This is a genomic window from Rhodococcus sp. NPDC003322 (assembly GCF_053589555.1).
Genome location: NZ_JBSFSC010000001.1, coordinates 1,073,957 through 1,185,330, shown reverse-complemented (window position 1 = coordinate 1,185,330; position 111,374 = coordinate 1,073,957). Strand labels below are relative to the sequence as shown.

General features: G+C 68.6%; 110 protein-coding genes (1 of these 110 cut by a window edge). 59 read left to right on the top strand and 51 right to left on the bottom strand.

What is annotated here, in order from left to right:
• Window positions 1-665: the 5' portion of a cupin domain-containing protein gene (locus tag ACWDUM_RS05595; RefSeq protein ID WP_450133181.1), read on the bottom strand. Its footprint begins 472 nt before the window's first position; 665 of the gene's 1,137 nt are visible here — the first part of the coding sequence; its start codon is at window positions 663-665; its stop codon lies off the left edge, out of view.
• A 59-nt stretch (window positions 666-724) separates the two neighbouring features.
• Between ACWDUM_RS05595 and ACWDUM_RS05590 the strand changes: the two genes are divergently transcribed.
• The 6 genes from ACWDUM_RS05590 (at window position 725) to ACWDUM_RS05565 (ending at window position 7,004) form a co-directional block, all read left to right on the top strand.
• Entirely contained in the window at window positions 725-1,492 is a 768-nt protein-coding gene (locus ACWDUM_RS05590) for an IclR family transcriptional regulator (protein WP_450133180.1), read from the top strand.
• A gap of 88 nt (window positions 1,493-1,580) precedes the next feature.
• Complete coding sequence (locus tag ACWDUM_RS05585) at window positions 1,581-2,759, top strand: cytochrome P450 (RefSeq protein ID WP_450133179.1); 1,179 nt, start codon at window positions 1,581-1,583, stop codon at window positions 2,757-2,759.
• A complete protein-coding gene (locus ACWDUM_RS05580; RefSeq protein WP_450133178.1) occupies window positions 2,756-2,965 on the top strand; it encodes a ferredoxin in 210 nt (69 codons plus the stop codon). The genes ACWDUM_RS05585 and ACWDUM_RS05580 overlap by 4 nt, the downstream gene beginning before the upstream one ends.
• Window positions 2,962-4,098: an NAD(P)/FAD-dependent oxidoreductase gene (locus ACWDUM_RS05575; RefSeq protein ID WP_450133177.1), complete on the top strand. Its 1,137-nt coding sequence runs from the start codon at window positions 2,962-2,964 to the stop codon at window positions 4,096-4,098. Before ACWDUM_RS05580 ends, ACWDUM_RS05575 begins: the two co-directional genes overlap by 4 nt.
• Before the next feature lie 41 nt (window positions 4,099-4,139).
• Entirely contained in the window at window positions 4,140-5,063 is a 924-nt protein-coding gene (locus tag ACWDUM_RS05570; protein WP_450112291.1) for a LysR family transcriptional regulator, read from the top strand.
• A 231-nt stretch (window positions 5,064-5,294) separates the two neighbouring features.
• A complete protein-coding gene (locus ACWDUM_RS05565; RefSeq protein WP_450133176.1) occupies window positions 5,295-7,004 on the top strand; it encodes an MFS transporter in 1,710 nt (569 codons plus the stop codon).
• Here ACWDUM_RS05565 and ACWDUM_RS05560 read toward each other — a convergent pair.
• Window positions 6,964-7,551 (bottom strand): TetR/AcrR family transcriptional regulator, encoded by a 588-nt coding sequence (locus tag ACWDUM_RS05560; protein ID WP_450133175.1) that lies wholly within the window; start codon window positions 7,549-7,551, stop codon window positions 6,964-6,966. The two genes, ACWDUM_RS05565 and ACWDUM_RS05560, sit on opposite strands and share 41 nt — an antisense overlap.
• A 147-nt stretch (window positions 7,552-7,698) precedes the next feature.
• Between ACWDUM_RS05560 and ACWDUM_RS05555 the strand changes: the two genes are divergently transcribed.
• Genes ACWDUM_RS05555 through ACWDUM_RS05530 form a run of 6 tightly spaced genes read left to right on the top strand, consistent with a single transcriptional unit; the run spans window position 7,699 to window position 14,514 of the window.
• Window positions 7,699-8,715, top strand: a complete 1,017-nt coding sequence (locus ACWDUM_RS05555; protein WP_450133174.1) for a phosphotriesterase family protein — start codon at window positions 7,699-7,701, stop codon at window positions 8,713-8,715.
• Between the two features lie 46 nt (window positions 8,716-8,761).
• Window positions 8,762-9,715: a phosphotriesterase family protein gene (locus tag ACWDUM_RS05550; RefSeq protein WP_450112287.1), complete on the top strand. Its 954-nt coding sequence runs from the start codon at window positions 8,762-8,764 to the stop codon at window positions 9,713-9,715.
• 54 nt (window positions 9,716-9,769) lie between these two features.
• The gene (locus tag ACWDUM_RS05545) at window positions 9,770-10,897 is read left to right on the top strand and encodes an FAD-dependent oxidoreductase (RefSeq protein WP_450133173.1); all 1,128 of its coding nucleotides are present in this window, start codon (window positions 9,770-9,772) and stop codon (window positions 10,895-10,897) included.
• A 12-nt stretch (window positions 10,898-10,909) separates the two neighbouring features.
• Window positions 10,910-11,827: an alpha/beta hydrolase gene (locus tag ACWDUM_RS05540; protein WP_450133172.1), complete on the top strand. Its 918-nt coding sequence runs from the start codon at window positions 10,910-10,912 to the stop codon at window positions 11,825-11,827.
• A 1-nt stretch (window position 11,828) separates the two neighbouring features.
• Window positions 11,829-12,794 carry an MBL fold metallo-hydrolase gene (locus ACWDUM_RS05535; protein ID WP_450133171.1) on the top strand — a complete coding sequence of 322 codons (966 nt, stop codon included), beginning with the start codon at window positions 11,829-11,831 and terminating at the stop codon, window positions 12,792-12,794.
• Window positions 12,787-14,514: a CocE/NonD family hydrolase gene (locus ACWDUM_RS05530; protein ID WP_450133170.1), complete on the top strand. Its 1,728-nt coding sequence runs from the start codon at window positions 12,787-12,789 to the stop codon at window positions 14,512-14,514. Before ACWDUM_RS05535 ends, ACWDUM_RS05530 begins: the two co-directional genes overlap by 8 nt.
• 80 nt (window positions 14,515-14,594) lie before the next feature.
• Here the strand turns inward: ACWDUM_RS05530 and ACWDUM_RS05525 are convergent, their stop codons facing one another.
• The 5 genes from ACWDUM_RS05525 to ACWDUM_RS05505 form a co-directional block, all read right to left on the bottom strand.
• Window positions 14,595-14,948 (bottom strand): VOC family protein, encoded by a 354-nt coding sequence (locus ACWDUM_RS05525; RefSeq protein ID WP_450112282.1) that lies wholly within the window; start codon window positions 14,946-14,948, stop codon window positions 14,595-14,597.
• Window positions 14,949-15,081: 133 nt separating this feature from the next.
• Window positions 15,082-15,894, bottom strand: a complete 813-nt coding sequence (locus ACWDUM_RS05520) for an ABC transporter permease (RefSeq protein WP_450133169.1) — start codon at window positions 15,892-15,894, stop codon at window positions 15,082-15,084.
• Window positions 15,884-16,819, bottom strand: a complete 936-nt coding sequence (locus ACWDUM_RS05515; RefSeq protein WP_450133168.1) for an ABC transporter ATP-binding protein — start codon at window positions 16,817-16,819, stop codon at window positions 15,884-15,886. Before ACWDUM_RS05515 ends, ACWDUM_RS05520 begins: the two co-directional genes overlap by 11 nt.
• 92 nt (window positions 16,820-16,911) lie before the next feature.
• Window positions 16,912-19,260 (bottom strand): arylsulfatase, encoded by a 2,349-nt coding sequence (locus ACWDUM_RS05510; RefSeq protein WP_450133167.1) that lies wholly within the window; start codon window positions 19,258-19,260, stop codon window positions 16,912-16,914.
• A 39-nt stretch (window positions 19,261-19,299) separates the two neighbouring features.
• Window positions 19,300-20,796, bottom strand: a complete 1,497-nt coding sequence (locus ACWDUM_RS05505) for an MFS transporter (RefSeq protein ID WP_450133166.1) — start codon at window positions 20,794-20,796, stop codon at window positions 19,300-19,302.
• Between the two features lie 294 nt (window positions 20,797-21,090).
• Between ACWDUM_RS05505 and ACWDUM_RS05500 the strand changes: the two genes are divergently transcribed.
• The 4 genes from ACWDUM_RS05500 to ACWDUM_RS05485 are packed head-to-tail and all read left to right on the top strand — an operon-like array spanning window position 21,091 to window position 23,427.
• Complete coding sequence (locus ACWDUM_RS05500) at window positions 21,091-21,750, top strand: TetR/AcrR family transcriptional regulator (protein ID WP_450133165.1); 660 nt, start codon at window positions 21,091-21,093, stop codon at window positions 21,748-21,750.
• Window positions 21,751-21,771: 21 nt separating this feature from the next.
• On the top strand, window positions 21,772-22,689 hold the full coding sequence (locus tag ACWDUM_RS05495; protein ID WP_450133164.1) for a TauD/TfdA dioxygenase family protein: 918 nt from the start codon (window positions 21,772-21,774) through the stop codon (window positions 22,687-22,689).
• Window positions 22,676-23,095 (top strand): YidH family protein, encoded by a 420-nt coding sequence (locus ACWDUM_RS05490; protein WP_450133163.1) that lies wholly within the window; start codon window positions 22,676-22,678, stop codon window positions 23,093-23,095. The genes ACWDUM_RS05495 and ACWDUM_RS05490 overlap by 14 nt, the downstream gene beginning before the upstream one ends.
• Window positions 23,092-23,427 carry a DUF202 domain-containing protein gene (locus ACWDUM_RS05485; protein ID WP_450112274.1) on the top strand — a complete coding sequence of 112 codons (336 nt, stop codon included), beginning with the start codon at window positions 23,092-23,094 and terminating at the stop codon, window positions 23,425-23,427. Before ACWDUM_RS05490 ends, ACWDUM_RS05485 begins: the two co-directional genes overlap by 4 nt.
• A gap of 33 nt (window positions 23,428-23,460) precedes the next feature.
• Here the strand turns inward: ACWDUM_RS05485 and ACWDUM_RS05480 are convergent, their stop codons facing one another.
• Entirely contained in the window at window positions 23,461-24,114 is a 654-nt protein-coding gene (locus ACWDUM_RS05480; RefSeq protein ID WP_450133162.1) for a TetR/AcrR family transcriptional regulator, read from the bottom strand.
• Between the two features lie 68 nt (window positions 24,115-24,182).
• On the opposite strand from ACWDUM_RS05480, the gene zapE reads away from it, so the two are divergent.
• Complete coding sequence (gene zapE, locus ACWDUM_RS05475) at window positions 24,183-25,247, top strand: cell division protein ZapE (protein WP_450133161.1); 1,065 nt, start codon at window positions 24,183-24,185, stop codon at window positions 25,245-25,247.
• On the opposite strand, the gene ACWDUM_RS05470 is transcribed toward zapE, so the two are convergent.
• Window positions 25,130-26,038: a bile acid:sodium symporter family protein gene (locus ACWDUM_RS05470; protein ID WP_450133160.1), complete on the bottom strand. Its 909-nt coding sequence runs from the start codon at window positions 26,036-26,038 to the stop codon at window positions 25,130-25,132. The genes zapE and ACWDUM_RS05470 overlap by 118 nt on opposite strands.
• A gap of 185 nt (window positions 26,039-26,223) precedes the next feature.
• Between ACWDUM_RS05470 and ACWDUM_RS05465 the strand changes: the two genes are divergently transcribed.
• Window positions 26,224-27,060, top strand: a complete 837-nt coding sequence (locus ACWDUM_RS05465) for a mycofactocin-coupled SDR family oxidoreductase (protein ID WP_450112270.1) — start codon at window positions 26,224-26,226, stop codon at window positions 27,058-27,060.
• Entirely contained in the window at window positions 27,057-28,499 is a 1,443-nt protein-coding gene (locus ACWDUM_RS05460) for an MFS transporter (protein WP_450133159.1), read from the top strand. The genes ACWDUM_RS05465 and ACWDUM_RS05460 overlap by 4 nt, the downstream gene beginning before the upstream one ends.
• Window positions 28,500-28,592: 93 nt before the next feature.
• Here the strand turns inward: ACWDUM_RS05460 and ACWDUM_RS05455 are convergent, their stop codons facing one another.
• From ACWDUM_RS05455 to kstD, 3 genes are all read right to left on the bottom strand, one after another.
• Window positions 28,593-30,425 (bottom strand): cholesterol oxidase substrate-binding domain-containing protein, encoded by a 1,833-nt coding sequence (locus ACWDUM_RS05455; RefSeq protein ID WP_450133158.1) that lies wholly within the window; start codon window positions 30,423-30,425, stop codon window positions 28,593-28,595.
• 77 nt (window positions 30,426-30,502) lie between these two features.
• Entirely contained in the window at window positions 30,503-31,363 is an 861-nt protein-coding gene (locus tag ACWDUM_RS05450; RefSeq protein WP_450112267.1) for a MaoC/PaaZ C-terminal domain-containing protein, read from the bottom strand.
• Window positions 31,364-31,375: 12 nt separating this feature from the next.
• Complete coding sequence (kstD, locus tag ACWDUM_RS05445; RefSeq protein WP_450112266.1) at window positions 31,376-33,085, bottom strand: 3-oxosteroid 1-dehydrogenase; 1,710 nt, start codon at window positions 33,083-33,085, stop codon at window positions 31,376-31,378.
• A gap of 125 nt (window positions 33,086-33,210) precedes the next feature.
• On the opposite strand from kstD, the gene ACWDUM_RS05440 reads away from it, so the two are divergent.
• From ACWDUM_RS05440 to dmpG, 3 genes are all read left to right on the top strand, one after another.
• Entirely contained in the window at window positions 33,211-34,833 is a 1,623-nt protein-coding gene (locus tag ACWDUM_RS05440) for an FAD-binding protein (protein WP_450133157.1), read from the top strand.
• A 205-nt stretch (window positions 34,834-35,038) separates the two neighbouring features.
• Window positions 35,039-35,962, top strand: coding sequence for an acetaldehyde dehydrogenase (acetylating) (locus ACWDUM_RS05435; RefSeq protein ID WP_450133156.1), 924 nt, complete (start codon window positions 35,039-35,041; stop codon window positions 35,960-35,962).
• Window positions 35,963-35,967: 5 nt separating this feature from the next.
• Window positions 35,968-37,020 (top strand): 4-hydroxy-2-oxovalerate aldolase, encoded by a 1,053-nt coding sequence (gene dmpG / locus ACWDUM_RS05430; protein ID WP_450133335.1) that lies wholly within the window; start codon window positions 35,968-35,970, stop codon window positions 37,018-37,020.
• A gap of 13 nt (window positions 37,021-37,033) precedes the next feature.
• On the opposite strand, the gene ACWDUM_RS05425 is transcribed toward dmpG, so the two are convergent.
• The 3 genes from ACWDUM_RS05425 to ACWDUM_RS05415 are packed head-to-tail and all read right to left on the bottom strand — an operon-like array spanning window position 37,034 to window position 38,798.
• Window positions 37,034-37,249 carry a hypothetical protein gene (locus ACWDUM_RS05425; protein ID WP_450133155.1) on the bottom strand — a complete coding sequence of 72 codons (216 nt, stop codon included), beginning with the start codon at window positions 37,247-37,249 and terminating at the stop codon, window positions 37,034-37,036.
• Window positions 37,250-37,278: 29 nt separating this feature from the next.
• The gene (locus ACWDUM_RS05420; RefSeq protein ID WP_450133334.1) at window positions 37,279-37,620 is read right to left on the bottom strand and encodes a hypothetical protein; all 342 of its coding nucleotides are present in this window, start codon (window positions 37,618-37,620) and stop codon (window positions 37,279-37,281) included.
• Window positions 37,617-38,798, bottom strand: a complete 1,182-nt coding sequence (locus ACWDUM_RS05415; RefSeq protein WP_450133154.1) for a Rieske 2Fe-2S domain-containing protein — start codon at window positions 38,796-38,798, stop codon at window positions 37,617-37,619. Before ACWDUM_RS05415 ends, ACWDUM_RS05420 begins: the two co-directional genes overlap by 4 nt.
• A 237-nt stretch (window positions 38,799-39,035) precedes the next feature.
• On the opposite strand from ACWDUM_RS05415, the gene hsaA reads away from it, so the two are divergent.
• Genes hsaA through hsaB form a run of 4 tightly spaced genes read left to right on the top strand, consistent with a single transcriptional unit; the run spans window position 39,036 to window position 42,579 of the window.
• Window positions 39,036-40,211, top strand: a complete 1,176-nt coding sequence (hsaA, locus tag ACWDUM_RS05410) for a 3-hydroxy-9,10-secoandrosta-1,3,5(10)-triene-9,17-dione monooxygenase oxygenase subunit (protein ID WP_450112262.1) — start codon at window positions 39,036-39,038, stop codon at window positions 40,209-40,211.
• Between the two features lie 12 nt (window positions 40,212-40,223).
• Window positions 40,224-41,099, top strand: coding sequence for a 4,5:9,10-diseco-3-hydroxy-5,9,17-trioxoandrosta-1(10),2-diene-4-oate hydrolase (gene hsaD, locus ACWDUM_RS05405; protein ID WP_450112261.1), 876 nt, complete (start codon window positions 40,224-40,226; stop codon window positions 41,097-41,099).
• A complete protein-coding gene (hsaC, locus tag ACWDUM_RS05400; protein WP_450112260.1) occupies window positions 41,099-41,998 on the top strand; it encodes an iron-dependent extradiol dioxygenase HsaC in 900 nt (299 codons plus the stop codon). Before hsaD ends, hsaC begins: the two co-directional genes overlap by 1 nt.
• Window positions 41,998-42,579 (top strand): 3-hydroxy-9,10-secoandrosta-1,3,5(10)-triene-9,17-dione monooxygenase reductase subunit, encoded by a 582-nt coding sequence (hsaB, locus tag ACWDUM_RS05395; protein ID WP_450133153.1) that lies wholly within the window; start codon window positions 41,998-42,000, stop codon window positions 42,577-42,579. The genes hsaC and hsaB overlap by 1 nt, the downstream gene beginning before the upstream one ends.
• Window positions 42,580-42,659: 80 nt before the next feature.
• Here hsaB and ACWDUM_RS05390 read toward each other — a convergent pair whose 3' ends face one another.
• Window positions 42,660-43,694, bottom strand: a complete 1,035-nt coding sequence (locus ACWDUM_RS05390; protein ID WP_450133152.1) for a 2Fe-2S iron-sulfur cluster-binding protein — start codon at window positions 43,692-43,694, stop codon at window positions 42,660-42,662.
• A 164-nt stretch (window positions 43,695-43,858) separates the two neighbouring features.
• On the opposite strand from ACWDUM_RS05390, the gene ACWDUM_RS05385 reads away from it, so the two are divergent.
• Entirely contained in the window at window positions 43,859-44,734 is an 876-nt protein-coding gene (locus ACWDUM_RS05385) for an SDR family NAD(P)-dependent oxidoreductase (protein WP_450133151.1), read from the top strand.
• 70 nt (window positions 44,735-44,804) lie between these two features.
• On the opposite strand, the gene ACWDUM_RS05380 is transcribed toward ACWDUM_RS05385, so the two are convergent.
• Window positions 44,805-46,841: a neutral/alkaline ceramidase gene (locus ACWDUM_RS05380; protein ID WP_450133150.1), complete on the bottom strand. Its 2,037-nt coding sequence runs from the start codon at window positions 46,839-46,841 to the stop codon at window positions 44,805-44,807.
• A gap of 315 nt (window positions 46,842-47,156) precedes the next feature.
• Here ACWDUM_RS05380 and ACWDUM_RS05375 point away from each other — a divergent pair, with 315 nt between their 5' ends.
• Complete coding sequence (locus ACWDUM_RS05375; protein ID WP_450133149.1) at window positions 47,157-47,600, top strand: SRPBCC family protein; 444 nt, start codon at window positions 47,157-47,159, stop codon at window positions 47,598-47,600.
• On the opposite strand, the gene ACWDUM_RS05370 is transcribed toward ACWDUM_RS05375, so the two are convergent.
• Window positions 47,601-48,332, bottom strand: coding sequence for an acetoacetate decarboxylase family protein (locus ACWDUM_RS05370; protein ID WP_450133148.1), 732 nt, complete (start codon window positions 48,330-48,332; stop codon window positions 47,601-47,603).
• Window positions 48,329-49,174, bottom strand: coding sequence for an SDR family oxidoreductase (locus ACWDUM_RS05365; protein WP_450133147.1), 846 nt, complete (start codon window positions 49,172-49,174; stop codon window positions 48,329-48,331). The genes ACWDUM_RS05370 and ACWDUM_RS05365 overlap by 4 nt, the downstream gene beginning before the upstream one ends.
• Before the next feature lie 127 nt (window positions 49,175-49,301).
• Between ACWDUM_RS05365 and ACWDUM_RS05360 the strand changes: the two genes are divergently transcribed.
• Window positions 49,302-50,498 (top strand): cytochrome P450, encoded by a 1,197-nt coding sequence (locus ACWDUM_RS05360; RefSeq protein ID WP_450133146.1) that lies wholly within the window; start codon window positions 49,302-49,304, stop codon window positions 50,496-50,498.
• Between the two features lie 11 nt (window positions 50,499-50,509).
• Here the strand turns inward: ACWDUM_RS05360 and ACWDUM_RS05355 are convergent, their stop codons facing one another.
• Window positions 50,510-51,385: an aldo/keto reductase gene (locus tag ACWDUM_RS05355; RefSeq protein ID WP_450116862.1), complete on the bottom strand. Its 876-nt coding sequence runs from the start codon at window positions 51,383-51,385 to the stop codon at window positions 50,510-50,512.
• An 83-nt stretch (window positions 51,386-51,468) separates the two neighbouring features.
• Between ACWDUM_RS05355 and ACWDUM_RS05350 the strand changes: the two genes are divergently transcribed.
• On the top strand, window positions 51,469-52,290 hold the full coding sequence (locus ACWDUM_RS05350; RefSeq protein ID WP_450133145.1) for an HAD family hydrolase: 822 nt from the start codon (window positions 51,469-51,471) through the stop codon (window positions 52,288-52,290).
• Window positions 52,291-52,293: 3 nt separating this feature from the next.
• On the opposite strand, the gene ACWDUM_RS05345 is transcribed toward ACWDUM_RS05350, so the two are convergent.
• Complete coding sequence (locus ACWDUM_RS05345; RefSeq protein WP_450133144.1) at window positions 52,294-52,641, bottom strand: DoxX family protein; 348 nt, start codon at window positions 52,639-52,641, stop codon at window positions 52,294-52,296.
• Between the two features lie 130 nt (window positions 52,642-52,771).
• Here ACWDUM_RS05345 and ACWDUM_RS05340 point away from each other — a divergent pair, with 130 nt between their 5' ends.
• On the top strand, window positions 52,772-53,110 hold the full coding sequence (locus ACWDUM_RS05340; protein ID WP_450116865.1) for a winged helix-turn-helix transcriptional regulator: 339 nt from the start codon (window positions 52,772-52,774) through the stop codon (window positions 53,108-53,110).
• Between the two features lie 4 nt (window positions 53,111-53,114).
• Here ACWDUM_RS05340 and ACWDUM_RS05335 read toward each other — a convergent pair whose 3' ends face one another.
• The 6 genes from ACWDUM_RS05335 to ACWDUM_RS05310 form a co-directional block, all read right to left on the bottom strand.
• Window positions 53,115-53,600 (bottom strand): nuclear transport factor 2 family protein, encoded by a 486-nt coding sequence (locus ACWDUM_RS05335; RefSeq protein ID WP_450133143.1) that lies wholly within the window; start codon window positions 53,598-53,600, stop codon window positions 53,115-53,117.
• 169 nt (window positions 53,601-53,769) lie between these two features.
• Window positions 53,770-54,897: an acyl-CoA dehydrogenase family protein gene (locus tag ACWDUM_RS05330; protein WP_450116867.1), complete on the bottom strand. Its 1,128-nt coding sequence runs from the start codon at window positions 54,895-54,897 to the stop codon at window positions 53,770-53,772.
• Entirely contained in the window at window positions 54,894-55,883 is a 990-nt protein-coding gene (locus tag ACWDUM_RS05325) for an acyl-CoA dehydrogenase family protein (RefSeq protein ID WP_450133142.1), read from the bottom strand. The genes ACWDUM_RS05330 and ACWDUM_RS05325 overlap by 4 nt, the downstream gene beginning before the upstream one ends.
• On the bottom strand, window positions 55,880-57,019 hold the full coding sequence (locus tag ACWDUM_RS05320) for an acyl-CoA dehydrogenase family protein (protein ID WP_450116869.1): 1,140 nt from the start codon (window positions 57,017-57,019) through the stop codon (window positions 55,880-55,882). The genes ACWDUM_RS05325 and ACWDUM_RS05320 overlap by 4 nt, the downstream gene beginning before the upstream one ends.
• Complete coding sequence (locus ACWDUM_RS05315) at window positions 57,019-57,894, bottom strand: enoyl-CoA hydratase (protein WP_450116886.1); 876 nt, start codon at window positions 57,892-57,894, stop codon at window positions 57,019-57,021. The genes ACWDUM_RS05320 and ACWDUM_RS05315 overlap by 1 nt, the downstream gene beginning before the upstream one ends.
• A 2-nt stretch (window positions 57,895-57,896) precedes the next feature.
• Complete coding sequence (locus ACWDUM_RS05310) at window positions 57,897-59,474, bottom strand: FadD3 family acyl-CoA ligase (RefSeq protein WP_450133333.1); 1,578 nt, start codon at window positions 59,472-59,474, stop codon at window positions 57,897-57,899.
• A 76-nt stretch (window positions 59,475-59,550) separates the two neighbouring features.
• On the opposite strand from ACWDUM_RS05310, the gene ACWDUM_RS05305 reads away from it, so the two are divergent.
• A complete protein-coding gene (locus ACWDUM_RS05305) occupies window positions 59,551-60,750 on the top strand; it encodes an acyl-CoA dehydrogenase family protein (protein ID WP_450116870.1) in 1,200 nt (399 codons plus the stop codon).
• The gene (locus ACWDUM_RS05300; RefSeq protein ID WP_450133141.1) at window positions 60,747-61,556 is read left to right on the top strand and encodes an SDR family oxidoreductase; all 810 of its coding nucleotides are present in this window, start codon (window positions 60,747-60,749) and stop codon (window positions 61,554-61,556) included. Before ACWDUM_RS05305 ends, ACWDUM_RS05300 begins: the two co-directional genes overlap by 4 nt.
• A 136-nt stretch (window positions 61,557-61,692) precedes the next feature.
• Here the strand turns inward: ACWDUM_RS05300 and ACWDUM_RS05295 are convergent, their stop codons facing one another.
• Window positions 61,693-62,454 (bottom strand): SDR family NAD(P)-dependent oxidoreductase, encoded by a 762-nt coding sequence (locus ACWDUM_RS05295; protein ID WP_450133140.1) that lies wholly within the window; start codon window positions 62,452-62,454, stop codon window positions 61,693-61,695.
• A gap of 40 nt (window positions 62,455-62,494) precedes the next feature.
• Between ACWDUM_RS05295 and ACWDUM_RS05290 the strand changes: the two genes are divergently transcribed.
• Window positions 62,495-63,118 (top strand): TetR/AcrR family transcriptional regulator, encoded by a 624-nt coding sequence (locus tag ACWDUM_RS05290; RefSeq protein WP_450133139.1) that lies wholly within the window; start codon window positions 62,495-62,497, stop codon window positions 63,116-63,118.
• A 15-nt stretch (window positions 63,119-63,133) separates the two neighbouring features.
• On the top strand, window positions 63,134-64,288 hold the full coding sequence (locus ACWDUM_RS05285) for an acetyl-CoA C-acetyltransferase (RefSeq protein ID WP_450116874.1): 1,155 nt from the start codon (window positions 63,134-63,136) through the stop codon (window positions 64,286-64,288).
• Window positions 64,289-64,400: 112 nt separating this feature from the next.
• On the opposite strand, the gene ACWDUM_RS05280 is transcribed toward ACWDUM_RS05285, so the two are convergent.
• Window positions 64,401-65,027, bottom strand: coding sequence for a TetR/AcrR family transcriptional regulator (locus tag ACWDUM_RS05280; RefSeq protein WP_450133138.1), 627 nt, complete (start codon window positions 65,025-65,027; stop codon window positions 64,401-64,403).
• 136 nt (window positions 65,028-65,163) lie between these two features.
• Here ACWDUM_RS05280 and ACWDUM_RS05275 point away from each other — a divergent pair, with 136 nt between their 5' ends.
• On the top strand, window positions 65,164-65,442 hold the full coding sequence (locus ACWDUM_RS05275; RefSeq protein ID WP_450116876.1) for a DUF2277 domain-containing protein: 279 nt from the start codon (window positions 65,164-65,166) through the stop codon (window positions 65,440-65,442).
• 102 nt (window positions 65,443-65,544) lie between these two features.
• On the opposite strand, the gene ACWDUM_RS05270 is transcribed toward ACWDUM_RS05275, so the two are convergent.
• The 4 genes from ACWDUM_RS05270 to echA20 are packed head-to-tail and all read right to left on the bottom strand — an operon-like array spanning window position 65,545 to window position 69,030.
• Entirely contained in the window at window positions 65,545-66,612 is a 1,068-nt protein-coding gene (locus tag ACWDUM_RS05270; RefSeq protein WP_450116877.1) for an NAD(P)H-dependent flavin oxidoreductase, read from the bottom strand.
• Complete coding sequence (locus ACWDUM_RS05265) at window positions 66,609-67,358, bottom strand: CoA-transferase subunit beta (protein ID WP_450133137.1); 750 nt, start codon at window positions 67,356-67,358, stop codon at window positions 66,609-66,611. Before ACWDUM_RS05265 ends, ACWDUM_RS05270 begins: the two co-directional genes overlap by 4 nt.
• A complete protein-coding gene (locus tag ACWDUM_RS05260; protein WP_450133136.1) occupies window positions 67,355-68,245 on the bottom strand; it encodes a CoA transferase subunit A in 891 nt (296 codons plus the stop codon). Before ACWDUM_RS05260 ends, ACWDUM_RS05265 begins: the two co-directional genes overlap by 4 nt.
• Window positions 68,245-69,030 carry a (7aS)-7a-methyl-1,5-dioxo-2,3,5,6,7,7a-hexahydro-1H-indene-carboxyl-CoA hydrolase gene (echA20, locus tag ACWDUM_RS05255; protein ID WP_450133135.1) on the bottom strand — a complete coding sequence of 262 codons (786 nt, stop codon included), beginning with the start codon at window positions 69,028-69,030 and terminating at the stop codon, window positions 68,245-68,247. Before echA20 ends, ACWDUM_RS05260 begins: the two co-directional genes overlap by 1 nt.
• Before the next feature lie 161 nt (window positions 69,031-69,191).
• Between echA20 and ACWDUM_RS05250 the strand changes: the two genes are divergently transcribed.
• Window positions 69,192-69,968, top strand: a complete 777-nt coding sequence (locus tag ACWDUM_RS05250) for an SDR family oxidoreductase (RefSeq protein ID WP_450133134.1) — start codon at window positions 69,192-69,194, stop codon at window positions 69,966-69,968.
• Entirely contained in the window at window positions 69,965-70,879 is a 915-nt protein-coding gene (locus ACWDUM_RS05245; RefSeq protein ID WP_450116881.1) for an SDR family oxidoreductase, read from the top strand. The genes ACWDUM_RS05250 and ACWDUM_RS05245 overlap by 4 nt, the downstream gene beginning before the upstream one ends.
• Before the next feature lie 67 nt (window positions 70,880-70,946).
• Here ACWDUM_RS05245 and ACWDUM_RS05240 read toward each other — a convergent pair whose 3' ends face one another.
• The 3 genes from ACWDUM_RS05240 to ACWDUM_RS05230 all read right to left on the bottom strand — a co-directional run bounded on the left by ACWDUM_RS05240 (window position 70,947) and on the right by ACWDUM_RS05230 (window position 73,336).
• The gene (locus ACWDUM_RS05240) at window positions 70,947-71,621 is read right to left on the bottom strand and encodes a GNAT family N-acetyltransferase (protein WP_450133133.1); all 675 of its coding nucleotides are present in this window, start codon (window positions 71,619-71,621) and stop codon (window positions 70,947-70,949) included.
• A 76-nt stretch (window positions 71,622-71,697) separates the two neighbouring features.
• Window positions 71,698-72,162, bottom strand: coding sequence for a nitroreductase family deazaflavin-dependent oxidoreductase (locus ACWDUM_RS05235; protein ID WP_450116883.1), 465 nt, complete (start codon window positions 72,160-72,162; stop codon window positions 71,698-71,700).
• Between the two features lie 7 nt (window positions 72,163-72,169).
• The gene (locus ACWDUM_RS05230; RefSeq protein ID WP_450116884.1) at window positions 72,170-73,336 is read right to left on the bottom strand and encodes a steroid 3-ketoacyl-CoA thiolase; all 1,167 of its coding nucleotides are present in this window, start codon (window positions 73,334-73,336) and stop codon (window positions 72,170-72,172) included.
• 163 nt (window positions 73,337-73,499) lie between these two features.
• Here ACWDUM_RS05230 and ACWDUM_RS05225 point away from each other — a divergent pair, with 163 nt between their 5' ends.
• A complete protein-coding gene (locus ACWDUM_RS05225) occupies window positions 73,500-74,762 on the top strand; it encodes a cytochrome P450 (protein WP_450133132.1) in 1,263 nt (420 codons plus the stop codon).
• A gap of 183 nt (window positions 74,763-74,945) precedes the next feature.
• On the opposite strand, the gene ACWDUM_RS05220 is transcribed toward ACWDUM_RS05225, so the two are convergent.
• From ACWDUM_RS05220 to ACWDUM_RS05200, 5 genes are read right to left on the bottom strand one after another with little or no spacing between them, the layout of a single operon-like run.
• Entirely contained in the window at window positions 74,946-75,389 is a 444-nt protein-coding gene (locus ACWDUM_RS05220) for a nuclear transport factor 2 family protein (protein ID WP_450133131.1), read from the bottom strand.
• A 7-nt stretch (window positions 75,390-75,396) separates the two neighbouring features.
• Window positions 75,397-76,260 carry a TIGR03619 family F420-dependent LLM class oxidoreductase gene (locus tag ACWDUM_RS05215; RefSeq protein ID WP_450117229.1) on the bottom strand — a complete coding sequence of 288 codons (864 nt, stop codon included), beginning with the start codon at window positions 76,258-76,260 and terminating at the stop codon, window positions 75,397-75,399.
• A 15-nt stretch (window positions 76,261-76,275) separates the two neighbouring features.
• A complete protein-coding gene (locus ACWDUM_RS05210) occupies window positions 76,276-77,451 on the bottom strand; it encodes a thiolase domain-containing protein (protein ID WP_450133130.1) in 1,176 nt (391 codons plus the stop codon).
• Window positions 77,451-78,515, bottom strand: a complete 1,065-nt coding sequence (locus tag ACWDUM_RS05205) for a thiolase domain-containing protein (RefSeq protein ID WP_450117231.1) — start codon at window positions 78,513-78,515, stop codon at window positions 77,451-77,453. Before ACWDUM_RS05205 ends, ACWDUM_RS05210 begins: the two co-directional genes overlap by 1 nt.
• Window positions 78,516-78,529: 14 nt before the next feature.
• Window positions 78,530-79,501, bottom strand: coding sequence for a Zn-ribbon domain-containing OB-fold protein (locus ACWDUM_RS05200; RefSeq protein ID WP_450133129.1), 972 nt, complete (start codon window positions 79,499-79,501; stop codon window positions 78,530-78,532).
• 85 nt (window positions 79,502-79,586) lie between these two features.
• Here ACWDUM_RS05200 and ACWDUM_RS05195 point away from each other — a divergent pair, with 85 nt between their 5' ends.
• Both ACWDUM_RS05195 and ACWDUM_RS05190 read left to right on the top strand, forming a co-directional pair.
• Window positions 79,587-80,627, top strand: a complete 1,041-nt coding sequence (locus tag ACWDUM_RS05195) for an LLM class F420-dependent oxidoreductase (RefSeq protein ID WP_450117233.1) — start codon at window positions 79,587-79,589, stop codon at window positions 80,625-80,627.
• 112 nt (window positions 80,628-80,739) lie between these two features.
• A complete protein-coding gene (locus ACWDUM_RS05190) occupies window positions 80,740-81,390 on the top strand; it encodes a superoxide dismutase family protein (RefSeq protein ID WP_450133128.1) in 651 nt (216 codons plus the stop codon).
• Window positions 81,391-81,407: 17 nt separating this feature from the next.
• Here the strand turns inward: ACWDUM_RS05190 and ACWDUM_RS05185 are convergent, their stop codons facing one another.
• Complete coding sequence (locus ACWDUM_RS05185; protein WP_450133127.1) at window positions 81,408-81,860, bottom strand: PPOX class F420-dependent oxidoreductase; 453 nt, start codon at window positions 81,858-81,860, stop codon at window positions 81,408-81,410.
• Window positions 81,861-81,974: 114 nt separating this feature from the next.
• The gene (locus tag ACWDUM_RS05180) at window positions 81,975-82,799 is read right to left on the bottom strand and encodes a crotonase/enoyl-CoA hydratase family protein (RefSeq protein ID WP_450133126.1); all 825 of its coding nucleotides are present in this window, start codon (window positions 82,797-82,799) and stop codon (window positions 81,975-81,977) included.
• 79 nt (window positions 82,800-82,878) lie between these two features.
• Here ACWDUM_RS05180 and ACWDUM_RS05175 point away from each other — a divergent pair, with 79 nt between their 5' ends.
• The 3 genes from ACWDUM_RS05175 to ACWDUM_RS05165 all read left to right on the top strand — a co-directional run bounded on the left by ACWDUM_RS05175 (window position 82,879) and on the right by ACWDUM_RS05165 (window position 87,202).
• Window positions 82,879-84,531 (top strand): acyl-CoA synthetase, encoded by a 1,653-nt coding sequence (locus tag ACWDUM_RS05175; RefSeq protein ID WP_450133125.1) that lies wholly within the window; start codon window positions 82,879-82,881, stop codon window positions 84,529-84,531.
• Entirely contained in the window at window positions 84,531-85,646 is a 1,116-nt protein-coding gene (locus ACWDUM_RS05170) for an NAD(P)H-dependent flavin oxidoreductase (protein ID WP_450133124.1), read from the top strand. Before ACWDUM_RS05175 ends, ACWDUM_RS05170 begins: the two co-directional genes overlap by 1 nt.
• Window positions 85,647-85,771: 125 nt before the next feature.
• Entirely contained in the window at window positions 85,772-87,202 is a 1,431-nt protein-coding gene (locus tag ACWDUM_RS05165; protein ID WP_450133123.1) for an NAD(P)-binding protein, read from the top strand.
• 122 nt (window positions 87,203-87,324) lie between these two features.
• On the opposite strand, the gene ACWDUM_RS05160 is transcribed toward ACWDUM_RS05165, so the two are convergent.
• The 5 genes from ACWDUM_RS05160 to ACWDUM_RS05140 form a co-directional block, all read right to left on the bottom strand.
• The gene (locus ACWDUM_RS05160; protein ID WP_450133122.1) at window positions 87,325-88,947 is read right to left on the bottom strand and encodes a long-chain-fatty-acid--CoA ligase; all 1,623 of its coding nucleotides are present in this window, start codon (window positions 88,945-88,947) and stop codon (window positions 87,325-87,327) included.
• Between the two features lie 65 nt (window positions 88,948-89,012).
• Window positions 89,013-90,302, bottom strand: coding sequence for a lipase family protein (locus ACWDUM_RS05155; protein ID WP_450133121.1), 1,290 nt, complete (start codon window positions 90,300-90,302; stop codon window positions 89,013-89,015).
• Between the two features lie 16 nt (window positions 90,303-90,318).
• On the bottom strand, window positions 90,319-91,050 hold the full coding sequence (locus ACWDUM_RS05150) for an esterase/lipase family protein (RefSeq protein WP_450133120.1): 732 nt from the start codon (window positions 91,048-91,050) through the stop codon (window positions 90,319-90,321).
• A 143-nt stretch (window positions 91,051-91,193) separates the two neighbouring features.
• On the bottom strand, window positions 91,194-92,306 hold the full coding sequence (locus ACWDUM_RS05145) for an acyl-CoA dehydrogenase family protein (protein WP_450133119.1): 1,113 nt from the start codon (window positions 92,304-92,306) through the stop codon (window positions 91,194-91,196).
• Between the two features lie 39 nt (window positions 92,307-92,345).
• Entirely contained in the window at window positions 92,346-93,521 is a 1,176-nt protein-coding gene (locus ACWDUM_RS05140; RefSeq protein WP_450116567.1) for an acyl-CoA dehydrogenase family protein, read from the bottom strand.
• Window positions 93,522-93,746: 225 nt separating this feature from the next.
• Here ACWDUM_RS05140 and ACWDUM_RS05135 point away from each other — a divergent pair, with 225 nt between their 5' ends.
• From ACWDUM_RS05135 to ACWDUM_RS05080, 12 genes are all read left to right on the top strand, one after another.
• Window positions 93,747-93,941, top strand: a complete 195-nt coding sequence (locus tag ACWDUM_RS05135; protein ID WP_450116568.1) for a ferredoxin — start codon at window positions 93,747-93,749, stop codon at window positions 93,939-93,941.
• A 120-nt stretch (window positions 93,942-94,061) separates the two neighbouring features.
• Window positions 94,062-94,967, top strand: coding sequence for a 3-oxoacyl-ACP reductase (locus ACWDUM_RS05130; RefSeq protein ID WP_450116600.1), 906 nt, complete (start codon window positions 94,062-94,064; stop codon window positions 94,965-94,967).
• Window positions 94,968-95,582: 615 nt separating this feature from the next.
• Window positions 95,583-96,347, top strand: coding sequence for an MlaE family ABC transporter permease (locus ACWDUM_RS05125; RefSeq protein ID WP_450116569.1), 765 nt, complete (start codon window positions 95,583-95,585; stop codon window positions 96,345-96,347).
• A 4-nt stretch (window positions 96,348-96,351) separates the two neighbouring features.
• Window positions 96,352-97,203 (top strand): MlaE family ABC transporter permease, encoded by an 852-nt coding sequence (locus ACWDUM_RS05120; protein WP_450116570.1) that lies wholly within the window; start codon window positions 96,352-96,354, stop codon window positions 97,201-97,203.
• A 5-nt stretch (window positions 97,204-97,208) separates the two neighbouring features.
• Window positions 97,209-98,390, top strand: coding sequence for an MCE family protein (locus tag ACWDUM_RS05115; RefSeq protein WP_450133118.1), 1,182 nt, complete (start codon window positions 97,209-97,211; stop codon window positions 98,388-98,390).
• A complete protein-coding gene (locus ACWDUM_RS05110; protein WP_450116572.1) occupies window positions 98,390-99,415 on the top strand; it encodes an MCE family protein in 1,026 nt (341 codons plus the stop codon). Before ACWDUM_RS05115 ends, ACWDUM_RS05110 begins: the two co-directional genes overlap by 1 nt.
• Window positions 99,412-100,464 carry an MCE family protein gene (locus ACWDUM_RS05105; protein WP_450133117.1) on the top strand — a complete coding sequence of 351 codons (1,053 nt, stop codon included), beginning with the start codon at window positions 99,412-99,414 and terminating at the stop codon, window positions 100,462-100,464. The genes ACWDUM_RS05110 and ACWDUM_RS05105 overlap by 4 nt, the downstream gene beginning before the upstream one ends.
• A complete protein-coding gene (locus ACWDUM_RS05100) occupies window positions 100,461-101,744 on the top strand; it encodes an MCE family protein (protein WP_450133116.1) in 1,284 nt (427 codons plus the stop codon). Before ACWDUM_RS05105 ends, ACWDUM_RS05100 begins: the two co-directional genes overlap by 4 nt.
• Entirely contained in the window at window positions 101,741-102,973 is a 1,233-nt protein-coding gene (locus tag ACWDUM_RS05095) for an MCE family protein (RefSeq protein ID WP_450133115.1), read from the top strand. Before ACWDUM_RS05100 ends, ACWDUM_RS05095 begins: the two co-directional genes overlap by 4 nt.
• Window positions 102,970-104,382, top strand: coding sequence for an MCE family protein (locus ACWDUM_RS05090; RefSeq protein WP_450116576.1), 1,413 nt, complete (start codon window positions 102,970-102,972; stop codon window positions 104,380-104,382). Before ACWDUM_RS05095 ends, ACWDUM_RS05090 begins: the two co-directional genes overlap by 4 nt.
• Window positions 104,349-105,155, top strand: a complete 807-nt coding sequence (locus ACWDUM_RS05085; protein WP_450133114.1) for a hypothetical protein — start codon at window positions 104,349-104,351, stop codon at window positions 105,153-105,155. The genes ACWDUM_RS05090 and ACWDUM_RS05085 overlap by 34 nt, the downstream gene beginning before the upstream one ends.
• Window positions 105,152-105,766, top strand: coding sequence for a h domain protein (locus tag ACWDUM_RS05080; RefSeq protein WP_450133113.1), 615 nt, complete (start codon window positions 105,152-105,154; stop codon window positions 105,764-105,766). The genes ACWDUM_RS05085 and ACWDUM_RS05080 overlap by 4 nt, the downstream gene beginning before the upstream one ends.
• A 67-nt stretch (window positions 105,767-105,833) precedes the next feature.
• On the opposite strand, the gene ACWDUM_RS05075 is transcribed toward ACWDUM_RS05080, so the two are convergent.
• The 3 genes from ACWDUM_RS05075 to ACWDUM_RS05065 all read right to left on the bottom strand — a co-directional run bounded on the left by ACWDUM_RS05075 (window position 105,834) and on the right by ACWDUM_RS05065 (window position 108,611).
• Window positions 105,834-107,417, bottom strand: coding sequence for an alpha,alpha-trehalose-phosphate synthase (UDP-forming) (locus ACWDUM_RS05075; protein ID WP_450116579.1), 1,584 nt, complete (start codon window positions 107,415-107,417; stop codon window positions 105,834-105,836).
• A complete protein-coding gene (locus tag ACWDUM_RS05070; protein ID WP_450116580.1) occupies window positions 107,344-107,517 on the bottom strand; it encodes a hypothetical protein in 174 nt (57 codons plus the stop codon). The genes ACWDUM_RS05075 and ACWDUM_RS05070 overlap by 74 nt, the downstream gene beginning before the upstream one ends.
• Before the next feature lie 158 nt (window positions 107,518-107,675).
• Window positions 107,676-108,611, bottom strand: coding sequence for a tyrosine-protein phosphatase (locus ACWDUM_RS05065; RefSeq protein WP_450133112.1), 936 nt, complete (start codon window positions 108,609-108,611; stop codon window positions 107,676-107,678).
• 174 nt (window positions 108,612-108,785) lie between these two features.
• Here ACWDUM_RS05065 and ACWDUM_RS05060 point away from each other — a divergent pair, with 174 nt between their 5' ends.
• From ACWDUM_RS05060 to ACWDUM_RS05050, 3 genes are all read left to right on the top strand, one after another.
• Window positions 108,786-109,586: an alpha/beta fold hydrolase gene (locus ACWDUM_RS05060; RefSeq protein ID WP_450133111.1), complete on the top strand. Its 801-nt coding sequence runs from the start codon at window positions 108,786-108,788 to the stop codon at window positions 109,584-109,586.
• Window positions 109,587-109,765: 179 nt separating this feature from the next.
• On the top strand, window positions 109,766-111,133 hold the full coding sequence (locus ACWDUM_RS05055) for a lysine N(6)-hydroxylase/L-ornithine N(5)-oxygenase family protein (RefSeq protein ID WP_450133110.1): 1,368 nt from the start codon (window positions 109,766-109,768) through the stop codon (window positions 111,131-111,133).
• On the top strand, window positions 111,130-111,363 hold the full coding sequence (locus ACWDUM_RS05050) for an MbtH family protein (RefSeq protein WP_450116584.1): 234 nt from the start codon (window positions 111,130-111,132) through the stop codon (window positions 111,361-111,363). The genes ACWDUM_RS05055 and ACWDUM_RS05050 overlap by 4 nt, the downstream gene beginning before the upstream one ends.
• Window positions 111,364-111,374 lie beyond the last annotated feature (11 nt).

Here is a 111,374-nt window from a genome sequence, read left to right as displayed (position 1 = left end):
GGGCGCAGCCCGGGGTGACCCCACAGCCGTTCGGAGCGGGACCGCTCGGGGGTGATCCGCTCCGCGTCGGTGATCTCGTCGCGGCCGAACTCGAAGAACTGTCCCTCCGTCAGGTACTGGAACGGGATGTCGAGTCCGTCGATCCAGGCCATCGGCCTGTCGGTGGCGTTGTGGTGCGCGTGCCAGTTCCAGCCCGCCTGCGGCAGGAAGTCGCCGCGGTTCATCGGGACGGCGTCCCCGCCGACGACCGTCCACACCCCGGAGCCCTCGACGACGAAGCGGAACGCGTGCTGGGTGTGCCGGTGCTCGGGGGCGTCCTCGCCCGGCATGAGGTACTGGATGGCCGCCCACAGGGTGGGGGTGGCGAAGGGGCGTCCGCCGAGGGACGGATTGGCCAGCGCGATCGCGCGTCGCTCGCCGCCCCGACCGACCGGGACGATCTCGCCTGCCCGCTCGGCGAGCCGGACCAGGTTCTCCCACTTCCACAGGTGCGGCACGGCACGCGAGCGTGGGTGGGCGGGCATCAGGTCGCCGATCTCGGTCCACAGCGGCACCAGCAGTTCGGACTCGAAGCCGCGGTAGAGCTCCTCGAGCGCCGGGGTCACCTCCGGCTGGCCCGGGGCCTCGACGGCCCGGAGCCGGACGGGGTTGTCGGTCGAAGTCATGCCTCCAGGGTGAGGCTGTTTCTCATCACAGAATAATTGATTCTGCTATACAGAATTCTATGCAGAACCCGCAGAAGACCCCGCCCGCCTACGCGATCGCGAGCGTGGACCACGCCCTGCGGTTGGCGACGATCCTGCAGTTGGAGGGGGACCTGACCGTCGCGGAGGCGGCCGAGCGGCTCGGGGTCGCCCGGTCCACCGCGCACCGGCTGCTGCAGATGCTCGTCTTCCGGGACTTCGCGGTGCAACGGCCCGGACGGCAGTACGGCGCCGGGCCGGTCCTGGAGTTGGCCGAGCACTCCCGTTCGGCCACCTCCCTCCTGCGATCGGCGGCCCTGCCGCACATGGAACGCCTGGTGCAGGCGTTGGGGGAGTCGGCCAACCTGACCATCCGCACCGGTGCGGAGGTCCGGTTCATCGCCTCGGTGGAGTCCGCGCAGGCGTTGCGGGTGGGTTCGCGAGAGGGCATGGTCTTTCCCGCGCACCGCACCTCGGGTGGACTGCTGCTGCTGGCCGACCTCGATCCAGGGGAACTGGGCGAGGTGGGTGTCGCACGGTACGACGAGGGCGAGGGGGACTCGCCGGACCTGGCCCGGCTGAGGGCCGAACTGACCCGAATCCGCAGGCAGGGCTTCGCGGTCAACCAGGGGCGCTCCGAACGCGGAGTGGTCGCGGTCGGCGTGCCGGTGCGCGATGCCTCCGGGAAAGTCGTTGCCGGACTGTCGGTCTCGATGCCCTCGGTCCGCTACGACCGTCAGCGGCTGCCGGCGCTCGTGGCCACCCTGCGCATGGCCGCGGACGGCATCGAGGCCGACCTGGCCCGCTGAGTCACGCCCGGAACCATGAACGAGGTGAATGCCGGTCCATGCAAACTATGAGTTGGATTAATGTGACTGCAGTCACTTCACTGGAGGCATGACCAGCAGCCCCCCGCCCACCTCCGACGTGGACCTCTTCGCCGACGACGTCCTCACCGATCCGTACCCGACGTTCGCGCAGCTCCGCGAGCTCGGCCCGGTCGTCCACCTGCCCGCCAACAACGTCCATGCCCTGACCCGCTACGACACGATCCGAGCCGCGCTCGGCGATCCCGCGACGTTCTCGTCCCGCACGATCGGCTTCAATCCGGCGGTGAACGAGGCGCTACAAGGCACTTCGCTCGCCTCGGATCCGCCGATCCACACCGAGTTGCGGGCGACCCTCACCGAGAACCTCTCCCCGCGGGCCCTGCGCGGACTCAAGGGGCAGATCGAGTCCAAGGCCGACGCTCTGGTCGCGAATCTGGTCGCGCAGGGTTCCTTCGAGGCGATCGACGCCCTCGCCCGCGCGTTTCCGCTGGAAGTGGTCGCCGACCTGATCGGCTTCACCGGCGAGGTCCGGGAGAACATGCTGCGCTGGGGACAGGCCGCGATGGAGGTCATCGGCCCGATGAACCAGCGCACCGCCGAGAACTTCCCGATCGCAGGGGAGCTCTACGCCTGGTGTGCCGGTGTCCGGGCCGAGGACCTGGCCCCGGGATCGGTGGGACGCGGCATCTTCGACGCCGAGGCCCGCGGCGCGATCCCGCCGAACACCGCCGGTCACATCATCCATCAGTACCTGGGCGCCGGTGTGGACACCACGATCTCCGCGATCGGCAACGTCGTCGCGCTGTTTGCCAAGCATCCCGATCAGTTCGAGCTCGTCCGCCGGGACCCCTCCCTGGTCTCGGCGGCCTTCAACGAGGTCCTTCGCTTCTGGGCGCCCGTCCACGCCTGGGGCAGGGAAGTCACCCGTGACGTCGAGATCGACGGCATCGAGGTGCCCGCCGGAACCCAGGTCGCGGTCCTGTTCGGCGCAGGCAACCGAGACCCGCGGCACTACGCGAACCCCGACGAGTTCCTCGTCGAACGCAACCCGGCCGACCACCTGTCCTTCGGGTACGGCCCGCACGGCTGCGCGGGACAGGGCCTGGCCCGGCTCGAAGCGCACGCGGTCATCGCGGCGCTCGCCGTCCACGCCAGGCGTCTCGTCTGCGCGGACCCGATCCGCTTGCCCAGCAACATCACCCGTTCCATCGACGAACTCGAGATCCTGGAGGTTGTTCCCGCATGAGAATCGTCCTCGACCGGCCCCGCTGTGAGGGCCACGGACTGTGTGAAGAAGCCGCTCCCGCCCTGATGCACCTCGACGACGACGGCGAACTGGTCATCGATGCCGGTGAGCTCACCGACGGCAGCCCCGAAGCCGCCGCCGCCGGCGCCGCCGTCCGGGTCTGCCCCGTCGCCGCACTCGAACTCGCCCTGACGGGACGGCAATGACCACCACCACCGGCACACCACGCCGCGTCCTGGTCGTCGGCAACGGCATCGCCGGCCAGACCGCGTGCGACAGCCTCCGCGCCAACGGATTCGACGGCGATCTGACCGTCGTCGGCGACGAACCGCGCGCGGCGTACTCGCGACCGGCACTGTCGAAGGCACTGCTCGTCGACGGCGGCTCTCACGAACTGGCGCCGCCCACCCACGGGGCCACCGAGATTCTCGGGGTCGCCGTGGTCGGGCTCGACCCCGACATCCGTCGCGTGAGGTTCGACGACGGCACCGAACTCGGCTACGACGGGCTCGTCATCGCGTCCGGTTCTCGCGCGCGGCGGCTCGACGGAGCCGACAGCCCCGAGCTGACGCTGCGCACTCTCGACGACGCGCTCGTGCTGCGCGAACGGCTCGCGCAGCAGCCGTCCGTCGTGGTCGTCGGCGCCGGTCCGCTCGGCATGGAGATCGCATCGGCGGCACTGTCGGCGGGCAGCCGGGTCACGCTCGTCGCGGACGGACCACCGATGCTGACCCATCTGGGCCGGTACCTGTCGGACACCTTGACCGCCGCGGCCCTCGACCGTGGTCTCACCGTCGTCACCGGTGTGGCCACTGGGATCGACGGGGGCTCCGTGCTTCTCGGTGACGGATCCCGGATCGGTGCGGACCTGATCGTGAGCGCCGTCGGCGACATCCCCAACACCGAGTGGCTGGGCGCGCTGTGTCCGGACGGTCGCCTCGTCACCGACACCCGCTGCCGTCTGCGCGCCGACATCGTCGCTGCCGGTGACGTCGCTGCCGTCCCGACGCGGTGGGGTGTGCGCCGGATCCCGTTGTGGAGCAGCGCGATCGACCAGGCGAAGGTCGCTGCGGCGGCACTGCTCACGGGCGACGACGCGCCCGAACTCGACCTGAACCCCTACTTCTGGACCGAACAGTTCGGGGTGAACCTCAAGGCGGTCGGACACCTGCCCGTGACCGGTGGTCCCGGTCTTCTCGTCGGCGAGAGCCCGTGCGGACCTTCGGTGATGCACTGGACGCACGACGACGGCGCGGGGGTCGCGGTGGCGGTCAACCACCGCATCCCGATTCCGAAGCTGCGCCGCTTGGCTCACAGCGGCGCAGCTGCCCTCGTGTGACCGATGGGGCATCGGCGAACGGGCGCGTACAGTCCGGGTTGATGAACGAATCCCGGGACCGCCCGAGTGATCTCGCTCTGGAGCGACTCGCGTCGGTCAACCTGAACCTGCTGGTGCCGATGCTCGCGCTGTTCGAGGAGGTGTCGGTCACCCGCGCCGCCGAGCGGGTCGGCATGTCGCAGCCGGCGATGAGTCACGCGCTGGGCCGGATGCGCCGGCTGATCGGTGACGACCTGGTCGTGCGGCAGGGGACCGGTCTGGTCCTGACTCCCCGCGCCCACGAGCTGGTCGCGCCGCTGCGCGAGGTGCTGCGGCAGGCCGCGCGCGTGGTGAACTTCGCCGGTTTCGACCCCGCGCGTGACCGTCGCACGATCACGGTGTCGACAACCAGCAGTATCGCGTTCGTGATCGGTCCGGCGCTGGCGCGCTTGATCGCCGAGCGGGCGCCGAACTCGACCCTGCGGCTGCGCACTTTCGTCGATCCGCAGCCGAGCGACTTCACCGACGACGGGGTCGACGTCGTCCTGCTGCCGACGGCGTTCGCCGCGCCCTATCCGCGTGAGCGGCTCTACGAGAATCGCTGGGTCGTGATCGCGCATCCCGACACCGATCCCGCCGCGACGGCGCTCGACCTGCTCACCACGCTGCCCCACGCGACCTACGACGCCCGGCATCGGGTGATGCCCTACGCCGCCCTGGACGCGCACGGTGTGCAGTACCGGATCGGGCAGCTGATCTCCGACTTCATGACGATCCCGCACCTGGTGGCGCAGGCCGGCGGCGTTGCGATCCACACCTACCGGGTGGCGGTGGCGACCCGGGAGGACCTGCGCATCGAAGAGTTCCCGCTGCCGATTCCGTCGCTGGACATCGACATGGTGTGGAACCCGCGCCTCGCCGACGACGAATTCGTCGGATGGTTGCGTCGAATCCTGGTCGAGGTCGCAGCCTTCGACGAGGTCTGACCGGACCTCGGGCCCCTGCTCGTACCGCGACGCGGAGGGTGCCCCGGTCCGCCCTCCCGTGTGTGAGGCCCGCCTCCCGCTTCGGCCACCCGCATTGGGTTGATGCTCTGTTCAAATACTTGACGCTCTGTTGTGCGATATGACAGATTGCTCACTCAGTTCGTGATGGGGGTCACAGAACGCTTCCGGCTGTCGGGTCGACGGCCAGGACATTCGACCAAGGAGCAATCGATGAGTGAGACGTCCGTGCGGCCGTCCGGATACCGGGCGACCCTCGTCGCCGCATGCCTCGCCGTCATGGTGGCGCAGGTGGCGTACTCGCTGCCCGGAGCGCTGAACGGCACGTTCCAGCAGCATTTCAACATCTCCGGCGCGGAACTGACCTGGATCAGCGCCGCCTTCGCGACGACGATGGTTGTCTTCGAGCTGACCTTCGGAGTCCTCGGCGACATGTTCGGGCGCAAGCGCCTGCTCCTCGGAGGGGCGCTGCTGATCGTCGCCGGCGCGGCGCTGTGCGTGCTCGCCGACATGGTGCAGGTGATGTGGGTGGGTCAGGCCGTGGCAGGCATCGGCGCCGGTGCCCTGTATCCGATTTCGCTGACGATGATCGCCGCCGTTGCACCCGACGCCCAGGCTCGCGCCCGGGCGATCGCGCTGTGGGCGGGCTTCTTGTCGCTCGGTGCGGCAGTCTCGCCGATGATGGCCGCGCTGATTGCCGAATATGCCAACTGGCGCTGGGCATTCGGTGTCGTGATCGCTGCGGCACTGCTCTCGTTCGTCGTCTCGACGGGTGCTCAGGACTCGTCCGCGCCGGAGGGGCGCCGGCTCGACGTGCCCGGGCAGCTCACCTTGGCCGTCGGTCTCGTCGCGGTGCTCTGGGCGCTGACCCAGGGGTCGGAGGTCGGATGGGGGGAGACCGCGATCGTGGCGGGCTTCCTCCTCGGCGTCGCCTGCCTGATCGCGTTCGTTGTCATCGAACTGCGGACCGAGGTTCCGCTGCTGCACCTGAACCTGTTCGCCAACAGGGCCTTTGCGATCTCGGGCATCACTGCCGTCGTCGGCATGTTCGCATTCCTCGGCACCTGCTTCTCGATGAGCATCTGGCTCGGAGCGGTCCAGCACGTGTCGCCGCTGAAGATCGGCGTCCTGTTCCTGGTCATCCAGGGTCCGGCGTTCCTGCTGGTGCCGGTCGTGTCCCGGCTGATCCACCGGGTCTCACCCCGGTGGGTGCTGACCGCGGGCTTCGGTCTGATCGCCGCCTCCGGATTCGTGTGCTCGCGTTTCGACGTCCACACGTCGGAGTGGACGGACTTCCTGCTCCCGATGCTGCTGCTCGGTGTCGGCTTCGCGTTCACGGTCGCCTCGATCACCGCGGTGGCCATCACCACGGTTCCCCTGCACCTGGCCGGTATGGCCAGTGCCACGACGAACCTCTTGCGCGACTTCGGTTTCGCGCTGGGGCCGGTCCTGGTCGCCGCGGTGGCCAACAGTGTCGCCGGCGGCAAGGTCCGCGACGGGCTCGATGCGGCCGTGGGCGAGTCCGGGCTCGGTGACGCTCATGCCGGCGCGGTCATGGGGATCGGCGACCAGGGCGGCGCGATGGCGCTCAACTCGATGCCGGTGATCCCGGTGCCGACCGATCCGACTCGGGCCCCCGGTCCCGACAACCCGATGGTGCGGATGCCGGCGGCGATCCACGATCTGGCGCTCACCTCGCTCGGCAGCGGCTACGCCCTGGCCTTCCTGGTGTGTGCCCTGTGCGCCGCGGCGTCCGCCGCGCTGACACTGTTCGGTCTGGTCGGCAGTCGCCCGGAATCCGCTGTCGCCGCCGATCCGGGCACGGATGCCGCGCACGAGGTCGCCGACGAGGTCGGGGACGTGCCCGTCCGCCGAGCGGTGCTCAGTTCGCCGCCTCGAGCAGGTAGCACCACGATTCGGTGATCTCGTCGAGGCAGATCTCGCGGGGGGTTCGCCAGCCGACGGAGAAGTAGCGGCGCGAGAGGTGTTCGAGCTGGCCGAAGGCGAGCACGCAGCGGATCCGACGACGATCGGGCGCCACACGATCCGCCCTGTTGAGTCCTTCGATCATCTCGCCGACGGCGTCCTCGAACCACTGCTCGGTCTTGGCCGCCACGGCCGGCTCGGTGAAGGCCTGGTAGGACGCGGTGAGGTAGGGCTTGATCTCGTCCCACTGGGAGAACTTGCGGTCCAGCCACGCGCGGATCTCGCTGCGCGAACCCGAGGCGACCAGCTCGGTCAGCGGCGGCTTGTCCGCGGCGGTGAGAATCCCGTCGACCTTGGTCAGCAATGCGCTCATCACGTCGGCCTTGGACGAGAAGTGCAGGTAGAAGGTGGTTCGGGTGGAGCCCGCCGCGGTGGCGATGTCGTCGATCGTCGTCGCCGCGTAGCCCTTGGTGTCGAACAGCTCGAGCCCCTTGGCGAGGAAGAGCTCGTAGGTCATCTGCTTCTGCGCGGCGCGAAGTGACATGGACCCAGATTCTAGCTTCAGTGCACTGACGTGGCATTTTGCAACTCCACACATCGCAATGAAATGTTACTTGACACTCTGTAATCCTAAATCTACCGTGAGTTGGACCACGTCGTGCCGGCACGACGCCGACGAAAGGAAGTGCCGATGATGGGCACCCAGACCTCCGCCGAGGGACGCACCGTCCGCACGGTCCTCGGCCCCGTTTCCGCCGCCGACCTGGGTGTCGTCTCGATTCACGAGGCGGTGCTGTCGGTGATGCCCGGCGCGGAGCACGCATTCGACATCACCTTCGACCGCGCCGAGATCTTCGAGACGTTGAAGGCGAAGCTCACCGACTTCCGGAACCACGGCGGCCGGACGATCGTCGACAGCACCGGCATGTTCCACGGCCGCGATGTGAAGCTGTACGAGGCGCTCTCCCGCTCGACCGGTGTGCACATCATCGCGTCGACGGGCATGGGTCCGGAGAACCTGCTCGGCGGCTATTTCCTGACGCCGCAGACCAATCCGCCGACGCCGTGGCCGGCGGAGAAGTTCGCCGACCTGTTCGCCAAGGAGGTCACCGAGGGCATGGTGGTGCCCCGGGTGGAGCGTCGCGGCGCCGCGGGCATCGTCGTCACCGCCGCGAACCACGACGGTATGACCGCCACCGAGGAGAGCCTGTTCCGCGGCGCCGCCCGCGCAGCGCGCAGCACCGGTGTCGCCGCGTCGATCCGCTACGGCTCCGACGCGACGGCCGACCTCGGGGTCGTCCTCGACGAGAAGCTGCCTGCCGACCGGGTCGTCGTCGGCGGCCTCGACCGCAAGGACGCGGTCGCCGCCGGCGCGCCGCTCGAGATCGCTCGCCTCGGCGCCTTCGTCGCGATCGACAACGTGGGGACCGAGGGCGACACCTTCGTCTCGGACGACGAGCGGGCAGCCGTGGTGCGCGAACTCGTAGAGGCCGGCCACGGCAACCGAATCCTGCTCTCGAGCAACGCGATCGGTGTCGCGAAGGGGCAGCCCGCGCGCGACGTTCCGTTCAGCCACGTCCTGTCGGCGTTCGTACCGCTCCTCGCGGCCCATGGCCTGAGCGACGAGGACGTCCAGCGCATCCTCGTGGCCAACCCGCGCGAGCTGCTGACGGTGCAGTCGACCCGCCCGGCACCACCCGTGCGCTGACACCGGACCTGACCACCGAAGTTTTCTTTCCCGAAGGGGAGTTGTTGTGTCGAGAGTGAACACCGTCCTGGGACCGATCCCGACCGAGGAGTTGGGCATCGTCGCCATCCACGAGCACATCGGGTACGGCATGCCCGGGTCCGAACTGGACACGAGGTGGTGGAAGACCCCGGAGGAGCGGTACTCCGAGACCGTCCCGAAGCTGCGCAAGTTCCACGAGTACGGCGGCGGGACCTTCGTCGACGTCACCGGCATCTGCAACGGTCGCGACATCGACTACTACAAGTCGTTGTCCGCCAAGACCGGGGTCCACATCGTCGCCTGCACGGGATTCGTCGGCGGCGACACCGCGCTGCCGTTCTTCGAGCGCGCGAGCGTGGAGTACCTGACGCAGCAGTTCGTTCACGAGATCACCGTCGGCATCGGGGACACCGGCAGCCGTGCCGGCGTCATCAAGGTCGGAGTCAGCCGCGGCGGCAAGATGACCGAACTGGACAAGCGCATCTACCGCGCCGCCGCCCGCGCCGCGCTGCACACCGGCGTGCCGATCCTCACCCACCTGGCGATCGACGCCGAGAACGCCATCGCCATCTTCACCGAGGAAGGCCTCCCGCTGGACCGCGTGCTGTTCGGGCACGCCGATGACGGCGTGAACGCGTCGCAGACCCGTGACCGCTGGATCGCCGAGCAGGGCGGCCGGGTCGGCTTCGACACCTTCGGCTACGAGACCGAACTCGAGGACCCGCCGTTCTGGGCCCGCCCCCGCAAGGAGCGCCTGGACCACTTCCTCGGGTTCCTCGAGGCGGGCCACCTGGACCGGGTGCTCGCCGGTGTCGATGCCAACTGCAGCCCCCTCGGCTGGCCGGGCGTCAAGGGCCACACCGTGAACTACCTGTTCGAGGACCTCATTCCCGACCTGCGCCGGGCCGGACTGGACGAGGCCACCATCACCAAGCTCTTCGTCGAGAACCCTGCCGACTTCCTCACCATCCAGGCCTGAGGCCACCCCGGATCTTCCGGCGCAACGACGCGCCCCTCCAGAGAGACAAAGACCATGCAGTCATCCGATCTGAAGAACCTGACCATCGCCATCATCGGCGCGGGATACGCCGGCGCAGCATCGGCCAAGGCGCTGAGCCTGCTCGGCGCCGACGTCACCGTGTACGAACAGGCCACCGAGATCCACGAGGTCGGAGCAGGCATCGGCCTGCGCCCGTCGAGCATGCAGCGCTTCCGCGAGTGGGGGATCTTCGACGCCATCGCGAAGGTCAGCTCGCCCAGCGACTACTTCGAGATCCTCACCGCCACAGGTGAACCCATCATGAAGGACAGTTGGCCCGGCATGGACGACTACGAGGTGAAGACCCACACCCACCTCATCCACCGCGGCGACTTCATCGACGCGCTCGTGGGCGTCCTCCCCGAGGGCATGGTCAAGCTCGGTCACAAGCTTGAGACCATCGAGGACCGCGGCGACAAGTCCGTCGTCACGTTCACCAACGGCACCACCGTCGAAGCCGACCTCGTCGTCGGCGCCGACGGCATCAAGTCCGTTGTGCGCAAGGAACTGTTCAGCGACCAGGGGCCTGTCTTCTCCGGCGAGCACGCCTACCGCGCCGTGATCGCCGCCGACGCGGCACAGGGCATGGCCACCGACGACAACCTGCGCATGTACATCGGCAAGGGCACCAAGGTGTATTTCCTGCCGCTGCGTCATCGCAACGATGTGTCCTTCGACGTCACCGCGCTCTGTGCGGACAGCACCTGGTCGCCGGAGGCCGCCAAGGAGAACCTCCTCGCCACGCTCGAGGGCTTCGACGAGCGGATCGTGCAGATCGCCCGCGACATCGACATGGACACCGTGAACCTGCGCGCCGTGTACGACATCGACCCGGTCGAGACGTGGCACTCGGACTCCGTCGTCCTCGTCGGCGACGCCGCCCACTCGATGCTGCACCACCAGGGGCAGGGCGCGAACTCCGCGATCCTCGACGCAGGCGCCCTCGCCGACGCCCTGCGCGACGAGGCGTCCGTCAAGGAGGCGCTCGCGGCCTACCAGGCCGCCCGCAAGCCGGTGACCGACGAACTCCAGCGCATCTCCCGCCAGGGCTGGACCGAGGACGAGGTCAACGACGTGTTCCCGGGCCAGAAGCCCGCCGCCCAGCAGCCCGCCGCGAAGTAAGGAGAGCGCGCCATGCCGTTGCACCCCCAGATCGCCGAGATCCTCGCGACGCTGCCCGCACAGCCGGACGGCCCGCTCGACCCGGCGGCCATGCGTGCCGGCGAGGAATCGCAGGTTCCTCCCGTCGCGGAGCGCCTGCCCCTGCATGCCGTCGAGGACACCACCGCCGACGGCGTGCCCGTCCGGATCTACACCCCGGTCGAGGCCGACAGCCACGGACTGCTCGTGTACTTCCACGGCGGCGCGTTCTTCCTCGGCAGTCTCGACACGCACGACCATGTCGCCCGGAACCTGGCGAAGGAAACGGGACTGAAGGTCGTCTCCGTCGGCTACCGCCGCGCCCCCGAGGCCGCATTCCCCGCGGGACTCGACGACTGCCTCGCAGTGGTGCGGTGGGCCGCCGACAACGGTGACACGCTGCAGTGGAACGGTGAGACCCTCGCGCTGGCCGGCGACAGCTCGGGCGGCACGTTCGTCGCCGCCGTGGCGGCGGCGGCGCACGACGAGGGTTTCGACCGCATCACCCACCAGATCCTGTACTACCCGTCGCTGGATCTGGACTTCGACGTCGACCGCTACGCATCCCTGCGGGAGAACGCCGAAGGCTACGGTGTCGAGACCGCCGGCCTCAAGGGCTTCAACTCCTTCTACTTCGACAGCGGTGCCGACCCCGCCGACCCGCGGGTCTCGCCGATCAAGCGCGCGGACCTCACCGGGCTGCCGCCGGCGCTGATCGTCACCGCGGAGTTCGACCCCATGCGCGACGAAGGGGAACTCTACGGCGCGCGTCTGAAGGCTGCCGGAGTCGACGTCACGGTCCGCCGCTACGCAGGCTCCAATCACGGCTTCGTGCAGAACTTCTCGTGGATCCCCGAGTTCCACCGCGTGTTCGAGGAAACCGCCGAGTTCCTGACGCGCCAGGGGGAGTGACGTGGCGAGCGAGGTGAAGATCCACCCCATCGTCTCGCCGTGGGGCCGGTTCGGTCTCTACACCTTCTTCATCGATGCCCCGGAGCCGGCGATCGTCGACACCGGCATCGCGTCGTCGCCCGCCGACGGGATGGCGCCCGCGCTCGAGGCGCTCGGGCGCCGGATCGAGGACGTGCGCTGGATCCTGTTGACCCACGGCCACATCGACCACATCGGCGGCGCGTACGCGCTGTGGGAGGCCACGGGCCGGAAGGCGCAGGTCGTGATCCACGAGGCCGACGCCCACCTGCTGCGCTCGCGGCAGGCGCACGTCGACGAGTACCTGGGGGCACGCGGCACGTACCTGAACGACGCCGAGGGCGCCGCGAAGGTCACCGCGGCGACGCACGCGGTCATCTCCGGTGAGATGGAACCGACCGTGCTGGTGCGCGGAGGCGAAACCCTCTCGCTCGGCGGCGACGTCACCGTCTCCGTGCACTCGATCCCCGGCCACACCGCGGGATCGGTCGCCTACGTGGTGGAGGGCCAGAACTCGGTGTTCGTCGGCGACGCCGTCCAGGTGCACGGAGCGGCCAACGGATTCCCCGGCTACGAGGATCCCCACGGCTACCGGTCGAGCCTGCGGTACCTGCGCGACGAGATCCGCCCCCAGCACCTGTATCTCGGGCACCCGTACCGACGCACCGACGGCGTCGCCTACGGCGTCGAACTCGACGCCGCCCAGGCCGCCGAGGCGCTTGCCGAGAGCGTCGACGTCGAAACGAGGGTCGCCGCCGCGGCGCACCACTGCCTGTGCAGCGGACTGCCCGACACCGACTCGCCGTATTCGCCGTTCGCCTCGGTCGCCGACGACCTCGGCTATGAGAACGATCCGACGCTCGAACCGTCCCCGTTCTTCACGACGCTGCACGGCTACCGAACCCAGCACGACCCTTCGACACGACAGGAGCCGCACACCCATGGCTGAGGTCGACACCTTCGATGCGGGTGGACAGACCATCCACATCCGCAAGAACCTCCGGATTCCGATGCGGGACGGCGTCGAACTCGCCGCCGACACCTACGCCCGCGAGGGCGACGCACCGCGGCCCGCCCTGGTTGCGCTGAGCCCCTACGGCAAGGAACTGCAGGCGCTCGCGCTCACGACGCCGCCGCAGCGACGGCCGAGCCCGATGTGGGACGGTTGCATCGAGGCCGGCGACATCGCCCGGGTGGTGGAGGAGGGGTACGTTCACGTCATCGGTGACCTCCGTGGCTCCGGAGCCTCCGAGGGCGAGCACATCGGCAACTACAACGCCGGTGGTGTTTCGCTCGGGCAGGACGCGTACGACTTCATCGAATGGGTTGCGGCGCAGCCGTGGTGCGACGGCAACGTCGGCATGATCGGCATCTCCTACTTCGGGTCGATGCAGATCCTCGCCGCCGCCGAACGTCCGCCCCATCTCAAGGCGATCTTCGTCTCCGGCGGCCACTACGACTTCTACGAGACCACCTATCACGGCGGCATCATGTGGTTCATGCCGCGCGCGGCCCGCGAAGGCCGTGGCGGTGACTCGGGGTGGGCGTTCACCGATCGGGTCAAGTCCCGCATGCTCGAGACCTACTCGGAAGACGAGATCGCCGAGCGCGTCGCCGAGCGCCTCGCCGACCCCGACGTCGCGGCCTGGCCGAACCTCGTGCACGTCCTGAACTACCCGACGAACCACGAGGCCTGGTTCGACATCGTCACCAACGAGGTCGACGGCGAGTGGTACGAGGAACGCAACCCCGTCAATCTCGCGAGGAACATCGACATTCCCGTCTACCTGCAGATCGACCAGGGGCGTGGCTGGACGATGGACGGCACCATCGAGCTGTTCCACACCCTGAAGGGGCCCAAGAAGCTCGACATCGGTCCGTACCCGCCAATGCAGTCACGCCCCTTCATCGAGGAGCACGACAAGATGTTCCGGTGGTACGACCACTGGCTCAAGGGCATCGACAACGGGATCATGGACGAGCCCGCGGTGAGCGTGTTCGTCGAGGGCTCCCGAGAGAAGATCGCAGCCGACCAGTGGCCGCCGAAGGACGTCGAACACCGGTCGCTGTACCTGCGCCCACGGGGCAAGCTCTCCACGGATCCGGAACCGATGGGCGCGCAGTACGCTGCTCCGGACGGGTTCTACCAGGCCCCGCTGACCGTCACCGACAAAGTCGAGATCCTCGAGTGGGAGACACCCGTCTTCGAGGAACCCACCGAGATGATCGGCACCGGTGCGGCCCACATCTTCGCCGAGATCGACCAGCCCGACACGAATTTCATTCTGCGCCTGTGGGACTACGCGCCGAATGGCAAGCGCCAGCTCATCACCACCGGCTACCTGAAGGCCTCGCACCGTGAGCTCGACGAGCGCACCACCGAGGGCGACCCGTACCACCCGCACACCCGCGCGGTGCCGGTCGAGCCTGGTGTGATCGAGGAGTACGTGCTGCGTCTGTACCCGTTCGCGAACACCTTCCGGCCCGGCCACAAACTAGTGGCGGAGCTGTCCAACAACGAACCCCTCGCCGACGAACACAACGCGCTGCTGCCGCCGGACGCCTTCCACCTGCCGGTCGGTCGCCCCGTCACCCACAAGATCTACCGGGACGCCGCCCACCCGTCGCGGCTCGTCCTGCCGTTCACGACGGGCGCGGCGGGGAAGTAGTCACCCGTTCGTGCGCAGCGGCCCGGGTCGATTCCCGCACGGAGTCGACCCCGGGCCGCTGCGTTTCCGGGCCCTGCCTGTCAGCGCTTGAGCGGGCTGTAGAACACCAGCCCGTTGCCCTTGTTGTCGTAGACCACCGCGCGGCGTTCGTGCGCGTCGTCGTACGGGCCCTTCACGATGCCGCCACCGGCCTCCTCGATCGCCTTCGCGGCGGCGTCGACGTCCGCGGTCTTGATGCCGACGACCACCTGGCCGTGGATCGGATGATCGACCGCGGTCGCGAGAGCGAGGGTCACACCGCCGCCGTCGAGTGCGGCGAAATGGGCACCGTCGCGGAACTTCAACGCCATGCCCAGGGTGTCGCTGTAGAACCCGATGGACTCGTCGAGATCGTCGGTGGACAGCACGATCATCTTCACTTCGTAGTCGCTCAAGACCTTTCTCCTTCGTTGAAAGTTCGTACAGACTAGAGCGATCCGCCGAGAATGGCGCGCAGTCGCCGGCGCATGGCCGTGCCGTGCGCCACCCGGGCGGCCGGCCGCGGCGACTCCGGATCCGATGAACGGCCTAGTCGACGTCGAGCCGGGCGAATGCCGCGAGGGTCGCGAGGAGCGTCAGCGCCGCGAGCCCGAGGAGCACTCCGGCCCACGCGAGGGGCAGACCGTCCTCGAGTTGGTTGTCGCCGATCGCGTAGAAGAACGGTGACGCGAACCGGGCAGGGTGCAGCCAGTGCACCACGGGAGCAAGAGAATTGAGCAGGTAGGCGGCGGCCGCCACCGCTGATGTGATTCCCACGGCGGCTCCCCGGCTGCCGGTCGCGGCGCCCAGTGCCATCGCCAGCCCGCCGAACACCACGCCGAGCAGGATCACCCCCATGGTGGTCCCGGCGAGTGCGCCGTAGTCGACGGTCAGCTCGAAACCCTGACCGATCACGACACACAGCGCGGTGACCACGCACACCGGGATCGCCAGGAGCGTCATCGCGAGGAACTTCGCGGTGGCGATGTCGCGCCGGGCCAGCGGTGCTGCCACGACCAGGCCAAGGGTGCCGTCCTCGTCCTGTCCGGCCAGGCCGGAGGCGCCGTAGCCGATGGTCACCAGCAGCACGACCAGCGGCAGGAAGTTGCCGTAGATGTTCGCGTTCAACCACCCGACCGGCGAGGTGAGGGAGCCACTGATCCCGAACAGTGCGGCCATGGTCTCGCTGCTCGAGGCGAAGTCGTCGAGCCCGGTGTCGTCCTTGAACGTCGGGTACAGCGCAATGACGACGAGGGCGTAGATGCCCATCCCGACCGCGAACCAGATCATCGATCGACGGCGAAGCAGCAGGTCGATACCCGCCACCTGCAGTGCGCCGGTCGCCGGGGTGTCAGTGCGCATCGGGGACTCCCGTCTGCTCCGCCTGCGACTCGTCGCGGTAGAAGCGCAGGAACAGCTCGTCGAGATCGGCGCGGCGGGCCGAGACGTCCACCGCGCCCAGGCTCCCGGCGCGGGACAACAGGCCGGCGACAGGCCCGGTCACCGACAGCGTCACCCGGCCGTCCGCGCATGTGCGCACCTCGACCCCGTCGAGGTGGGCGAAGTCGGCGGCGGTGACGGCGCGGTCGAACCGGAACTCGACGGTGCGCGGGGCGCTGCGGCGCAGGCCGTCGACGCTGTCGGTGACGACGATCCGGCCCTCCTTGATGATCGAGAGCCGGTGCGCGAGCCGCTGCACCTCCTCGAGGTCGTGCGAGGACAGCAGCACCGTGCGGCCGTCGTCGACGGTTTCGCGGATCAGCCGCGCGAACTCGTCCTGCATCAACGGATCCAGCCCCGACGTCGGCTCGTCGAGCACGAGCAGCTCGGGGCGGTGCATGAAGGCGAGCACCAGCCCGATCTTCTGACGGTTGCCCTTGGACAGCGTGCGGATCGGCTGGTCGAGTTCGGCGCCGAACCGTCGCACGAGTTCGTCGAGGTAGGTGCGGTCGGTGAGGCCCCGGATGCGTGCGTGCCGATCCAGGTGCTGTGCCCCGGTCAGCTTGGGGTACAGCGCGAGTTCACCGGGTAGGTATCCGACGCGGCGGTTGATCCGGACGCCCTCGCGGGTCGGGTCCAGGCCGAACAGCCGCATCCGGCCGGACGTCGGGCGGTACAGACCGAGCAGGAGCCGGATGGTGGTGGACTTGCCCGCGCCGTTGGGTCCGAGGAAGCCGAACACCTCGCCGGGCGCGATGGTGAAGCAGACATCGGTGATGCCCCGCCGCGGACCGAATCGGCGGGTCAGCTTGTCGACGTCGACGATCGGCGCCCGCGCTGAGGACACTCGTCGAATATAGGACGGTCGCCCGCCGGGCGCAGTCCGGGCGCCCGGTCGCGGAGTCGCTGTGGACCCCGGGGACCGGGCGGCCGCGGCCGTCAGTGGGTCGCGAGGGCGATCCGACGGCGTTCGCTCTCGCTCACCCCGTGCTCCGCCTGCGGAAGGTCGACCCGCACGTGGTGGAGCCGGCCCGTGAACGCGAACCGGCCGCGATCGGCGAGCTCCTCGGACACCGGGCTGCCACGGTTGACCCCGACATCGAGTTGCTCGTTCATGCTGAACATCGCGCGCGTGGTCTGTTCGATCCGTTCCCGCGCCACCTCGATGCCGTTCACGGACAGGATCGCGGTGCCGCCCTTGCCGGTGCCGCCGCCGTCGTAGACGAACTCGACGGACACCTCCTGGGCGGATGAGGTGAGCGGATCGGTGCCACGAACGTAGGTCCGTCCACCGCCGCTGAAGTTGTAGCAGAAGACCGGACGTGAATCGAGTACGTAGAGGGCGAAACCGCCGAATCGGCCGCCGATTCCGATCAGCATTCCCTCACAAGGCTGCCCGGCCGTGTCGAGGGAAGCGGTGAGCGTGTACGAACGGTTGAAGAACGACGGCGCAGCCTTCTCCACCAGCCCGTTCATGTGCGGGTACAGCGTGATTCCGTGCCTGCCCCGCAATGGGTGCGGAGGCCGGGACTCCGGGGTGGTGTTCCGGCCGACCGTACGGTTGTCGAGTGGAAGCACCTGGTATCTGGCGGCTTCCACGAGGAACTTCCGCTTGAGCTGTTCGAGCTTCTCCGGATACTCCTGCGCGAGATCTCGCGCCTGGGACCAGTCGGTGGTGGTGTCGTACAGCTCCCAGCGATCGTCGTCCATGCTCGGTAGTTCCAGTCCGTGGGTCGCCATCAGCCAGGGTGCCCGATGCACGGTCACCGCGGTCCAGCCGTGATCGTAGATTCCGCGGTTGCCGAAGATCTCGAAATACTGTGTGGTGTGCCGCTCTTCGGCGCTGGGGTCGTTGAACGAGTAGTTCATCGCGACCCCCTCCAACGGCTTCTGCGCGACGCCGTCGACCGTGTGCGGGGCAGGGACGCCCACCGCCTCCAGGATGGTGGGGGTGATGTCGACGCAGTGGTGCCACTGGTTGCGGACACCGCCGGTCTCGGTGATGCCGGCCGGCCAGTGCACGACCAGGCCGTTGCGGGTGCCGCCGTAGTGCGAGGCCACCTGTTTGGCCCACTGGTAGGGGGTGTCGAGGGCCTGCGCCCACGCGGCGGGGTAGTGCGGGTAGCTCGTCGGGGTGCCGAGTTCGTCGAACCGCTCGAGTACCTCTTCGGTGGTGGTGCGGTAACCGTTGAGGTTGGCGAGGTAGTTGAACGACCCTTCGATTCCGCCCTCGGCCGATGCCCCGTTGTCGCCGAGCATGTAGATGACGAGGGTGTTCTCCAGCATGCCGAGTTCGCGCAGGTGATCGGTCAGGCGACCGACCTCGTCGTCGGTGTGCTCGAGGAACGCCGCGTACAGCTCCATCAGGCGCGCGGAGACCTTCTTCTGGTCGTCGCTCAGCGAATCCCAGTGCGGCAGATCGCCCGTCCAGGGCGCCAGCACAGTGTCGGGAGCCACCACGCCCAGCGCCTTCTGGCGTTCGAGGGTGATCTCGCGCTGACGATCCCAGCCGTGGTCGAACTCGCCGCGGTATTTGTCGAGGTAGCGCTCGGGCACCTGGAGCGGGGCGTGGCAGGCCCCGAACGGCAGGTAGCAGAACCACGGCTTGTCCGGATCCATCGTGTGCACCCCCTCGATCCACTGCAGCGCGTGGTCGACGAGGTCCTCGCTGAGGTGGTACCCCTCCTCGGGGGTCCGGGGCAGGTCCACGACCTTGAAGTCCTCGTACAGGACGGGGGTGAACTGGTCGGCCTCGGCACCGAGGAAGCCGTAGAACTTGTCGAAGCCCTCACGGCCCGGCCAGCGGTCGAACGGCCCGGCCTCGGTGACCTCCCACGCGGGGGTCTGGTGCATCTTGCCGAACGCGCCGGTCGCGTAGCCGTTGCCCTGCAGCACCCGAGCGACCGTGGCGGCGGAGTCCGGACGGGTTCCGTTGTATCCCGGTGCGGCACCGGCCATTTCCGAAATGACGCCCATCCCGACACTGTGGTGGTTGCGCCCGGTCAGCGTCGCGGCTCGGGTCGGCGAGCACAGTGCGGTGGTGTGGAAACGGGTGTACTTGACGCCGTCCTCGGCGAGCCGCTCCGCGGTGGGGGTGCGGCACGGTCCGCCGAACGCGGACGACGCGCCGAATCCGACGTCGTCGAGCATGATCAGCAGGACGTTCGGTGCCCCGGCGGGCGGGCGGATCGGTTCCGGCCGCGCGAACGGGGTCTGCTGGTCGCAGAGGTTGACCGCGGGAGCGATCTGCGGCTCGGTGCGGACGATCGGGATCGAATGTCGGTTCATTGAGGTGAAACTCCTGTGGGGCAGACGGATAGCGGAGCGTCAGTGTGCGGCGATCGCGGCGTCGGCTGTCGCCGAGTCGCGTTCGGATGCCTCGACCATGCCGCCGGTCGCGGGGGTCCGTCCGTGCCGCATCAGCGCCGAGATGACGATCCCGACGAGGCCGACGGCGCCGGCGACGAGGAAGCCGTTCGTGAGGGCGGTGTCCGAGTAGAGGACCGCATGGGTCTTCGGGTTCACCGAGGCAACGTGGTGTGACATCACCACGCCGGTGAGGGTGACCGCGATCGCGGAGGTGAGCTGCATGCTCACGCCGGCGATGGCGGTGCCGACCCCGCTGTTCTCGGCGGGAAGCGAGTCCTGGACGAGGTTGGCATTGGAGGAGTGCAGGAACCCGACCGCGAATCCGGCGGTCGCGCTGAGAATGGCGACCTGCCACTGCAGCGTGAAGAGCTGCGCACCGAGCACCATCACCCCGACGAACAGGGTGGCGGACGCAAGCAGGACGTGCCGGGCGCCGAATCGTTTGGCCAGCCAGCCACCGAAGGGGCCGGCGGCCATCGCCATGATGCCGAGGGGGCACGTCCACAGCGCGTACTGGGTGGCCGAGAGCCCGGCGCCGTAGGTGATTCCCGGAAGGCCCGCCGGGGTCTGCAGCAGCGTCGGCATCAGCATGGAGTGCGCGTTCATCATGTAGCCGACGCACGCCACCGCGAGGATGGTCAGGCCGAACCGGCGGCCGAACAGGATGCGAAGGTCGATCAGCGGGTGCGGCGCGACGCGCTGCCAGGCCACGAAGCCGGCCAGCATCAGTGCGCCGACCGCGAACAGCGTGATCGTCCGGGTCGACCCCCATCCCCAGCCTGCTCCCTTGGTGATCGTGAGCAGCAGGATGGCGACGCCGGGCCCGAGCAGGGCGGTGCCGAGGTAGTCGACGGGGCGATCGGCGCGGGTGGGGCTCTCGGGAACGACGAGCCAGTAGACGGGAATCAGGATGCCGAGGTAGATCGCCATGAACCAGAAGATGCCGGCGAATCCGAAGCCGTCGATCAGCCAGCCCGCGATGAACGGTCCGGCGACCGCGGACATGCCGATCCCGGTCGCCACCATGCCCAGTGCGATCGGCACGAAGTCGCGCGGCATGATCTCCCGCACCAGGCTGTAGGACAGGGCGACGATTCCGACGAGCACCCCCTGCATGGCCCGGCCGGCCAGGAGCACGGTGAACGAGGTCGACAGCGCACAGACCACACTGCCGAGGACGAAGACGGCTCCGAGGCACAGGATGATCCGCTTCTTGCCCCACTTGTCGGAGGCCTTGCCGATCAACGGCATCAGGGTTGCTCCGGTGAGGGTCACGATGGAGACCACCCAGGCGATGTTCAGTGTCTGGTACGCCGGCGCCATGTGCGGCATGGCGGGATAGACCATCAGGATCTCGAAGGTGGCGATCTCCGAGAAGAGAATGATCACCGCGAGCACGGCGAACAGCCGGCTCTTCGGCACGGGGCCGTGTGCTGGATTCAGATCGAGCGCCATCGTGGTCCTTTGCTTGAGGGATACGAATCAATGGGTGGCCGGCCCCTGCGCGGGAGGTGCGTCGGGGGAGGGGCGGAGGTCCGTGAACGAGGCGGCGAGTGGGCGCCGAGCCCGGAGAAGTGACGGTAGTCACCTTGTTGCGGGGTGCAATGTCGGTCCCACTCACCGGGAGTTGCGCCCGGCTCGTGTGAGGGTTGGCCTCGGTTGTGGTTCGAATAGTGCAGTCGCGGAAAGGGATAGAACAATTAAGGCAGTGTCTTGACTGATAAGTCAATGACTTATATCGTCTCCGGCATGGCTGCTTCCGATGATGCGAAGTCCGCGATGATCGAGGTGGCGGAGCGAATGTTCGCCGACCGTGGCATCGACGGGGTGTCCATGCGCGACGTGGCGGCAGCAGCCGGTCAGCGCAACAACTCCGCCGTGCAGTACCACTTCGGCGGCCGGGGCGGGCTGTTGATCGAGGTCTTCCGGTACCGGATGACCGAGATCAATCAGGCTCGCCACGAATATCTCGCGGAAATCGACGGGCAGGGCCGGGGGGAGGACCTTCGCTCGCTTGTGGAGGCCGGAATCCGGCCGCTCACAGACTTTCTCGGCGCAGCACCCGACGGCAGCCACTATGCACGATTCATCGCCAGGGTGTCGCCGTCCGTGGACTTCGCGGGCGGCGCCCTGAACGAGATCAGGGACGCCAACAGCGAGGTTGTGGTCCGGCTCGTGCGCGCGCTCGGGCACCTGTCGCGGCGCACGGCCCACGAGCGGGTCGACCTGATGTACAACATGGTCGTCTCCGCCCTCGCCGTCTACGAACAGCGGCGCGCCGAGGGGCTTCCGGTCGTACAGGCCACCTTCGACGAAACGGTCGACCATCTGATCGACATGGCAGTCGGATCCCTCGAAGCCGCGGACTCCAAGGCCGGCCGCCGGCGGCGGGCCCCGGCCACCCGATGACATCTACCTGAAAGGCCAGACATGAGTATGTCGACGTCCTCGCGGACAGTTGAGATTGGTGATCACGCAATCGAATTCGGGCCACGAGGTATGCGCAGGAATCCCGACGGCTTCGACCCGGCACCGTACCGGGCGATAGATCTGCGGCCCGTGACGCCGTTCATCGGAGCCGAGGTCCGCGGAGTGGATCTGAGAGATCCCGGCGACGAGGTGATCGCCGAACTGCGGACCGCGCTGCTGGAGTGGAAGGTGCTGTTCTTCCGGGGGCAGGACATCACCGGCGAGCAGCACCGAGACTTCGCCCAGCACTGGGGGGAGCTCGAGGTGCATCCGCTGCTGCCGCAGGGCGAGGTCCCTTCGGTGGTCCGGTTCGAGCGTGGCGAGGACAGTCCCGGCACCGAGAACATCTGGCACGTCGACGTGACGTGGCAGCAGCGTCCCCCGCTCGGGTCGGTGCTGCGGGCGATCGATGTTCCGCCGGCCGGTGGAGACACCCTCTGGTCCGACATGGGCAACGCCTACGACTGCCTGTCCGACGAGGTCAAGGCCAGGATCGACGGGCTCGACGCGGTCCACGACTTCATGCCGTCGTTCGGACGGTCGATGTCGCCGGAACAACAGGCCCGGATGCAGGAGCAGTACCCGCCGGTGCGGCACCCGATCGTCCGGATCCATCCGGAGACCGGACGCAAGACGCTGTTCGTCAACAGCTTGTTCACCACGCACATCCCGGACCTGGATCCGGTCGAGGGGGCGCGACTTCTGCAGCACCTGTTCGACCAGGCCAAGGTCCCCGACTTCCAGTGCCGGTTCCATTGGGAGCCGAATTCGATTGCATTCTGGGACAATCGGGCGACCCAGCACTACGCCGCCAGTGACTACTTTCCGCACCGGCGGGTGATGGAACGCGTCGCCATCCTCGGCGATGTCCCTCGCTGACGCCGTGCCCGCAGGGGTCGACACCCGCGGCGACGGTCCGGTCGCGCCGCATCGATGGCGGCCGCAGGCGCTGAGAGATGGGGTCGATCCCGATCCTCGGTTCACTCTCGCGAACGAGCGCACCTTTCTCGCCTGGATGCGCACAGCGATGGGGCTGATCGCCGGTGCGGTCGGCTTCGAGGCATTCGGGCCGGAAACGGTAAGCAGTACAGTGCATCTCGCTCTCGTTCTGGGGATGCTTGCCGGCGCTGCGACGCTGTCGGTGTTCGCGTTCGCGCGCTGGCTCGGCGTCGAGAATGCACTGCGGCACGGTCGTGGCCTACCGGTGCCTGCACTCGGTGCGCTGCTGGTGGTGCTGGTCGGCGGGATCGCGCTGGTATTGCTCGTGGCGCTGGCGGTTCGATGAGCGTCGCCCCTGGGGTGCGGGCCGATCCCGGTTTGCAGCCCGAGCGAACCGCGCTGTCCTGGGTGCGGACGGCGGCCGCCCTTGCCGCTCTGGCCGTGCTCGTCGTCAGGTGCTTGCCGGGGCCCGGTTGGGCGTCGGCTGCCGTCGGCGGGGTGGCGCTGCTCGGTGCACTGGTGCTGCTCGGCACCGCGCGCGGACGGCACCAACGGTCGTGCGAGGACTTCGAGATGGACTGCGCACCTCCGCAGTGGGGGTGGAACGTACTGCTGCTCGGCGCCGTGCTGGTCCCGGCGGCCGCGGGTGCCGTGATCGTCGCGGCGGCCGCGGCGTGAGTGCCGCAGTCCAGCGGCGCGTGGCAGGTCCGGTCACCGCTGCGGTTCGGGATTCCGCTCGGCGGCGGTGCTCGGGTCGGTGTCGACGCCCCGGTCGAGTCCGCGCAGGAAGGTCAGGATTCCCGCGGTGAGTACGGACACGCTCGCGGGAGTGCCGGGCCTCGGCCCGATGAACGCGCCTGCGCCGACGACCCGGTCGAGCACGAACCCTTCGAGGAGTGCGATGAAGTTGGCGCTGTCCACCTCGGGTCGGGAGGAGCCGAGTTCGGCGACCATGCCGGCGGCCAGGGTCTTCGAGAAGACGCTCGACGTCAGCGCGATCTGGATTTCCTTGTCGTGCACCATTTCCAGGGTCAGTGCGTAGCGGGCCCGCAGATCCCGGGCGCGGGTGGCCAGCATGTGGTCGATCGCCGCCGCGATGTCGGAGGCGAGGACCGGAAGGTCCGGCAGGGTGGCCGTCCTCGTCGCGAGGAATCGGGCGAACTCGCGTCGAGATATCTCGTGGAGGTGCCCGACCGTGGCATAGAGCAGTTCCCGCTTGGTGCGAAAGTAGTACGACGTCGATCCGAGCGAGAGGTCCAGCCGCCGGTCCACCGCGCGGTGGGTCAGGGCACGGATGCCGTCGGACGCGACGATGTCCAGCGCGGCGTCCGCGATCAACTTCCGGCGGTCCTCCGTCGAGGTCATGTGTCTCCCTGCTCACGTCGGCTCTTCCGGCCTTGTTTTCGCCCACTCTACATTTGTAGAGTCCGGGCATGTCGCTCGCACCGGAGGAAGTGTTCGACGCCGCCGCCCGTCGAGGCGGGTTCGCCCTCGACCCGCACCAGCGGGCCGCCGCGGCGGTCCTGTCCGACCTGGACCCGCGCGGAGGGCGAGGGATCTACCTGTGGGGCCCGGTGGGACGGGGCAAGACCTGGATGATCGATGTACTGCGGGCGACGCTGTCGGGTACGCGGACGCTGCGGGTGCACTTCCACGACTTCTTCGCCCGACTGCACGAGCTCGTCCACACCGAAGGCATCGCGCAGGCGCTGGACCGGATGACGGGTGGCTGCGAGGTGCTGTTCTTCGACGAGTTCCATGTCCACGACGTCGCGGACGGGGTCCTGCTCACGCGCCTGCTGGACACCCTCGACGCGCGGGGAGTGGCGCTGGTGCTCACGTCCAACTATCCGCCGGACGGGCTGATGCCGAACCCACTGTTCCACGATGCATTCCTGCCGACGATCGATCGACTGCGCCGGAGGCTCACCGTGGTGAGCCTGGACGGAGGCCGGGACTACCGGGACGGATCCCGCGCCGAGGGAGGGGGATTCGCGTCTGGTGCGTATCGGGCGCGGGTGGCGGCAGGTGAGCTGCCTCCGGAAAGTGAGCGGGTCACCCTCGTTCCCTGTGGTCGGCCGGTGACGGCGATGGCGTGTCGGGACGGACTGGTCTGGTTCGACTTCGCGGATCTGTGTGAGGCGCCCACGGGCGCCGCGGACTACCTGAAACTCGTTGCCGATCATCGTCGCTGGGTCGTCAGCGGCGTTCCGGATATCGGTCAGGCGACCGAATTCGGAGTGGCGAGGTTCTGCACGCTGGTCGACGTCCTGTACGACGCCGATGTCGCGCTCACCGTCATCGGTGCGGACTGGCGATCGGGGCCGGCGGCGGGCCGGCGGGACCTCGACCGTGCCCGCAGCCGGCTTGCCCTTCTGCGTCAGCGAGCCTCCGCCGGGACCTCGTCCGGTCCCGTGGACGATTCGCCTGCGGGAGTGCGCCGGCGGGTGATCACCCACCCGAACAGTGCTGCGACGGGGAACATCACCACGCCGTAGACCGCCGCGGGCACCGCGATTCGGGTGCTGTCGAGCAAGCTGATCGCGATCGTGATCGCGAGCGTGCTGTTGTGGATACCGATCTCCATCGAACAGGCAACGGACTGGCGGTCGGTGACACCCGCCGCGCGGGGCACGAAGTATCCGATCGTGAGGCTGAGCAGACAGAAGATCAGCACCACGACACCCACGTCGGCGAGGTAGCCGCCGACGTTCTCGCGTTCGGCGATCACGGTGCCGACGATGACCAGTGCGAGCACCACGGCCGAACCGATCCGAACCGGGCGATCCATTCGGTCCGCGAACACGGGCCGGACCCGGCGAACCCACACCCCGGCCGCGACCGGCACCAGCACGATCGCGAAGATCTGCACCACCTTGGCGAACTGCAGTCCCAGCGCGCCACCTTCCGGCGGGGCGAAGTGGTCGATCGCGAGATTGGTGATCAGCGGCAGCGTCACCACCGCGATCACCGAATTCACCGCCGTGAGAGTCACATTGAGTGCGACGTCACCGCGGAACAGGTGGGAGAACAGATTCGCGGTGGTTCCGCCGGGAGAGGCTGCAAGCAGCATCATGCCCACCGCGAGCAGTGGCGGCAGGTCGAACAGGAGAACCAGGCCGAACGCGATCGCAGGCAGCACGACGAGCTGACACGCGAGGGCGATCGCGACCGCCTTCGGGTGCCGCGCGACCCGGGCGAAGTCGGCGACGGTCAGTGACAGTCCCAGACCGAACATGATGATCGCCAATGCGATCGGCAGGGCGGTGGTCGACAGTGCGGAGTCCATGGCAGCCCCATCGTGGTCGGCGGGCGGTCGGGGTGCCCAACATATCGACCGTGGTGGCCGTCGTGCGGAGAAATCAGACAATTCGGAGCAAGGTGGGTGGAGGTGTACCGCTGGCCGAGATTGTCGCGCGCCGACGGCCACCCACGGGGTAGTGATGGAGTGAACCCGACTAGGAGGAGGACGACATGGGTGACTTCGACGGCAAGGTCGCACTGGTCACGGGCGGCGCCCGGGGACAGGGGCGGTCGCACGCGGTGGCCTTCGCGGAGCAGGGCGCGGACATCGTGATCTGTGACCGCTGCGAGAACAGCGAGGCGGTCTTCTATCCGCTCGCCACCGAGGAGGACCTCGCCGAGACGGCCCGGCTGGTCGAGGCGGCCGGACGGCGCTGCATCGCGGTCAAGGCGGACACCGCCGACCGCCAGGCCATGGACGCCCTGGTGGCGCGCGCCGAGGCCGAATTCGGTCGCGTCGACATCGCCGTCGCCAACGCCGGTGTGTCCGTTGCCGCGCCGGTCCAGTCCATGACCTCGGCGCAGTGGAACGAGACCATCTCGAGCAATCTCACCGGTGTCTTCAACACCGTCGGCGCCGTGGCACCCGGAATGATCGCGCGCGGGTACGGCCGGATCGTCACGATCTCGTCGATGCTCGGGCGTGCGGGCAACACGAACATGGCGGCCTACGCCGCATCGAAGTGGGGCGTGATCGGTCTGACCAAGAGCGCGGCGCTCGACCTCGCCCAGAACGGCATCACCGTCAACGCGATCGCCCCCGGCAACATCTCGACGCCGATGATCCACAACGCCGCGCTCTACTCGATGATGCGTCCCGACCTGGAGACCCCGACGCGCGACGACGTCGCGCCGGTGTTCCAGTCGCTGCACGCGCAGCCGGTGCCGTGGCTCGAACCGGAGGAGATCACCCGCGCCGTCCTCTTCTTCGCCGCCGAGGCCAGCGCGCACATCAGCGGCACCGTGCTTCCGATCGACGCAGGCAACGCCGCTCGCGTCACCGGGTGAGCGTCACCCGGAACCCCACCGCCGGACCGGCCGTCGTATCGGCGGCCCCCGGCAGCGGCGTGCGACAGCGACTGATCGTCGCGGTGCTGAGCCTCACCGGCGTGGTCGTCGCGCTCCAGCAGACGCTGGTCGTGCCGATCCTGCCGGACTTCAGCGTGGCACTGGGGGTTTCCCAGACGACGGCATCCTGGTTGGTGACCGCCACCCTGCTCACCGGCGCGGTCGCCACACCGTTGATCGGACGACTGGCGGACCTGACCGGCAAGCGCGCGATGATGCTGCTGTGCCTGGCGGTCATGGTCTGCGGTTCGGTGATCGCGGCCCTCGGGCAGGTGTTCGCCGTCGTGGTGGTCGGCCGGGTGATGCAGGGGTTCGCGATCGCCCTGCTCCCGGTGGGGGTCGGGTTGATGCGCGACATCCTCGAGCCGGAGCGGCTGGGCGCGGCGGTCGGGTTGATGAGCGGCACCATGGGCATCGGCAGCATGCTCGGCATGCCGATGGCCGGGGTGATCTACGCCCATCTCGGTCTGCCCGCCCTGTTCTGGGTGACCGGCGCCGTCGGCCTGCTGATGGCGGTGCTGCTGATCGTAGTAGTCCCCGAGTCACCGGTGCGGGCGCGCGGCCGCTTCGACCTGGTCGGCGCGGTGGTCCTCACGGGCGCGCTCACCGCGGTGCTGCTCGCGATTTCCAAGGGGGGTCAGTGGGGGTGGGGTAGTCGGGCCACCGTCGGATGCGCGGTGGGCGGAGTGCTGTTGATGGCGCTGTGGGTGCGGCTGCAGTTGCGCAGCAGTGACCCGCTCGTCGACCTGCGGACGGCAGTGCTGCGACCGGTGCTGATCGCCAACGTGTGTGGGGTACTGCTCGGCTTCGCGATGTTCCTCAGCGCTTACACCGCGACGCAGGAACTGCAGGCGCCGGTCGAGAGCGGTTACGGGCCCGGCCTGTCCGAGGCGGCCGCCGGTCTGGCGATGGTCCCGGGTGGTCTGCTGATGGTGGTGCTCGCGCCGCTGTCCTCGCGGATGACCCGCAGCCGCGGCGCACGGGTGACCCTCTCGACCGGTGCGGCGATCATCGCCGTCGGCTACGTTCTGCGCGCGGTCGGCGGATCCGGGGTCCCGGTGGTGGTGACCAGTGCCGCGATGATCTCCAGCGGCGTCGCGATGGCGCTGGCCGCGATGCCGGTGATGATCACGACCGCGGTGTCGGTCGACCAGACGGCCACTGCCAATGCGGTCAACGCGCTGATGAGGTCGATCGGGACGTCCTCGGCGGCCGCGGTCGGCGCGGCGGTGCTGGCCGCATCGACGATCACCGTGGCCGGGGTGACGGTGCCGACGCTGTCGGCGTTCACCACGATGTACTGGGTCGGCGCCGCGGTGGCGGCCGCGGCCATTGTTGTCACACTGCTGCCACTGAGCGGTGAACGCGAAGGACCGTGAACGCGAAGAAGGTCCGGTGCCGACGGCACCGGACCTTCCTCGCGTTGGGTCACCGCGGCGGGGCGGGCACTGACGACCCCGCCGCGGGAGATCTCACGGCAGCAGCTGATCCATGAAGGTGTTGCTGTAGACCTTGTGCGGATCGAACTCGTTGAACACCGCGACCGCGGTGTCCCAGTTGTCGCCCGAGGGCAGCCCGTCGCGGTAGCTCTGCGGCAGGGCGCCGCTGATGATGCCGCCGTCGGTGTACGGCTTCTCCGGTCCGAACGCCCAGCCCTTCGACCACTCCGGGCGGAAGGTGTAGTCGTCACCGGAGTAGTGCGAGCGCATCCACTGCTCCATCTCGCGGTAGAACGCGAACATGCCGGGGGTGCCGGGAACGCCGAGCACGTTCAGCCAGATCGCGGTGTCCCACTCCGGGTGGTCCGGCCGCGGACGCATCGCCGAGATGGTGGGCGCGCCCGCCGACTGCACCACGACGTCGTCCGGCTGGTCGAGGCCGCAGCAGCGGATCTCGACGGGCCCGTTGAGCGGGTACTGGCCTTTCGCCTTGTAGAACTCGATGCGCCCGTTGAACCACTCGGCGAAGTCGTGGATGACCTGGCCGATCTTGTCGCGGCTCGTGATGACGGCGCCGCCGCCCTCGGTCAGCCGCAGCGTGGTGGCCTTGATGTAGAACTGGATGTCCTTCGACCAGCCCCAGATGTCCGACGAGTTGGTCGCGGCGAGGCCGGCGACGGTGACGCCGTACATCGTCTTCCCGAACAGCGGGGCGATTCCCGGTGCGCCGGCGTTCATCTGGCCGAGCAGGTCGGTGATCGACTCGGGCACGTTGTCGGAGAACGGGTAGTTGTACGGGCCGGTGACCTCGCGCGAGCCGGCCGGCTTGTCCACCAGGGTGAAGATCTCCGGGTTGGTGACCTCACGAGAATCGGCCGGCTTGGCCTCCGCCACCGACCACACCTTGAGCCACGGCTTCTCGGTGAACGGGTACCAGATCGCCTCGACGCCGCCGTGGGCCTTGACGTAGCTCTCGAAGGTGCGACCCGATGCATCCTTGGGGCCGAACAACTCTCGCCAGTCGATGTCGGTGTAGCTCTGGCAGCGCATCCGGAAGTTCGGGCCCGCCTGCATGGTCACCGAGGTGATGAAGGTGCGGCCCAGGTTGGTCAGCAGCGGCTTGATCTTGGGGTCGCTCCGCGAGAAGGTCTGCTCGGCGTACTCGGTGCCGTTCCACACCACCGCGGTCAGTGAGGTGACGAGGTTCGACAGTGAGCCGTAGGTGTGGCCCGGTGCGGTGGCCTGGCCGTCCGCGGGCAGCGCCGCACCATGCGCGTCGACGGCGAGGGTGCCGGCGATCGTCAGCACTCCGGGTGCCGGCAGGTTCGCCCAGCCGAGCCCGTGCTCCTGCAGGGCGCTGGTGATGTCGAACAGTGTCGCCCCAGGTCCCGCCGTCACGGTCTTGCCTGCGGCGTCGACCGCGATCCCGCCCAGGTGCTTGATGGTGTCCACGAGGATGACCTTGTCGACCGGGGCGCCGTCGACGACGGTCAGCGGCGTCCAGCCGTGCATGGCGCCCCGGGGTCGCAGCGTGTAACCGTTCGCGTGCGCCCAGTTGGTCAGGCGGACAACGTCACCGGAGTTCTTCGGGCTCGCGGTCCAGACCGAGTCCAGCATGATCTCCTTGGACCAGTTCTGGTAGGCCTGCTGCGCGAGATCGATGTCGGTGGGGAAGTTCGGGGGTGCGGGCAGGGTGGCGCCGCCACCGGCCGAGCCCGAACCGGAGCCGGAGCCGAGGGACCCGGTGTCGAGCGGGAGGGCGTAGACGGGCGTCCACCCGCCCATTGCGGTCACCGCGAGGGCGCCGGCCCCCGCGGTGAGGAAGCCGCGCCGGGAAAACCCGGTGTTGCTGTCCGATTTCGACATGCGTAACTCCAGACGTGTTGCAAAGGGGGGAGGGGGAAATCTGGGTGCCGAGCTGAGTTGGTCGAGTGTCCAGGATCTTAGGCGAGCGTGAGGATCACGTCAGCCAATGCGGGAGAATTCTCGCGCTCGGGGACGGAGGCGGAGATCAGCAGCCGTCCCGGTTCCTCCCAGATCCGGACGAGAAGCGTCTCGCCGGGGTAGACGACACCCGCGAACCGGGCCTTGTAGCCCTTCACTCGGGTCGTGTCGGCGTCCAGTGCGGTGTCGACCGCAGCCTTGCAGACGATGCCGTAGGTGCACAGACCGTGCAGGATCGGCGCGGGAAAGCCTGCACCGCTGGCAAATTCGGGATCGGAGTGCAGTGGGTTCCGGTCGCCGCACATCCGGTACAGCAGGGCCTGCTGCGGCAGGGTGGGCACCTCGACCTCGTGCTCCGGGGTGCGGTCCGGCAACTCGACGGACTCGGAGGGGCCCCGTTCCCCGCCGAATCCGCCCTCGCCGCGGGCGAAGATGGACGACCGCGCCGTCCACAGCGGATTGCCCTCGGTGTCGGTGGTGATCGACTCCTGCACGACCACCGCTGCCTTGCCCTTGTCCCACACCTCGGCGATCCGCGTGGTGGTGCGGCCGCTGCCCTGCGCCGGAATCGGCTGGTGCACTGTCACTTCCTGGCTGCCGTGGACGACCTTCGCCAGGTCGATCTCGACGCCGGGGAACGAGACCCGCGGGGCCTCGGTGGCGTGGATGCTCGCGACCACCGTGGCGAAGGTGGGCAACACCTGCGGCTTCGCGTCGTCGAGGTAGCGCAACTCCCGCTGGTCGAGCGGGCGCGCACCCGCGCCGATGCCGAGGTGGTAGAGCTGGACGTCCGAGGCGGTCCAGGTGAAGTCGACGGCGGGCAGCGTGGCGCCGACGGCGACCTTGGGATCGATGGGCAAGGCGGGTCCTTCTCAGTTCGAAGTGGCTGCGGCGGAATCGGGTTCGGCGGTCTTCGCGCGCTTGGCGATGTCGAGCGCGGCGAGGTACCCGAAGGTGATCGCGGGTCCGATGGTGGCGCCGGGGCCGGCGTAGGTGTGACCCATCACGGGCGCGCTGGTGTTGCCCGCCGCGTAGAGGTTCTCGATGGTCGACCCGTCCTCGCGCTGGACGCGACCGTTGACGTCGGTGACGAGGCCACCCTTGGTGCCGAGGTCGCCGGGAACGATCTTGGCCGCGTAGAACGGGCCCTGCACCAGCGCGGCCAGGCACGGGTTCGGCTTGACGGTCGGGTCGCCGTAGTACTTGTCGTAGGCGCTGTCACCGCGGTGGAAGTCCTCGTCCACGCCGGTCGCGGCGAACCCGTTGAAGCGCTCCACGGTCGCGGCGAGATTCGCTTCGGGCACACCGAGTTTCGCGGCGAGATCGGCCAGCGTCGGCGCGCTGACGATGTTGTCGTTCTCCATCCAGCGGGACGGGATCTTCTGTCCCGGCTGGAGTGCGGCGAACATGTAGTTGTTGCGGTAGCGCTGGTCGAAGACGAGCCACGCCGGGATGTTCTCGCCCGGACCCTCGCCCTCGCCGTAGGTGCCGCCGTACATGGTGTGCACCGCCTCGACGTAGGGGGCGGACTCGTTGCCGAACCGCTTGCCCTCGGCGTTGACGATGATGCAGCCGGGAAGATTGCGCTCGGCGAGGCAGAACCACGGCTTGCCGCTCTTGAAGATCGTCGGGCCCCACCACGCGTCGGCCATCACGTCCAGGGCGCCGCCGAGGTCGCGGCCGGCGCGGATGCCGTCGCCGGTGTTCGCCGGGGCGCCGGTGGTCCACTCGGTGGTGATCGGCTGACGCTGGTACTGCGCGCGCATCTCCGCGTTGTGCTCGAAGCCTCCCGTGCCCAGGACGACGCCGTGGCGGGCGATGTACTCGACCTCCTCGCCCTTGTGTGTCGCGCGCACGCCGATCACGCGGTCGTTCTCGACGATCAGGCCGGTGAGCGGCGTCTCCAGGAGAACGGGGACCTTCGCGTCCTGCAGGCCCTTGCGGATGGCGGCGGCGAGAGCCTGGCCCATGCCGAGCAGGTGCTTGCCGGTGACGCGGGCCCAGGTGGCGCGGATGCCGACACGCATCGCGCGGGTCATGCCGACGCGGGGTTGGCGCTTCATCATGTTCAGCTTGACGAAGTCCGCCTGGGTGACGACGAAGTTGAGCGGAGCCTTGCTGTAGGGCGGCTCGAGGTTGAAACGTTCGGCGCCGAGTACCTTCGCGTTGAAAGGCGCCGGCTCACAGGAGCGTCCGGAGGACAGGCCGCCCGGAGCCTCGGGGTAGTAGTCCGAGTAGCCGGGAACCCACTTCATCTTCAGCGGGCTGTGGTCGAGGACGAAGTCGAACGCCTCGGCACCGCGATCGATGTAGGTGTCGATCTTCTCCTTCGGCGCCGCGGTGCCGATGATCGAGTGCAGGTACTTGCGCGCCTCCTCGCGGTCGTCCGGCCGGCCGGCGGCGAGAAGCGCCTTGTTGCCGGGGATCCAGACGCCACCGCCGGAGCGGGCCGTCGAACCGCCCCAGTGGGCGGCCTTCTCGAGAAGGACCACGCTCAGCCCTTGGTGGGCGGCGGTCAGGGCGGCGGTCATGCCGGCAGCGCCGCTGCCGACGACGACGATGTCGTATTCCTGCTTGCTCATGTAGAACACGTTATAGAATGATGTGGGGCTAGGTCCATGCTTTCTGCCAGGAAGTATTCCCGGACGGCGGCGAACTGCTTGGACGCAAATGGCAACACGTTCAGTTTCAGCGGAGGGCGGTGCTCGTGTCCTGGGATCTTTCAGCCGACGTGGTGGTGGTCGGCACCGGTGTGGCGGGTGCGTCGGCCGCTGTCGAGGCGCTGGACGCGGGCGCCGAGGTCGTCGCGGTGGACCGGTTCGCCGGCGGCGGGACGAGCACCATCTCCGGTGGCATCTTCTATGCCGGTGGCGGGACGTCGGTGCAGCGCCAGGCGGGGGTGGAGGACACCGTCGACGCCATGTTCGCGTACCTGACGCGCGAGGTCGGTGACGCCGTCCGGCCCGAGACGCTGCGCCGGTTCTGCGCGGACAGTCCCGCGACGATCGAATGGCTGATGAGCAACGGGGTCCCCTTCGAGGGGTCGCTGTGCCCGTACAAGACGTCGTACCCCACGGATCGGCACTACCTGTACTACTCCGGGAGCGAGGCCGCAGGCGGATTCCGAGACGTCGCGCCGCCCGCTCCGCGCGGACACCGGGCAAAGGGCCGCGGCACCTCCGGGAAGATGCTCTACCGGCCGCTGATCGAGTCCGCACTGACCAAGGGGCTACGTCTTCAGCAGCAAACGCGTGCGGTTCGGCTGCTCACGGACGACAATGGCGCCGTGGTCGGCGTGGAGTGTCTGAGCCTGCGCGACGCACCCGCGAGGGTGCGAGCCCGGCACGCGCGGCTGTCCTCGCTGTCGGCCAAGCCGGGGATCTACTACCCGCCGATGCGCCGGCGGCTGGACAAGCTGGTCGAACGCATCGAAGCCCGCTACGCGCGCCCGATCCGCATCGAGGCCCGGTCGGGCGTCATCCTCAGCGCCGGCGGATTCATCGGCAACCGCGCGATGGTCGCCGAGCACGCACCCCGCTACCTCGGTGGGCTCCCGCTCGGCACCTCCGCCGACGACGGCAGCGGCATCGCCTTGGGTGCCTCGGCGGGCGGCGCCACCGACAAGCTTTCGCACATCTCGGCATGGCGATTCATCGTGCCGCCCCCGGCCTTCCTGGGATCGATCCTGGTCGATCGGCAGGGCAACCGGATGGTCGACGAGTCCCGCTACGGCGCGGCCCTCGGGCACGCGATGATCGCCGAGCGGGAGGGCCACGGCTGGCTGGTCGCCGACGCGGACCTGGTCGCCGAGGCGCGTTCGCAGATGGGCACCCACACGAACTGGTTCCAGCGGGTCCAGGCCGAGACCATGATGCGGCTGGACGGAACCACGGCCGCCACTCTCGACGAGGTCGCCGCCAGGGTCGGCATCGACCCGGCCGGGCTGGCGGCGACCGTCGCGGCGCACAACGACGCCATCGACAGCGGCGGACCCGACCCGATGGGCAAGCCCGACGACTTCCGCCGTCCGGTGCGCACCGGTCCCTTCTCGCTGTTCGACGTCTCGCTGAAGAAGAGCCTGACCAACCCGCTGCCGATGATCACGCTGGGGGGTCTGGTCGTCGACGAGGACTCCGGCGAGGTCCTGGGGGAGGGCGGGGGCCCGATCGAGGGTCTGTACGCGGCCGGTCGGACCGCCGTCGGAATCTGCTCGAACTCCTACGTCAGCGGCCTCTCGCTCGCCGACGCCGTGTTCTCCGGCCGGCGCGCCGCAGTCCATGCCACCCAGCGGACCCAAGCGGGTCCCGACCCCGTCCCGCTGGTGAGTTAGCCAGCGCCCGAGGCCGCACCGAGTCCGACTCCGCAGCCGAAAGGAACCGCACATGCTCTGCACCGAGTTGCGTGACGAACTCGCGGGCGGTGCGGACCCGAGGGTTCGTGCACCCGCGCCGCCGACGTCCGGGCCGGGAGATCGGCGCCATGCCGGTTTCTCCGGGCTCGGGTCCGTATCCCCGCGGTTCGAGTAGGAGGAATCCATGGCTCACGCACGACGGTCGGAGAACAGGGCAAGCGTGGCAATCGTCGGGTCGGGCAACATCGGCACCGACCTGCTGTACAAACTGCGGCGGTCCGAGTGGCTCGAGCCGCGCTGGATGATCGGCATCGACCCGGCGAGCGAGGGCCTGGCCCGGGCCGCCGCGATGGGCCTCGAGACCTCCGCGGAGGGGATCGACCGGCTGCTCGCCCTGCCCGAGAAGCCGGACCTGGTGTTCGAGGCGACCTCCGCCCACGTGCACCGCGACGCGGCCCCGAGATACCGGGCCGCCGGCATCCGCGCTATCGACCTCACTCCGGCCGCGGTCGGACCGGCGGTGGTGCCGCCCGCGAATCTGCACGAGCACCTCGACGCGCCGAACGTCAACCTGATCACCTGCGGCGGGCAGGCGACCATCCCGATCGTCCACGCGGTGTCGCGGGTCGTCGACGTGCCGTACGCCGAGATCGTCGCGTCGGTCGCGTCCGTCTCGGCGGGCCCGGGCACCCGCGCCAACATCGACGAGTTCACCAAGACCACCAGTCGCGGCGTGGAGGTGATCGGAGGCGCGCGCAAGGGCAAGGCGATCATCATCCTGAACCCGGCCGATCCGCCGATGATCATGCGCGACACCATCTTCTGCGCGATCCCGGAGGATGCGGACCGCGACGCGATCGCCGACTCGATCCACCGGATGGTCGCCGACATCGCGCAGTACGTGCCCGGCTATCGGCTGCTCAACGATCCGCAGTTCGACGAGCCGAGCGTGATGTCCGGTGGGCACGCGAAGGTGACCACCTTCGTGGAGGTCGAGGGCGCCGGGGACTTCCTGCCGCCGTATGCGGGCAACCTCGACATCATGACCGCGGCGGCGACCAGGGTGGGCGAGGAGATCGCCCGGAAGCTTCTCAGCGTGAAGGCGTGAGCGAGATGACTCTCATCGACAGCGCAGTACATTTCGACCCCTCGTGGGACGTCCGGGTCACGGACACCTCACTGCGGGACGGTTCGCACCACAAGCGGCACCAGTTCACCGGCGAGGAGGTGCGCGCGATCGTCGGCGCCCTCGACCACGCCGGTGTCCCGGTCATCGAGGTGACGCACGGCGACGGGCTCGGTGGCTCGTCGTTCAACTACGGCTTCTCGAGGACCCCGGAGCAGGAACTGATCAAGATCGCGGTGGACACCGCGACTCAGGCGAAGATCGCGTTCCTGATGCTGCCCGGCGTCGGCGTCAAGGAGGACATCGTCGAGGCCCAGGACAACGGCGCCTCGATCTGCCGGATCGCCACCCACTGCACCGAGGCGGACGTGGCCGTCCAACACTTCGGTCTCGCGAGGGAGCGGGGGCTCGAGACCGTCGGATTCCTGATGATGGCGCACACGATTGCGCCGGAGAAGCTGGCGGAACAGGCCCGGATCATGGCCGACTCCGGCTGTCAGTGCGTGTACGTCGTCGACTCCGCGGGCGCACTGGTGCTCGAACAGGTCGCCGAGCGGGTCGAGGCCCTCGCCGCAGAGCTCGGACCCGACGCGCAGGTGGGCTTTCACGGGCACGAGAACCTCGGCCTCGGTGTCGCGAATTCCGTAGCGGCGGTGCGGGCGGGGGCGCGGCAGATCGACGGCAGCACCCGCCGATTCGGCGCCGGTGCCGGCAACGCGCCGGTCGAGGCGTTCGTCGGGGTGTGCGACAAGATCGGCGTCAAGACCGGCATCGACTTCTTCGCGATCGCGGACGCCGCCGAGGACGTCGTCCGGCCGGTGATGCCGGCCGAGTGCCTGCTGGACAGGCAGGCCCTGATGATGGGCTATGCGGGCGTGTACTCGAGCTTCCTCAAGCACGCGGAGCGGCAGGCCGAGCGGTACGGGGTCTCCGCCGCCGAGATGCTCGTCCGCGCAGGCAAGCGCAAACTCGTCGGCGGCCAGGAGGACCAGCTGATCGACATTGCGCTGGAACTGCAGCGCGAGCAGGCGGGGGCCTGATCCTCGACCCGGATCACTTGCGCTCGAGTAGGTACTTCGTGACGGCCGCCCAGTCGCCGAAGTCGGCCGAACCGAACAGGACCAACTCGCCCCCGAAATCGCGGGCGCCGTTGGCGCACCGGTCGTCGACCAGGAAGTCGCCGAGGTTGAGGTTCTTGTGGTGCGAGAGGACCGCATGGCACCGGCCACCGACAGCAGCAGCCGGGACGAGGAAGGGGCGTGCATCCATCCGGATGCACGCCCCTTCCTGCTCGTCGACTACTCCGACTGCGTGTCGCGGACCTCGACGATGCCCTCCATGACGGCGTGATTGATGCTTGCCATCAGGCGTGGGCACGTCTGCCGCGCGCCGGGGCGGCCGCCCGCGCCGGCGAACTCGGGACAGACCGTCGCCGGGTCGGCCTGCCACTGGATGCTGGTGTGGTTGTAGCTGTTCTTGCGGACCAGCACGCAGGTGTGGCAGGTCCGGCACTCCACCTCCTGCAGGCCGTCGTCGAGGTAGGTCTGCAGGTCGACGGCGGTCTGTGCGCGGACGGCCTCGACCCGGGCCGGGCTGTCGGCGAAGTCCGGGGCCTTGGACCAGGTCGAGGTCATCGTCAGACGCCTGTCTTGCTGTCGGCTTCGGCGGCGGCCTTCTCCTCGGCCTGGCGGGCGAGGTTCTCGTCCACCTCGCGCTGCCACGCCTCCACCGCCTTGGTGGTGTCGATCTCGAACTCGAAGCGCTGCGTCGCCTTCTCGTCGATGTCGGCGACGTCGACGTAGAACTGCTCGTACCAGCGGCGCAGCTGGTAGACCGGGCCGTCCTCCTCGCACAGCAGCGGATTCTCGATCTTGGTCTTGTTCTTCCAGATCTCGACGTCCTGCTCGAAGCCCATCGTCACGCCCTCGGTGAACTTGCGCGCGAGCTTGTTGGTCGTCGCCTCGTCCAGGCCCTTCGGCTTCTCCACGCTGACGCCGTACATCAGCATGAACGAGTCCTGCGTGATCGGGTAGTGGCAGTTGATCAGGACGCTTTCGACCTTGTACCCGCTGTAGTCGTTGTGCAGCCAGTTGATCATGTACGAGGGGCCGAAGTACGACGCCTCGGAGTCGAGGACGGACTCGCCGTACTGCGTGCCCATGTTCCCGACGTCGGGGCGTCCGTGGTTCTGCAGGTACTGGGACGCGACGTGGCCCTCGAAGACGTTCTTGAAGTACTTCGGGAACCCGAAGTGGACGTAGAAGAAGTGCGCCATGTCCACGACGTTGTCGACGATCTCGCGGCAGTTGGAGCCCTTGACCTCGAGGCGGTGCCACTCCCAGTCGGTCCAGTCATCGGTCAGAACCTGCGGCAGTTCCGGAATCGTGACCTCGTCCGGCGGCGGGTTGCCCTCGGGGTCGTGCCAGACGAACAGCTGCTTGTTCCGCTGCAGTGTGGTCCACGAGCGGGTGCGCGCGAGCGGCGGAACCCGTCGGGCGTAGGGGATGTCGGTGCACTTGCCGTTGCCGCCCCAGCGCCAGTCGTGGAACGGGCAGGCGACCGAGTCGCCCTTGACGGTGCCCTGGCTCAGGTCGCCGCCCATGTGCCGGCAGTACGCGTCGAGCACGTTGAGCTTGCCCTCGCTGTCGGCGAAGACGACGAGCTTGGTGCCGAACGCCTCCACCGCGTGCGGCTTGCCGTCCAGGAACTCGCGCTCGAGGCCGATGCAGTGCCAGCCACGGGCGAACCGCGTCGGCGTGGTTCCGACGTCGATTTCACGAACCTTGCGGTTGGCGGGCGCGCCGCTCGTTTGCGTCATCTGTGCCCTCACATCCCTTCGTCTCCGTTACTAGAACACGTTATAGAAGTCGGGAGAGTTTCGCCAGATTTCGAGCCGAGTTGTTCCTGTCGTAGCGGCCTGACCTGCTGTGCTCGCCGCCTCTCGACACAAATGGGAACGTGTTCTAGTCTCAGGGGCGAGCGCACCACCGAACACGCAAGAGCGCAAGAAGCCGGATCGACAGACCGTCAGATCGACAGACATAGGGAGCGACCAGTGAGTGAGCACGACAGCCACGTGGTGATGGAGAAGCTGAACGAGCTACTGCCGACCTTCCGCGAGCGTGCCCAGGAGACCGAGGACCTGCGTCGCATCCCGGACGACTCGATCAAGGCCCTGCAGGAGGTCGGCTTCTTCAAGCTTCTCCAGCCGAAGCAGTGGGGCGGGTTCGAGGCGGATCCGGTCACCTTCTACACGGCGGTCCGCAACATCGCGAGCGCCTGCGGCTCCACCGGGTGGGTCGCCGGCATCATCGGGGTTCACAACTGGCATCTCGCGCTGTTCGATCAGCAGGCGCAGGAGGACGTCTGGGGTAAGGACACCGACGTCCGGATCTCCTCGTCCTACGCGCCGATGGGCGCGGGTGAGGTCGTCGACGGTGGCTACAAGGTCAACGGCGCGTGGGCGTGGTCGTCGGGTTCCGACCACGCGACCTGGGTCGTCGTCGGTGGTCCCGTGATCAAGGACGGCCGCCCCGTCGACTTCGGCAGCTTCCTGATCCCGCGCGAGGACTACGAGATCGACGACGTGTGGAATGTCGTCGGCCTGCGCGGCACCGGCTCGAACACGGTCGTCGTCAAGGACGTCTTCGTGCCGCGGCACCGGTTCCTGAGCTTCAAGGCGATGAGTGATCTCGCCGCGCCGGGACTGCAGCAGAACACCGCTCCGGTCTACAAGATGCCGTGGGGCACAATCCATCCCACTACCATCTCCACTCCGATCGTCGGCATGGCGTACGGCGCCTACGACGCGCACGTCGAGCACCAGGGCAAGCGGGTGCGTGCGGCCTACGCGGGGGAGAAGGCCAAGGACGATCCGTTCGCCAAGATCCGCATCGCCCAGGCGTCCAGCGACATCGACGCCGCCTGGCGCCAGCTGTCCGGCAACGTCGCCGACGAGTACGCGCATCTCGTTGCGGGCGAAGAGGTGCCGATGGAGCTGCGTCTCCGCGCGCGCCGTGACCAGGTGCGTGCCACCGGCCGCGCGATCGCCTCGATCGACCTGCTCTTCGAGAACTCGGGTGCCACCGCGCTCGCGAACGGCACTCCGATCCAGCGCTTCTGGCGCGACGCCCATGCGGGCCGGGTGCACGCGGCCAACGACGCCGAGCGCGCGTACGTGATGTTCGGTGGCGCCGAGTTCGGCCTGCCGCTGACCGACACGATGGTCTAGGGGGAAACACACATGACGGCAACCGAAGAACTCACGTACGAATCGACCTCCCGCTTCGCACAGGTCCGACCGGACCTGAAGCTGCACTACCACGAGGCCGGCGTCGGCAACGGCCCGACGATCGTGCTGCTGCACGGTGGCGGCCCGGGCGCCTCCTCCTGGTCGAACTTCTCCAAGAACATCCCCGTCCTCGCCGAGCGCTTCCACGTGCTCGCCGTCGACCAGCCGGGCTACGGCAAGTCCGACAAGCCCACCGAACACCCGCAGTACTTCGTGCACAGTTCCTCGGCACTGAAGGACCTGCTCGACACCATCGGCATCACCGATCGCGTTCACCTGCTCGGCAATTCGCTCGGCGGCGGTGCAGCGGTGCGGTTCGCGCTCGACTACCCGGACCGGGCCGGTCGGCTCGTGCTCATGGGCCCGGGTGGCCTGAGTGTCAACCTCTTCGCTCCCGACCCGACCGAAGGTGTGAAGAACCTCGGCAAGTTCAGCTACCAGCCGACCCGCGAGAACCTCGAGGCGTTCCTCCGGATCATGGTGTTCGACCAGTCGCTGGTCACCCCGGAACTGGTCGAGGAGCGGTTCGCCGCGGCGAGCACCCCGGAATCCCTGGCCGCGGCGAAGGCGATGGGCAAGTCCTTCTCCAGCGGAGAGTTCGAAAAGGGCATGCTCTGGCGCGAGGCGTACAAGCTGCGCCAGCGCGTGCTGCTGATCTGGGGCCGCGAGGACCGGGTCAACCCGCTCGACGGCGCCCTCGTGGCGCTGAAGATGATCCCCCGCGCGCAGCTGCACGTGTTCGGCGGCTGCGGGCACTGGGCGCAGCTCGAGAAGTTCGACGAATTCAACCGTCTTGCAACCGACTTCCTTCTCGATGGAGGCAACTGATGAGCATCCGCTCCCTCGCGTACCTGCGCATCGAGGCGACCGACATGGCCGCCTGGCGTGATTACGGGCTCAAGGTGCTCGGGATGGTCGAGGGCAAGGGTTCCGACCCCGAGGCCCTGTACCTGCGCATGGACGACTACCCGGCCCGCCTGGTCATCGTCCCCGGCGAGCGCGACGGCCTCTACGCGGCAGGCTGGGAGTGCGCGAACGCCGAAGGGCTGCAGGAGATCCGCGAACGTCTGGCCAAGGCCGACTGGGAGTTCGAGGAGGGCACCAAGGAGGAGGCGGCCGAACGCAACGTCGTCGAGTTCATCAAGTGCAAGGACGCCTCGGGGTCGCGGCTGGAGATCTTCCACACCATCGCACTGCAGCACCGGCGCATCGTGAGCCCGTACGGTCACAAGTTCGTGACCGGTGAGCAGGGACTCGGGCACGTGGTGCTCGCGACCAAGGACGACGAGGCGGACCTGCAGTTCTACCGTGACGTGCTCGGGTTCAAGCTGCGCGACTCGATGCGCCTGCCCCCGCAGGTGGTCGGACGCCCGGCGGACGGCGACCCGGCATGGCTGCGCTTCCTCGGCTGCAACCCGCGGCACCACAGCCTGGCGTTCGCTCCACTGCCGAACCCCAGCGGCATCGTGCACCTGATGGTCGAGGTGGAGAACTCCGACGACGTCGGCCTGTGCCTCGACCGCGCGCTGCGCAAGAAGGTCAAGATGTCCGCCAGCCTCGGCCGGCACGTCAACGACCTGATGCTCAGCTTCTACATGAAGACGCCCGGCGGCTTCGACGTCGAATTCGGTTGCGAAGGACTCGAGGTCGAGGACGACACCTGGATCGCACGCGAGTCCACCGCAGTGAGCCTGTGGGGGCACGACTTCACGGTGGGATTCAAGTAATGAGCCCCGAGAAGGCGACGGTGCCCGACAGCGGCATCGACCCGCGCCAGTTCCGGACCGTCCTCGGTCAGTTCTGCACCGGCGTCACGATCATCACCACCGCAGACGACGGCGCGCCGGTCGGGTTCGCGTGCCAGTCCTTCGCGGCACTGTCGCTGGACCCGCCGCTGGTGCTGTTCTGCCCGACGAAGGAGTCGCGGTCCTGGGCGGCGATCGAGCGGACCGGAAAGTTCTGCGTGAACGTCCTCGCCGAGGAGCAGCAGGAGGTGTGCGCCCGCTTCGGGTCCCGTGAACCGGACAAGTTCGCGGGCATCGGCTGGACGGCCTCGCCGCTCGGGTCGCCGATCATCGACAACTCGCTCGCCCACATCGACTGCACCGTCGAGACCGTGCACGACGGCGGCGACCACTACGTCGTGTTCGGTCGGGTCTCGTCGATGAGCGAGATCAAAACCGAACGGCCGCTGCTGTTCTACCGTGGTCAGTACACCGCCATCGAACCGGACAAGACCGTGCCGGCGCCCTGGCGCGACGACCTCGAGGCGTTCCTCACCACGACGACAGAGGACACCTGGCTCTAGGGCCACCGCATACCCGGAGGGGCGACAAGGGGCCCGTCCGCGCGACCTTCGCGCGGGCGGGCCCTTTTGGTGTTCACCGGTCACCCGTCGTACTCGACCTCGAGGGACTCCGTGCGGGGGAGTGCCTGACACGCGAGGATGTAGCCGTCGGCGAGGTCGTCCTCCTCCAGCACCCGGTTGTCGACCATCTCGACCCGGCCCGCGGTGAGCCGGCACTCGCACGCCGCGCAGACCCCTTCCGTGCAGGAGGATGGGACCACGATCCCGTTGGCGTCGAGCACCTGGAGCAGACGCTGATCGGCAGGCCAGGACAGGGTGTGCGTCTGGCCGCCCTTGCGCACCACCACGGTGGAGACGGGTCCGTCCCCTGTGGCCGCCTGCGGCGGGGTGTCGTCGACGGCGAACGGGTCGGCTGCGAGGGAGGTGAACCGCTCGATGTGCAGCTTCTCCCGAGGAAACTCCATTTCCGTCAGGGCTTTTCGGGTGCAGTCCATGAACGGTTGCGGCCCGCACACGAAGACCTCGTCGAAAGCCCACGCGCGGAAGCGCTGAACCAATTGGTCGGTGGTGGGCAGCCCGTCGTCGGTCTCGATCCAGTGCTCGACCGTCAACCGCTCGGGATGACGTGCACACAGCTCGCGCAGTTCGGCGTCGAAGATCACCGAGCCCTCGTCGCGGTTGGCGTAGAACAGCACGATCTCACCCGTGCCGCGGCCGAGCACCGACTTGAGGATCGACATGATCGGTGTGACGCCGCTGCCGCCGGCGACGAGCAGGTAGCGAGCGTCGAGGCCGCGCGGGGTGAACACGCCCGACGGTTCGAGGACCTCGATCTCGGTACCCCGTCGGACGTTGTCGCACAACCAGTTCGACCCGAGGCCCCGGTCGACTCGTTTGACCGTGATCTTCAGGTCCTCGTCGAGGTCGGGTGCGCTGGCGAGCGAATAGCAGCGGGCCTGCGTCGTGCCGGGAATGCGCAGCGTCAGGAACTGCCCGGGCCGGTAGGCGAACCGCTCGCGCAGCGTGGCGTCGACCTCGAAGACCACGGATCGGGCGTCGCGGGTCTCCTCGATCACGTCGCTGACGCGGAGGCGGTGGATCGTCGGTGCGGGCATGGTCTCGGTGCTCCCCGTGCGTTTCGGCCGGCTTCCGGGTGAATGTCCCGTTCACCCGGACTGGACAGGTGTCTGGACTGTAGTCTGGCACGCGTTGGGAAGCAATGGTGCCGTGGGAGCGGACGCTGTGGGCCGACGGCCCGGGACACGAGGAGAGGTGGGAGATGACGACCGAAGCGGGGCGGCACCTGGCCGGACGCGGCGCGGTGGTGACGGGGTCGAGCAGGGGGATCGGACGGGCCGTGGCGCACGCCCTCGCGGCGCAGGGAGCCGGGGTGGTGGTCAACGGTCGCGATGCCGCGGTCGCGCAGCAGGTCGCCGACGAGATCCGGGCCGCGGGCGGCAACGCGGTCGCGGTCGCCGGGGCGGCGTCGTCCCGCGCGGTCGCGCAGGAGCTGGTCGACACCGCTCTGGGCGAGTTCGGAGACATCGACATCCTCGTCAACTGTGCCGGCGTCGCCGAGCCTCCCGGGTCGTCGATTCTCACCGTCACCGACGACGAGTGGGACGCCCTGCTCGATGCGCACCTGACGACCGCGTTCCGGACGTGCCGGCTGATCGCCCCGCTGATGGCCGAGCGCGGTTCCGGCGCCATCGTCAACACGAGTTCGTTCGCCTACCTGGGCGACTACGGGGGCACCGGCTATCCGGCGGGCAAGGGGGCGGTCAACAGCCTGACCATGGCGATCGCCGCCGAACTCGCCGGCTCCGGGGTACGCGCGAACGTGGTCTGCCCGGGTGCGCGGACGCGCCTGTCGGAGGGCGAGGAGTACGAGCAGCACATCGAGGAGCTGCACCGGCGGGGGATGCTCGACGACGCGTCACGGTACGGTTCGCTCAACCCGGCACCGCCCGAGTACGTGGCCCAGCTGTACGCGTTCCTCGTCAGTGACCTCGCCAAGGGCGTCAGTGGTCGGATCTTCGTCGGTTCGGGCGGATTCGTCGGTCGCTTCGACCGCCCGACCCCGACGGTGCTGGCCTACCGCGACCACAACACCGAACCGCCGTGGGGGCTGGAGGAACTCGCGGGAATGCTCTAGGTCCGCTCCGCAGCGCGTGCGTGGTGTGCGAGTCCAGAGGCTCGCACCACGCACGCGCACCGAAGGTGCCTCAGACGTCGAATTCGGCGGAGGTGCCGGTGAACGGGGTGATTGCGCCGCCTGCGTCCCTGCTGTCGCCGAAGTGCTGGATCCGGTACCGCCCATTCGGTGTGCCGTCCGGAACGTCCCACGTGATGCGGGCGACGGAGGCATTCGAACCCTCACGGCGCCAACGATATTTGGTGGACCAGTCGCCGTCGTCGGCGTGCCGGACCCATCGGCCGCCGTCGAGTCGCTGCACCTCGAGGAAGGTACCCCCGCGGTGCAGGTCGTTCTTCGGGTGCCCGGTGACGAACTCGGCGACCACCTGGGCGCCCGCCTCCGCCCGCGGAGCGGGCTGCACGAGAACGTCGCCGAACTGCCGTCCCGCGGGCGGGGCGTCCGCCGGGACGCCCGGGCCGAAGCTGGGCTGGAAGCCGGACAGGTCGCGGGGCGCGGGGCCGCGCGGGACCTCGGTGCCGGTGCGCATGGCTGTCGCGAGCTGGGCGTAGCCCTGCTGATAGGCGGGAAGTGTGTTGCGGCCGAAGAGGGTCGAGCCGCCCTCGTACTGCTGCGCCTCGTACTCCTCCGGGGTGGTGCAGTAACTCGAGTAGGAGTTGGCGTACCCCTGGAAGATGACGTTCTCGAGCGGAACGCCGAGTTCCTCCGCGACCGTGCGACGGATCCGCAGCCCCGACACGATGGTGAACTCGGCCGGTCCGCCGACCACGTAGATGTCGCCGATCCGGATGATCTGGATCTTGAGCACGTGCGGAACCCAGCCGTCCGGCGGCAGCAACCCCACCGCCGCCAGCACGAGCTTGGGGGCCTGCGCGTCGGCGAGCCAGTCGGGCACCGGTGCGTTCATGCCGCCGAGAGCGTCGACGACCGGGTTGCGGGTGCCCTCCGGGAAGATCGGGATGGCCGGACCGTCCTCGGTGCTGCCCGCGCTCATCGCCGCGCCGACACAGGCCGGAGCGGTGCGGCGCTGCTTGCCGTCCGGGGTGAACCGGCCGTCGACGACCTGGTTCGCCATGTCCAGGTACATGATCCGGCTGTCGACGGTGGCAGCTTCCATCGGTTCGGCGGCGGCGAAGGCGGTGCGGGCGGCCGCCACCTGGCGCTCGCCGATGATGCGGGTGTTCTCGAACTCGTCGTCGGTCGGCCCCTTGCCGGGCTCGAGACGCAGGTTCGGGGACATGTCGCCGGAGTTGGTCTGCGGGAAGGCCGCCACGAATCCCGGTGCGCCGTCCAGGTACCGGACGCCCTCGACGTCGTGTTCCCAAAAGTACGCGGCGGCGCCCTTGTTGTCGCCCGAGATCAGGTAGTTCTCGTTGGTCAGCGACGCGCAGTGGGTGGCGAACCAGTTGATCGCACCGACATCCGTGCCGCCGCGGCTGATCCGGATCGTCCGCATCGAGGTGTCGATGCCGAGCGGGTAGTAGTCCCTGTCCCGCTGCGGGTTTCGATCGAAGGCGACTCGCGAGCGGTTGACGCTGGCATCGGCGAGTTCGCTGCGGCCGTACGCGACGGTGCCCGGCGCGAGGTTTGCGTGCGCCGCGGTGATCGCGTCGACGATGCCGTCCACCTCGGCATGGAAGGTCAGGGGCTGGAAGCCGAGAATCGCGAGGTTGTACGCGTAGTCGTGGGACGCGCCGCCGCACGCGGCATGAGAGTGGACCGCGGTGAGCATGACGTTGCGCTCGGTGTAGATCCCGCCGAACGCGGTGTGCAGGCGGCGCAGGACCTCGTCGTGCACGGACTGGAACACCATGCAGGTGTCGACACACACGTAGACGACGCGCCCGTCGGCGGCGTCGGCGAAGACATAGGCCCGGGCCCTCGTGCGCTGGTGCAGGCCCTGCGCGACCTGCTCGAAGCTGGAGTAGCCCATCATGCCGTTCTCGGCGACGGGCCCGGTGACGTCCGCGATGCCGACCCCGACCCGGAGGCCGGACCCGCCGGGGGCGGTGCGAACGGGCGCGCCGGCGGCAGGCCCCGCGGACAGGGCCGCGATGACGGGCGTGGCGGCGGCTCCGGCGAGCACGCTGCGTCGACTGATCTTCACTACGGAAATCCTTTGCGAGGGCGTCGAAATGAAACCTGGTCAATCGTCCAACTTGGAGTTCACACGATCGCGCCGCAATTGGCAAGACCCGCGCAGGGCCTTCTGTACCGATTCCTGTCGGGCTACCATGAGATCGCCAGGAAGATCGCAGTCGGGGAACCAATGGGTGCACGCTCCCGGCGACGTGATGTCGCGCGGAAAACGGGGCTGTGCGGGCGACTTCTGGAATTCTGCCGCCGGGTTCCCGGCTGAGGGTCGCTCACAATCGTGCTCGCTCGCGGGCACGATGCACGCAACCACGAGGCAGGAATTGTCATGGCCAAGACGTTGAAGACCGACGAATCGATTGACATCAATCGCCCGCTCCCGGAGGTGTTCGAGTTCCTGTCGAACCCCGAAAACGTGCTGGTGTGGAACAGCAATCTGGGCAACTACGAGCTGGTCTCGGGCGCCCCCGACGAGGTCGGGGCCGTGTCGTCCTTCTCGGTCAAGGTCGCCGGGGTCCGGCTGGAGATCACCGAGGAGCTGAGCGCGTACGAGGCGAACAAGAGGATTGCGTTCCGGTCGAAGGAGTCGAAGATCGGCTACACGCGCGAGTTGGACTTCGCCGCCGCCGACGGCGGGACCCGGGTGTCGTTCCGCATGGAGGCCGAGGGCGGCACCGGACTGTTCAAGTTCGCGGACCCGATCGTCCAGAAGCTCTACGGCCACGACGTCCGTGGCAGCCTGCAGAACGCCAAGACCATTCTGGAATCTTAGCTATTGCAAGGATATTGCGTCGCCGAACTCCATCCTCAGGTCGGGAATGGAGGTGGTCATCAGCGCCCGCCGCGGCAGTTCGAGCGCGCGCAGTTCGTCGGCGATCGGATGCGAACCCAACGTCAGTTCGGCCCCGCCGAGGCGGGTGCGGACTCCGCTCGGGTTCCACTCCCAGTCGGTGCAGCGCGTGACACCGTCGAGATGTGAGTACGCCTGCATCGTGGTGCTCGATGCCCGGTCGGGTGTTCTGAAGCCGGGCTTGACCGCCAGGTCCGCGATCAGCCGGCCGTCCTGGCTGACCGACGCGTGTTTGACGTCCGAGGAGTGATCGGCGCGGAAGTCGGCCAGCACCTTGGGGAATCCCCAGATCCCGCGGCCGGCGGCGAGCGTGAAGTCGCCGTCGACGGGCAGGTGGTGGATCAGGGCGCCGGAACGGCCCTTCGCGAGTGCAGTCAGATCGGTGAGGGTGGATCCTCCGCTCGCGCGGTGGTCGCGGACCATGAAGACCACGCCGAATTCGTTGTACGGACCGAGATCTCCGTCGACGTAGTCGACGAAGACCAGTGCGCACAGTCCGCGGCCTGGCCGGAACTGCAGGATCTGCAGGCCGGTCGGGTCGATCAGTCGCTGTGCCGCCGCGGTCGGCACCGAGTACATCGCCATGAACGCGGTCGCCTGCCGCACCCGCACCGGCATCTCGACCTGCTGTCCGAGCACGTCGTGGGTGGTCACGGCGCCACCACCCCGCGCAGGCCGTCGGCGCCGAAGACCTGTTCGAGCATGGAACTGAAATCCGGTCCGCGGCGCAGCATCTGGCCTCCGTCGACGTTGATGATCTGCCCGGTGATCCAGGTGGACTCGTCGCCGAGCAGGAAGCGTGCGAGTCGGGCGATGTCCTCGGGCTCCCCGATCCGGGGCAGGGGGGTGCACGCCTGGTAGTCCTCGAGCAGTGGTCCGCCCTCGGTGATCAGGGCGACCAGATCGGTTCGGGTCAGACCGGGGCGGATGCAGTTGACGCGGACGTTGCTCGCGCCGAGTTCGTCGGCGCCGAGTTGGACGAGGTGATCGACGCCCGACTTCGAGACGCCGTAGGCGCCGAACCAGCGGTGGGTGTTGCTGCTCGCGATCGACGAGATCGCGACAAAGGAACCGCCCCCGCCGCGGACGAGTTCGCGGGCCGCGTGCTTGAGGGTGAGCATGGTGCCGGTGACGTTGAGTTCGACGGTGCGACGCCACGCGTCGACGTCGATCTGGGTGACCGGGGCGATGGTCTCGTTGCCGCCTGCGCAGGCGACCGCGCCGTCGAGTCGGCCGGTGACCGCGGTGGCCGCCGCGACCGCCCGCGCGATCTGGTCCTCGACGGTGACGTCGGCGGCGTGGTGGGTGATCGAGCCGCCACGCTCCGGGGTGATCGTCGCCTCGGCCGCGGCGAGTTTGTCCTCGGTGCGTCCGACGATGGTCACGTGGGCGCCGGAGCGGGCGAGCAGGTCCGCGACCCCGAGGCCGATCCCACTACCGCCGCCGGTCACCAGGATCGACTTGCCCTGCAGGTCGCCCGAGCCGTTCGTGTCCACGCGCACTCCCCTCGCATCGGTGGAACCTGTTCTACCACCGTGACCCGTTTCCGGACATGGTTTGCATCGGAAAGGCATACGCTTCGGACCGAAGCGTGTCGAGAGCGGACCGAGGGGACGGGCAACGATGCGACGACCCGACATCGAACTGGTCGACGGGCGGTTCTACGCCGGGGAGTTCGGCGACCCGAGGCAGGCGTATGCCTGGATGCGCGCACACGAGCCGGTGTTCCGGGACCGCAACGGGGTGCCCGCCGCGGCCGGCTACGCCGCGCTCATCGCCGCCGAGCGTGATCCGGGGCTGTTCTCCAACGCCGGCGGCATCCGTCCGGAGACCGGCCCCTTGCCGCAGATGATCGACATGGACGACCCCGAGCACCTGCAACGCCGCCGACTGGTCAACACCGGTTTCACCCGTAAGAAGGTCGAGGCGAAGATCGAACGGATCCGCGAGATCTGCGATCAGTTGATCGATGCGGTCTGTGAGCGGGGGGAGTGCGACTTCGTCGCCGACCTCGCGGCGCCACTGCCGATGGCGGTGATCGGAGACATGCTCGGCGTCCGCCCCGAGGACCGCGAGACCTTCCTGCGCTGGTCGGACGATCTGGTGAAGGCGTTGGGAAGCAACGCGACCGAGGACCAGCTGAAGGCGATGATGGACGCGTACGTCGCATTCAACGACTTCACGTTCCGCACCATCGCCGAACGGCGCCAGGAACCGTCCGACGACCTGATCAGCGTCCTCGTGCAGGCCGAGATCGACGGACAGCGCCTCGACGACCAGGAGATCGTGAACGAGGCGCTGCTGATCCTCATCGGCGGCGACGAGACCACCCGCCACGTCCTGAGCGGCGGCATGGAGCAGTTGATGCGGCACTCGGATCAACGAGATCGGCTGGTCGCGGATCCGTCCGGCCTGCCGCTCGCGATCGAGGAGATGCTGCGGTGGGTGTCCCCGATCAAGAACATGGCCCGCACCGTCACCCGGGACACCACCTTCTTCGGCGCCGACCTGAAACAGGGCGAGAAGATGCTGCTGCTGTTCGAGTCCGCGAACTTCGACGAGTCGGTGTTCGACGACCCCGACGTCTTCGACACCCGACGAAACCCGAACCCGCACGTGGCCTTCGGATTCGGCACCCACTTCTGCCTCGGAAACCAGCTTGCCCGTCTCGAGGGCAAGCTGATGTTCGAGCGCCTGCTCGAGCGCCTGCCCGACATGGCCCTCGCAGGGAGCGACCCGCTGCCGCTGCGGCCGGCGAACTTCGTCTCGGGACTCGAGGAGCTGCCGGTGAAGTTCACCGCGGCGGCGCCGACCGGATAGGCACCCTGCCGCTACGCCGGGGCGCCGAGGTTCATCTCGTCGGGGTGGAAGCCGACCCTGGCACCGTTGTCGAGAGTCGCGATCTCGGCCAGGTCCTGCTCGGTGAGAGCGAAGTCGAACACGTCGATGTTCTGTGCGATCCGGTTGTCGTGCACCGATTTCGGGATGACGATCAGCCCGTTGTCCAGATGCCAGCGGATGAGGACCTGTGCGGGCGACTTGCCGTGGCGCTCACCGACGGCGGTGAGGACGGGATTGCCGAGCAGCGTGTTGGGCTTGGACGCGTCGCCCCACCCGGAGTTGCTGGTGCCGCCGAGGGGGCTCCACGACTCGACCGCGATGCCGTGCTGCGACGCGAACGTGCGGATCGCGTGCTGGGGGAGATGCGGGTGCAGTTCCACCTGGTCGACCGCGGGCAGCACGCCCCCGCGGTCGACGAGCTCCTGCAGGTGGTGCGGTTCGAAGTTGCACACCCCGATCGCCTTGGCGCGCCCGGACTCGGCGATCTTCTCGAGTGCGTCCCAGGTGCGCAGCCGGGTGTCCCTGTTCCGCAGCGGCCAGTGGATCAGGTAGAGGTCCACGTAGTCGAGACCGAGGCGGGACAGGCTCGCGTCGAACGCGGCCAGCGCGGGTTCGTGGCCCTGGTCGGAGTTCCACAGCTTGGTGGTGACGAAGAGGTCCTCGCGGGGCACCGAGGAGCTCGCGATGCCGCGGCCGACACCCTCCTCGTTGCCGTAGGCGGCGGCGGTGTCGACGTGCCGGTAGCCGGCCTCGTCGAGCGCGAAGCGGACGGCGCGCTCGGTCTCGTCGTTCGCTGCCTGCCAGACGCCCAGGCCGAGTTGGGGGATGACGGTTCCGGAATTCAGGGTGATCTCGGGAGTGGTCATGGATCCAGGCTAGGTGTGCCGGCGGCATGTGGCGTCGCGGCCCGAACGGCAGGGCCGCCTCGCCGGGCTGGGATCATCGAGGGGTGACGCGAATCAGATTGGTGGCCTCCGATCTCGACGGGACCCTGCTGCGGTCCGACCGAACGGTCTCTCCGCGCACGGCGCGGGCGATGGCCGCCGCGCGTGACGCCGGCGTCGAGGTGGTGTGGGCGACGGCCCGCGCCAGGCACTCGGTCGACGCGCTGGCCCGGTCCTGCGGGTTCCGTGGGGAGGCGATCTGCGCGAACGGCGCGGTCACCCTCGACCTGGCCGACGGCAGCCCCGAGATCACCGGCACCGTCTCGATCGAGGTCACCGCGGCCCTCGCGGCGATGGACCGCGTGCGCACCCTCGTCCCTGGCGCGGTGTTCGCCAACGTCGGGCCGACGACCTTCGTGGCCGAACCCGAGTACGCGGCCCTGTGCGACTACACCGACCACCATCGGACCCCGGACGAGATGATCCTCGAGGAGCGGTTGCCGCGGATGGCGGAGCCGATGGTCAAGATCGTCGCCCGGCATCCCGAGGTGCCCGGCCACGAGCTGTACCGGCTCGCGGCCGCGGCCGGGGTCGACGGTGTCGAACTGACCCACTCGGGTGCCCCGTACATCGAGATGGCGGCGACCGGGGTGTCGAAGGCCAGCGCCCTCGCCCGGCTGTGCGACGCGCGAGGTGTCTCGGCAGCGGAGGTTGCCGTCATCGGGGACGCGGTCAACGACGTGCCGATGCTGAGCTGGGCCGGTACCGCGCTGGCGCCCGCGAACGCACTGTCCGAGATCCTCGAACTCGCCGATCGGGTGCTGCCCTCCAACGACGAAGACGGGGTCGCGCAGTTCCTCGAGGAGATCGTGGATCTGCAGGGCTGACGGTCAGGCGGCGATCGGCGCGAGCACCGCTGCGGCGACTGCCACGAGCATCAGGACACCTGCGGGCGCGATGGTCTTGTCGTTTGCGCGCACGTGCATGACGATCGCGCCGAGGAAGTAGGCGACGACGCCGATCGCGGCCGCGAGGCCGAGCGGCCACCAGAACAGGCCGGCGATCAGACCTGCCGCGCCGGCGAGTTCGGCGACGGCGAGCATCCACATCTTGTCGATGGGGAAGCGCACGTTGGTCATGGACTCGACCTGTTGGGGGTTCTTGCCGAGCTTGCCCACGGCGGACATGGTGAGGACGAGGGCCAGCAACACGGACACGATCACGACAGCGATGAACACGGGTGACTCCTGGGGGCAGTGCCGCACTCGTCGCGGACACCTTCGAAAAAGCTAGTGACATCGAGAAAGCTAGCTCACTTCGAAAAAGCTAGCAACTCTCGGCGTTGGAGTCGATTGGTAGGGTGGGGGAATGCAGAGGGACGCTGAGCACCACGAGCCCCGGGCATGTGACGCCGGGCTGAGTCAGGCGTTCAAGTTCCTCGGGAAGCGCTGGAACGGGGTGCTGATCGGCACCCTCGTGCAGGGCCCGGCAGGATTCTCCGAGCTCAAACGGGCCGTCGCCGGGATCAGTGACTCGGTGCTCTCCGAGCGACTGGCCGAGCTCACGGCCGCGGGCTTGGTGCAGCGCACCGTCGACGACGGGCCACCGGTGACCGTGGTGTATCGCGCGACCGAGGCCAGCGAGGCGCTGATACCGGCACTCGACGCCATCGCGACCTGGGCGCGAGACAACCTGAAGGGCGCGTGACTTCTCAGTCGGACGTCGGGCGATCCGCCCACATGTGGGACAGCAAGCGGTGACTGGGGATGTCGTCGAGCGACACGAGTGACTCGTAGATTCGCGCGTACGAGGTGCGGGTGATTCGCCAGCGGCCGTCCCGGTCCCGCCGGTAGTCGTCCCGGTAGTACCCGGCACCACGGATCAGGCTCCTGGCGTCGGGGACGATCACGGTGTCCTCGAAACACCAGGACCCGGACGCAGAGTTGCCCGTCACGGTGATCTCCGGGTGGCTGGCGACGTGAACCGTCGTGATCGACGGGCCGAGGGTCCGACGCATGAACCCGGCCAGCGCCTCGCGTCCCTCGAACACCAGCGGATCGGCGAGCGCGTGCGTGCCGTACTCGCCGACGACGTCGTCGGCGAGGGTGTCCGCGAACTCGTCCCAGAGCTTCAGGTCCAGGGTCCGGAAGTACCGGTACTTGAGCTGGCGGATGTCTTCGAGAGCGCCCATGTCCATGCGCGGAGCATGACACCGGCCGTTCCGGTGATGTGCGCTTTTCGCCGATTCCGGGAACGCGAGAGCCGTCGTCCCGGTCCGGAAACGCGGGCGGGGGAGCAGGTTTGGGGCTCGCGGGGTGTGAGACCCCGCGAGCCCGTCGACCTGTGCGGGCAGGCTCGCCGTCGACTTATGCGGGCAGGCCCGCGAGCGACTCCATCTCCTTGATGAACTCCTCCGGCTGCCCGAACAGCTGCGAGCTGCCGTGCGCGCGCTTGAAGAACAGGTGCGCGTCGTGTTCCCAGGTGATCGCGATGCCGCCGTGCAGCTGGATCGCGTCACCGGTGATCGCGTTGAACGCCTCCGAGCAGTACGCCTTCGCGACCGCGGCGTCCGCGGCTGCCGACGGCAGGCCCTCGCTCAGCGAGTACACCGCCGCGTACGACGCCGACCGCGCCGTCTCGACCAGGAAGTACAGGTCCGCCATGCGGTGCTTGAGAGCCTGGAAGCTGCCGATCGCGCGACCGAACTGGACGCGGTCCTTGCTGTAGTCGACCGTCATCTGCATGCAGCGCTCGGCGGCGCCGACCTGCTCGGCAGACAGCGCGACGATCGCGATGGTGCGCACGCGCTCGAGCGCCGCCGTCGCGTCACCGGCGGTGAGCCGGACGGCCGGGACGGAAGCGAACTCCACCAACGACATCGGACGGGTCAGGTCCATCGTCGGCAGCCGGCGGCGGGCGACGCCGTCGGCGGACGGGTCGACCTCGAACAGCGCGATCGCGCCGTCGACCGACGCCGCCACGATGAGCACGTCGGCGTGTGCACCGTCGAGCACGTAGTGGGCAGCACCGGAAACGGTGTAACCGTCGGCGTCGTTGCCGGCAGCCGTGCACGCGACATCGTCACTGCGCCAGTGGCCCTCGGGGCCCACCCAGCAGAGGGCGGCGATGGACGATCCCTCGGCGATGCCGGGCAGCAGGCGCTCGCACGCCTCCGTGTTGCCGGTCGCGAGGATCGCCTGCGCGGCCAGGACCGCGGAGCCGAACATCGGCGACGGCGTCAGCGCAGCGCCGAGCTCCTCGAGCACCAGGTGCTGCTCGACGAGGGTGGCACCGAAGCCGCCGAACTCCTCCGGGATCGCGAGCGCCGCGACACCGACCTGCTGGCACAGCACGTCCCACAGGCCGCGGTCGAACGCCTCGCCCGACTCGAGCGTCTTGCGCAGCGCAGCCGCGTCGGCGCGCTTGGCCAGCAACTGGGCAACCGTCTTGCGGAGTTCGATCTGCTCCTCCGCGAACACTCCGACCCCACTCACAGCGCGCTCGCAATCCGTGCGCGGTGTGCGGAGGCGGTGCCCCACGCGGACTGCAGGGCCCGCGTCTTCGTCAGCCACAGCGACAGGTCGCACTCGAGGGTGTACCCGATGGCGCCGTGGACCTGCAGCGCCTTGCGGGACGCCAGGTAGGCGGCGTTCGCGGCGGCGACCTTCGCGGCCGAGACGTCGCGGGCGATCGTGTCCGCACCCTCGGCGATGGAGATCGCCGCGCCGTACACCAGCGGGGTCGCCATCTCGACGGCCACGAGGGCGTCGGAGAGGTGGTGCTTGACGGCCTGGAAGCTGCCGATCACGCGGCCGAACTGGGACCGGTTCTTCGCGTACTCGGTGGCGGTCTCGATCATCGCGTGGCCGGCGCCGATCAGCTGCGCGGAGGCGGCGAGGACCGCGAGGTCGTACGCCTTCTCCGCGGCCGCGACGACGTCCGCGCCCTGCGCGAGTGTCTCGACCGACTCGACCTCGAACAGGCGCCGGGCCGGGTCGACCGACTCGAGCTGCGTGGTCGCGCGGACCAGCTCGAGGGTGTCGCCGGAGACCCGCAGAACCGGGTCGGCCAGGTCGGCGTCGAGGGCCCGCGGGGTGGACGGCTCGAGCACCAGCGACGCCAGCGAGGTGCCCTCGGCGATGCCGGGCAGGAAGCGCTTGGCGAGCTGCTGGTCACCCAGCGCCGACAGCAGGGCCGGGACGGCGGCGGCGGTTTCGAGGATGGGGCCCGGCACGGCGGCGCGGCCCAGCTCGATGAATGCGACGGCCAGATCGGCGGGGTGCGCGGCGATGCCGTCGAACTCCTCGGGCACGGCCAGCGCGGTCACGCCGGTCTCGGCCAGCTGCTGCAGCAGCTCGAGGCCCGCGGCGGTGTCGTTCTCACCCCACGACCGGACGACGGCCGGGGTGTTGGCGTTGGCGAGCAGTCCGCGGAGGCTGTCCGCGAAGTCGCGCTGCTCGGTGGACAGGGAGAATTTCATCGATCCGCCTTCGGGAGTCCGAGCAGACGCTCGGCAACGATGTTGCGCTGAATTTCGTTGGTGCCGGCGTAGATCGGGCCGGACAGCGAGAACAGGTACCCGTCCTGCCACTTGCCGGCGAGCTCGCCGTCGGCGCCGAGCAGGTCGAGGGCCGTCTCGTGGATCCGGACATCGAGCTCGGACCAGAAGATCTTGTTGATCGAGCCCTCGACGCCCAGCGGGACGCCCTCGAGCATGCGGGTGACGGTGCCCCAGGTGTGCAGGCGGTACGCCTCGGCGCCGATCCACGCGTCGACCACGCGGTCGCGGGCGGCGGTGTCGGTGTCCTCGGCGTTCGCCTTCCACACCTCGATCAGCCGATCCACCGCGGACATGAAGCGGCCCGGGCTGCGCAGCGACAGGCCGCGCTCGTTGCTGGCGGTGCTCATCGCGACGCGCCACCCGTTGTTGACCTCGCCGACGACGTCGGTGTCCGGGACGAAGACGTCCTCGAAGAAGATCTCCGCGAAGCCGGGCTCGCCGTCGAGCTGCGGGATCGGGCGCACGGTGACGCCGTCCTGGTTCAGCGGGAACATGAAGTACGTCAGGCCCTTGTGGCGCTGCGCCTCCGGGTCGGTGCGGAACATGCCGAAGCCCCAGTCGGCGTACGTGGCGCGCGAGCTCCACGTCTTCTGCCCGTTGAGGATCCAGCCGCCCTCGGTGCGGCGGGCCGTCGAGCGGATGCCCGCGAGGTCACTGCCGGCCTCCGGCTCGGACCACGCCTGCGCCCAGATGTCGTCGGCGCGGGACATGCGCGGCATGATTCGCGCGAGCTGCTCCTCGGTGCCGTGCTCGAACAACGTCGGCGCGAACAGGAAGATGCCGTTCTGGCTGACGCGGCCGGGGGCGCCGGCCTTGTAGTACTCCTCCTCGAAGATGATCCACTCGATCATCGACGCGTCGCGGCCGCCGAACTCCGTCGGCCATGCGACGGTCGACAGGCGGGCGTCGGCAAGCTTGTGCTCCCACTCGCGGTGGGCCTCGAAACCCTCCGCGGTGTCCATCGACGGCAGCGGCTCCGCCGGGACGTTGGCAGCGAGCCATTCGCGCACTTCCAGCTGGAAGGCGCGGGCCTTTTCATCCAGTTCGAGATCCACTATTCCGCCTTCGCTTTCATACTGTTGACGTCCATTCCGCCCAGGGAGTCCCTACCCACCTCGGCGTTGTGCGCATGGGCAAAGTGGTGCAGGCCGAACACCGAGTCCATACCGGCACGCTGACCCATCAGGTCCTCGCACTGGTTGACGGCCTTCTTGGTCAGTGCCAGACCGAACCGCGGCATCTGCGCGACGCGAGCGGCCAGCTCACGGGTCTCGGCCTCCAGGTCGTCGCGCGAGACGACCCGGTTGACCATGCCCACCTCGTACGCGCGCTGCGCGGTGAAGCGGTCGCCCGTGAAGAGGATCTCCTTCGCGAACCGCGACCCCAGCACCCAGGGGTGGGCGAAGTACTCGACACCCGGGATGCCCATCCGGACAACCGGATCCGAGAAGAACGCGTCCTCCGAGGCGACGATCAGGTCGCAGCACCAGGCGAGCATCAAACCACCGGCGATGCACGCGCCGTGGATCTGCGCGATCATCGGCTTCGGCATCTCCCGCCAGCGGCGGCACATGCCCAGGTACACCTCGGTCTCGCGGGCGAAACGCTGGTCGCCACCCGGCTTGCCGAGGTGGTCCCACCACAGGGCGGCCTTGTTCTCGTAGTGCACGTGATGGTCGCGGCCCTGCGTCCCGATGTCGTGGCCGGCGCTGAAGTGCTCGCCGTTGCCGGCCAGCACGATCACCTTCACGTCGTCGTCCTCGACGGCCCGCTCGAATGCGGCGTCGAGGGCGTACGTCATCACCGAGTTCTGCGCGTTGCGGTAGTCGGGACGGTTCATCGTCACGTACGCGACGTGGTCGCGGACCTCGTAGGTGACGACGTCGCCCTCGTCGGGGAGGGCCCCGGCCTCCGTGTCGCTGACGGTCATGGTCATGCCTTCCCCTCACGGAGGTCGTTCTTGAGCACCTTGCCGGACGGGTTGCGCGGCAGGCCGTCGACGATCCGAACCTCGCGCGGAATCTTGAAGCCGGCCAGGCGCTCCTTGCAGAACGCGATGACCTCGTCGGCGGTCAGGGTGGCGCCGGGCTTGACGACCACGTAGGCGCGCCCGACCTCGCCGGCCCGCTCGTCGGGAATGCCGATGACGGCGGCCTCGGTGACGGAGTCGATGCGTGCCAGGGTGTTCTCGACCTCGGCCGGATACACGTTGAAGCCGTTCGTGATGTACATGTCCTTGAGCCGGTCGGTGATGTCGAGGTAGCCGCGCTCGTCCAGGACTCCGACGTCCCCGGTGTGCAGCCAGCCGTCCTCGTCGATCGTCTTCCGCGTCGAGTCGGGGTCGTCGAGGTAGCCGAGCATGATGTTCTCGCCGCGGACCAGGATCTCGCCCTGCTCGCCGATCCTGACCTCCATGCCGGGGATCGCGCGGCCGGACGACGTCGACACGGTGACCGGGTCGTCGTCGGTGCGGCACATCGTCACCACGACCGCCTCGGTCTGGCCGTAGGCGGTGATGACGGCGTCGTAGCCCAGTTCGGCCTGCATGCGCTCGACGAGCACCACCGGAACTGCCGCCGCGCCGGTGATCGCGACGCGCAGGCTCGACAGGTCGTAGTCGCCGCGGGTCGGGAAGTCGAGGATCGTCTGGTGGATCGTCGGGGCGCCCGGAAGCACGCTGATCTTCTCGTCGGCGATCATCTTCATGATCGTGGGGACGTCGAACACCGCGGCGGGCACGATCGTCGCGCCGCGCAGGATGCACACCATGAGTCCGGCCTTGTAGCCGAAGGTGTGGAAGAACGGGTTGATGACCAGGTAGCGGTCCTTGTCGTCGACCTCGGCGCAGTCGGCCCACGCGTCGGCGATCCCGACGGTCTGGCGGTGCGCGGTCATGACGCCCTTGCTCTTGCCGGTGGTCCCGGACGTGAACAGGATGTCGGCGACGTCGTCGGGGGAGACGGCGCGAGCGCGGGCGTCGGCCTCTTCCGCCGAGACGGGCTCGGCGGCCGCGGTGATCTGATCCCACTCGAGGATCTCGCCACCCGGGAACTCCGTCGTCGGGGCGCCGGAGGCCGGATCGTCCGACGGGGTGCGCACCACGAGCTCGAGTGTCGGGATTCCGCCCTCGCCCGCGGCCTTGAGGACGTCCGCCAGACGATCGGCCTTGAGGAAGCGATCCGGCACGACGAGGACCTTCGCCTTGGTGCGCTCGAGGATGTCGAGGGCCTCGTGGCCGGTGTAGCGGGTGCTGATCGGCACCAGCGTCGCACCGGCGTACTGGGCGGCCAGGAACGCCTCGACCCAGTGGTAGGTGTTGGGCGCCCAGACCGCGACGCGGTCGCCGGCCTGGACACCCTTGGCCATCAGCGCCCGCGCGGCGGTGCGCACGCGGTCGAGCAGTTCGGTGTAGGTGATGCGCTCGGATCCGTCTGCAACGGCCTCGTTCGACCCGAATTGTTCAGCGGCGCGCCACAGCGTGGCCGGGGTCGTCCGGGGCCCGGTGGTCACATTCGTGCTCACAATCTCTCCTCAACGAGGCGGAACCTCTATACAAAGCAAGTGCTTGGTAGGGTACCGTATCGCTGTGGACGTTAGCCAGGGTGAGAGCGAGGCCGCCGACGCGGCATTCGCCAAAGAAGTACGCGAATGGCTCGAAGAGAACCTCTCCGGGAAGTTTGCCGAGCTGAAGGGCCTGGGTGGGCCGGGGCGTGAGCACGAGGCGTTCGAGGAACGCCTCGAGTGGGATCGCCACCTGGCCGCCGCAGGCTGGACCTGCCTCGGGTGGCCGAAGGAGTACGGCGGACGCGAGGCGACGCTGAGCCAGCAGATCATCTTCCATCAGGAGTACGCGCGTGCGAACGCACCCGCACGCGTGAGCCATATCGGTGAGGAGTTGCTAGGCCCGACGCTCATCGCGTTCGGCACCGAGGAGCAGAAGCAGCGCTTCCTGCCGGGCATCAAGACCGTCACCGAACTGTGGTGCCAGGGCTACTCCGAGCCCGGCGCCGGCTCCGACCTCGCGAACGTGTCGACCACCGCGCGCCTCGAGGGCGACCAGTGGGTCGTCAACGGCCAGAAGGTCTGGACGTCGCTCGCGCACCTGGCCGACTGGTGCTTCGTCGTCGCGCGCACCGAGCCGGGTTCGTCCCGCCACAAGGGCCTGTCGTACCTGCTGGTTCCCATGAACCAGGAGGGCATCGAGGTCCGCCCGATCATCCAGCTGACCGGCACCTCCGAGTTCAACGAGGTGTTCTTCGACAACGCCCGCACCGACGCGGACCTCGTCGTCGGCGGCGAGGGCAACGGCTGGGCCACCGCGATGGGCACGCTCACCTTCGAGCGCGGCGTCTCGACCCTCGGCCAGCAGATCGGCTTCGCCCGTGAACTCGAGTCGATCGTCGAACTGGCCGAGCGCAACGGCGCGGCCAAGGATCCCGCCATCCGCAACAAGATCTCCCGCGCCTGGATGAGCCTGCAGGTCATCCGCGCCCACGCGCTGCGTACGCTCGCCAGTGTCGACGCGAGCGCCAACGGCGGCGAGGCGTCGGTCGCCAAGCTGCTGTGGGCCAACTGGCACCGCGGCCTCGGCGAACTCGCCATGGAGGTCCAGGGTGCGGCCTCGCTGGTGGGCGTCGAGAACACCGAGCCCGGCGAGGAACTGAACGATCTCCAGCGCCTGTGGCTGTTCACTCGCGCCGACACCATCTACGGCGGATCCAACGAGATCCAGCGCAACATCATCGCCGAGCGGGTGCTCGGCCTTCCCCGAGAGGCACGCCCGTGACCGCCACCATCAAGTCCCCGCTCTCCGTCGCCCCCGAGGAGATCGAGGGCCACAACCTGCTCAAGGGCAAGAAGGTCGTCGTGACCGCCGCCGCAGGCACCGGCATCGGCTTCGCCACCGCCCGCCGCGCGCTGCTCGAGGGTGCCGACGTCCTGGTCTCCGACTTCCACGAGCGCCGTCTCGGCGAGACCGTCGAGAAGCTGTCGGCCGAGTTCGGTGGCCAGCAGATCGAATCGTTCGTGTGCGACGTCTCCAGCACCGAGCAGGTCGACGCGCTGATCGCCGGTGCCGCCGAGAAGCTCGGCCGCATCGACGTGCTGGTGAACAACGCCGGTCTCGGCGGCGAGACCCCGATCGTCGACATGACCGACGAGCAGTGGGACCGCGTCGTCGACATCACGCTGACCAGTACCTTCCGCGCGACCCGCGCCGCGCTGCGGTACTTCAAGAGCGTCGAGCACAACGGCGTCCTGGTGAACAACGCGTCGGTCCTGGGCTGGCGTGCGCAGCACTCGCAGTCGCACTACGCGGCCGCGAAGGCCGGCGTCATGGCGCTGACCCGCTGCTCGGCGATCGAGGCCGCCGAGTACGGCGTCCGGATCAACGCCGTCGCCCCGTCCATCGCCAAGCACCCGTTCCTGGCGAAGGTCACCAGCGACGAACTGCTCGACACCCTCGCGTCCCGCGAGGCGTACGGCCGGGCCGCCGAGGTGTGGGAGATCGCCGCGACCATCGCGATGCTCGCCAGCGACTACACCACCTACCTGACCGGCGAGATCGTCTCCATCTCCAGCCAGCGCGCCTGACGCAACGGGGGTCCGCGCCGCGCCATCTTCCGCACCCACCCCGGGTTGACCGAATGTGGGATTCAGTCACTTCAAGTGACCGGATCCCACATTCGGTCGTTGGTGGGTGGGGTAGGAGGGAAGTCTGGGGGAACGGTCAGACGGAGTAGCCGCCGTCGACGTTGATCTTCTGGCCGCTGATGAAGCCGGCCTTCTCGCTCGCGAGGAAGCCGACCGCCTCGGCGATGTCCACGGCCGAGCCGAATCGGCCCAACGGGATCCGGCTCGTTGCCACGGCCAGCGCGCGCTCGTCCAGGTCGTCGCTGCCGATCAGGCGCTCCGCCATGCCGTCGGTGAGCATGCCCGGTCCGACCGCGTTGAACCGCACCCCGAACCGTCCCTCCTCGACCGCGAACGCCCGCACCAGCGCCTCCACGGCGCCCTTGGTCCCGGACGACAGGCCGTCCCGGACCGGGTAGCGGTCGGTGGCGGCGGTGGTCACCGCGACCACCGACCCGCCGGTCGCGCGCAGCGCGGGCAGGAATGCGTGGACGACGGCGAAGAACGCGGTGGCCTCGGCGTTCAGGTGCTCGGCGTAGGTCGCGGGGGAGACCTTCGACAGGTGCACCATCGGGATGTGCGGCCCGGCCGCGTGCACCAGCACCGCCGGATCGCCGAACTCGGCGCGCACCGTCTCGGCCCACTCGGCGACCGCGTCCGGATCGGTGAGGTCGACCCGGTCGGCGCGGGCGCGGCCGCCGGACGCGACCACGTCGGCGACGACTGCCTCGGCCCGGCTCGCGTTGGACCGGTAGGTCAGTGCCACGGGATGTCCCGCGGCGGCGAGGTTTTTGACGATCTCGATTCCGATTCCGCCGGACCCTCCGGTCACGACGGCACTGCGCGCTGACTCAACCATCCATTGACCCTAGCAATCGCTTGGTTGGTATGGTGGTGGGGTGACACCACCGTCCCGCACCGAAGAGTCCGCCACCAAATCCGGTCGCCGCGCCGAGCTGCTCGACCTCGCGGCCGGACTGTTCGCGGAACGAGGCACCCGCGCCACCACGGTCCGCGACATCGCCGACGCCGCCGGAATCCTGTCCGGCAGCCTCTACCACCACTTCGACTCCAAGGAGTCCATGGTCGACGAGATCCTGCGCGGATTCCTCGACGACCTGTTCGGCCGCTACCAGGTCATCACCAGCGCGGGTCTGGGCACCCGCGCGACCCTCGAGGCGCTGGTGGTCGCCTCGTTCGAGGCCATCGACAGCTCGCATGCGGCCGTCGCGATCTACCAGGACGAGGCCAAGCACCTCGTCGGCAACGAGCGGTTCGCGTACATCGCCCAGCGCAACCGGGAGTTCCGGACGCTGTGGGTGTCGGTCCTCGAATCCGGCGTCGCGGACGGCAGTTTCCGCCCCGACATCGACATCGAGCTCGCCTTCCGCTTCCTGCGGGACACCGTGTGGGTCGCGGTCCGGTGGTACCGGCCCGGTGGACCGAAGACCGCAGAATCCGTCGCCAAGCAGTACCTCGCCATCGTTCTCGACGGGCTGTCCAGCCCCGAGTCACGGTCCTAACCCGGAGGAGTTCCCATGCCCGAGGCATACATCGTCGATGCCATCCGCACCCCGATCGGAAAGAAGAACGGCGCCCTCGCCGGCGTCCACCCGATCGACCTCGGCGCCCACATCGTCAAGGCCCTCGTCGAGCGCACCGGCATCGACCCGTCCGAGGTCGACGACGTCGTGTTCGGTTGCGTCGACGCCATCGGCGGCCAGGCCGGCAACATCGCCCGGATGTCGTGGCTCGCGGCCGGGCTGCCGCAGCACGTGCCCGGCGTGACCGTCGACCGGCAGTGCGGGTCGAGCCAGCAGGCCATCCAGTTCGGCGCGCAGGCGATCCTCTCCGGCACCGCGGACCTGATCGTCGCCGGCGGCGTGCAGAACATGAGCCAGATCCCGATCTCGGCGGCGATGATCGTCGGCGAGCAGTACGGCTTCAGCACCCCGACCGCGGAGTCGAAGGGCTGGGCCGAGCGTTACGGCGACCAGGAGGTGTCCCAGTTCAAGGGCGCCGAGATGATCGCCGACAAGTGGGACATCAGCCGCGAAGAGCTCGAGAAGTGGGCCCTGCAGAGCCACGAGCGGGCCAAGGCGGCGATCGCCGCGGGCCGCTTCGACAACGAGATCGTCCCGCTCGGTGACGCCACCGTCGACGAGGGTCCGCGGGAGACCAGCCTCGAGAAGATGGCCGGGCTGAACGTGCTCGTCGAGGGCGGCAAGATGACCGCCGCCGTCGCCAGCCAGATCTCCGACGGCGCCAGCGCGCTGCTGCTCGCGTCGGAGGAGGCCGTCGCCAAGCACGGCCTCAAGCCCCGTGCCCGGATCCACCACATGAGCGCGCGCGGTGACGACCCGATCTTCATGCTGTCCGCTCCGATCCCGGCGACCCAGCACGCGCTGGCCAAGACCGGCCTGAGCATCGACGACATCGACCTGATCGAGATCAACGAGGCATTCGCCCCGGTCGTGCTGGCGTGGATCAAGGAGATCGGCGCCGACCCGGCGAAGGTCAACGTCAACGGCGGCGCGATCGCGCTCGGCCACCCGCTCGGCGCGACGGGCACCAAGCTGATGGCGACGCTGCTCAACGAGCTCGAGCGCACCGGCGGCCGCTACGGCCTGCTGACCATCTGCGAGGGTGGCGGCACCGCGAACGTCACCATCATCGAGCGCCTGGCACAGTAGCCGCGTTCGACCGACCCCGGAGGGCATTCCCGCGCAGCGGGGGTGCCCTCCGGTCGTTTCGGTGCGAGAACCGCCTGCAGCGCGGCGAAGGGTCCGCGTGGTGGTGGGATCGCTACCGCAGGGCGGCGATGACGGAGTGGAGGGCGTCGGCGAGGTGCTCGCACCACTCGTCGGCGCCCTCGTAGCCGTGCGCGACGCCCCGAATCATCGTGGCGGACACCAGCATGTCGAACACGATGCCCGCGGTGGTCTCGGCGCGCGCGCCCGCATCGGGGACCGCCTCGAGGATGCGTTCGACGAGTGCGGCGCGTGTCGGCGCCTCGGCGCGTTGCACGAGGCGCTCGTGCACGCCGTCGTGGTGGTGGTACGCCGACAGCAGTCCGGGGATCGCCGAGCGGGCGGCGGGGTGGGCGGTGCGGTCGAGGAACTTGCGGGTCCACGCCAGCAGATCGGCGCGCAGGTTGTCGGTGACCGGCGGGAGGGGATGGTCGTTATCCTCCTGCAGCCCGAAAACGGCGTCCTCGATGATCATTTCCCGAGTCGCCCACCTCCGGTAGATCGCCGGTGCGCTGACCCGGGCGCGGCGGGCGATCGCCTGGATGGTGGTCTTCTGGTATCCGGCCTCGACCAACAGTGCGACGGTGGCATCGAGCACCGCGAGGTCGACCTGCGGATCGCGCGGACGACCCGGCCCACCGGTCTCCTCACGATCACGCGTCAGCTTCACAGTGGCGGACATTACCGGAGACGGGGCCGCGGGCCGCCGAGATCGACACGGGTGCGGTCGTCGGCATGCCGGCCCGCACGGCTCGGTCGCGGATCCCGGGCAGGCTCGGGCGTCGGCGGGACCGGCGGGCCGGGACTAGGGTTGGGGCATGTGCCGAAACATCACCGAGTTGCGTGGGCTGGAGCCTGCTGCGACCGCGGAGGAGATCGAGGCCGCCGCGGTCCAGTACGTCCGGAAGGTCAGCGGAATCCACAAACTGTCCGATCACACCCGGGAGCCGTTCGAGCGGGCGGTCGCCGAGGTCACCGCGGCCACCGAACGCCTGCTCGACGCCCTGCCCGAGCGTCGTCAGCCCCCGCCGACCGTGCCGCCGCTGCGCCGCCCCGAGGTGCGGGCGCGGATCGAAGCGGCGGTCCGAAACGGCTGAGCCCCTGAAGCGGCGGGCCCCCGAAACGGCGGAAGGGCACCTTCGTCCGGTTCAACCGGACGAAGGTGCCCTTCGGTCAGGAGCGGTGGGGTGGTGCCCCGATCACGCCTTCAGCGCGCCGAGGGCGTCGATGCGCTTGACCGCGTCGGTGACGATGCGGTCGATCAGCTCCTGGCAGCTGGGCAGGTCGTCGATCATGCCGACCACCTGACCGGATGCCAGCACGCCCGCCTCGGTGTTGCCCTCGACCAGGCCGGCCTTGAGCAGCATCGGGGTGTTGGCGGCCATGATGATCTGCTGCCAGGTCCGGTCGCCGGACTTCTTCATCGCCAGCCCGTCCTTGACGAGCGTCGACCACTTCATGCCCGTCATCGACTTGAACTTCATCGCGTTCTTGCCGGCGGCGACGAGTCCCTTTGCGTAGCTGGACTTCTCGAGTGCGTTCACCAGGTCGGTGTTGAGCACGCGGTGCGGCATGCCGTCGACCTTCACGGACACGGTGGTGTCGGTCAGGCCGCGCTGGAGGTACTGCTGCTTGACCGAGTCCGGCACCGCCGAGTCGCTGGTGAGCAGGAAGCGGGTGCCCATCGCGACACCGGCCGCGCCGTACGACAGCGCCGCCGCGAGGCCGCGGCCGTCGAAGAAGCCGCCGCCGGCGATCACCGGGATGTCGACGGCGTCGAGGACGGACGGCAGCAGCAGCGTCGTCGCGACGCCGCCGGTGTGCCCGCCGCCCTCGCCGCCCTGCACGACCACCGCGTCGGCGCCCCACGAGGCGACCTTGACGGCGTGCTTGGCGGCACCGATCGAGGGGACCACGACGATGCCGTTGTCCTTGAGCTTGGCGATCAGGTCCTTCTTCGGCGCCAGCGCGAACGAGGCGACCTTGACGCCCTCGCGGATCAGCAGGTCGCACCGCTGCCCGGCGTCCGACGCGTCGGCGCGCATGTTGACGCCGAACGGCTTGTCGGTGAGCTGCTTGGTCTTCTTGATCGCCGCCTCGAGCTCGTCGTAGGTCATCGTCGCCGAGGCGAGGATGCCCAGTCCGCCGGCATTGCAGGTGGCCGCGGTCAGGCGCGGGCCGGACACCCAGCCCATGCCGGTCTGCACGATCGGGTGCTCGATGCCGACCAGCTCGGTGAGCGGGGTGCGGAGAACTTGCGGGCTCACGCCGAGACCTCGCGGTCGCGGAAGTTCTTCGGGTCGATCACCTCTCGGATGATGCGCAGCTCCTCGGCGGTCGGCTCGCGGGTGACACCCGCCTCGGCGAGCCCGGCCACCTCGAAGGAGGTGTTCTCGGCGACCTCTTCGGCGGTGACGCCGGGGTGCAGGGTGACGGCACGGAAGGTGCGGCCGGGACCCTGGAAGTCGAACACGCCGAGGTTGGTGATCACCTGGTAGTTGTTCAGGAAGCGGAACGCCGGGTTCTCCGGGTCCACCTTGTCGTAGCCGACACCGCACACCACGTCGACCTGATCGGCGAACACTCGCGTGGAGTGCTTTCCGACCCAGTAGCTGGTGGCGTGGTTGATGGAGTTGCCGGGGGCGCCGCGCAGGCCGAACATCTGGCGGGTCGGCTTGTCGAGCGGGCCGAACGCGGAGAGGTTCTGGTTGCCGAACTTGTCGATCTGGTTGGCGCCCATCACCACGTGGCGACGACCCGACGCGACCACGTCGAAGACCTTCGAGAACGGGATGTAGCCCTCGATCGGCGCGGAGGCGCCGATCGCCGGGGCCTCGGCGAGGATCAGGGCCTCACCGTCGGTGATGATCAGGTCCGGCTCGAAGGTGAGCTTCGCCAGGCGGGCACCGATGAGCGACATGGTCGACATGGGCGAGGCGAAGATCTCGCCGGCATCGGCGAACAGGTCGGCGCACGCGACTGCGCAGTACTCGGCGCGGGTTACCTCGGTCATGCGTTCTGCTCCTCTGCGAACTTGCGCACGGCGGCCTGGTAGTCGTCCTCGCTGCCGGACAGGTAGGTGTCGGCGAAGGCCTGCCATGCCTCAGGGGTCTTGGCGGACTCGGCGTAGTGGCGCTGGAACTTCTCGTCGCGCTTGTACCCGCCGGCGAAGGTGAAGTGCGCGCCGTTCGGGGCCTCTGTGACGGTGTCGACCATCGCGCGGTTCAGGATCAGGGCCTGGTTCGGGACGGACTTGACGAGTTCCTCGGTCGAGACGATCTTGTCGACGCTGAGGATGCGCTGCTCGGCCGCGAGGCAGAACAGGTCGTCGAAGTACGGGTCGACGCCGGTGTAGGCGGCGTTGCCGCGCTCGTCGGCCAGGTCCAGGTGGACCAGGGCGGCGTCGAGGTTCAGCGCGGGCATCGCGATGACGGACTCGATGCGGCCGTCGGCGTCCGGGTACGGGGACGCGACGGTCTTGAGCTCATCGCCCCAGACGGTCTGCGCATCCGAGCCGAGGCCGGCGCGGATCGGCATGAACGGCAGGCGCGCGGCGGCGGCCTGCAGGCCGGCCTTGACCATGCCCTCGTCCATCTCGCGGGACTCGATGGTCCCGGCGACGCGGGCCTGGGCGAACCAGGGGTCGTAGAAGGGGGCCGAGTCGAGGGACACGAAGCCGTAGTAGGCGCGCTTGACCTTGCCGGCGGAGATCAGCAGACCGAGGTCCGGGCCCAGGTAGCCGACGACGGTCAGGTCCTTGACGTCACTGCGAAGCAGGGCCCGCACGAGGGCCATCGGCTTGCGTCGCGAGCCCCAGCCGCCGATGCCGATGGTCATCCCGCTCTGGATGCCGGCGACGGCCTCGTCCAGTGAGCGGCGCTTGTCGCGCTTCTCGGCCATTAGTTGCCCTCTCCCTTGGGTGCGGTGGTGTTCGACTTCGGCTTGCCGGTGGCGACGAACTCGTCCCGGTGCTCGTCGGCGACGCCGGCCAGGTTCAGCTCGAAGGTGAAGCCCTGCTCGATCCGGTAGCTGGTGTGCACGTCCATCACGTCGATGCGGTTGATCGCTTCCTTGGCGCGCCGGATGACCCGGGTGTCCTTGGCGGCGATCTCGCCGGCGATCTTCAGCGCGCAGGCGTCGAGTTCGGCACGCGGGACCACGTCGTACACGGAACCGAAGTGCTTGAGGGTCTGGGCGTCGACGTTCTTCGCCGTGTAGTACAGCGTGCGCATCATGTGCTGGGGGACCAGGCGTGCGAGGTGCGTGGCCGCACCGAGTGCGCCGCGGTCCACCTCGGGCAGGCCGAAGATCGCGTCGTCGGACGCGACGATGACGTCCGCGTTGCCGACCAGGCCGATGCCGCCGCCGACGCAGAACCCGTTGACCGCCACCACGACCGGAACCTCGCAGTCGTAGACGGCGGAGAACGCTGCCGCGCAGCCGTGATTTGCCGCGATCAGGGCGCCGTGACCCTCGGTGGCCTGCATTTCCTTGATGTCGACGCCGGCGTTGAAGCCGCGTCCCTCGGCTCGCAGGATCACCACATGGGTGCTCATGTCCTTGCCGGCCTCGCGGATCGCGTCTGCCAGTTCGAACCATCCCGTCGAGGGGATGGCGTTCACGGGCGGGTAGTCGACGGTGACCGTGGTGATGCCGGCCCCGTCGGAAGTTGAGGTGATTCCCATCGTGTTTCCTTAGGTAGGTCGCCAAACCAAGCGATTGCTTGGTAAGTTAGCACACCTGCGGGCCGGGCTGGAGTCCGTTACCGGTGGAACGGAGGGCACCCCCGGCTCGCAGGCGAATCATCGGGCGACCGTGAGGGGGTCGCTGACAGCGGAGGTACGTGGTGGATCTGGGTCTGAGTGGCAGCGTCGTGCTCGTCACGGGTGGCGTGCGAGGTGTGGGGGCGGGCATCAGCCGCACGTTCCTGCGGGCGGGTGCGACGGTGGTGACGTGTGCCCGGCGCCCCGCGGACGAGCCGATCGAGGTGGACGGGCGTGCCGTCGACTTCATCGCCTGCGACGTCCGCGACCCCGAACAGGTGCAGGCGATGGTGGACACCATCGTCGAGCGGTACGGCCGTCTCGACGCCGTGGTCAACAACGCAGGCGGGTCGCCGTCCGCGCTGGCCTCCGAGGCGAGCCCCCGGTTCCACTCGAAGATCGTCGAGCTGAACCTGTTGTCGCCGTTGCTCGTCGCGCAGGCCGCGAACGCCGTGATGCAGGCTCAGGACGGTGGCGGCTCGATCGTGAACATCTCGAGCGTGAGTGGTTCGCGGCCGTCGCCGGGGACCGCCGCCTACGGCGCGGCCAAGGCCGGCATCGACAGTCTGTCGCAGTCCCTGGCGGTGGAGTGGGCGCCGAAGGTGCGGGTCAACTCGGTCGTCGTCGGGATGGTGGAGACGGAGCAGTCGCACCTGTTCTACGGCGACGACGCGGGTGTGGCGGCGGTCGGCGAGACCGTCCCGCTGGGCAGGCTCGCCCGCCCCGACGACATCGGGAACTGTGCAGCATTCCTGGCATCGCCGCTGGCGTCCTACGTCAGCGGCTCGACCCTGACCGTCCACGGTGGCGGTGAGCGCCCCGCCTTCCTGGCGGCGGCAACAACGGAGGAGAACAAGTGAGCGGACTGGTAGACGGTCGCGTCGTCATCGTGACGGGCGCGGGCCGCGGCATCGGACGGGCGCACGCACTGGCGTTCGCGGCTGAGGGTGCGAAGGTCGTCGTCAACGACATCGGCGTCGGCAGTGACGGCACCGCCACCGGCGAGAGCCCCGGTGAGCAGGTCGTCGCCGAGATCATCGCGGCCGGCGGCCAGGCGGTCGTCAACGGCGACGACGTCGCGGACTGGGAGGGTGCCCAGAACCTGATCAAGACGGCGCTCGACACCTTCGGCGGCCTGGACGTGCTGGTCAACAACGCGGGCTTCCTGCGCGACCGGATGCTCGTCGGCATGAGCGAGGAGGAGTGGGACTCGGTGATCCGGGTGCACCTCAAGGGGCACTTCGCGCCGCTGCGTCACGCCGCCGCCTACTGGCGCGCCGAGTCCAAGGCCGGACGTCCGGTCGACGCCCGGATCATCAACACCAGCTCGGGCGCAGGCCTGCAGGGCTCCATCGGCCAGGGCAACTACGCCGCGGCCAAGGCCGGCATCGCCGAGATGACGATCCAGGCGGCCGCCGAGCTGAAGAACTACGGCGTCTCGGTCAACGCGATCGCCCCGTCCGCGCGTACCCGCATGACCGTCGGTGCCGGTGGCGCGATGGCCGAGGCGATGGCCGCTCCGGAGGAGGGCTTCGACGCGATGGCGCCGGAGAACGTCTCCCCGCTGGTCGTGTGGCTCGGCTCCGCCGAGTCGAAGGACGTCACCGGCCGCGTCTTCGAGGTCGAGGGCGGCAAGGTCACCGTCGCCGAGGGCTGGCGCCACGGACCCGCCCAGGACAAGGGCGAGCGTTGGGATCCGAAGGAACTGGGCCCGGTCGTCGCGGACCTGCTGGCGAAGGCCGAGGTGCCGACGCCCGTCTACGGCGCGTAGGCGGCTCCGCCGTCCGTGAGTCCCTTTGGCCCGCTGAAGGGCCAAAGGACTCACGGACGCGTAGCGCCTATCCGGCGGGAGTGCGAACGACGACGACGGTGCCGGGGAAGTAGGCGGCCAACTCGGTGCGCGACTGCTTGAGGGCGGCGGTGCCGTAGCCGTGCTTGCGGGACTGCGGCGCGACCCACACCGCGATGTCGACCTCCTGGCCCGTCAGTTCGCCGAACACCAGGCCGACACCGCGCGGGGCGTCGCCGCTGACGTCCTCGCACACGAACCATGCCGCCGTCTCGTCGTCGACCCGGCGCAGGCCGTCCGCGCGTTCGGCCGCCACCCGGTCCGCAGACCAGGGCTTGCCGTCGTCTCCGAACTGTTCCTCGGAGCGCAGCCGGAACAACTCGGCATCGGTGTCGCTGGCGCTGAACGGTCGCAGCCGGACCCCGCCGCCGGTCGCGGCGGGCCGCTGCTCCGGCAGCCACTTCAGCGTCGCGTCCAGGTTCTGGACCTCGTCGCGCAGCCGGTCCCGCTCGAGCCTCGTCAGGCGTCCCAGCTGAAGCCCGAGCACGATCTCCGCGTTCGCGGAGGTGGAGCCGAGCAACCCGCTGACGGCCCGTACCGCGCCCTCGTGGTCGTCACTGTCGACGATCGCGTCGAGGATCTCGTGCCGCATCTCGAGCGCCTTGAGAAGCGCCTTCGCGAGCTCGCGTCGGTCCAGGATCTGATCTTGGGGGCCGGCCGTCATGCGAATCTCTCCCTCATCCGGTTGGGCAAACAGTGCGCGATTCATCTCGCATTGTCTGCCACCGGGCGCGGAATTTCTACGAGCACACGACGACGGGGATCTTCCGATCGGTCCACGCCTGGTAGTCGTCGAACTCCGGGTACATCGCCACCAGCTTCGGCCACAGGTCGGCGTGTTCGTCGTCGTCGGCCACGTGGGCCACGAGATTGTGTACCTGCGAACGGATCTGGATCGTCACGTTCGGGTCGGCCTTCAGGTTCAGGTACCACAGCGGGTTCTTCGGCTGGCCGCCCTGCGACGCGACGAGAACGATCTTCCCGCCGTCCTCGAGGAACAGCAGCGGGCTCACGCGCGGCTCACCGGACTTGCGTCCGGTCGTCGTGAGCAGGCAGATCGGCAGCCCCGTCTTCGCGGCGCTGCCGACCCGCCACTTGCCGCCGATGCGCCCACCGGTCACCCGATACGCGACCACGTTCGACTTCGACATCCACTTGATCATCGAGCGGGTGAACTTCGTGTCGAGCAACGGTGGGCGGTTCATCGCGGCGTCAGATCCTCTCGATGATGGTGCCCGTCGCGAGCGCGCCACCGGCGCACATCGTGATCAGGGCGGTCGAGGCGTCACGACGCTCGAGTTCGTGCAGGGCGGTGGTGATCAGCCGGGAACCGGTGCTGCCGACGGGGTGGCCGAGGGCGATCGCGCCGCCGTTGACGTTGACCTTGTCCATGTCGGGACCGTGCACCTGCGCCCAGGACAGGACGACCGATGCGAAGGCCTCGTTGATCTCGAACAGGTCGAGATCGCCGATCTGCATGCCGGCCTTCTCGAGGACCTTCGTGGTGGCCTGGACGGGGCCGTCGAGGTGGTACTCGGGCTCGGCGCCGACGAGCACCTGGGAAACGATGCGGGCGCGGGGCTTGAGGCCGAGGGCGAGGGCGCGGTCGGAGTCCATCAGCAGCACCGCGGCGGCGCCGTCGGAGATCTGCGAGGAGGTGCCGGCGGTGTGGATGGCGCCCTCCATCACGGGCTTGAGTCCGGCGAGCCCCTCGGCAGTGGTCTCACGCAGGCCCTGGTCGCGGGTGACGGTCTGCCACTCGCCGGTCGGGCCGGTCTCCTTGTCGACGACCGGTGCCTTGACCGCGAGGACCTCGCGGTCGAACCGGCCCTCGTCCCAGGCCTGCTTCGCTCGGGCCTGGGACTGCACGCCCAGGACCTCGAGATCCGCGCGGGTAAGTCCGCGGCGGCGGGCGATCCGCTCGGCCGCCTCGAACTGCGCGGGCATGTCGATGTCCCACGACTCGGGGCGGCGCGGACCCGCGTGGTCGCCTGCGACGTTCGCGCCGAGCGGGACCTGGCTCATCTGCTCGACACCGCACGCGACGCCGACCTCGATGGCGCCGGTGGCGATGAGGCCGGCGATGAGGTGGTTGGCCTGCTGCGCGGAGCCGCACTGGCAGTCGATGGTGGTCGCGCCGACCTGCCAGGGCAGTCCGGCGGCGAGCCATGCGGTGCGGGTGATGTTGTTGGACTGTGCGCCGACCTGGGTGACGCAGCCGCCGATGGCCTGCTCGACGAGGAGGGGGTCGATTCCGGCGCGCTCGAGCAGACCGGTCTGCACGGCACCGAGGGTGTCGGCTGCGTGCAGGCCGGACAGCCAGCCGCCGCGCCTTCCGATCGGGGTCCGGACGGCCTCGACGATTACTGGTGTGCCCACTGCGGGCTCCTTTCCATCTGTACTTCAAAAAGTAGAACAGGTTCCCCAGCGCGGCAAGGACTCTGGTGTGAGATCTTCCCTAGATCGAGGGGGTGTGCTTCAATATTATTAGAACGTGTTACAGATCACTTTGCGACATGGTTCGCGAGGGCAGGAGACAGCAGTGGCACAGCCCAACATTCCCGCGGGATTCGACTTTACGGATCCCGACATCTACGCACACCGGCTCCCGGTCGAGGAGCTCGCCGAGGTCCGCAAGACCCAGCCGGTGTACTGGGTCGAGCAGCCCGACGGTGTCGGTGGCTTCAACGACGGTGGCTACTGGTTGGTCACCCGACACGAGGACATCCGGGACGTCTCGATGCGCAGCGACGTGTTCTCCACCTGGGAGAACACCGCGATCCCGCGCTTCGCCGACGACATTCCTCGTGAGGCCATCGAACTGCAGCGGTTCGTGCTGCTGAACAAGGACGCGCCGGAGCACACCAAGCTGCGCAAGCTGGTCTCCCGCGGCTTCACCCCGCGCGCCATCAACGGGCTCAAGGACGAGCTGCAGGACCGCGCCGAATCCATCGTGAAGGCCGCCGCCGCGGAGGGCAGCGGTGACTTCGTCACCCAGGTCGCGGCGGAGCTGCCGCTGCAGGCCATCGCCGAGCTGATCGGTGTGCCGCAGGAGGATCGCGGAAAGCTGTTCGACTGGTCCAACCAGATGACCTCCTATGACGACCCGGACAACGACATGGACCCGGCGGCCGCGTCCATGGAGGTCCTCGGTTACGCCTACCAGCTCGCCGAGGCCCGCAAGGCCAACCCCGGCGACGACATCGTCACCACGCTGATCGAGGCGGACGTCGACGGCGAGGCGCTCACCGCCGAGGAGTTCGGCTTCTTCGTGATCGTGCTCGCGGTGGCCGGCAACGAGACCACGCGCAATGCAACCACGCACGGCATGAAGGCGTTCATGGACAATCCCGAACAGTGGGAGCTGTACAAGAAGGAGCGCCCGAAGACCACCGCCGACGAGATCATCCGCTGGGCCACCCCGGTTGCCGCCTTCCAGCGCACCGCGCTCGAGGACACCGAGGTCGGCGGCGTCGCGATCAAGAAGGGTCAGCGCGTGGTGATGAACTACGTGTCGGCCAACTTCGACGAGGAGGTGTTCGAGAACCCGCACACGTTCGACATCCTCCGCGACCCGAACCCGCACCTGTCGTTCGGCGGCACCGGCGCCCACTACTGCCTCGGCGCCAACCTCGCCCGCATGGAGATCGACCTGATCTTCAACGCCATCGCGGACTTCCTGCCGGACATCGTCGAGGTCGCCAACCCGCGGCGCCTGCGTTCCGGTTGGCTCAACGGCCTCAAGGAATACCAGGTGGATTACAAGACCCAGGGCACCGGTGGGGGTTGCCCGGTCGCGCACTAGCAGCTCGATGAGGGCGAGCTGACAGGAGCGCGAAGCAGCGCCGGTGGAACCGCACGGTTCCGCCGGCGCTGCTGGCTTTCCACGGTCCGACCTCCATGGCCTGACAGGCCGTCGGACCGCGGAGACATGACGAAGGGCCGCAACCCGTTCCGGGTTGCGGCCCTTCGTGTGTCCTGCTGTGGTCTACAGCTTCTTCAGGGTCTTCATCGCCCGCTCGACTTCCCAGAAGGCCCGCAGCGACTGCAGCCTTCCCTCGTCGTTGACGCGGTAGACGAACACGCCCTCCGCGTCGACCTGGGCGCCGGCCATCACCGTGCGGATCCGGCCGATGTTCACCACCTCGTTCCCGCAGAGCAACTGATCGTCGATGATGAACTCGAGCGAGTCCGTGTTCGCGATGGTCATGTCGTAGAACTTCGAGATCGCCTCGCGGCCGTGGTGTCCCTTGCCCTCGGGGTCGAAACCCGAAGGGCCGACCGGGTCCTCGACCCAGCCGTCCTCGGCGAACAGGTCCAGCCACTCCTGTTTGCGCTTGCCACTGGCAGCGGACTGCGATGCGCGCGAGGCGATCAGGGCCGGATGCTCGCCGCCGCCGGCGGCGGCCCGGGTTTCGGTGGTCTCGGTCATCTCGCTCCTAGTGGATGTTCTCGGCGGCGAACTTGCGCAGCGAGTCCTGTTTGGCCTCGAGCGGACCGTCGAAGGGGACCCCGTCGAACAGCCACGGAACGACGATGGCGTCGGTGATGCCCGCCTCGGCCATCTCGGCGTAGCCGTCCTTGCCGAACCGGTCGATGCACACCGCCTGGATCTCGAACGGCTCGTTCTCCCGGCCGTATTCGGCCCGCAGGTCGTCGAGCTTGCGCTTCGTCTCGACCAGATCCCGGAACTTCATCATCGCGGACGTCCAGCCGTCGCCGACCCGGGCCGCGCGCTTGAGCGCCACCCCGGTGTGGCCGCCGACGTAGAACGGCACCGGCTTGCTCGGTGCCGGGCTCATCTGCAGCCGATCGAAGTCGAAGAACTCGCCGTGGTACTCGACCATGCCCCCGGCGAGGACCAACTTGATGACCTCGATCATCTCGTCGACGCGGGCGCCGCGCTTCGCGTACGGCACCCCGCACCACTCGAACTCCTCCGGCGCCCAACCGATCCCGACGCCGAATCCGAAGCGGTTGTTCGTCAGGTTCGCCACCGAGCCGACCTGCCGGGCCAACAGCAGCGGATTGCGGGAGCCCAGTTTGAGGACGTTGGTGTAGAAGCCGATCGTCGAGGTGGCGGTGCCCATCGCCGCGGCGGCGACCAGCGGGTCCACCCACGGGGTCTCGGCGTTCCACATCCGGGAGCCGTCCGGGGTGTACGGGTAGTCCGCTGCCGCGGTCTCCATGTAGAACAGCGAGTCCGGCAGACCGATGTTCGCGAACCCGCACTCCTCCGCGGTCTGCGCGAGCGGCACCAACTGCTCGAGCGGACTCATCGCGATTCCGACGGTGAACTTCACGAGCGGCTTCCTCTCCTAGTTGGTGGGACGGTCGGAGCCGACCACCCACATCGCGAAGTACTGCGAGCCACCGCCGTACGCGTGACCGAACGCCTTGCGGGCACCGTCGACCTGGTGGTCGCCGGCCCGCTCCATCACCTGCATCGCGGACTCGGCGTACCGGATCATGCCGGACGCGCCGATCGGGTTGGACGAGAGCACGCCGCCCGACGCGTTCACCGGCATCCGGCCGCCGATCGCGGTCTCGCCGGCCTCGGTGAACTTCCAGCCCTCACCCTCCGGCACGAACCCGAGGTTCTCGAGCCACATCGGCTCGAACCAGGAGAACGGCACGTAGATCTCGGCCTCGTCGATCTCGGTGAGCGGATCGGTGATGCCCGCGGCCTTCCACAGGGCGGCGGAGGCGTCGCGGCCGGCCTGCGGGTTGGCGACGTTGCGGCCGGCGTACGACAGCGGCTCGGTGCGCATCGCGGTGGCGTGGATCCACGCGACCTTGCGGCCTTCGGACAGGATCTCCTGCGCGGCATCCTCGTTGCCGATGACGATCGCGCAGGCGCCATCCGACGACGGGCAGGTCTCGTCGTATCGGATGGGGTCCCAAAGCATCTGGGACGCCTGCACCGATTCGACCGTGATGTCGGACTGCTTGAGGTGCGCGTACGGGTTCAGCGCACCGTTGCGGCGATCCTTGACCGCGACGATGGCGCCGATGTGATCGGGCGCGCCGGAGCGGCGGATGTACGAGCGCACGTGCGGGGCGAAGAACCCGCCCGCGCCCGCGCCGACGGGCATCGTGAACGGCACCGGCGTGGACAGCGCCCACATGGCGTTGGACTCGGACTGCTTCTCCCAGGACACCGCGAGCACTCGCTTGTGCACGCCGGACTGCACCAGGCTGGCCGCGACGTTGCCGGTCGAGGCGCCGACCGAGCCGGCGGTGTGGACGCGCAGCAGTGGTTTGCCGTTGGCGCCCAGTGCGTCCGACATCGCGAGCTCCGGCATCATCGAGCCCTCGAACAGGTCGGGGGCCTTACCGATGACGATGGCGTCGATGTCGTCCCAGCCGACGTGGGCGTCGGCCATCGCGCGGTCCACGGCCTCGCGGATCATGCCCGCCATCGTCACGTCGTGCCGCTTGGCGACGTAATAGGTCTGGCCGGTGCCGAGGACGGCTGCCAGTTGCTTCGCCATTAGTTGCGTCCTTCCATGACTGCGACCAGGTTCTGCTGCAGCACAGGGCCACTGGTGGCGTGGGCGAGGGTGCGCTGGGCGTCACCGCTCATGATCTGACGGGCCGCGTAGCCGATCCGCTCGAGGCCACCCGCGAACATCGGGTTGCCGGTGAGCGGGCCACCCGAGGGGTTGATGGTGGTGGCGTCGGTCAGGCCGATCGCCTCACGCAGGATGATCTCCTGGTGTGTGAACGGGGCGTGCAGCTCGGCGACGTCGATGTTCGAGACGTCACCACCGGTCGCGGCACGAGCGGCCGCGGCGGTGGACGGGGACACCGTCAGGTCGCGCGACCCGATGTTGGGGGAGTCGATGCGGTGCTCGATACCGGTGATCCACGCCGGACGCTCGCAGAGCTCGCGGGCACGGTCGCCACGGGCCAGGATGATCGCGGCAGCACCGTCGGTGATCGGGGCGCAGTCGTGCGCCCGCAGGGGATCCGCGACGTACTCGGACGCCAGCAGCGCCTCGACGTCGACGTCCCCGGAGAGTTGGGCGTTCGGGTTGTTCTTGGCGGCCGCGCGGTTGCGCTTGGCGATCTCCGCCATGTCCTCGGCGGTCCACTTGCCCGCATCGAGACCGAGCCGCGCCTGCAGGCCCGCGACCGAGACCGAGTCCGGCCACAGCGGCGCCACGACGTACGGATCCATCTGCATCGCGAGGATCTGGCGGAGGTTGCCCGCGGAGGACTTGCCGAACCCGTACACGAGTGCGGTGTCGACCTCGCCGGTCATGATCTTGACCCAGGCCTCGTACAGCGCCCAGGCGGCGTCCATCTCGACGTGCGACTCGTTGATCGGCGGCACGGCGCCGATCGAGTCGATCGCGGAGATGAACGAGAAGGACCGGCCGGCCAGGTAGTCGGACGAGCCGGAGCACCAGAAACCGATGTCCGACTTGGTGATTCCCAGCTCCGCGTACAACTGCTGGAAGCAGGGGACGAGCATCTCGACGCCGTTGGTGGTGCCGGTGGTCTCGCGCACATGAGGGGCCTGTGCGAAGCCGACGACTGCAATGTCTGTCATGGTCTTACCGGCTCCTAGAGATGGTGCTTGTAGGTGTCGTAGTCCGCGTCCGGCTCACCGCTCGGGCGGAAATGGGAGATGTTGCGGAGTGAGTACACCCACTCGTCCTTCGGCCGCCAGACGGCCTCGACGCGCATGCCCATCCGGACCTCGGTGGCGTCGACGTCGAGGATCAAGTGCAGGAACGGGATGTCGGCGCCGTCGAGCAGCACGTAGGCGGCCACGTACGGAGGCTTGATCTGCTGGCCCATGAACGGGACGTTGACGATGCAGAACGTGGTGATGGTGCCCTTGTCGGAGACCTCGACCTGCTCCTTGGTGGGGACACCGTCGGTCGGGTTGGCGCCGCGCGGTGGGACGTACACCTTGCCGTTCGCGTCGGTGCGGCCGCCGATGACCTTGCCCTCCATCAGGCCACGCAGGTAGTACGACTCCTCGAACGACGCGGTGTGCGTGTAGTGCAGGTCGATCGGGGTGACGATGTCGGTGACCGGGTCGCCGCCGGCGGGAGCCGGCGTGGACTCGCTCTCACCGGGTTCGAAGCACGCGATGTCGCGGATGTGCCCGGTGCGCTCGTCGGCCCAGCGGACCCGCACCCGCATTCCGGTACTCATCGCCTCCGCCGATCCGGCGTCGACGGCGTGCAGGATCGACGTGTCCGCGCCGTCCAGCTTGACCAGTGCCCACGCGAACGGGTGGCTCAGCGGCTGACCCTCGATCGGATCGGGCATCCAGGTCCAGCTGACGACCGTGCCTGTGTCCGAGACGTCGACGAAATCGGTCATCGGCTCGAGGGTGGCCGGGTCGAACTCGGGTGGCGGCACGTGGACGCGACCGTCGGAACCGCGGGCGCCGACGACCTTCCGGTCACGGAGACCGGTCACGAACGCACCGATGGTCGGTCCGACCGATCGGGTGTAGTCGAATTTGAGATTAAGCGGTGCTCTCAGCGGCTGGTCGGCCGGTTGGGTCTTTTCAGGGGTCACGGATTCGAGTAGAACAGGTTCTTATTACTGTGGCAAGAGTCACTGAAGAAGTGCGGCGGATATGGGAAAACACGGAGGCACGCAAATGAAGCTGGGGTTGCAACTCGGATACTGGGGTGCGCAGCCGCCCGCCAACGCGCAGGAACTCGTTACAGAAGCCGACCGCTGTGGTTTCGATGCCGTGTTCTCCGCGGAATCGTGGGGCAACGACGCGTTCACGCCGCTCGCGTGGTGGGGTTCGAGCACCGAGCGGGTCCGCCTCGGCACCTCCGTCGCGCAGCTTTCCGGCCGGACGCCGACCAATGCCGCGATGCACGCGCTGACCCTCGACCACCTGTCGGGTGGTCGCGCGATCCTCGGCCTCGGCGTGTCCGGACCGCAGGTCGTCGAGGGCTGGTACGGGCAGCCGTTCCCGAAGCCGTTGGCGCGCACCCGTGAGTACGTCTCCGTCATCCGAAAGGTGTTGGCGCGCGAGGCAGCGGTGACCAACGACGGGCCGCACTACCCGCTGCCGTACCGCGGCGAGGACGGGATGGGTCTGGGCAAGCCGCTCAAGCCGATCACGCACCCGCTGCGCGCGGACCTGCCCATCTGGCTCGGTGCCGAGGGGCCGAAGAACGTGGCGCTCACCGCGGAGATCGCGGACGGCTGGCTCGCCATCTACTACACGCCGCGGCTGGCGCCGATGTACAACGAGTGGCTCGACGAGGGCTTCGCGCGACCGGGTGCCCGCCGCAGCCGCGAGGACTTCGAGATCGCCGCGACGTGCCAGGTCGTCGTCACCGAGGACCGCGCCGCCGAGATCGCCCGGCTCAAGCCGATCACCGCGCTGTACGTCGGCGGCATGGGCGCCGCGGAACTGAACTTCCACGCCCAGGTGTACACCCGGATGGGTTACGGCGAGGAGGTCAAGGAGATCCAGAAGCTGTTCCTGTCCGGCCGCAAGGAGGAAGCGGTCGCGATGGTGCCGGACGACATGGTCACCGACACGATGATCATCGGAAACCTCGACGAGGTCCGTCAGCAGGTGAAGGTGTGGGAGGACGCCGGCGTCACCATGCTCCTGGTCACCTGCCGTGACGTCGAGCAGATGCACCAGCTCGTCGAGGTCGTCACGCCGGCCTGAGCCGATCGACAGCAGAGAGGGCGGGCCCGCGAGCGGGCCCGCCCTCTCCGGTTCCCGATCGGCGTGGGGTCCCGGGTGGTTTGGCGGTGCCGGTCACGGGCAACCCGGAGTCATGAACACACGACGCGCGACCCTGATCGCCGGAGCGTCCCTGACGGCGTTCCTCGCCGCCGGGTGCGGCAACAACGGCTCCACGGAAGGTCCCCGGACCGTGGAGACGCCGCCCACGGCCCTCGAAACCACGACCGCCGCCCTCCCCCCGGCGGCTCCGGGGGAGAGTGGCTACGTCTTCGGGTCGCCGGGTCCCGGGGGTGTCGAGGACAACGCGTTCACGTACGACGTCGCCGCGGTCCCCGTCGGGTCCTCCGTCGACGTGGAATCCACAGAGGAGAACGGCCGCACGACGGTCACGCTCAGTGCGAGGGGACTGGCCGCCAACCGGGACTTCGGCGTCCACGCGCACACGCGCGCGTGTGGGCCGCGGCCGTCGGACTCCGGGCCGCACTACCAGAACCAGGTCGACCCGGCGGCCACCGCCGAGAAGCCCTCGACGGATCCCGCCTACGCGAATCCCCGCAACGAGGTCTGGCTCGACATCACGACCGACGCGAACGGCGACGCCCAGGCGTCCACGACCGTGGACTGGGTGTTCCGCGACAACGAGGCCAAGTCGGTCGTGCTCCACGCGCACCACACCATGACCGGCCCCGGACAGGCCGGGACTGCCGGCGATCGTCTCGCCTGTGTCAACGAGGACTTCTGAGGTTGCGCACAGCGCGGTCAGGCCGACGGCGGCGGGAGTTCGGCCATGCCGTACACGCGGCGGGTGTGGATGCGCAGCACTCGACGGCGTTCGGCGACCATCGCGCGGCGGAACTCCTCCCAGTCCGGGTGCTCGGTGCCCGTCGCCCGGCGGTAGACGTCGACGAGTTCGTCCGCGGCGGCGTCGTGCGGGTCGGTGGCGACGGCGGTCAGCTCGGCGTCACCCTCGACCACCGCGTACGACCAGAAGTCGCCCGCGCTCACATGTAGCGAGACGCGTGGGTCACGGGCTGCGTTGCGGGTCTTGGCGCGGTCGGCGGTGACCGACACCCGCGCCGTGCGAGTCTCCGGATCCCAGGCGTAGACGACGTTGGACAGCTGCGGCCTGCCGTCGCGCTTGATCGTGGTCAGCACACCCCGGGCGTGGGCGGCGACGAGGTCGAGCAGTCGGGGATCGGCGTCGGTGTTCATGTGGGCGACAACCCGGGTGCCGCCGCGATTGTTCCGCGGTGTCAACCGATCCGACGGACACGGCCCGCCGTCGCGAGTGCGACGACGGGCCGTGTCGGTACCCGGTGGTGTGGGCTACTTGCCCTGAAACTTCGGGGCACGCTTCTCGACGAACGAGCGCGGGCCCTCCTTGGCGTCGTCGCTCGCGAACACACCTGCGCCGATCTCGGCCTCGAGCTTGAAGGCATCCTCCTCGTGCATGCCCTCGGTGACCCGGATGGTCTTGAGGATCGCCTGCACCGCGACCGGTCCGTTGGCTGCGATCCGGTCGGCGATCTCGAGCGCCTTGGTCAGTGCCTCGCCGTCCGGGACGAGGTACCCGATCAGGCCGAGGTCCTTCGCCTCGGCGGCCGGGACGGTGCGGCCGGTGAGCAGGATGTCGGCGGCGACGGTGTACGGAATCTGCCGGACCAGGCGCACCGCGGACCCGCCGAGCGGGAACAGGCCCAGCTTGGCCTCGGACACTCCGAACCGGGCGCTCTCGCCGGCGACCCGGATGTCGGTGCCTTGCAGGATCTCGGTGCCGCCGGCGATGGCCGCACCCTCGACCGCAGCGATCAGCGGCTTGGTCAGGCGCCGACCCTTGAGCAGGGCGGGGAGCTTGGTCAGGTCCCAGCCGCCGCCGGCGAACTTGTCGCCGGGGGCGTTCTTGTTCATGTCCTTGAGGTCCATGCCCGCGCAGAACGTGCCGCCGGCTCCGGTCAGGATCGCGACGCGGATCTCGGGATCGTTGTCGACCTGGTCCCAGGCCTGCGTCATGATCGCCATCATCTCCTGGGAGAGCGCGTTGCGCGCCTCGGGACGGTTCATCGTGACGATCAGGACGTGACCACGCTTCTCCACGAGGCAGGGTGCGGACTTGTCCGAAACGTCGGAAATTTCGGCTGTGGTGGAGGACACTTGTAGCTCCCGAATGCGTGTGAGTTGGGTCTCAAATTGACTCTTGCATGAAACGGTAACACGTTCTACTTTGTTGGGCGTGGCCCTTCATATCGCAGACTTTGTCGAGCACTCCATCGACCTGAACCCCGAGCGTGTGGCGCTGCTGGACAGCGACCGCGAGATCACCTACGCGCAGTTGGAGGAGCGGACCAACCGTCTGGCTCACTACCTGCAGGATCACGGCGTGAAGCCGGGCGACAAGGTGGGTATCTACAGCCGCAACACCATCGAGGCCATCGAGGCCATGGTTGCCGTGTTCAAGGCCCGCGCGGTGATGGTCAATGTGAACTACCGCTACGTCGAGAACGAGTTGCAGTACATCTTCGAGAACTCCGACATGGCCGCGCTCGTCGTCGAGCGCAGGTACGTGGACAAGGTCGCGAACGTGCTGCCGAACACGCCACTGGTCAAGTCCGTGCTCGTGGTCGAGGACGGCACCGACCTGGACTACTCGTCCTTCGGCGGCGTCGAGTACGAGCAGGCCCTGTCCGAGGGGTCGCCCGAGCGCGACTTCGGTGAGCGCAGCCCCGACGACATCTTCATGCTGTACACCGGCGGCACCACCGGCATGCCGAAGGGCGTCATGTGGCGTCACGAGGACTGGTGGCGGGTGCTCGGCGGCGGCGTCAACTTCGTCACCGGCGAACGCGTCGAGGACGAGTGGGAGCTGGCCAAGGTCGGTGCCGCGAGCCCGGCGATGGTGCGCTTCCCGATCCCGCCGATGATCCACGGCGGCTCGCAGTCCGCGGTGTTCCACAGTCTGTTCGGCGGCGGCACCCTGGTGATGCACCCCGAGTTCGACGGGCACGAGGTGTGGCAGGTCATCGACCGCCACAAGGTCAACCTCATCTTCATCACCGGTGACGCGATGGCCCGGCCGATGCTGGACGCGCTGAAGGCGGGCAACCCGGAGACCGGCGAGCCGTACGACCTCTCCAGCCTGTACGTGATGGCCTCCAGCGCGGCGCTGTTCTCGCCTGCGCTCAAGGACGAGTTCCTCGACCTGCTGCCCAACCGCTACATCACCGACTCCATCGGCTCCTCCGAGACCGGCTTCGGCGGTCTGAGCACGGTGACCAAGGGTGCCACCCACACCGGCGGCCCGCGGGTGAAGATCGACGCCGCGACCGTCGTCCTCGACGACGACGGCAACGAGATCCAGCCCGGCTCGGGCAAGGTCGGCCTGCTCGCCCGGCACGGCCACATCCCGCTCGGCTACTACAAGGACGAGGCCAAGACCGCCGCGACCTTCAAGGTGTACAACGGCGTCCGGTACTCGATCCCCGGCGACTACGCCACCGTCGAGGAGGACGGCTCGGTCACGATGCTCGGCCGCGGCTCCGTCTCGATCAACAGTGGCGGCGAGAAGATCTACCCGGAGGAGGTCGAGGGCGCGATCAAGACGCATCCCGACGTCTTCGACTGCCTCGTCGTCGGTGTCCCGGACGAGCGTTTCGGCAACCGGGTCGCCGCGGTCGTGGCCACGCGTGACGGCGCCCGCCCGAGCCTGAACGACATCGTGGCCGCGGCCCGCAAGGAGATCGCCGGCTACAAGGTGCCGCGCAGCCTGTGGTTCGTCGACGAGATCAAGCGCTCGCCGGCAGGCAAGCCGGACTACAAGTGGGCCACCGCGCAGACCGAGTCCCGCGACGCGGACGATCACTACACGAACGGCAACGGAAACTCCTGATGCACAACACTCTTGCCGAGAAGTTCGGCATCAAGTACCCGATCTTCGCGTTCACCCCGTCCGAGCACGTGGCGGCGGCGGTGTCGCGGGCCGGCGGCCTCGGCGTGCTCGGCTGCGTCCGGTTCAACGATCCGGAGGAGCTCGAGGCCACCCTGAACTGGATGGACGAGAACACCGACGGCAAGCCGTACGGCGTCGACGTCGTGATGCCGGCCAAGGTGCCCACCGAGGGCACCGCCGTGGACCTGGACAAGCTGATCCCGGCCGAGCACCGCGCGTTCGTCAACCGCACCCTCGAGGAGCTGGGGGTGCCGCCCCTGTCCGACGACGTCGAGCACGCCACCGGGGTCCTCGGCTGGCTGCACTCGGTGGCCCGGGCACAGCTCGACGTGGCGTTCAAGCACCGCCCCGCGTTGATCGCGAATGCGCTCGGTTCCCCGCCGAAGGACATCATCGACGAGGCGCACGAGCACGGGGTGCCGGTCGCCGCGCTGGCCGGCGCGGTCGGTCACGCCCGCAGCCACGTCGAGAACGGTGTCGACATCGTCATCGCGCAGGGCTACGAGGCCGGTGGGCACACGGGCGAGATCGCCTCGATGGTGCTGGTTCCCGAAATCGTCGACGCGGTGGGCGATTCCGCCACCGTCCTCGCTGCAGGCGGCATCGGCAGCGGCCGTCAGGTCGCCGCGGCGATGGCGCTCGGTGCACAGGGCGTGTGGATGGGCTCGTACTGGCTCACCGCCGCCGAGTACCGGCTCGGCAGCGCGGCGGACGGTACGTCCGCCACGCAGCGGGCGCTGCTGGCGGCGACGTCGAGCGACACCGTCCGGTCGCGGATCTACTCCGGCAAGCCGGCCCGGCTGCTCAAGACCAAGTGGACCGACGCCTGGTCGGCACCGGGTGCGCCCGACGCGCTGCCGATGCCGCTGCAGAACATCCTGGTCGCGGAGGCGCACCAGCGCATCGCCGCCGCCGAGAACCCGGACGTCGTCGCGATGCCCGCCGGTCAGATCGTCGGCCGGATGAACGAGATCCGCCCGGTCGCGGACACGATGGCCGATCTGGTCGCCGAGTTCGAGGCCACCGTCGCACGGCTGGACAAGCTGGGCGGCTGACACCACCCACACATGTAGGACCACACCGGGCAGGGCCGGGCACGAGCGATCGTGCCCGGCCCTGACCTGTATGCAATGGACAAGCGGGTACGCCGGTGGGATGGTGAGGCCGGGAGGCGAGCAGCATGGCGACGCACACCCTCGACACCGACTACCTCGTCATCGGAGCAGGCGCGGCGGGCATGGCGTTCACGGATGCGCTCACGGCGGACAGTTCCGCCGACGTCATCGTGGTGGACCGGCGGCACGCGCCGGGCGGGCACTGGCTCGACGCCTACCCGTTCGTGCGACTGCACCAGCCGTCTTCCTTCTACGGTGTGAACTCACTGCCGCTCGGTGGCGACGCCATCGACGTCACCGGCCTGAACGCCGGCATGTACGAGCGGGCGACCGGCCCCGAGATCTGCGGCTACTACGACCGGGTGATGCACTCGCACCTGGTGCCGTCCGGCGCGGTCCGCTACCACCCGCTGTGCGAGTACGACGGCGACCACGGATTCGTCTCGCGCGCGACGGGCGATCGGTACGAGGTCACCGTCCGCGCAGCGGTGGTCGACGCCAGGTACCTGTCGCCGTCCGTACCGGCAACGACTCCGCCGCCCTTCGACGTCGCACCCGGTGTTCGCTGCATCCCGGTGGGCGAGCTCGTGTCGGTGCCGGCGCCACCCGGCCGGTACGTGATCGTCGGCGCGGGAAAAACCGCGATCGACGCGTGCGTGTGGCTGCTCGGAGTCGGCGTCGCGCCGGAGCTGATCCGGTGGGTCAAGCCACGCGAATCCTGGTTCGTGAATCGGTATTTCGTGCAGAACGGCGATCTGGTCGGGCGCATCGTCGACGGAGGGGCACGGCAGATGCAGGCCGCGGCGAACGCGACGTCGCTGGGGGAGTTGTTCACCGGGCTCGAGGAGCGCGGGTTCCTCCTGCGCGTCGACCGGACGGTGACGCCGACGATGCTCAAGATGGCGACGACCAGCACCGCCGAGGTCGACGAGCTTCGCCGGATCGAGGACGTCGTTCGGCTCGGTCACGTGCGCCGCGTCGACTCGCACGCCGTCGAACTCGACGAGGGCACCGTCCCCGCCGATCCCGACGACCTGTACGTGCACTGCGCTGCCGCCGGCCTGAATCCGGCTCCGGCCCTTCCGATCTTCGAGCCGGGCCGGATAACGTTGCAGCCGGTCCGTCCCGGGCTGATCCCGTTCAATGCGGCGCTCGTCGGCTACGTCGAGGCGTCGGGTCGAGAGGTCGCGGAGAAGAACCGCCTCTGCCCGACGAACCGACTGCCCGACGTCCCGCTCGACTGGGTGCGAGGCAAGCTCACCGAGATGACGGCCGAGCGGTCCTGGTCGAAGGAGCCGGATGTCGTGGACTGGCTGGAACGGTCCCGCCTCAACCATCAACGCGGCGTGCGGGGGCGCCGCGACGAACCCGAGATCCGGGATGCGCTGGCGCGCTACACCGACTGTGTGCGGCCGGGGGTGGCGAGGCTGATGGAGCTGCTGTCCGGCGCGGTCGGCGACGGTGACGACATGGATCGTCCGCTCGCAGCTCCGTGAGGTGCCCAGCGTCCCTGGTGGCCTGCCGGACCTCTTCGTCTGGCTTGGAAATTCCGTTCGTGGCGGTGACCGGGTTCCTCGAGACGTCGGGCGTCACCCACAGCGACGACCCTCGGTCCCGATCAGCGGTCGAGTTCGGCGTCCAGTGTGGCGGCGAACTCGGCGGTGACGGGTACGAAGGCGGTGGAGCCGGCGGCCCGGAACCAGGTGGGGTCGGACGAGTTCCAGCGCTGTGCACTCAGGGACCGGCCGAGCACCTTGTACGTCGCGGTCTTCGGCAGGTCGTCGGTGACCCGCACGAAGCTCGGCAGCTGCTTCGGTCCGAGATCGCCTTGCTTGGCGAGGAACTCGGCGAACTCGTCGATGTCGAACCCGTCCGCGGCGACGACGGCCACCGCCACCCGGTCGCCGACCTGCGGGTCGGGCACCGCGTACGCCGCGACCTCGACCACCCGCGGGTGCCGGGCGAGGATGTTCTCGATCGGTGCGGTGCCGAGGTTCTCGCCGTCCACCCGCATCCAGCCGGAGCTGCGGCCGGCGAAGTACACGTAGCCGTCGCCGTCGACGTACGCGAGGTCACCACTCCAGTACTGGCCGTCGCGGACCCGCTCGGCCTCGGCTTCGGGATTCTTGTAGTACCCGGCGAAGCTGCCGGTGCCGGTGGTGTTGACCAGCTCACCGGTGGCCTTGTCGGCGTTGGTGATGTGCCCTGCCGAATCGAATTCGGCCACCGGGCAGGGGGTTCCGGTTTCCGGATCGAGCACGGCGATACCCTCCGGCAGCGGGCCGAGGGCGCCGGGCGGGGTGCCGGGCAGCCGGGAGATCAGGACGCCGCCCTCGGTGGACCCGAACCCGTCGACGACCCGGACGTCGAACCGGCGGCCGAACTCGGCGATCGCCGACGGCGAGCCCTCGTTGCCGTACACGATCTTCAGTGGATTGTCGGCGTCGTCCGACCGTTCGGGGGTGGCCAGCACATAGGCGAGCGGCTTGCCGACGTAGTGCGCGAACGTGGCTCCGAACCGGCGCACGTCGGGGAGGAATCCTGACGCCGAGAACTTGCGCCGCAGCGCGAAGTTCCCGCCCGCGGCGAGGGCGATCGCCCAGCACGCCATGACGGCGCCGGAGTGGAACAGCGGCATCGACGCATAGGTGGTGTCGGCGGAGGTCAGGCCGAAGCGCTGCGAGAGCATCACGCCCGGTCCGGCAACCATCTTGTGCGTCACGCGGACGGCCTTCGGGTTACCGCTCGTGCCGGAGGTGAAGATCAGCATGAACAGGTCGTCCAGTCCCGGCGTCACGTCCGGCACCGGGCTGCCGCGGTGTGCGGCGAGCAGGGCGTCCCACTCGGGGGTGTCCACGAGGAGCAGCCGGACATCCCCGAGGTCGAGGCCGTCGAGCAGCCGGGCCTTCTCGGAGTCCGTCACCACGACCTGACAGTCCGACCGGGCGATGTCCCCGGCCAGCGCGGCGCCGCGACGGGTCGGGTTCAGCCCGGCCAGCACGGTGCCGCCGATCGCGGTGGCCCCGAGCAGGAGCGGAAACTCGGGGACGTTGTCCAGCAGCACCCCCACGTGCGGGGGTGCCGCGGGATCCAACAGCGATGCCAGGGCCGCGGCCGTGTCGACGCACTCGCCGACGTGCTTCGACCAGGGAATCACTGTGTCCTCGAACAGGATTCCGTTCTCCTGGTCGTCCCGGAGGCGCTGCAGCAGATCGGACACCGTGGGCGCGGGGTTGCTCATGTCCGCAGTGTAGGCAGCGGGAGGGCGGGCGACCAGGTGCCTGTCGCAGCCAGTGGGATCGCAACTCACGTGCTGCAGGTGCTCCCGGTCGGCCCGCCGGCGAACTGCTGGTCGAGCCACTGCAGGCCCTGTGCGGCGGAGGGGAGGAGCCCGACGGCGTGGCCGGTGGCGGTCTTCGGGAACAGCGGCGGCAGGTCGTAGCGCTGGTAGTCCACGTCAGCGCCTCCGGCGCACCACTTGGCAACCATCGTGTCGACGCCCGACCTGAGAACCAGGTCGTCGCTCACGTTCGAGCTGACGAAAACCGGAATCGTGGGTGTGATGTTGCCGAGTTCCTGTTGCTTCACGATCGAGACCCAGGGCTCCTCCGACAGGTGCTCGGCGATGGGCCGGTCGTCACGGGTGTACCGGTTCGTGGGAAGGAACGGATTCAACATCGGGAAGTCGAACACGCACGAGCTCGCGGCACGGGCGAGGACGGCGCGGCCTTCGTCATCGAACACGGCCAGCATCGCGTCGGCGTGCTCGGGATGGGCGGCGGCGAAGCCGTTGACCACCCAGCCGATTCCGCCCGACAGCGTCGACCCGTCCCCGGCGACCGCGAGATCGGCCAGCGACGCCGGTGGGGCGCCGGCGACCGCACCGACCACAGGGAGTTCCGGCGCGTAGCCGTCCTTCAGTTCCGCGGCGGCGGCGGAACTCATGCCGCCCTGGGAGTACCCCCAGAATCCGAAGCGGGTGCCCTCGTCGATGCCGTGGTCGGTCAACTGCTGTGCGGCACGGGCCAGATCGAGCATGGCACGGCCCTGCGATTCCCTGTTGAGGTACGGGTGCACGCCGGGCGTGCCGAGACCCTCGTAGTCGGTGACCGCCACGGCATAGCCACGAGTGAGCAGCGGGACGATGTGGAGGTACTCGTACTCCTGTCCGAAGGTCATCAGTTTCGACGGAGCGCACTGGTCGCCTTGGCCCTGGGTGCCGGGGCCGAGCACGACCGTCGGCCGCGGGCCGTCACCGGACCAGGGGGCGGTCGGAACCAGCACGGTCCCGACGACGGCGACGGGTGTCCCCGCCGCCCCCACGCTGCGGTACATCACGCGGGTGACGGTCGCGTCGATCACGGCCGGCGTACCGGGAACGACGGCCGCCACGGACGGTTCGACGCGCAGGACGTCTCCCGGCTCGCCTGCCGGCAGTGGGTTCGGCGGGTCATAGAGGTCGGTGTGGGTTCCGGGGTCTTCACGGGGTGCGGCGGCGGCCGGAGGTCCGAACGTCAGGGCGGCCGCGGCGACGGCAGTCACCGCCGCGGTGATCGTGCGGCCGTTCACCGTTCGTCCGCGCGGGTGTCGAGGCATTCGACTGCTCCTGTCCTCATCGCCCGAGCGCGGCTTCGAGGGCCGCGGGATCGTCGGGTAGTGCGAAGTGCGAGATGCAGTGGTCCAGAACGATCAGCGTGACGCCCTCCACGGCGACGGGCGGCGCCAGCTCGTCGCAGTGCGTGGCGATGTCCGTGTAGTGCACGCCCGGGGTCGGGACGCCGATGCGGTGGAGGTCCCGGAGCAGATCGGAACCGCGGATCGGCTCGCGGCAGCCGGCGCAGAGCGGGTCGACGACGGGCTTCTCCAGCCCGAGCACGAGGTCGTACGTGCCGAGCGCGCGACTCGCATCCTCGGCGGCGGCCAGCCCGCCGATCTCGGTACCGTTCCAGAGCGGCCCGAGAGTGGTGAGTGACCGGATCGCGGCCGCCCCGTACTTCTGCAGATAGCGCTGCACCACAAGAGAACCCGCGCCGTGGGCGATCACGTCGTACGGTCCGTCTCCGGTGCGGGTGACGGTCCGGGCCAGGTCGTCGGCGCCCGCGTCGGCTCCGCGCAACCCCGCGACGGGCAGCGGCACGTCCGTGCCCTCCGGTGCGCCCCACGTCACGGGAACCGCGCACCTGCCGTGATCACGGAGCCGATCCGCGGCGGTGTGCCAGGATGCGGCGTCCCGGCCGATGTCGTGAACGAGCAGCACGCATGGCGCGGCGCCCGCCGGGGTGGCTGCCGCCGGGACGCCGGACATCGCCGCCCCGAGTGTCACCGTCGCCAACAGTGCATGCATTGCACGGATCGACCCGATCACGGCACTCCTCCCGACGCCTCCATACCGAACCGAATGGTATGGGCGCGCGGTCGAATCGACCGGCGAATCGACGAGAACGCCCGCGCTGCTCCGAGCGGCGCGGGCGTTCTCGTCGATGTGGCTCAGGCCGGAACGTCCGCCAGGGCCTGTCCCAGTCGCCGGAGCTGCTCGGTCGCGGAGCCGAGCGCGAACTCGTTGTGCTTGGCGGCCAGGAAGTAACGGTGCACCGGGTGATCCCGGTCGAGGCCGACTCCGCCGTGCACGTGGATCACCGTGTGCGAGACGCGGTGACCGGCATCCGCGGCCCAGAACTTCGCGGTCCGGATCTCCGCCTCGGCCGGCAGGTTTTCGCTGAGCCTCCACGCCGCCTGCCACAGCGTCGATCGCACGCCCTTGACGTCGATGAACGCATCGGCGAGGCGCTGCGCGACGGCCTGGAAGCTGCCGATCGGCCGGTCGAACTGCACCCGCTCGCGGGCGTACTCGGCGACCAGTTCGAGCGCGCGCTCGAGGGTGCCGAGCTGCTGAGCGGCCAGCCCGACCGCGGCGCGGTCGAGGATCCAGCCCACGACCTCGGAGCCGCGCTCGACGCCGCCGAGCACCTGGCTGGTGACGACGCCGGACAGGTCGACGATCGACTCGGCGCTGTAGTCGGTGGTGGACTGCCGGTCGATCTGCACGCCCGCCGCGGACGGGTCGACGACGAACACCGCGACCCCCTCGGGGGTGGTGGCGGGCACGAGGATCGCGTCCGCGAACGCGGCCGCGGGGACGGTGATCTTGGTGCCGGTGATCGCCCAGCCGTCGCCACTGCGATCGGCACGGGTGACCGGCTGTGCCGGGTCGTAGTTCAGTTCCTCGGCGAGCGCGACGGTCAGCAACGCGGTGCCCTCGCCGGCCCGCCGGGCCAGATCCCGCTGTCCCTCGTCGCCGAACTCGGCGAGCGCCGAGGCGGCGAGGACGATCGAGCTGAGGTAGGGCACGGGGGAGAGGGGGCGACCGATCTCACGCAGCACGGTGCACTGCTCGAGGATGCCGAATCCGCCGCCGCCCACCGACTCCGGAAGGGCCGCCGCGAGCACGCCGGCGTCGGCGAGGGCCTGCCAGAGCTTGTCGTCGAAGCGGTCCTCGGCGGCGTCCAGCTCGCGCAGGCGGTCGTTGGTGGTGAGCTTCTCGGCGATGCTCCGGGTGAGTTGTTCGAGGTCGTGCTGGGCCTCGGTAGGTGTGAAGTCCACGATGATTCCTTCGGGTGCTGTCCTGGGGATGGGGGCGGGTCAGCGCTTGGCCGGCGGCTGTCCCAGCGCGGTCATGGCGAGGATGTCGCGCTGCACCTCGTTGGTGCCGCCGCCGAAGGTGAGGATCAGCGAGGAGCGGTGCATCCGCTCGACCCGGCCCCGCAGGACCGAGCCCTTCGAGTCCTGGCGCAGGTACGCCAGCGGCCCGAGGACCTCCATCAGCATCCGGTACGCCTCGGTGGCGAACTCGGTGCCGAAGACCTTGCACGCGGACGCATCGCCCTTGCTCGGGGCATCCACGGAGGACACCTCCCAGTTCAGGAGCTTGAGGTATTCGACCTTGGCGTGCACCCGGGCGAGGTTGATCTGCACCCACTCCTGGTCGATGACGCGACGGCCGTCGGCCAGCTTGGTGTTCTGCGCCCACTCGATGGTGTCGCGCAGCGCGCCCTGGATCGGGGCGGCCGAGACCAGCGCGACCCGCTCGTGGTTGAGCTGATTGGTCATCAGACCCCAGCCGCCGTTCTCCTCGCCGACCAGTGCGGACGAGGGGACCCGGACGTCCTGGTAGTAGGTGGCGCTGGTGTCCGGTCCCGCCATCGTGTGCACCGGGGTGTAGGAGAAGCCCTCGGCGGTGGTCGGGACGATCAGCATGCTGATGCCCTTGTGCTTCTTGGCGTTCGGGTCGGTCCGGACGGCGAGCCACACGTAGTCGGCGTAGGCGATCAGCGAGGTCCACATCTTCTGGCCGTTGATGATGTAGTCGTCGCCGTCCTTGACCGCGGTGGTGCGCAGGCTGGCGAGGTCGGTGCCCGCGCCCGGCTCGGAGTACCCGATGGAGAAGTGCAGTTCGCCCGACGAGATCTTGGGCAGGAAGAACTTCTTCTGCTCCTCGGAGCCGTAGTGCATGATCGTCGGCGCGACGGAGTTGATCGTGAGGAACGGCACCGGGGCACCGGCGATGGATGCCTCGTCGGTGAAGATCAACTGGTCGATCGGCGAGCGTTCCTGTCCGCCGTACTCCTTCGGCCATCCCAGGGTGAGCCACCCGTCGCGGCCCATCTCGCGGACGACGTCGCGGTAGACGGTGCCGGAGCCGTACTCGCCGGTCTGGGCGGCCAGTGCTTCGCGGCGTTCGGGAGTGATCAGCTTCGCGAAGTACGCGCGCAGCTCCTCCCGCAGCTTCTGCTGCTCCGCGGTGTAGGTGATGTGCATCTATCCCTCTCCGGTCTGACACAGGTTCTAGTGGTTGATATCCGAGGCCGGCGCGTTTCGATGACGCGGGCGGCGCCGGCGGGTCTTTTGGCCCGTCACGGCGGGTTTTCCGCATCATTGCACAGGAGTGGAACGGGTTCTAGTCTAATGGTGGATATGACCGGGGACACAGCCCGCGGTTCACGGTTGCAGGCATTCGAATCCCATCAGAGAAGAGGTTCATCAATGGAGGTCAAGGTTGATTTCGACCGGTGTGAGGCCAACGGGGTGTGCGTCGGTATCGCGCCCGACGTCTTCGATCTGGACGACGACGAGAACCTGATCGTCACGCAGCCCGTCGGCGACGATCCGGAGACTGTCGCACTGATGGAGGAAGCGGTCTCCCAGTGCCCGCGAGCGGCTCTCAAGCTCGAGCTCTGATCATCGAACCTTGCCGCAAACGAGAACACGTTCTAAGGTGACTGCCGTCACGTATGGGGCGGGTGCTCGAGGACGGCCTCGCCGCCGGTTCCGCATCGATTCACGAAGGCAGTGGTGAGATTGGCTAGTCGCGAGGTAGCTCTGGACGGCAAGGTTGCGATCGTCACCGGTGGGGCCTCGGGTCTCGGCAAGGCCGAGGCCCTCGGCCTTGTCCGGGCCGGCGCGAATGTCGTCGTGAACGACCTCGCCGCCGGCGAGCAGGCGGACGCGCTGCTCGACGAGATCCAGGCCCTCGGGGGCAAGGGGGTGTTCGTCCCCGGCGACATCGGCGAGCGCGCCACCGCAGACGCCCTGATGGCGGCCGCCCAGGAACTGGGTGGCGTCGACATCGTCGTCAACAACGCGGGCATTGTCCGCGACAAGATGCTGTTCTCCATGTCCGACGAGGAATGGGACCTGGTGCTCAAGGTCCACCTGCGCGGACACTTCCTGCTGTGCCGCAACGCGGCGGTGCACTGGCGCGCCGCGTCCAAGGCCGCAGGCGCCCCGGTCTACGGCCGGCTCATCAACACCTCGTCCGAGGCAGGGTTGCTCGGCCCGGCCGGGCAGCCCAACTACGGGGCGGCGAAGGCCGGTATCACCGCGCTGACGCTGTCCGCTGCACGCGGACTCGAGCGGTACGGCGTCCGCGCCAACGCCATCTGCCCCCGCGCCCGGACCGCGATGACCGAGAACGTCTTCGGTGACGCCCCGGAGGGTGATGTCGACCCGCTCTCGCCCGAGCACGTCGTCAACCTCGTCTCCTATCTGGCCTCGCCTGCCGCCGAGGCGATCAACGGCCAGGTGTTCATCGTGTACGGCCCGATGGTCGCCCTGATGGCCGCTCCCGTCGTCGAGCAGAAGTTCGACGCGCCGGGTGCCGAGTGGAGCCCGGAGGGCCTGGCCGAGTCGCTCGGAGACTACTTCGACGGCCGTGACCCGGGCCGGATGTTTGCTGCGACCGAGGCCGTCAAGTCGCTCGGCTGACGTATCGCGTCGCGCCGGACCACTGGTACGGCCATTTCGTTCGCGGTTAAAAGTACTCTGAGGGTTTCCGCATTGTGCGGTGTGACCGGCCCTGATATGTCGCAATTGACGCAGTCTCGACCCCGGTGTGCGCACGTGTCCGACGGACGCATGCGCGGCCGGGGTTGAGGGAGCTGCTGTCCGGCGGCGTGAGCTCGGAGTTTGCGGCGGGTGGGGCGGTGCCGTCAGGCGCTCGCCCGCCGTTGTTGTTCTGGGTCGGCGTGTCGGACGCCGGCCGTCCCACCCGGTGAAAGGTGAAGGCAGGCAACGTGAGTCGTTCGAGGATGCGTCGGAGAGTGGCCAATGCGGCCGCCGTGCTCGGTCTCGTGAATGTCGACGACCGACCCTTCGCGGGTGTGGAGGATTCGATGAACACGCATTCGTCCGCGAACCGGTCCCGCCTGGCTGGATCTGCTCTGACCAGCGGTAATGGTCTGGGTGGAGGACAACTTTGACACGTGAACGTGTTCTATTTAGTATGACCTGGATCACAGACTCCGGGGGGAATCTACACGTCTCTCCGAACCTCGCGTGCGCGAACCGCGGCACGCGTCCGACTTCTGACGAGGAGGAGCGATGAACGACCTCCTTGCCGTGCCGTTGCGGGCCGTCGGCGGCTTCTTCCAGATGTCCGCGCAGGTGTTTCGCGCCATGGTCCAGCGCCCGTTCCAGGGGCGCGAGTTCGTCGACCAGGCCTGGTTCGTCGCGCGGGTCTCGATGGTGCCGACCGTGCTCGTCGCAATCCCCTTCACCGTGCTGGTGAGCTTCACCCTCAACATCCTGCTGCGCGAGATCGGCGCCGCCGACCTGTCGGGCGCCGGCGCTGCCCTGGGTGCGGTCACGCAGGTCGGGCCGATGGTGACGGTGCTGATCGTCGCGGGCGCAGGCGCGACCGCGATCTGCGCGGACCTCGCGGCCAGAACGATCCGCGAGGAGATCGACGCGATGCGGGTGCTCGGCATCGACCCGATCCAGCGGCTGGTGGTGCCGCGTGTGCTCGCGTCGACCGTGATCGCGCTCCTGCTCAATGGACTGGTCAGCACCATCGGCATCGTCGGCGGCTTCGCGTTCTCGGTGCTGCTGCAGGACGTCAATCCCGGCGCCTTCGTCAACGGCATCACGCTGCTCACCGGTTTCGGGGAGCTGATGATCTCGCAGCTCAAGGCCGGACTTTTCGGCATGATCGCCGGCCTGGTGGCGTGCTACCTCGGCCTCAACGTGAAGGGTGGTGCCAAGAGCGTGGGTGACGCCGTGAACCAGACCGTCGTCTTCGCCTTCATGGCCCTGTTCGTCGTCAACGTCCTGGTGACCGCCGTCGGCATCAAGATGACGGCGGGGTGAGGGCATGGCATTCGCACTGACCGGAAAGTTCCGGGGCACGAGGCGGCGCATCCACAAGCTGGGTCTTGGCGTCGACAGCATCGGTGAGCAGGCGCTGTTCTTCTGGCGGGCGCTGGTGTGGGCGCCGCGCGCGCTCATCCACTACCGCAAGGAGACGATCCGGCTGATCGCCGAGATCAGCATGGGCACCGGCGCGCTCGCCGTCATCGGCGGCACCGTCGTCATCGTCGCATTTCTGACACTGTTCTCAGGTGCCGTGATCGCCGTGCAGGGCTACAGCTCGCTCGGCAACATCGGTGTCGAGGCGCTGACGGGCTTCTTCGCCGCGTTCATCAACGTCCGCATCGCCGCACCGGTGATCGCAGGCATCGGCCTGGCCGCCACCATCGGCGCCGGTTCCACTGCCCAGCTGGGTGCGATGCGGGTGTCCGAGGAGATCGACGCGCTCGAGGTGATGGCGATCCCGTCCATCCCGTACCTCGTCAGCACCCGGGTCATGGCCGGGATGATCGCGATCATCCCGCTGTACTCGCTGGCCGTCGTCGCGTCGTTCATGGCCAGCCGCTTTGCCACCGTCGTGATGAACGGGCAGTCGCCCGGCGTCTACGACCATTACTTCTCGACGTTCCTGATGCCGACGGACATCCTGTGGTCGTTCGCGCAGGCCATCGTCATGGGAGTCGCGGTCATGCTGATCCACACCTACTACGGCTACAACGCCGGTGGTGGCCCGGTCGGCGTCGGTGTGGCCGTCGGTAACGCGGTGCGTACTTCGCTGATCGCGGTCGTGACCGTGACCCTGCTCATCTCGCTCGCCGTCTACGGCGGGTCCGGCAACTTCAACCTCTCGGGATAGCGCGCATGACCGATTCCACGTGGAAGAAGAAGCTCGCCGCGCTGATCCTGGTCGGCAGCCTTGTCGCAATTGTGGCCGTGGCCCTGACCATGTTCGCCGGCGGTTTCAAGGAAACCGAGCCGGTGACGGTGACCGCAGAACGTTCCGGTCTGGTGATGGACCCCCAGGCCAAGGTGAAGCTGCGCGGCGTCGAGGTGGGCCGGGTCGGTTCCATCGACGAGGTGGACGGCCAGGCCGTCCTGCACCTGGACATGGATCCCTCTCAGCTGCACCTGATTCCGTCGAACTCGACGGTGGAGATCAAGTCCACCACCGTGTTCGGTGCGAAATACGTCAACTTCGTAGTGCCCGAGAACCCGTCGTCGCAGTCGTTGTCGCCAGGAACCAACATCGAGGCGACCTCGGTGACCGTCGAGTTCAACACCCTGTTCCAGCACCTGTCGACGCTGCTGCAGCAGATCGAACCGGAGAAGCTCAACGCCACCCTCGGGGCGATCTCGTCGGCGCTCAACGGTCGCGGTGACGAACTCGGTCAGCTGCTCGAGGAGACCGATTCGTACCTCAAGACGATGAATCCTGTTCTGCCGCAGCTGCAGAAGGACCTCGAGTCGGCGGCGACCGTGACCAACACGTTCGCGGACGTCACCCCGAACCTGATGACGCTGCTCGACAACGCGACCGCCACCAGCGGCAGCATCGTCGAGGAACAGGCCAACCTGAACCTGCTGCTGATGAACGTCACCGGACTGGCGAACACCGGCAACCAGGTGCTCACCGAGAACGAGGCGAACCTGACGAAGTCCCTGTCGCTGCTCGTACCGACAACATCACTGCTTGCCGAATACTCGCCGAGCCTGGCCTGCGTGATCGTCGGACTGAACAACGTCCGGCCGATCGCCGAAGAGCTCGAGGGCGGTAACCAGCCGGGCGTCGCCCTGAGCGCGAGCTTCCTCCCGGGCGCCGCGCCGTACACCTACCCGAACGATCTGCCGAAGGTGAACGCCTCGGGCGGACCGAACTGCTGGGGTCTGCCGGACTTCGATCCGAAGCGGGACGGCAACGCCCCGTTCGTCGTCACCGACACCGGGACCGTCCCGTACGTCCCGTCGACGAAGGCATCGCTCAACGTGCCCAAGATGTTCCAGTGGCTGTATGCGGGCGTCGCGCCGCAGGGAGGGCAGAACTGATGCGGCCCACCACGATCAAGCTGCTCGCCTTCACCACGGTGATGGTGCTGATCTTCGCCGGCCTGGCGGTCGTCTTCAGCCAGTTCCGATTCAGCAGTGCCGACGGATACAACGCCGAGTTCACCAGCGCCTCCGGGCTCAAGTCGGGTGACAAGGTCCGCATCGCGGGTGTTCCTGTGGGCACGGTCAAGGGCGTCGAGGTAGGCGACGACAACCTCGCCGAGGTGAGCTTCGACGTCGACACCAAGTACCCGCTGCTCCAGAGCACCCGGGCCACGGTGCGCTACGAGAACCTGGTCGGCGACCGCTATCTGGAACTGCTCGAGGGGGCCGGGTCGTCCGACACCCTCTCCGACGGCGGCACCATCCCGGAGTCGCAGACCTCTCCGGCGCTCGATCTGGACCTGCTGCTCGGCGGATTCAAGCCGCTGCTGCGCGGTCTGAACGCGGACCAGGTCAACGACCTCACGGGCGCGCTGCTGCAGGTCCTGCAGGGGCAGGGCGGGACCCTGGTGTCGTTGCTCGGCAGCACCAGCTCGTTCACGTCCACCCTCGCGGACCGCGACCAGCTGATCGGTGACGTGATCACCAATCTCAACACCACGCTGAACACGATCAACGACCGGGGCGACCAGTTCTCGTCCACGCTGGACCATCTGCAGCAACTCGTCAGCGGGCTGGCACAGGACCGCGATCCGATCGGTGCGGCGATCCCGAAGATCGCCACCGCCACGGGCGATCTCGCGCAGCTGCTGGAGGGCACCCGGCCCGATCTGCAGGCCACGATCACCGAGGCGAACCGGGTGGCCACACAGCTCGTCGCCGGTCAGGACCAGGTCGACTGGGTGCTCGAGCGACTGCCCGAGGCATACCGCAAGCTGATCCGCACCGGCACCTACGGCAGCATGTTCCAGTTCTACACGTGTTCGGTCAAGTTCAAGTTCTCCGGGCCGGACGGCCAGGAGTTGCACGTGGAGAACCCGTTGACCCCGACTCAGACGACAGGGAGGTGCGCGTTCCGATGAGCAAGCGTGAACGAAACCCCGTGCAGATCGGCGTCATCGGGCTCGTCGTCGCGGCCTCCCTCGTGGTGGCCGGCCTGCAGTACGATCGGCTGCCGTTCATCGCCGGTGGTGTCCGCTACCAGGCGTACTTCGAGGACGCCGGTGGCCTGCTCACGGGCGACTACGTGACCGTCGCCGGGGTGAACGTCGGCAAGGTGGAGAAGGTCGAACTCGACGGCACCGACGTGCGGGTCGGCTTCTCGATGGACGAGGGCATCCGGCTCGGCGACAGCACGCGAGCCGACATCAAGACCAACACCATCCTCGGGCGCAAGTCGCTGCAGGTGACGCCGGAAGGCTCCGATGTCATGCCGGTCGGCGGCTCGATCCCGTTGGACCGCACCAACTCGCCGTATTCTCTCAACGATGCGCTCGGCGACCTGACGACGTCGGTGTCGGAGCTGAACACCGAGCAGCTCAACGATTCGCTCAACGCGGCATCCGACGCGCTGGCCGACACACCGCCGGAGCTGCGGACCGCGCTGACCGGCATCAGCCGGCTCTCGGAAAGCCTCAACTCGCGTGACGAGTCCCTCAAGGACCTGCTCGCCCGGGCCGAAAGCGTGACGGGCATCCTGTCCCAGCGCAGCGACCAGATCAATTCGCTCGTCGTGGACGGCAACCAGCTGCTCGGCGAACTGGACCGGCGCCGCAATGCGATCAGCGAGCTGATCACCAACATCTCGTACGTCTCGCGCCAGCTCACCGGCGTGGTGCAGGACAACGAGCAGCAGATGAAGCCGACCCTCGACAAGCTCAACGAGACGGTCGAGATCCTGCAGCGCAACAAGGACAACATCGGCCGCGGGCTCGACGGACTCGCCCCGTACGCGACCGCGCTCGGCGAAGCCGTCAGCAGCGGGCCGTTCTTCATGGCGTACGTCGCGAACTTCCAAGTCAGTCCGATGGTGCAGACACTGGTCGACCAACTGGTCTGGCCGGAGCACGTGCCACAGGACCTCCAACAGTTCCCGCCGCTCAAGACCGAGCTCAAGGACCCGAACCGATGAGCGCCCAGATGAACTCGAAGAAGAAGTGGCTGATCGGCGGTGGGGCCGCCGTCGTGGTCGCGGCTCTGGTCGCCGGAGTGCTGTATTTCTTCCCCGGAATCGGCAAGACCACGATCACCGCCGAGTTCCCGTCCACCACGGGCCTCTACGCGGGCGACGACGTGCGCGTTCTCGGCGTGAAGGTCGGCACGATCGGCAGCATCGATCCGAACGGCACCGGTGCGACCGTGGTGATGAATGTCGATCGCTCCGTGGACATTCCGGCGGACGCGAAGGCGATCATCGTCGCCCCGAGCCTCGTCGCGGCGCGTTTCGTCCAGCTCACCCCCGTGTACGACGGCGGCGACACGATGTCGGACGGCGCCGAGATTCCGGTGGAGCGCACCGCCGTTCCGGTCGAGTGGGACGAGATCAAGACCGAGCTGACCAGGCTGTCCGATGCACTCGGGCCGCAGGGGGCCGCCGACCAGGGTTCGCTGGGGCGATTCATCGACACCGCCGCCGCGAACCTCGACGGCAACGGGGATTCGCTGCGTGCCACCCTGCGCGAGCTGTCCGACACGATGAAGCTGCTCTCGGACGGTCGCACCGACCTGTTCGGGACCATCCGGAACCTGCAGGCGTTCGTGTCGACGCTGTCGGCCAGCAACGAGCAGATCGTGCAGTTCGGTGGCCGTCTGGCGTCGGTGTCCTCGCTGCTCGCCGACACGAGTGACGAACTCGGTGTGGCTCTCACCGACCTGGACGTCGCGATGAATGACGTGCAGCGCTTCGTCTCCGAGAACCGGGATTCACTGAGCGAGCAGGTGGGTCGTCTCGCCGATGCCACCACCGTGCTGGTGGAGAAGCGGCCGCAGCTCGAGCAGGTGCTGCACGTGGCGCCGAACGCGCTGGCCAACTTCAACAACATCTACAGTCCGGCGACGGGTTCGATCAACGGTGCCATCGCGCTGAGCAACGCCAACAACCCGATCAACGCGGTGTGCGGCCTGATCGAGGGTCTCGGCACCAATGATTCGGACCGCAGTGGCGAGCTGTGCGCGCAATACCTCGGACCGGTGCTGAACTCGGTCGCGATGAACTACCCGGGCTTCCTGACCAACCCGGCGATCGCCGCTGTCGCCACGCCCGACCAGATCGCGTTCTCCCCGCCGAGCCTGGCAGACCAGGTCCCGGCCCGCACGGCCACGACTCCGGCTTCAGGTCCGCTCGCGAACATGCCCACGATCAACGTGCCCAAGGATCTTGGCGCACTGCTCAACCCGGGAGGCGGACGATGACCGCGCGTTGGCCGCGCCGTCGCCGGGCGGCGCTTGCCGCGGTGGCGATGGGGCTGACCCTCACCCTCACCGGCTGTGAGTGGAACGGACTCAACTCGATTCCGCTGCCCGGCACCGAGGGCGGCGAGGAGGGCTCCTACACCGTCACGATCGAGATGCCGAACGTCACCACGCTGTCGCAGAATTCACCGGTCCGGGTGAACGATGTGACGGTGGGGACCGTCAGCGGTATCGAGGTACAGGACTGGCACGCCCTCGTCACCGTGTCGATCAATCCCGGCGTGGAGCTGCCGGCCAACGCGACCGCGAAGATCGGCCAGACCAGCCTGCTCGGTTCTCAGCACCTGGAGCTCGCACCGCCGCCCGGTGTCGCGCCGAAGGGCACGCTGCAGGACGGAGACGTGATCCCGCTCGATCGGGCCGGGGCGTACCCGACCACCGAGCAGACGCTGTCGTCGCTGTCGGTGGTGCTCAACGGAGGCGGGCTCGCGCAGATCAACGACATCACCCGTGAACTGAACGCGGCGCTCGGCGGCCGCGAGGAATCGATCCGGGATCTGCTGCCGCAGCTCGACCAGCTCGTCGGCAGCCTCGACGCGCAGCGCGGCGAGATCATCTCTGCGATGGAGGGGATCGACCGGCTGGCAGGCACGGTGAACCAGCAGAGTGAAGTCCTCACTGCCGCCCTGGACGGGATCCCGCCGGCGCTGGAGGTGCTGGTGGGTCAGCGGCAGAACCTCACCAATGCTCTTGTCGCACTGGGTAATTTCAGTGATACCGCCACCCGCGTGATCAACGAGAGCGGCGACGACCTGAAGGCGAACCTGCAGTCACTCGTCCCGTTGCTGAACCAGTTGGCCGGCACCGGCAACGCGCTGACCGAGGTGCTCTCGCTGATGCTCACGTTCCCGTTCGCGATGAAGAACCTGGACCAGGTGTTCCGCGGCGACTACGCCAACCTGATGATGATGATCGACCTGACCAACCAGCGGCTGGACACGAACTTCCTCGGCGGGACGAGCACGGGTACCCGGCTCGCGGGCGTGGAAGGTGCGCTCGGAGCGTTCGCCGGCGTCGCCGGTGAGGCGGCCAACCCGCTGCAGACTCCCGCGCCGAAGGCCCCGAATCCCGTCCAGGCGGAGCCGAAACCCGCACCCGCACCGTTGATTCCGGGGCTGCCGCAGATTCAGATTCCCGGCCTTCCGCAGCTAGGAGCGCCGACACCATGATGCTCACGAAGTTCGTCCGCACCCAGCTGGTGATCTTCTCGATCCTCACCGTGATCGGGCTGGCGGTGATGGCCACCCAGTACGTGCGCCTGCCCGCGCTGTTCGGGATCGGGCAGTTCGGCGTCACGGTGCAGCTGCCGTCCACCGGTGGTTTGTACCCGAACGCCAACGTCGCGTTCCGCGGCACCAACATCGGCAAGGTCGAGGACGTGGTGCTCACCGAGGACGGTGTCGACGCGAAGCTCTCGATCGGCAGCGGCTACGACATCCCCGCCGACGTCGATGCCGCGGTCAAGAGCGTGTCCGCGATCGGTGAGCAGTACGTGGACCTGATCCCGCGCTCCGACTCCGAGCCGTACCTGTCCGACGGTGATGTGATTCCGATGGACCGGACCTCGACGCCGCAGGACGTCGGTGCGATGCTCGACCAGGCCGACACCCTGGTCAAGAGCATTTCGAACACCCAGTTGCGCACCGTGGTCGACGAGTCGTTCAAGGCGTTCAACGGCGCCGGGCCGGACCTGCAGCGGCTGATCGACTCCGCGCGACTGTTCGTGCAGGAGGCCAACGCCAACGTCGACGCCACCAAGACCCTGATCGACCAGGCTGGCGCACTGCTCGACACCCAGGTGGTCACGAGCGATGCGATCCGCTCCTGGACAGCCGATCTGGTGACCTTCAGCAACCAGTTGCGGGCCAGCGACCCGCAGATCCGGGACCTGCTCGAGAAGGGGCCGGAGGCCGCGGCGGAGGCCACCGAACTGTTCCAGGAGTTGCAGCCCACCCTCCCGGTGCTGCTGGCGAACCTCGTCAGCGTGGGTGAAGTTGGGGTGATCTACAACAAGAGCATCGAGCAGGTCATGGTGATCTACCCGCCGCTGGTCACCGGGCTGATGACCGCTGCGCTCAGTGGACCGCGCGAGGACGGCGCGATCGCGAACTTCTACCTGCAGGCCAACGATCCGCCGCCGTGCACCACCGGCTTCCTCCCGCCCGACCAGTGGCGCTCCGGCGACGAAGTGTCCGTCCCGGACACGCCGCCCGACCTGTTCTGCAAGGTGGCACCGGACGACCCCACCGCGGTTCGTGGTGCGCGCAACTACCCGTGCCAGGAGTTCCCCGGCCGCCGCGCAGGCACGGTCGAGGAGTGCCGCACGGGATACGTTCCGCAGGGCAACAACCCGCCGAGCGGTCCGGTCCAGGATCCGTCTGTACCCTCGTACACGACGGCTCCGGCGTCGTACGACGGAGCCTCGGGAGTGCCCGCCACGGCGCGCCCGTACGACCCGACAACCGGTAAATACGTCGGGCCCGACGGCCGCCTGTACGCCCAGCCCGCGCTGGCGTCGGGTGGAAAAGCAAGAGAGGACACGACGTGGCAGACGATGATGACACGTCAGCAGGGCTGACGCCCGAGAGCAATCCGGCTCCACGCCGGCGGGCCAGCCGCAGCGCCGGTCCTCCGAAGGAGGCTCCGGCGCCCGCGGTCACCGAGTCCGAGGGCAAGGAGGCGCTCGCTCCGGCCGCGACTGCGTTGCGGGACACCGGCGCTGCCGCGACCGGAGGGGAGGCACCCGAGGCCGCTGCGCCGCAGGCCTCGGCCGCCGCACAGGAGCAGACCGCGCACGAGCAGACGGTGGCCGACGTGCCGGCCGTGGGCGAGGACGTCGCCGACGAGGCCGAGCCCGAGGCGGCCCGGTCGCGCCGCGGCCGTCTCGGGTGGGTGCTCGCGGGCCTGCTCGTGGTGGCCCTGGTTGCGTCCGCGGTGTGGCTGTTGATTGAGCGAAACGCCGCGAACGACCGGGACGCACAACGAAATGCGTTCGTGCAGACAGCCCGTCAGACCGTGCTCAACCTGACCACGATCAAGCCGGACACCGCCAAGGAGGACGTGGAGCGCATCCTGGCCGGCGCCAGCGGCGAATTCCGGTCCGAGTTCGACGGACGCGAGGATCCCTTCGTCAGCGTCGTGCAGGAGGCCGGCGTGACCACCGTCGGCAAGATCCTCGAGGCCGGGTTCGAGAGCCAGGACGGCAACACCGGCAAGGTGCTGGTCGCCGCCCGCGCCGACGTCAGCACCCCGGACGGCACGCAGAACGGCCCGCGGGACTTCCGCATGCGGGTCACTGTCACCGATGACGGTGGCACCATGACGGCCTCGAAGGTGGAGTTCGTGCCATGAGCGAAGACGAGAAGAAGACGAACGGGTCGACGGTGACGGAGCCCACGGCGACCGGCACGACCGGTGCGGAGCAGTCGGTTACCGAGACTGCGGTTGGTGAGTCGGCGGAAACCGTTGTCGGGAAGTCGGGTTCGACCGCCAAGGCACTCGCTGCCGTGGCCGCCGTGCTGGTGCTCGCGCTCGCGGTCGGCGTCGGCATCCTGTTTACGGGATACCTGAAGGACCGGGCCACCGAGCAGGCCCGCGTCGACGCGGTGGCGTCGGCGAGTGACCAGGCCGCGAAGATGCTGTCCTACAACTACAACGAGGTCGATCAGCAGCTGGCCGCCGCGGCCGACGGCCTGACCGGTGACTTCCGGGACGAGTACAACACCCTGGTACAGGAGACCATCGCGCCGGGTGCGAAGGACAAGAAGCTGACCGTGCAGGCCACCGTGCAGGCCGGGTCCGTCGTCTCCGCCACCCCCGACGACGCGGTGGTGCTGCTGTTCGTCAACCAGATCACCACCAGCTCCGACGCTCCCGACGCCGCCACCACCGGCAGCCGGGTTCGCATGGAGATGCACAAGGACGGTGGTCGCTGGCTGACCGGGCGGCTCACCCCGGTGTAGATCCCAGGGGAACGAAAGTGGGGCGCCGCAGGAAACATCCTGCGGCGCCCCACTTTTCGTACCCGGGTCAGTCGGTCGGGTCGGTCGACATCAGGGCCTGGCCGGCGACCGAGTCGCGGGACAGAGCGGTGAGGAACGCCTTCGCCCAGCGGTCGACGTCGTGGGCGAGGACCTGGCGTCGCAGGGCGCGCATGTGCCGGCGACCGTCCTCGCGGGGCTGGGTGAGCGCCGCCTCCATCTTGTCCTTCACGTCTTCGAGATCGTGCGGGTTGCACAGGAACGCCTGGCGCAGTTCGGCGGCGGCACCGGTGAACTCGCTGAGCACCAGTGCGCCACCGAGGTCGCTGCGGCAGGCCACGTACTCCTTGGCCACCAGGTTCATGCCGTCGCGCAGCGGCGTCACCAGCATCACGTCGGCGGCGACGAAGAACGCGATCAGCTCGTCGCGGGCGATCGGACGGTGGATGTAGTGGACGACCGGCCGGCCGACCTCCGCGTACTCGCCGTTGATCCGGCTCACCGTCATCTCGATCTCGCCGCGCATCTGCACGTACGACTCGACGCGTTCCCGGCTCGGGGTCGCCAGCTGCACCATCACGGTCTCCGCCGGATCGACCCGGCCTTCGGCGATGAGCTCGTGCAGGGCGTCGAGCCTGACGTCGATGCCCTTCGTGTAGTCGAGACGGTCGACGCCGAGCATGATCTTCTTCGGGTTGCCGAGTTCCTTGCGGATCTGCCGGGCGCGGTCGCGGATCGCCTTGGTGCGGGACTGCACGTCGAGCGCGCCGGAGTCGATGGAGATCGGGAAGGCGCCGACCCGGACGGTGCGGAAACCGACCTGCACGACACCGAGTTTCGACCGCACCCCGACGGTGCCGCGGGAGGTCTGGTGACCCAGCAGGCGACGGGCGAGGAACAGGAAGTTCTCCGCCCCGCCGGGCAGGTGGAAGCCGATCAGGTCTGCGCCGAGCAGGCCTTCGACGATCTCCGTTCGCCACGGCATCTGCATGAACAGCTCAACCGGGGGGAACGGGATGTGCAGGAAGAACCCGATGGTCAGGTCGGGTCGGAGCATCCGCAGCATCTTCGGGACCAGCTGCAGCTGGTAGTCCTGGATCCAGACGGTCGCGCCCTCGGCGGCCGCCTCGGCCGTCTGCTCCGCGAAACGGCGGTTGACCTCGACATAGGCGTTCCACCATTCGCGCCGGTACTCCGGGCGGACGATCACGTCGTGGTAGAGCGGCCACAGGGTGGCGTTCGAGAAGCCCTCGTAGTAGTCCGCGACCTCCTGGGAGCTCAGCGCGACCGGGTGCATCTCGATGCCGTCCTCGACGATCGGCTCGAGGTCGGTGTCGGGGACGCCGGGCCAGCCCACCCATGCTCCGCTGTTGCCGCGGAGGATGGGTTCGAGGGCGGTGACCAGTCCGCCGGGGCTGCGCTTCCAGCGGGTGCTGCCGTCCGGCAGCTTCTCCAGATCGACGGGCAGCCGGTTGGCGACGACGACGAATTCCGAAGCGGCTGAGCCCACTGTGATCCTGTTCCATAAGCCGCGCTGCCGGACCGGCAGCGTCGGCGACCTAGTCGATCTTGGCCGAGGGGCCGATGCCGAGCATAGACAGCAACATGCGGCATTCGTCGGCGTCTGCGGCATATGCGGCGACGACGCGCTGCGCCTGTCGCGCGGTTTCGTCGGTGACGGGTTCGAGTTCCTCGTCGGGGATGTCGTTCTCGGTGGTCGTCTTGGTGGCCATGGTGCCGGTTCCTCCAGGGGGAAGCTGCGGGACGCGCAGCCGGGGATTTCTGCCCGCGACTCTAAGAGAACGGGGCCCCTCGGCGCCAGTTCCGTCTGGTTTAGGGTTCACTCACTTCTCGGGCCCGGGCGGGCGATGACCACCGTGTCCGGGCGCGGTCAGACGAGCAGCTCGGCGCGCAGTGTGTCGATCGTCGCCTGGTCGATGTCCAGTCCCTCGCGAATGTAGCCGTCCATGCTGCCGTAGATCCGCTCGGCCTGGTCGTAGGCGGCGTTCAGCCAGGACAGTTCGACGGCGTCGTCGCGGCCGAGGTAGGCGTTGGATGCCATGAAGTCGGCGCTGATCACGTCGCGGGGCACGCCGAGGATGCTCAGCAGGATCGCGGTGCTCCAGCCGGTGCGGTCCTTGCCCGCGCTGCAGTGGTAGACGGTGGCGCCGTCGGGGTTGTTCGCGATCGCCGTGATCAGGTCGTGGAACGCGACGTCCGATCCGCGGTAGTTGACCATGAACGGATAGCCGATGGTTTGTCCGATGTCCGACGAGCCGCTGGTCGCGGCGTCGATCAGGGCGCGCCCGAGGGTCAGTGGCACGGCCTCGTGGAAGCCGATGCCGTTCTCGAGGCTGACGACGTCCGCGACCTGGTAGCGGATGCCGGCGGGGATCCGGTCCGGGGCCTCCTTGCGTTCGGACGCATTGCGCAGGTCGACGTCGAGGGTGACGTTCGCGGCGGTCAGCTTGGCCTGGTCGGAGTCGCTGAGGGAACTGAGCTTGTTCGATCGGAACACCAGGCCGGTGCGGACGGTCCGGCCGTCGGAGGTGCGGTAGCCACCGATGTCGCGGAAGTTCCTGGCCTCGTCCAGCCGGATCGCGGCCGCGGAGGGCGGCGGGATCTCGGGAAGTGTCGGCTGCTCGCCGGATGATCCGAAGTTGCTCGATCCCGACTTCAGGTCGCCCCAGTCCACCGAGGCCGCGGAGGCGGTGCCGACCAGCGTTGCGGAGGCGCTGCCGGCGAGCGCGGGGATCGCTGAGATCGCGGCGGCGAGGGCGAAGCCCATCGCGCGCGAGTACCTACGGGTCGAGCGTGCTGAACTCATCGTGCTCCTCGTGGACCGGGAAACTCGGTGCGAGGCTACAAGGGCGCGGGTCCGCCCGAAGGCGTTTCTGGTCGATCGTTCAGCATGCCTTCGCGTTCACCATGCACTGGGTTCGGGCGGGCCGCCGCAGGGTACGGTGACCAGCGTCGTTGCCGTCCTCGGAAAGGTCTGTTCATGCCGCTCGCCACGATCAACGGGATTCAGCTGAATTACCAGGTCAAGGGCTCCGGTGATCTGGTCGTGCTGATCATGGGCACGGGCAGCCCCGGCCGGGTGTGGGACCTTCACCAGGTGCCTGCGCTGGTCGCCGCGGGCTACCGGGTGTGCACGTTCGACAATCGCGGCATCGCGCCGACCGACGAATGCGCGGACGGTTTCACGATCGAGGATCTGGTGGCGGACACCGCCGCGCTGATCGAGCACCTCGGCGGCCCGGCCTACGTCGTCGGCACCTCTCTCGGCGCCCGGATCGCTCAGGAACTGGCACTTTCCCGGCCGGAACTGGTTCGCAAGGCCGTCTTCCTCGCCGCGCACGGCCGCCGGGACACGCTGCAGAAGGCGTTGTCCGAGGGTGAGCGGGAACTGGATCGGCAGGGCATCGTCCTGCCCGATTCGTACCGGGCGGCGATCACGGCCGTGCTGAACCTGTCGCCGGCCTCGCTGGTCGACCCGATGGCCGCGCAGGACTGGCTCGACATCTTCGCGTTCTCGAAGGGCGAGTCCTCGCCCGGTGTCCGGGCGCAGAAGAACCTCGACGACTTCGGGGACCGGCTGTCCGCGTACGGCAGGATCACGGTGCCGTGCCTGGCGATCGGGTTCGCCGACGACCGCCTGCTGGCGCCGACCCTGGCCGCGGAGGTCGCGAAGGCCATCCCGGGCGCCCAGTACGTCGAGTTGGAGGACTGCGGTCACTACGGCTACCTCGAGCGCCCGGACGCGGTGAACTCCGCGATCCTCGACTTCCTCAAGGGCTAGGTCCGGTTCCGCACGGGCTGGTTCCGGTTCCTCGAGGGCTGGTTCCGGCCCGCGCCTCGCACACGGAACCCGTTGAGTATTAGGGTAGGCTGCGCTACTAATACGGGGGCCTCGGATCGACCGCGGGGCGCTGGGAACAACGGGACCGCCGCGCACCACGGCGAGGATGGACTGCTGCCATGACTTCGACTCGGACGGCCGGGGATTCCCGGTCCGAAGTGTTGGACATCGTCGGGGTCGGGTTCGGGCCCTCGAACCTCGCACTCGCCATCGCGATCGAGGAACACAACGCGACCTGCGCACCCGAGGACCGGGTGCGGGCGCGCTTCGTCGAGCGGCAGGACAGGTTCGTCTGGCATCCGGGCATGCTCCTCGACGGAGCCACCATGCAGATCGCGTTCCCGAAGGATCTGGTGACCTTCCGCAACCCGGCGAGCACCTACAGCTTCTTCTCCTACCTCTTCGACCGGGGCCGGCTGGTCGACTTCGTCAACCACCAGACGTTCTTCCCGACCCGGCACGAGTTCAACGACTACCTGCAGTGGGCGGCCGAGCGCGTCGACGCCGACGTCCGGTACGGGGTGGCGGTCACCGGGATCGGCGGGGTCCGCTCCGGTGACGGCACCGTCGACGAATTCGCCATTGACACCGCCGACGGCCAGACCCTGTACGCCCGAAACATCGCGGTCGGCGCAGGCCTGCGCGAGCGGCTGCCGGATTGGGCAACGCCGTCGCCGCGCTGCTTCCACAATCACAAGTTCCTGTTCCACCTCGAGCAGATGCCCGAGGTCCGGCACCAGCGGTTCGCGGTGCTCGGCGCGGGACAGAGCGCCGCCGAGGTGGTGCAGTACCTGCATCGGAACTACCCGCAGGCCGAGGTGCACAGCGTGTTCTCGCGGTACGGGTACAGCCCCGCCGACGACAGCCCGTACGCCAACCGGATCTTCGACCCGTCCACCGTCGACGAGTTCCACGGCGCCAGCCCCCTCGAACGGGAGCGGCTGCTCAGCCTGCACAAGGGCACCAACTACTCCGTCGTCGACATCGACCTGATCAACGAGCTGTACACCGCCGAGTACCAGGAACTGGTCAGCGGGAAGCGGCGGCTGTTCATGCACCGGGCGTCGGACGTCGTGTCCGTGCAGGACGGTGAGGACGCCATCGAGGTGGGGATCCGGAGCAACCTCGACGGACTCACCGACACGCTGACCTGCGACGCGCTCGTTCTGGCCACCGGCTTCGCGCCTGCGCCGCTCCGCGAGCTGCTCGGGGAATTCGCACCGGCCGGTGACGTGGTCACCGGGGTCGCCCGCGACTACCGTCTCGACACCCCGGCCGACGTGCGCGCCGGCATCTACCTTCAGGGCGGGACCGAGAAGACCCACGGCTTGACGGCCTCGCTGCTGTCGAACGTGGCGGTCCGCGCGGGAGAGATCTTGAATTCCATCGTGATAAATCGATCAGCGGACTTCGACCTTGATAGGGTCGAGACTTCCACAGGGGTGGAGAGCACCACGAACGAGTTTGCGACAAGCGAGGCCAAATGAGCACGAATCCCTTTGACGACGAAGACGGCCGCTTCTATGTGCTCGTCAACGACGAGGACCAGCACTCGTTGTGGCCCACCTTCTCCGACGTGCCGCAGGGCTGGCGCGTGGTTTTCGGTGAGGACACCCGTCAGGCCTGCGTCGAGTACGTAGAGAAGAACTGGACCGACATGCGGCCGAAGAGCCTGCGTGAGGCGATGGAGAAGGACAAGGCCGCCGGAAACGGCTAGTCACCGCGCCG

What these genes read in the sequence shown, in the direction of transcription:
- ACWDUM_RS05590 (WP_450133180.1), top strand. Translation starts at nt 725, where the DNA reads ATGCAGAACCCGCAGAAGACCCCGCCCGCCTACGCGATCGCGAGCGTG.
- ACWDUM_RS05585 (WP_450133179.1), top strand. Translation starts at nt 1,581, where the DNA reads ATGACCAGCAGCCCCCCGCCCACCTCCGACGTGGACCTCTTCGCCGAC.
- ACWDUM_RS05580 (WP_450133178.1), top strand. Translation starts at nt 2,756, where the DNA reads ATGAGAATCGTCCTCGACCGGCCCCGCTGTGAGGGCCACGGACTGTGT.
- ACWDUM_RS05575 (WP_450133177.1), top strand. Translation starts at nt 2,962, where the DNA reads ATGACCACCACCACCGGCACACCACGCCGCGTCCTGGTCGTCGGCAAC.
- ACWDUM_RS05570 (WP_450112291.1), top strand. Translation starts at nt 4,140, where the DNA reads ATGAACGAATCCCGGGACCGCCCGAGTGATCTCGCTCTGGAGCGACTC.
- ACWDUM_RS05565 (WP_450133176.1), top strand. Translation starts at nt 5,295, where the DNA reads ATGAGTGAGACGTCCGTGCGGCCGTCCGGATACCGGGCGACCCTCGTC.
- ACWDUM_RS05560 (WP_450133175.1), bottom strand. Translation starts at nt 7,551, where the DNA reads ATGTCACTTCGCGCCGCGCAGAAGCAGATGACCTACGAGCTCTTCCTC.
- ACWDUM_RS05555 (WP_450133174.1), top strand. Translation starts at nt 7,699, where the DNA reads ATGATGGGCACCCAGACCTCCGCCGAGGGACGCACCGTCCGCACGGTC.
- ACWDUM_RS05545 (WP_450133173.1), top strand. Translation starts at nt 9,770, where the DNA reads ATGCAGTCATCCGATCTGAAGAACCTGACCATCGCCATCATCGGCGCG.
- ACWDUM_RS05540 (WP_450133172.1), top strand. Translation starts at nt 10,910, where the DNA reads ATGCCGTTGCACCCCCAGATCGCCGAGATCCTCGCGACGCTGCCCGCA.
- ACWDUM_RS05530 (WP_450133170.1), top strand. Translation starts at nt 12,787, where the DNA reads ATGGCTGAGGTCGACACCTTCGATGCGGGTGGACAGACCATCCACATC.
- ACWDUM_RS05520 (WP_450133169.1), bottom strand. Translation starts at nt 15,894, where the DNA reads ATGCGCACTGACACCCCGGCGACCGGCGCACTGCAGGTGGCGGGTATC.
- ACWDUM_RS05510 (WP_450133167.1), bottom strand. Translation starts at nt 19,260, where the DNA reads ATGAACCGACATTCGATCCCGATCGTCCGCACCGAGCCGCAGATCGCT.
- ACWDUM_RS05505 (WP_450133166.1), bottom strand. Translation starts at nt 20,796, where the DNA reads ATGGCGCTCGATCTGAATCCAGCACACGGCCCCGTGCCGAAGAGCCGG.
- ACWDUM_RS05500 (WP_450133165.1), top strand. Translation starts at nt 21,091, where the DNA reads ATGGCTGCTTCCGATGATGCGAAGTCCGCGATGATCGAGGTGGCGGAG.
- ACWDUM_RS05495 (WP_450133164.1), top strand. Translation starts at nt 21,772, where the DNA reads ATGAGTATGTCGACGTCCTCGCGGACAGTTGAGATTGGTGATCACGCA.
- ACWDUM_RS05490 (WP_450133163.1), top strand. Translation starts at nt 22,676, where the DNA reads ATGTCCCTCGCTGACGCCGTGCCCGCAGGGGTCGACACCCGCGGCGAC.
- ACWDUM_RS05485 (WP_450112274.1), top strand. Translation starts at nt 23,092, where the DNA reads ATGAGCGTCGCCCCTGGGGTGCGGGCCGATCCCGGTTTGCAGCCCGAG.
- ACWDUM_RS05480 (WP_450133162.1), bottom strand. Translation starts at nt 24,114, where the DNA reads ATGACCTCGACGGAGGACCGCCGGAAGTTGATCGCGGACGCCGCGCTG.
- zapE (WP_450133161.1), top strand. Translation starts at nt 24,183, where the DNA reads ATGTCGCTCGCACCGGAGGAAGTGTTCGACGCCGCCGCCCGTCGAGGC.
- ACWDUM_RS05470 (WP_450133160.1), bottom strand. Translation starts at nt 26,038, where the DNA reads ATGGACTCCGCACTGTCGACCACCGCCCTGCCGATCGCATTGGCGATC.
- ACWDUM_RS05465 (WP_450112270.1), top strand. Translation starts at nt 26,224, where the DNA reads ATGGGTGACTTCGACGGCAAGGTCGCACTGGTCACGGGCGGCGCCCGG.
- ACWDUM_RS05455 (WP_450133158.1), bottom strand. Translation starts at nt 30,425, where the DNA reads ATGTCGAAATCGGACAGCAACACCGGGTTTTCCCGGCGCGGCTTCCTC.
- kstD (WP_450112266.1), bottom strand. Translation starts at nt 33,085, where the DNA reads ATGAGCAAGCAGGAATACGACATCGTCGTCGTCGGCAGCGGCGCTGCC.
- ACWDUM_RS05435 (WP_450133156.1), top strand. Translation starts at nt 35,039, where the DNA reads ATGGCTCACGCACGACGGTCGGAGAACAGGGCAAGCGTGGCAATCGTC.
- dmpG (WP_450133335.1), top strand. Translation starts at nt 35,968, where the DNA reads ATGACTCTCATCGACAGCGCAGTACATTTCGACCCCTCGTGGGACGTC.
- ACWDUM_RS05425 (WP_450133155.1), bottom strand. Translation starts at nt 37,249, where the DNA reads ATGGATGCACGCCCCTTCCTCGTCCCGGCTGCTGCTGTCGGTGGCCGG.
- ACWDUM_RS05415 (WP_450133154.1), bottom strand. Translation starts at nt 38,798, where the DNA reads ATGACGCAAACGAGCGGCGCGCCCGCCAACCGCAAGGTTCGTGAAATC.
- hsaD (WP_450112261.1), top strand. Translation starts at nt 40,224, where the DNA reads ATGACGGCAACCGAAGAACTCACGTACGAATCGACCTCCCGCTTCGCA.
- hsaC (WP_450112260.1), top strand. Translation starts at nt 41,099, where the DNA reads ATGAGCATCCGCTCCCTCGCGTACCTGCGCATCGAGGCGACCGACATG.
- hsaB (WP_450133153.1), top strand. Translation starts at nt 41,998, where the DNA reads ATGAGCCCCGAGAAGGCGACGGTGCCCGACAGCGGCATCGACCCGCGC.
- ACWDUM_RS05390 (WP_450133152.1), bottom strand. Translation starts at nt 43,694, where the DNA reads ATGCCCGCACCGACGATCCACCGCCTCCGCGTCAGCGACGTGATCGAG.
- ACWDUM_RS05385 (WP_450133151.1), top strand. Translation starts at nt 43,859, where the DNA reads ATGACGACCGAAGCGGGGCGGCACCTGGCCGGACGCGGCGCGGTGGTG.
- ACWDUM_RS05375 (WP_450133149.1), top strand. Translation starts at nt 47,157, where the DNA reads ATGGCCAAGACGTTGAAGACCGACGAATCGATTGACATCAATCGCCCG.
- ACWDUM_RS05360 (WP_450133146.1), top strand. Translation starts at nt 49,302, where the DNA reads ATGCGACGACCCGACATCGAACTGGTCGACGGGCGGTTCTACGCCGGG.
- ACWDUM_RS05355 (WP_450116862.1), bottom strand. Translation starts at nt 51,385, where the DNA reads ATGACCACTCCCGAGATCACCCTGAATTCCGGAACCGTCATCCCCCAA.
- ACWDUM_RS05340 (WP_450116865.1), top strand. Translation starts at nt 52,772, where the DNA reads ATGCAGAGGGACGCTGAGCACCACGAGCCCCGGGCATGTGACGCCGGG.
- ACWDUM_RS05335 (WP_450133143.1), bottom strand. Translation starts at nt 53,600, where the DNA reads ATGGACATGGGCGCTCTCGAAGACATCCGCCAGCTCAAGTACCGGTAC.
- ACWDUM_RS05325 (WP_450133142.1), bottom strand. Translation starts at nt 55,883, where the DNA reads ATGAAATTCTCCCTGTCCACCGAGCAGCGCGACTTCGCGGACAGCCTC.
- ACWDUM_RS05315 (WP_450116886.1), bottom strand. Translation starts at nt 57,894, where the DNA reads ATGACCGTCAGCGACACGGAGGCCGGGGCCCTCCCCGACGAGGGCGAC.
- ACWDUM_RS05295 (WP_450133140.1), bottom strand. Translation starts at nt 62,454, where the DNA reads ATGGTTGAGTCAGCGCGCAGTGCCGTCGTGACCGGAGGGTCCGGCGGA.
- ACWDUM_RS05285 (WP_450116874.1), top strand. Translation starts at nt 63,134, where the DNA reads ATGCCCGAGGCATACATCGTCGATGCCATCCGCACCCCGATCGGAAAG.
- ACWDUM_RS05280 (WP_450133138.1), bottom strand. Translation starts at nt 65,027, where the DNA reads ATGTCCGCCACTGTGAAGCTGACGCGTGATCGTGAGGAGACCGGTGGG.
- ACWDUM_RS05275 (WP_450116876.1), top strand. Translation starts at nt 65,164, where the DNA reads ATGTGCCGAAACATCACCGAGTTGCGTGGGCTGGAGCCTGCTGCGACC.
- ACWDUM_RS05265 (WP_450133137.1), bottom strand. Translation starts at nt 67,358, where the DNA reads ATGACCGAGGTAACCCGCGCCGAGTACTGCGCAGTCGCGTGCGCCGAC.
- ACWDUM_RS05260 (WP_450133136.1), bottom strand. Translation starts at nt 68,245, where the DNA reads ATGGCCGAGAAGCGCGACAAGCGCCGCTCACTGGACGAGGCCGTCGCC.
- echA20 (WP_450133135.1), bottom strand. Translation starts at nt 69,030, where the DNA reads ATGGGAATCACCTCAACTTCCGACGGGGCCGGCATCACCACGGTCACC.
- ACWDUM_RS05240 (WP_450133133.1), bottom strand. Translation starts at nt 71,621, where the DNA reads ATGACGGCCGGCCCCCAAGATCAGATCCTGGACCGACGCGAGCTCGCG.
- ACWDUM_RS05235 (WP_450116883.1), bottom strand. Translation starts at nt 72,162, where the DNA reads ATGAACCGCCCACCGTTGCTCGACACGAAGTTCACCCGCTCGATGATC.
- ACWDUM_RS05220 (WP_450133131.1), bottom strand. Translation starts at nt 75,389, where the DNA reads ATGACCGAGACCACCGAAACCCGGGCCGCCGCCGGCGGCGGCGAGCAT.
- ACWDUM_RS05210 (WP_450133130.1), bottom strand. Translation starts at nt 77,451, where the DNA reads ATGGCGAAGCAACTGGCAGCCGTCCTCGGCACCGGCCAGACCTATTAC.
- ACWDUM_RS05205 (WP_450117231.1), bottom strand. Translation starts at nt 78,515, where the DNA reads ATGACAGACATTGCAGTCGTCGGCTTCGCACAGGCCCCTCATGTGCGC.
- ACWDUM_RS05195 (WP_450117233.1), top strand. Translation starts at nt 79,587, where the DNA reads ATGAAGCTGGGGTTGCAACTCGGATACTGGGGTGCGCAGCCGCCCGCC.
- ACWDUM_RS05190 (WP_450133128.1), top strand. Translation starts at nt 80,740, where the DNA reads ATGAACACACGACGCGCGACCCTGATCGCCGGAGCGTCCCTGACGGCG.
- ACWDUM_RS05185 (WP_450133127.1), bottom strand. Translation starts at nt 81,860, where the DNA reads ATGAACACCGACGCCGATCCCCGACTGCTCGACCTCGTCGCCGCCCAC.
- ACWDUM_RS05170 (WP_450133124.1), top strand. Translation starts at nt 84,531, where the DNA reads ATGCACAACACTCTTGCCGAGAAGTTCGGCATCAAGTACCCGATCTTC.
- ACWDUM_RS05165 (WP_450133123.1), top strand. Translation starts at nt 85,772, where the DNA reads ATGGCGACGCACACCCTCGACACCGACTACCTCGTCATCGGAGCAGGC.
- ACWDUM_RS05160 (WP_450133122.1), bottom strand. Translation starts at nt 88,947, where the DNA reads ATGAGCAACCCCGCGCCCACGGTGTCCGATCTGCTGCAGCGCCTCCGG.
- ACWDUM_RS05155 (WP_450133121.1), bottom strand. Translation starts at nt 90,302, where the DNA reads ATGCCTCGACACCCGCGCGGACGAACGGTGAACGGCCGCACGATCACC.
- ACWDUM_RS05150 (WP_450133120.1), bottom strand. Translation starts at nt 91,050, where the DNA reads ATGCATGCACTGTTGGCGACGGTGACACTCGGGGCGGCGATGTCCGGC.
- ACWDUM_RS05140 (WP_450116567.1), bottom strand. Translation starts at nt 93,521, where the DNA reads ATGCACATCACCTACACCGCGGAGCAGCAGAAGCTGCGGGAGGAGCTG.
- ACWDUM_RS05135 (WP_450116568.1), top strand. Translation starts at nt 93,747, where the DNA reads ATGGAGGTCAAGGTTGATTTCGACCGGTGTGAGGCCAACGGGGTGTGC.
- ACWDUM_RS05125 (WP_450116569.1), top strand. Translation starts at nt 95,583, where the DNA reads ATGAACGACCTCCTTGCCGTGCCGTTGCGGGCCGTCGGCGGCTTCTTC.
- ACWDUM_RS05120 (WP_450116570.1), top strand. Translation starts at nt 96,352, where the DNA reads ATGGCATTCGCACTGACCGGAAAGTTCCGGGGCACGAGGCGGCGCATC.
- ACWDUM_RS05115 (WP_450133118.1), top strand. Translation starts at nt 97,209, where the DNA reads ATGACCGATTCCACGTGGAAGAAGAAGCTCGCCGCGCTGATCCTGGTC.
- ACWDUM_RS05110 (WP_450116572.1), top strand. Translation starts at nt 98,390, where the DNA reads ATGCGGCCCACCACGATCAAGCTGCTCGCCTTCACCACGGTGATGGTG.
- ACWDUM_RS05105 (WP_450133117.1), top strand. Translation starts at nt 99,412, where the DNA reads ATGAGCAAGCGTGAACGAAACCCCGTGCAGATCGGCGTCATCGGGCTC.
- ACWDUM_RS05100 (WP_450133116.1), top strand. Translation starts at nt 100,461, where the DNA reads ATGAGCGCCCAGATGAACTCGAAGAAGAAGTGGCTGATCGGCGGTGGG.
- ACWDUM_RS05095 (WP_450133115.1), top strand. Translation starts at nt 101,741, where the DNA reads ATGACCGCGCGTTGGCCGCGCCGTCGCCGGGCGGCGCTTGCCGCGGTG.
- ACWDUM_RS05090 (WP_450116576.1), top strand. Translation starts at nt 102,970, where the DNA reads ATGATGCTCACGAAGTTCGTCCGCACCCAGCTGGTGATCTTCTCGATC.
- ACWDUM_RS05080 (WP_450133113.1), top strand. Translation starts at nt 105,152, where the DNA reads ATGAGCGAAGACGAGAAGAAGACGAACGGGTCGACGGTGACGGAGCCC.
- ACWDUM_RS05075 (WP_450116579.1), bottom strand. Translation starts at nt 107,417, where the DNA reads ATGCCGCAGACGCCGACGAATGCCGCATGTTGCTGTCTATGCTCGGCA.
- ACWDUM_RS05070 (WP_450116580.1), bottom strand. Translation starts at nt 107,517, where the DNA reads ATGGCCACCAAGACGACCACCGAGAACGACATCCCCGACGAGGAACTC.
- ACWDUM_RS05065 (WP_450133112.1), bottom strand. Translation starts at nt 108,611, where the DNA reads ATGAGTTCAGCACGCTCGACCCGTAGGTACTCGCGCGCGATGGGCTTC.
- ACWDUM_RS05060 (WP_450133111.1), top strand. Translation starts at nt 108,786, where the DNA reads ATGCCGCTCGCCACGATCAACGGGATTCAGCTGAATTACCAGGTCAAG.
- ACWDUM_RS05055 (WP_450133110.1), top strand. Translation starts at nt 109,766, where the DNA reads ATGACTTCGACTCGGACGGCCGGGGATTCCCGGTCCGAAGTGTTGGAC.
- ACWDUM_RS05050 (WP_450116584.1), top strand. Translation starts at nt 111,130, where the DNA reads ATGAGCACGAATCCCTTTGACGACGAAGACGGCCGCTTCTATGTGCTC.